This window comes from Clostridium sp. SHJSY1 (assembly GCF_031626875.1).
Lineage (GTDB): Bacteria > Bacillota > Clostridia > Clostridiales > Clostridiaceae > Clostridium.
Genome location: NZ_JANDMF010000003.1, coordinates 115,343 through 230,685, shown reverse-complemented (window position 1 = coordinate 230,685; position 115,343 = coordinate 115,343). Strand labels below are relative to the sequence as shown.

Genomic DNA, 115,343 nt, shown 5'->3' with positions numbered 1-115,343 from the left:
GCTTTTATCTTATCTTGATCTATGTGATCTTTAGTATCAGTATTTTTTAAGAAATAAATATTGAATAGTATAAGTACAGGAAAGATAATAGCAATAAATAATCCAGCTTTAAGGGCAACCTGAGTAATATTTTCACCTGTAAAAAATCTTTGAATATGCAACTTATTAGAACTAATAAGTGCATTAGAGACAAATCCAACAATACTTGGACCAGCAGCACATCCAATATCTCCACCTAAAGCTAATAGTCCAAACATTGTATTGCCCCCTGATGGATAAGTTTTAGCTGATAAGCTTAATGTTACAGGCCATAAGACACCAATAGATAAGCCAGTAAGAGCACAACCAAACAGAGATATTATAGGAATTGGAGAAAGTGATACTAATAAATAACTAAAGATGCATAAAATACTAGAATAAAAAATTAATTTTTTTAAGTCTATGTTATGACCTTTTTTGCTATAAAATAAACGTGTTAATCCCATGAAAAATGCAAATGCACATGGTCCAAGTAAATCTCCTAGTGTTTTGGAAACCCCAAGTCCAAGCTCAGAAAATAAAGATGACCATTTAGACATAGCTTGTTCAGCTGCTCCTGAGCAAATCATTAATACAAATAAAAGCCAAAAAACTTTTAATGAAAGCAGCTTTTTTATTGGAATTTGTTCACTTTTTTCTACAAGTGCTTTAATAGGAACATTTATAAAGAAGAATGTATTAAAAATAGGTACAATTGCCCAAAGTATAAGTAGGTATTTCCAATAAGTTATCCCAATTATAGTAAAAAATAATGTAGATAACAGAACGACTCCCATATAACCCCAACAATAAAAAGAATGTAATATGCTCATAGCGCTTGTTTTTTCATCACCGGGTAGAGCTTCTACAATAGGACTAACCATTACTTCAATAAAGCCTCCACCAATAGAATTTAAGACAATTCCAATTGATAGACCTATAAATGGATCAATATAAAAAGGAAGAAAACCAATACTAAGTAGTCCACCTATACAACATAAATTTGCTAGTGTAAGAGAAATACGATATCCAAAGATATCAACAAATTTTGATGCTAAAATATCTACAACAATTTGAATACAAAATCCCATTGTTAGTAGAAGAGTTATTCTTTCAAGTGAAATGTTAAACTGATTTTGAAAAATAGTAAATAAAAGAGTAGGAAGATTTCCTACAATAGCCTGAGTAATATAGCCTATGAAGCATGCATAAAGTGTATGTTTATAGTTTAATCTCATTTTTTCTCTCCTAAGAAATAAATATTTTCAAATATGTAATCTAAATACCTTCTTGATGAAGTTAAAAACATACTATAATTATATCATCAAGTTATAAAAAATGGTAAATATGTATTGTTTTTTTGATTAATAATAGCTATTGTTATATTTTTCATTTGGACTATTATTAAAACTCCTGCAGAAATAGGTTCAAAAAAATTAATTATTGAATTATTATTAAAAATAATTGACACTAAATATAATGGGGTATATAATGATAAAAATAAAAGCTATGAAAAGAAGAGTAGTTATGAATTAGTACACAGAGAGTTTCCATTTGGTGAAAGGAAATTATGAAGTCATAATGAAACAAGTCTTGGAGCTTCATACGGATCTTATGATAACTAAAATTATAAGTGATGCTATGACGTTTGTTCGCGTTACAGAACTAGAGTATGATTCAACCTAAAATTAAAAGGAAGATGGTGTACTTGAAGAGTCTAAAATGGTGACATTTTAGAAAATAAGGGTGGCAATCACGAAATAGAATTTTCGTCCCTGTAGAAATTAAATTTTCTACAGGGGCTTTTTTATTGCAAAAAATAGTTATAAAGGAGAGTGTGTTATGTTAAATAAGAGATTAGGAAAAGATGAAAGACCAGTGTTTCCAAAGAAAGCTGTAATAACAGCTGGTATGCCTTATGGAAATAAAAATCTTCATTTTGGGCATGTTGGAGGAATGTTTATTCATGCAGATATATTTGCAAGATTTTTAAGAGATAGAATTGGAAAAGAAAATGTTATTTTTGTATCAGGAACAGATTGCTATGGTTCACCTATCCTCGAAAGCTACAGAAAATTAAAGGAAGATGGATATAAAAATACAATGGAGGAGTATGTTAAAATAAATCATTTAAATCAAAAGAAAACCCTTGAGAATTATGATATTAGTTTAAATATTTTTGGAGCCTCAGCCCTTGGAAAAACAGGAGAATTTCATGATCAAACATCAGAGGACATATTTAATACTTTATTTAAAAATGGTTATATAAAAAAGATGTCAGCATTGCAATTTTATGATGAAGACAAGAAAACCTTTCTTAATGGAAGACAAGTAACTGGAAAGTGTCCAATAGCTGGTTGTAATTCTGATAAAGCATATGCAGAAGAATGTTCTTTAGGACATCAATATATGTCATCAGAATTAATTAATCCTATCAGTACTCTATCAGGAAAGAAACCTATATTAAAAAGTGTAGATAATTGGTATTTTATATTGGAAGATTCCATGGATATTATGAAGGAACTTAATGATTTCTTGAAGAATAACACAAATAGAAGAAAATATGAAATTAAAGCTATAGATGAATTCTTAAAGAAACCTTTAATCCATGTTCCAAGAAAATATATTAATGATATTAATGAATTAGAAGCTAAATTTCCAAAACATGAAACTATAGATGAAGAGAAAAAGTCTTCAGTTGCCTTCATTTTTGAAGAACTAGAAGATAGAGATAAAGCTAAAAAAATATTAGACAGTTTAAATATTAACTACACCAGTGGTAAAACCTTAGTTCCATTTAGACTATCAGGAAATATTACTTGGGGTGTAAAAGTACCAGATAAAGATGAGTTAAAAAATCTAACTTTTTGGGTGTGGCCTGAATCTTTATGGGCACCAATTTCTTTTATAAAAGCATACTTAGACTCAATAGGAGTGAATCCTGAAGAATGGCGTAATTGGTGGGAAGATGAGAATTCTATTGTATATCAATTTATAGGTGAAGATAATATTTATTTCTATTCCATAGCTGAAATGGCAATTTTAATTGGTTTAAAGATAACTAAAGGAGAAGAAGTTGATATTACTAAGGTTAAGTTGCCTCACATTGTACCAAACAAACACATTTTGTTCATGGATAAAAAAGCAAGTAGTAGCTCTGATGTTAAGCCTCCAATGGCAGATGAATTGTTAAATTATTATACAAAAGATCAATTAAGAATGCATTTTATGAGCTTAGGATTATCTTCAAAAAGTGTTGGATTTAAGCCACAAGTTTATATGAAAGAAGAAGAAAAGGTAGGAGCAGATTCAGTATTAAAAGAAGGTAATCTATTAACAAATGTATTTAATAGACTTATTCGTTCATGTTTTTACACTTTACAAAGTTTAAATGAAGAGATTCCAAAAGAAGAAACCAGTGAAAAAATTAAAGAATTAACTAAAAAAACAGTGTTAGAATATGAAAAGCACATGTATAATCAAGATTTTCATAGGATAGCATATGTACTTGATGATTATATAAGGGAGATAAATAAGCATTGGGCTAAGAATATTAAAATAGAAGAATTAAAAAGAAAAGTTCTAGCAGATTGTTTTTATGCTTGTAAAGTTATAGCAATATTAATTCATCCCATAGCACCAGATGGTTGTGAAATGTTTAGGGATTACCTAAATATTGATGATGAATTATGGAATTGGGATAAGATATTTGAGCCTATTGATTCTTATTTTGAAGATGTAGAATCACATAAATTTAAATTTTTAGAACCCAAGGTAGATTTCTTTAAGAAAATGGAATACCAATATTAGGGAAAATCAAAAAAGGGGAGATGGTTGAATGAAAAGAATAACTTTAATGTGTGCTGGGGGCATGTCATCAAGTTTATTAGAAACAAAGGTTAGGGCAGCTATTGAAAAGATGGGAGTAGAGTGTACAGTAAAAGCTGTTGGGTATTCTGTGATGGATAGGTATTTTGATAAAACAGATGTGTTTTTATTGGCACCACAAGTAAGATATCAATTGAAAAGACTAGAGGAAGTTTGTAATGAAAAAGGGATACCTATAGCAGCTATGAATCCTATAGATTATGGAAGAATGAATGGAGAGGCAATACTCAAGCAGGCTTTAAGTATTTTAAATATTAATGAAAATATTATATAAAATCAATTAGAGAGTTACCTAAAAAATGTAACTCTCTTTTTATATAAACAAGTATTATATTACAAAATTAAAATGACAAAAATGCAATAAGACATAAAATTGTAGTTACAATTGCAAATACTGTAACTATCTTAGTTTCATGCCAGCCATACAATTCAAATGAATGATGAACTGGAGCCATCTTAAAAACACGTTTTCTAAATAATTTATATGACACTATTTGAATCAATGCAGACAGAGTTTCTATAACATAGATGCCTCCAACAATTGCAACAATAATTGGATTTCTAAGTATGATTGCCACTGTTGCCACAGCCCCCCCAAGAGCTAATGAACCAGTATCACCCATAAAAATCTTCGCAGGATAAGAATTATATCTTATGAAGCCTAGTAAAGCTCCAGATAAGCATCCACAAAAGATAGATAAGGAAATATGTCCCATCATAAAACTTGTCATAGTAAAAAATGTCATTACAAGCAAAGTGACTGTTGTTGCAAGACCATCTAATCCATCAGTCAAATTTACTGCATTGGTTGTAGCAACATAATAAAATATAATAAATGGTATATAAAGAATCTTTAGGTTCAGGACTATTGAGGTAAATGGAATTACAATTAATGAGCCAATTGAAGGATCATTATATGAATAAAAGGCAAAAATACTTGAGACAAATATTAATAATATCATTTTCTGAAGGGGAGTTAACCCTTCATTATCTTTATGTAATTTCTTTAAAAAGTCATCTAAAAAACCTATAAATCCAAAAGCTATAAAAGCACATAATGCAAATAGAGTTTCCTTATTAATTTGCTTTGAATAAATTAAAACTACAATTGTAGTTGATAAAATAAATATAATGCCTCCAAATGTAGGTGTGCCAGCCTTTTTAAGATGAGTTTGTGGGCCATCCTTTCTAATATTTTGGCCTAATTTTAATTTTTTTAAAAGTGGAATAGCAATCCAACCAATCAATAAAGATGTTAAAAAACTTAGTAATACTGTATAAATGATAATATCCATAAAAACCTCTTTCACCAGTTTTAGATTAAATTTAATTAAATGAAATATTTACATTTCATAACTAATTGTTATACTAAAATATTTATTTAGATAAATCTATAGTTATGTATTAATATAAAATTTTATTGAAAATTATATAATTTGAATTGAATATAATTCAACTCTTCTTACTATTTGTGTCTTTTTAACAATATATGGTATAATAATTAAACTTAAACTTTAGCCTGATTAAATTTGGACAATTCATTTTTAAAGGAGGATTTATGAATAAAAAAATATTATTAACTACTCTAGCTATTATGAGTAGTTTTATAGTGGGTTGTAGTAATAAAGAAAACAAACAGCCACTTTCAAATGATACAACTTCACAAGAAAGTGATGAACAATTAAGCTCTAATATTGATAATACATCAGAAAACAATAATGCTGTTATAAAATCCAATGAGAGTAGCCGTACCCAGAATGCTACTTCAACATTAAAAAATGAAGAATCATTTTATGGAAATTGGGTTATAGAAAAAGCTATAGGATATTCTAAAGGAGGAACTTATAGCCAAAAAGATATAAAAAAATTAGTAGGAAAAAAACTAAGCTTTTCGAAAGAGAAATCAAGTTCTTTTGGAGATGATGTAAGTTATCTAAATAATATTGTGAAAAATCCAAATTACAAAAAGTCAAATGTTACTCCAAATGAATTTGAAACGAATTTTCGTGCATCTGTAAGAGCTTTAGCTATAAATAGCAAAAATATAACAGAGATTGAAGTAGTGGATGATAAAGGATCTTCATCATGTACATTTTTTATAAAGGATAATAACACATTGATACTCTATGGTGGTGGAACTTTTTTTCAACTTAATAGAGCAAAATAGATAAATTAGAAATAATAAAATCCACTAATTAGAGCTATAAAAAAAGTAGAGAAATAAATCTCTACTTTTTTATTTTATTAAATCATCTAATCCATTAACTGTAGTTTGTTCATCTTCATTAATAGGAATAACTATGCACTTTTGTCCATCAATTATTTGAGATTTTATTTGAGGTATTTTTTCAGGTTTAACTTGAAGTATAACATCATATAAAGAAGTAATATCTTCCTCATCTGAATCTACAGCAACTTGTTGTGTAACTTCTTCTAATTTATTTTGAAGTTTTTCAACTTGCTTTTTAAGTGTCACTTCTTTTTGGCGTTGCTCATTATTTTTAAGTGCTCTAGTATCCAATAGATTTTCAGCCAAAGGAATATCATCACCAAAACTTTCTTCATAGGACTGTTCAATCTTAGTAGTGATTTCTTCAGGAATACCACTTTCTATTAATAGATTTTGAACAACTTCCTTTGTTAATGTTATAGGTTCAGCATCTGTATCATCATATATAGAATTATGTTCATCTATCATAGTATTAAGATTTTCTTGGATGTCCATAAAAATCTCTTCTGCCTTTTCTTCATTCTCCATAAAATGATCCTTAACAATTAACTGGAATGATTCTTTTTGTATTGCAGCAGTTTGTTTTTCATTACAACCTAATACATATTCCATCATTTCAGGATGTGTATCCTTAGGATTTTTTGTGTAATACATAACAGAGTTAACATCTGTGCTACGATCAACAAAAGCAGGGAATATAAATCCATTTGCTGGAGCTCCCACCCCCCAATCACGAACTCTAGCCTTTATTCTATTCTCTTCATCAAAGTAACTAAGTCCTGGACTTGCAAGTGTAACAGGGCATATTGCACATAATATATATTCATATACCTCTTCAGATTCGTCTAGTTTTCCATTATCAGTAGTTTTAGTAATTATATCATAAGCATCATGGAATATAATTATTAGAAAATTACCAGTATAATCATAGCTTTCTATAACAGAATTATAAAATTCATCAAGTAATTCATCATCCTTTAATCCACTTTTTTTAAGTTTCATAAGAAAAGATTGCTTTTCATTAAGAAAATCTTCATTTAGTGGGAAGTTAAGTTTTAAAATATTATTTCCAATAGTTCCTGACATAACTTTCTTAGCTATTTCTAAATATTTAAAATATTCATCTTCCTCTAGATTTAGAAAAGTTTCTCTAAATTTTAAGAGAACATTTTTTTCTCCATTAACATAACATCCACACATTTTTGTGAAGGTACAATGGTCTTTTTTTAATCGTTTTTTTAATTCTAGAATATCTTTTTTTCTCATATATATAAACTCCTCATCATGTTTTTATAAGCATTAATTTATATATTAACATTATTAAGTATAGTATTTTTTTCTAAATTATTAAAGTGTTTAATTATTATAAAATTTTTTCAATAGTATTAGAGGAATAAAGTAATAACAAAAATTAGATTACAATATGTCTTTATGGTAATATGTATAATAGGAGAGTGATAGAAGGAATATGAGTGATTTATTGTATAAGTTGTTAGTATTTATAATACCATTAGGATTAGGAGAATTTATTTATTTAAAAATGGATAGGAAATATGATGTAACAAATAGGATAAGTAAAAAGCTTCCAATTCAAGACAAATGGAAAGCTCTATTTTGTTTTTCTTGTGTATTTATAATAATGCTAGTTATTTGGATAATTGATATATCGTACACTATATCAAGCATAGTAAATGGATTTTTAGCAGGTATAGGAATTATAATGTCAAATAAAATGTCAATAAAAACAAATAGATTTTAATTATTTTTTATTAAAGAAAATGTATATTTGTTTTTGTATTTTTATAACAAGTTATAAAGGAGTTGGTTTTATGAAAAGTATTATAAACGAAAGTAAGGTGGCTTATTACTTAAATTAAATTTGAAAGTATTAATCTGCCTATATTTTCAAGAGCTGATTTTTTTGAATTGAAAGGTGGAAAATAAATGAATTTTAAAAATTTGCACACAAATAGATTAACATTAATACCTATTACATTAGAAATAACAAAATCATTAATAGCGGGAAGTAGTAAAGAGATTGAGGAGCTTGGAATTAAATGTGATAAAAAATGGCCTACAGAAGATACAATGGATATTTTGCCTATTATAAGAAACTCATTAGAAGAAAGTAAAACTCCAACTGGATTTGAAACTTGGATGATTGTAGATACAGTTAATAAAAAAGTAATTGGAGATATAGGTTTTCATGGAAGGCCTGATAAAAATGGACAAGTAGAAGTTGGATTTGGATTAGTTGAACATGAAAGAGGAAAAGGATTTGGAGTGGAAGCTTTAAATTCTATTATGAATTGGTTGAATGATCAAGAGAGTGTTAATATTATTAAGGCTGAATGTTTGATTGATAATAAACCGTCTGCTACAATATTAAAAAAAGCAGGATTTAAAGAGGTTAATAGAGATGATGAACTAATTTACTGGGAACTTATTAAATCAGTATCTTAGTTAGGGACAATCAAAAGATAGGTAATTCAAAAATGGATTACCTATTTTTTAAATAAAATCGTACTTTTAAATTTTTATAATTCATCTTCAATAGACTGCAAAGCAGCTTGTTCTCCATGGATTAATGTAGTATCAAACAATGGTGTTTTTGTGTCTTTTTGCTTTATTAGTAATCCAATTTCTGTGCAACCTAATATAACTCCTTCAGCACCTTGCTTGTCTAATTTATCTATAATATTTAGATAAATTTGTTTGGAGTGTTCAGATATAATCCCTAAACATAATTCATCATAAATAATTGAATTTATAAGGTTTATGTCTTCTATATTAGGTATTAGTACTTCAATTCCATTTTCAATTAATTTAGATTTATAAAAATCTTGCTCCATTGTATATTTTGTTCCCATTAGTCCAATCTTTTTAATACCTTTTTTCTTTAATTCTTGTGCAGTTGCTTTTGCAATATGCAGTATTGGAATATTAATGTTTTCTTTAATTGTGTCTACTACTTTATGCATAGTATTAGTGCATATAACTATAAATTCTGCACCTGCTTTTTCTAAGCTTTGTGCTGCTTCTGATAAAATTTGTGCACTTTTTTCCCAATTCCCACTTGATTGACATATTTCAATTTCATGAAAATCAACACTATATAATAAACATTTTGCTGAATGTAATCCTCCAAGTTGCTCTTTTATAACCTTGTTCAAAACTTGATAATAGGTGACAGTGCTTTCCCAGCTCATTCCACCAATTAGTCCAATTGTTTTCATTTCTCTTTTCCCCCAATTATTTTAATATATGATATTATATATGCATAATAAAATTTTAACATATGTTGAATTAATAAACATAAAAACAGTATAATAACTAAAATATTATTTGAAAGGGAGAGAATAAATGGAATATGGAATAGCATTAATATTCATGATTATTGGTTTTATATTTGGTAAATTAGTTATGGATAAATCAGCTAAAAATTATGATAGGGATATAGTATTACTTGCAATATTTTTCTTTGTTTTTGGAGCAGAAACAGCAATATTTTCAACTGTTGGTTTTAAAATAACTCTTCAAAATTCAGTAACACCTTTTCTTATGGGTGTTGTGGTAAGAAGATATTTATATAATCTTATATACAAAAGAAGTAAAAATTAAGAGCATTTTAGAATATTCATTTAAGATTAAATTTATAGTATAATATTTTTTGAGATATAAAATGATGTTAAGCTATAAATGCAAATATGATAATAGATAAGGAACATAAAGATATGACTATAGAATTAGAAAAGTATTACAACAAATTTTGTGAAGATAAAAGATTAACAAGAAGGCATGGACAAGTTGAATACATAACTTCTATGAAGTATATTCACGATTTTCTAGAAGATAAACCAAATGCAAAGATCCTTGATGTTGGAGCTGGTACAGGTAGATATTCAGTACAGTTAGCAAATGAAGGATATGATGTAACTGCAATTGAACTTGTAAAACACAATCTTGGTGTTTTAAAGTCAAAAAAGAGTTCAGTAAAAGCAATGCAAGGAACAGCTTTAGATTTATCAAGATTTTCAGAAAATACTTTTGATATGACTTTGGTTTTTGGACCAATGTATCATTTGTATAAATTTGAAGATAAGGTAAAAGCTCTTCAAGAAGCGAAAAGGGTAACAAAAGTAGGTGGGATTATATTAGTAGCTTATTGTATGAATGAGTACAGTGTATTAACATATGGATTTAAAGAAAATAATATTCGTGCAAGTATTGATAATGGAAAACTTACTGAAGATTTTCATGTTATATCAGAGCCAGAAGATTTATATGACTATGTAAGGCTTGAAGATATAGATAAAATAGATGAAGCAACAGGCATAAAAAGAATTAAAATAATTGCAGCAGATGGTCCAGCTAATTATATGAGACCTATTTTAAATGCTATGGATGAAGATTCATTTAAATTATTTATAAAATATCATTTAACTACATGTGAAAGACCAGATTTGCTTGGTGCTAGTGCACATACATTAGATATTTTAAGAAAAGAATAATAGGCTTTTAAATTAATTGTTCCATTGGTTATTGATAATTATGAAGCAGAAGAATGGTTCAAAATAGAAGTAGCTTTAGATGAAAACGAAACAATTATATATATAATAAACAATATATAGGTGGAGTTGTCCACCTATATTAATTTATGTTTTGATATTACCAAGATTCATAATGGACTATATCTTCAAGTTTTTTTCTTGGACGAGATTTAGGAGTTTCAGCAGGGTACCCCAATGTTATAACTCCAACTACATATTTATCAGATGGTATATTCAATACTGGTCTAATTTCTTCTTGAGTAAATTCAGCAACCCAGCAAACACCTAAGCCTAAATTATTTGCTTGCAGAAGCATATAGCCTGTTGAAATTGATGTATCTCGAATTATTCGTTTTACATCATCTTGTGGACTATTATCATCAATTGATATGTCTTCTTTTATTCTGCATTTTATATCTGCTATACTTACAATAAAAACAGGAGCTGTCATCATCCATTTTTGATTATGAGAAGATTCCATTATTTTTTGTTTCATATTTTCAGATTTCACAACAATATAATTCCATGGTTGAGTGTTATTTCCTGATGGAGATAACCTTCCACTTTCTAATATTTCAGTTATTTTTTCATCTTCAACTAGTTTGTTAGTATACTTTCTTATACTTCTACGCATTTCAATTTCTTTAATCATCTATCTATTCTCCTATTTTAAAATATCATAATACATATTATGTGTTTATTACTTATGTCAATATAAGCATATATTGGTCATTATAACATACTCATAGTAAATTAATTCTGTAATTCAACACATTTCTATGCTAGAATATAATCAAAATTCGACATTTGGGAGGGACAAATTTGGACTTAAAGGAAAAAATAAAAAAACTTCCTTCTTCACCAGGAGTATACTTTATGAAGGATTCTTTAGGTACTATTATTTATGTAGGAAAATCTAAAAATCTAAAAAGTAGAGTTGGATCGTATTTTGCAAACTCAAAGTCACACTCCACAAAGGTACAAAAATTAGTTAGAAACCTTAAAGATTTTGATCACACATTAACAGATACAGAATTTGAAGCATTGCTACTTGAATGTAAGTGTATAAAAGAAATTAAACCAATATATAATAGGTTAATGAAAAGTCCCAAAAGTTATTGTTATATAAAAATAAAGATTAATGAAAGATATCCAAACATTGAAATTTGTAATCAGCTAGATAGCTCTGATAAGAATCTTTATTTTGGTCCATATACTAATAAAAATACTGTAGAAAAAGGTCTTAATGCAATAAAGGATCATCTTAAAATTTTGTGTGCAAATAGTGCTAAAAATGCTTCTGGGTGCCTAATGTATCAAAAAAAATTATGTATTGGTATGTGTACAACTAATCCAACTAAAGAGTATTACTTTTATTTAATTGAAAAAATCATAAATCTTCTTAGTGGTAAGGATGTTGATATAATAAAAGAAATAGAAGATGAAATGAATAAAGCTGCTATAAATTTTGATTTTGAACTAGCAGCTAAATATAGAGATTATATAAAATTAGTCAGGCACTTTATAAATTATGCAGAAATTACTAATTTTATAGAATCAAATAAAAATATAGTTTTAATGGAACACCTAAATGATGAAGAAATAAAAGTTTTCTTGATAAGATATAATAAAGTAATCTTCAGTAAGATTTATAAACTTAGCAATTTTACTAAGAGTGAAATAAAATATATATTAAAAAGTGAAATAGTGACTAACTTTACTGAGGTATCAAAAAGAGAAACAAATATTGGTAAAGATGAAATAGATGAAGTCAACATAATATACAATTATTTAAAAAGTAAAAATACAGCTTGTAAATATATAGCTATAAAGGATTCATGGTTAGAGAATGTAGAAGATTTAAATGTAATTGATAAGTTTGTAAATACTAATATTAATTAATATAATAAGTCAATGTTTCAAATTAAGAGGCATTGATTTTTTTATATCTCACTAAAAGTAACTATTAGGAAAATATGAAAATTAATATATAATTTGGTATAATGAAGTTGTATTATAAATAAGTAAAGTGAGGGGTTACAATGACAGAAAGAGAAAAAATGTTAGCTGGAGAATTATATGATTGTGGAGATGAAGAACTATTAAAACAATGGTATAAAGCAAAAAAATTAATAAGAACTTATAACCAATTAGATTATGAAGAAAAAGAAAAACAAGATGAAATATTAAATGATCTTTTAGGTTCAAGAGGAGAAAAATTATGGATTACAGCTCCGTTCTATGTTGATTATGGTAATAATATTTATATAGGAAATAATTGTGAAATTAATATGAATTGTACTTTTTTAGATTGCAATAAAATTACAATTGGAAATAATGCTCTTATTGCACCAAATGTACAAATTTATACTGTTTTTCACCCAACAAATGCAACAGAAAGATTTAACTTTAATGAAAATGGTTCATTTTCATTTTGTAAATCATTAACAGCACCAGTTACTATAGGTGATAATGTTTGGATTGGAGGAGGCAGCATCATTTTGCCAGGTGTAATTATTGGAAATAATGTTACAATTGGTGCAGGTAGCGTTGTGACAAAATCAATTCCTGACAATAAGGTTGCTTATGGAAATCCATGCAAAGTTATAAGGGAAAATAATTAAATTAGAAATAGATTACAAGAGTGAGGAAATAAAGTGATTTAAGTTATATTAAAAATAAACTAATTTGCAACAATAAATCCAATATAGTCCCTTTTATAAAAATAAAATATGAAATTATAAATAAATTCAACAAAAAAAGAATATATAAATAGGGGAAAAAGATAAAAAATAAATGGAATATTTTACTTTAATTTGTATATATGGTGTGCTAGTATAAGGATACCTTATAACAAAGGTGATACAAAACATTAAAAAATGAAAAACGGGGGGAAATAAAATGAAAACAAAAAAACTGATAGTTACACTATCATTAATGGTATTGGTAAGTAGTTTACCATCAAAATCAGTTTTTGCTGCAAGTCCAAATTTAATTGACACATTGCAACCAAAGACAGAAATTACCACAAATTCTTTAGATTTTGATTTTAGAACAGTTGACAATCAAGAAGTAAAGATACCAGATGAAAGTAAAGTTCAAAACTTCACAAAGGAAAATAATGTTCAAGTAAAAAGTGATGTAGCTTCAGGATATGAACAAACAAAGGAAATAGCAGAACAAAAAGCTTCAGTTTTAGCTACTAACACCTATGGCGGGACAAGCGTGCAATATGCATTAATAGACAATGGAAAAATTGTTCTATCTGGTAATGCAGGGGTATATTCAAAAGATAGCAATAAAGCAATAACTGCTGAGAATATGTATGGTATAGGTTCTGTTAGTAAAATGTTTGTAACAACAGCAGTAATGAAATTAGTAGATCAAGGTAAAATTGATCTAGATGCTCCAGTAATCAAATATATTAAAGAGTTTAAAATGGCAGATGATAGATATAAAAACATTACAGTTAGAATGCTTTTAAATCACTCATCAGGTTTAATGGGATCAAGCCTTTCTAATGCAATGCTCTTTAATGATAATGATACCTATGCACATGATACATTTTTAACTGAATTAAAAACACAAAGATTAAAAGCTGATCCTGGTGCTTATTCTGTATATTGTAATGATGGGTTTACTCTTGCTGAAATTTTAGTAGAACATGTAACAGGTGATAGTTATACAAACTATATAACAAAGAATATTACTAATCCTTTAAAGATGAATGATACAAAAACACCTAATAGTAAATTTGATAAGGACAAGCTTTGCAAAACATATTATACAGGAATACAAAATGCATTACCTGTAGATACACTAAATGTACTAGGTGCAGGTGGAATTTATTCAAGTGCAGAAGATTTATGTAAATTTGCGACAACATTTACTAATAATTCAAATAAAATTCTTTCAGATAATTCTTTAAAAGCAATGAAAAATAAGGAATATTTAAAAGGTATTTGGCCTGTTGGTGAAGATGGCGAATTAAGTTATGGATTAGGTTGGGATAATGTAAATCTTTATCCTTTTAATCAATACAATATTAAAGCATTATCAAAAGGTGGAGATACTGAACTTTATCATAGTAGCCTAATTGTTTTACCAGATAAAAATATGGCTATGGCCATAGTAAGTTCAGGTGGATCAAGTTCAACAGATGAAATAATGGCTCAAGAAGTTCTCCTTGCTGCATTGAAAGAAAAAGGAGATATAAATAATATAATACCAGATAAGACTTTCGTTGAACCTGAAAAAGTTGCTATACCATCAGAGATGAAACAATATGAGGGGGTATATATATCAGCATCATTAGGATTTTTAGATGTTAAGATTGATGAAACAGGGACATTAAGTTATTCAGATCCTCGAATACCAAATGATGTTGTAAAAACTCTTACTTATACAAAAGATGGTACTTTTAAAAGTAGTAATGGATCACAAAGTGTTAAATTTGTAAAAGAATCAAATGGAGAAATATATATTCAAAATTTAGGATATCAAACTGCACCAGGTTTAGGCCAAATAGCTAATAATGATTATATAGCTCAAAAAGAGGATATCAATAAAATACCAGAAAATATTTCTAAAACTTGGCAAAATAGAGCAGGAAAAATATACTTTTTAGCAAATGAAAAATATTCTTCAGAAGTGTACATGCTTGGATGTCCTATTACACAAGTTGGATTTTCAAAGGGATTTGAAGGATATTTAGGTATGAATAAAATAGTTGATGAAAATTCAGCAATTGGTATAATGAATGGACCAGGTATGATGTCCAGAGATCAATTTGATTATAAATTTTATAATAAGGATAATCATGAATATTTTGCAGCAGATGGACAAATATTTGTAGATGATTCTGATGTATCAACATTACCAACAAAAGATAAATTTAAATGCAAAATTGGTAAAGATGGATACACTCAATGGTATAAAATTGGTGAAGAATCAGCTAATAAAGAAATAACTGTAGATATACCTAAAGATGCTGGTTTTGTTGTTTATAATAGTGATTATACATTAGCAAATGATTCTGTAATTTCAGGAGATAATAAAGTTACATTACCTAAAGGCGGAATAATAGGATTTATAGGTAGTGCAAAAGCTAAATTTACTATACATTATAATTAATAAGCAGAATTTCAAACCTAGAAAGTCCTTGCATAGTTAATTTATGCAAGGCTTTTTCTAATACAAATAAGAAATTTGATTATATCGATCCATAAAAGAATCAGGAAGTTTCTTATCAGAAATAATATAATCTAGGTCAGAAACTGTACCTACCTTAAATGGAGCAATAGAGGAAAAACGATTATGAGGACATAAAAATATTTTTTCTTTTGAATGGGACAACATCATTTTGCGAATGGTTGTCTCATTTTCATTTGAATCAGTTATAATTCCATCCTCTGAAAAAGCAGCAGATGTAAAAAATATCATATCAGTATATATGTTTTTTAGCATATCTAAAGCAAATGATCCCATTGTAATAACATCATTGCAATCAGAAACTAAACCACCTAAGCAATAAGTTGTTATATGCTTAGAAGCAAGCAGATGAGCTAATTGAATATTATTTGTGAAAATAGTTAAATTCATATCAGCTGTTAAAAAATTTGAAAAATTTAGTGCAGTTGTTGAACTATCAATAAAAATAGATGATCCATGATTAATAAGCTTGGAAGCTATTTTGACAATAGCTATTTTCTCACGTTTATTCTCTTGAATTCTCATAGAAAATGGAGCCATTCCTGGTTGAGCATTTAGAAGAGAAACTCCACCATGAGTTCTTTTAACTAGTCCTTGATTTTCTAATTTGGTCAAATCTCTACGTATGCTTGAAGTACTTATAAAAAGTTTTTCAGATAAATAATCTACTGTAACAAAAGTTGTTTTATCTAATATTTTCATAATTTCTTTTTCTCTTTGAATATTGCTCATTAATCTTGCCTCTTTTTGCTTATTCAATGCTCATTTATGATTGTTTTTCAAGTTTGGCGCCATATATTGACCAAATGAGCATTATTTATTATTATACTCTCATAAACTGGAAATGGAAAGCAGGTATAATCTATGAAAAATGTAATATTAGATGTAGATGGAACACTGTGGGATACCACAGAAGTTGTAGCTAAAGCTTGGAACAGAGCAATTCTTGAAAATGGAACATCAGTGGTAGCTGTTAATTCAGCTATACTTAAAGAACAATTTGGTAAAACAATGAATGTAATAGCAAATAATTTATTCCATGATACTGATAATGAAAATAGGGAAAATTTAATGAAGAAATGCTGTCAATATGAGCATGATGATATAAGAGAAACTCAAAAAACTATGTTATATCCAAATGTAAAAGAAACTATAAAAAAGCTATCAGAAAAATGTGGCGTATTTATAGTTAGTAATTGTCAATCTGGATATATTGAATTATTTATGAAAAAGGCAGGGATAGAAGGATATATTACAGACTATGAATGTTTTGGAAATACAGGTTTAACTAAAGGAGAAAACATAAAATTAGTGGTAGAAAGAAATAACTTAACTGATGTTATGTATGTTGGTGATACCTTGGGTGACTATGAAGCAGCAAAAATTTCAGATGTTCCTTTTGTATTTGCAAAATATGGCTTTGGAACAGTAGAAAATTTTTATCATGAGATAAATGAGATAAAAGAATTATTAGATTTATGTGAGGATGTGTAAATATGAAAGTAGATTTAGAACGTTTTTTAGGAGAATGTAGTTGTGGACATGCACATAATATATCAGTTAAAAACATTTTTATAGAAGAAAATGCCAGCAAATATTTGAATGAAATTTTAAAGTCATATAAATGTCCTGTCTTTATTTGTGATTCAAATACTAAAAAAGCAACCGAAGAAATTTTAAATAATTACTTTGAAAAAAATAAGACAATTGAGTTGGTAGGTGAAAATATACATGCTGATAATTTTAATGTTGAATATATAAAAGAAAGATTAGTGTATGAAGCAGATATTTTGATTGCTGTTGGATCAGGTACAATTCATGATTTAAGTAGATATGTTGCATTCCAGAAAAAGATACCTTTTGTATCTATCCCTACAGCAGCTAGTGTAGATGGCTTTGTTTCTACAGTGGCTGCTATGACATGGAATGGGATGAAGAAAACTTTTCCGGCAAAAGCTCCTATATATGTACTGGCAGATACTAATATTTTTAGCAAGGCACCTTATAGATTAACAGCATCAGGAATATCTGATTTAATGGGTAAATATACAGCTTTAACAGATTGGAAAATTTCTAACATTGTTACTCAGGAATATTTTTGCCAAAGAATATATGACTTAGAAATGGAAGCAGTTAAGGAAGTAGAGCATATTCTTAAAGAAATAAAGTTTGGTGATAGGAAATGTATAGAAAAGTTAATGTATGCTCTTATTTTATCTGGATTAGCAATGCAGATGATTGGAAATTCTAGACCTGCATCTGGGGCAGAACATCATATTTCACATCTTTGGGAAATGAGTGTAATTAATAAACATATTGATGCATTACATGGAGAAAAAGTTTCAGTAGGTTTAATTTTAAGTTTAGAAAAATATGAAGGGATACTTAAAAGTATTGAGAGTGATGAGTGTAAAGTTGTTGATAATTCTGAATTTGAAATAGAACTTCTTGAGGATACCTTTAGTAAAAATGGTTTGTATGAAGAGATTATAAAAGAAAATGGTGATAATATTTTAAAATCTGTTAATTTAAATGTATTAGAGGATAAGCTTGAAGAAATTGCTGTAGAGCTTAGAAAATTACCATCAAGTGAAGGGATAAAAGAAAAGTTAAAAAGTGCAGGTTGTATAACTTTAATGGAAGAATTAAAATTGCCTGATATTAAAGAACTTACATTAATACTAAGTCCATATGTACGAAGAAGATTAACTTTAATGAGAATTTCAAAACTTTTTTGTGGGAGTAGGGAATATTAGTTGGACTAATAGTTTGATAAAAGAAGAACTTTGAATTCGATTTATAAAAGAATAATTTAAAATGTAGTTGTTAAGGGAGAATAAAACGCAAGAAATGGCGAATATCCTCCATTTTTAGATAATTTAGTGTGTCTATTTAATATTTTGGCTAAATATGCTTGAAAAACCAAGGTATACGTTTACAGAATAATTTGTTATAATTTAGGTAAACATACACAAACATTAATATTATTTTAAAATAACATTTTATATGACATCAAAATATTACTACTTTGTAATAAGTAAAAACTTGCTTTAAGTAGATTATTAAATAACAAGGAGGAGAGGAATATGAACAAGAAAATAAAAAAGATAGTTACTACTATATTGTCAGTTGGAATTCTGGGGGTTTTTGGTTTTGCTGGTAAAGCAAATGCTGCAGTTGCATGGAATTCAAATCAGCAGTATGGGTCTTGGAATAATGGTGGATACACTATATATAATGATGTATGGGGTGCAGGTGCAGGAGTACAAACTATCTGGGCCAATTCCTATAGCAATTGGGGAGTTTGGGCAAATCATCCTAATACAGATGGAATAAAATCATATCCTAATGTATCAAAAACTATAAATAAAAATATAAGTTCTATAAGTACATTATCAAGTTCGTTTAATGTTACTGTTCCTAAAAGTGGAACATCTATGGAAACAGCTTATGATATATGGGTAGGAAATAATGCTCATGAAATCATGTTATGGATGAATCAATATGGTTCAGTAAAGCCTATTTCATATAACTATAATGCACAAGGAAATCCTATTCCGGTTTATAGTAATGTAAAAGTTGGTGGCCATACATGGAATGTATATAGAGGGAATAATCGTGCAAACATGGTATATTCATTTGTAAGAACTAGCAATACAAATTCTGGCACTGTAGATGTGAAGGCTATACTTAATTGGATTAAAAATACCCCAAAATGGTTTGGTGATTTAACAGTTGGACAAGTTCAATTTGGTTATGAAATTACGTCAAGCTATAACAATGGTAGTGGATATAATTTCTATACTAATAGCTATTCATTAACTTCAAAATAATATTTAAATTAATGTTATGTAAGAAGATGTTATTTTTTGATTTTAAGATTTGTTTGTTATGTGTTAAATAATGACTTACAGAAAGTACAGACCTCACAAGTAATTTGGTTGATGTAGGTATAGTATTTTTTATACTTTAGAATTGGATTAGACATTTATATAATTAATAAAAATTTCAAATAATCATTTTAGAGACTGTATAATAATGATTTTTATCCTTATTATGCAGTCTCTTCTTATATAAAATGTTTAATAATCAATCTAAAATACTATACAAAATATAAAATGTTATATAAAATAGATATGAATTACTTAGGATGAGGAGTTTAGCATATGAAATATTATTTTGCACCACTACATGGTGTCACTGGATATATATATAGAAATGCACATAGAAGCTTTTTTGGACAAGTGGATAAATACTTTACACCGTTCATTACCCCAACCAAAAATAAGGTTTTTACAACTAAAGAATTAAATGATATCTTGCCAGAGCATAATGAAGGAATAACTGTGATTCCACAGTTACTTACAAATAATGCAGAACATTTTATTTATACAGCAAATGAACTTATTAAATTTGGTTATACTGAACTAAATTTAAATTTAGGATGTCCATCAGGTACAGTTGTTTCAAAGGGAAAGGGTTCAGGCTTTCTTGCACATCAATATGAGTTAGATAAGTTTTTGAATCAAGTTTTTTCAGAAGTCAAAGCTAAAATTTCTATAAAGACAAGAATAGGTAGGGATACTCCTGATGAATTTTATGATCTTATTGAAATATATAATAAATATCCATTAGAAGAGCTTATAATTCATCCAAGAACAAGACAAGATTTTTATAAAAATGAACCAAATTTAGATATATTTAAAGATGGTCTAACTTTAAGTAAAAATCCTGTTTGTTATAACGGAAATATATATAATGCTGATGATTATAATGAACTTATTAAAAAATTCCCTGATTTAAGTTCAGTTATGCTAGGTAGAGGACTTATTGCAAATCCTGCATTAATAGAAGAAATAAATGGTGAACCTATTATAAATAGAGATTTGATGAGAGAATTTCATGAAAAAGTTTTTGGAGATTATAGAAAGGTTCTACCAGAAGATTTATCTGTATTATTTAAGATGAAAGAATTATGGTTTTATATGAGTAGAATGTTCCAAGAAAGCGATAAATATTTTAAAAAGATAAGAAGATCAGAAAGATTAAGTGATTATGAAATTATTGTATCAAAAGTTTTTCATGAGCTTGACATGGAGGAAAAGCTTTTATATAGATTTTAGTATCAATTAGGAGGCAAGGATATGGGATTATTTGGACCAAGCCAAAAAGAGATTTGGCAACAACTAGCTAAAGAAATTCAAGCTGATTATGTGAAAAAAGGATTTTGGGAAGGATATAGAGTTGAAGCACATGTAGATAATTGGGTTATTGTATTAGATACTTATACAGTACAGGTAGGAACTGCTCCAATAACATATACAAGAATTAGAGTGCCTTTTATAAACCTTGATAATTTCTATTTTAAAATATCTAAAAGAGGATTCTTTAATGGACTAGGTAAAATCTTAGGTATGAAGGATATTGAAATTGGTGATGAAAATTTTGATGAAGCTTTTACATTAAAAAGTAACAATGAAGAAAAGGCAAAACAACTGTTTGCAAATGAAAATATAAGAAGATTAATACAAAATCAATCTAAAATTAATCTTGAAATAAAAGATGATGAAGGCTTTTTTAAATCACGTTTTCCAAAAGGTGTTGATGAGCTTTATTTCGAAATTCCTGATGTCATAAAAGAGATAGACAGACTTAAAGATTTGTATGAGCTTTTTTCAGAAGTTTTAAAAGAGTTGTGTAACATTGGATTGGCAAGTGATGAAGAACCAAAAGTAGTTTTATAAGGTATAATTATAATGACTCATTAATGGTTGAAATCAGATAAATACTAAACTATAAGATTTTTAATATAGCCCTTGATATGTGTAAATATCAAGGGTTTTAATGTTAGAACGTTTTTGAATATTGTAATATACTTGTAATGAATTCAAAATTAGCACCTTGTTCAAGTATTACTATAGGTATATATATATCTAATTTTATATCAATTAAAATTAGATTGTTTAAATCAGACTCACTGATATTTGTTACAACATACTTATATAAGACACTATCACCAATTAGTACTTGTGGAAATGGCTGAGTGTTAGAATTAAACCAAGTAACACCCCCATCAATAGATAAATACTTAACTATATTAATGTTTGGATTTGTTGAAAAGTTTGAATCAGTATTACCTAAATTAAGATTTATAACCATAGTCTCTTGAGATGTTTCTGTAGTGACAGCAAAAAGAGAAGCATCTTCCATATTTCTTTCATCCTTTGCTTTATAAATTATATAGAAAGTTATCTATATTACATATTATGAAATTATGGAAAATCTGTTCATTTTATTGCTATTTTATTTGTTGAACTCTACCAACAACTCCACTTTCAATCATTACTTTGATACCACGAGGGTGTACTGCTGAATTCGTAAGTATTTTTTGAACTACACCTTCAGTTAATTTTCCAGAACGTTGGTCCTGCTTTTGCACAATCAATACTTTTGTACCAACATTTATATCTTTTCGTACTTTTCCATTCATAATATTAACTCCATTTCGTATATTTATTTAGCTTTACATTTGTTCAATTAAAAAATAACATGAGTTAATAAATCCCCATGTTATTTTTATATTATAAATTATAAAATTATAACAAGTTACATATTTAATGTTTTTCTTAATATTTTAACCTTATATTTTCTATTCATAATTTTGAAGAGCAGCTTTGCCTTCTTCATCAGTACTAATTCTTACTACATTTTGTACATCATAAACAAAAATTTTACCATCACCCATTTTTCCAGTTTTAAGAACTCTTTTTGCTGTTTCTATAACTAAATCTACAGGAATTTCACATACTATGATTTCTATTTTTAACTTTGGTAATAAATTTATATCAACAGGTACACCTCTATAGTATTCTTTATGTCCTTTTTGTACTCCACAACCTAAAACATTAGATACTGTCATTCCTTGTATGCCTATTTTGTTTAATTCATCTTTTAATTCTTCAAACTTACTTGTATTAGTTATAATATCAATTTTAGTCATTTTATCCATATAGTATTCATCCCCTTAAATTATATATTATTAATTCCATTATAAGCTTCTTCACCATGTAATGAAAGGTCTAGTCCAGAACTTTCTTCTTCTTTATCTGTTCTTAATTTAGTAACTAAGCTAATAAGTTTTAATATTAAAAATGTTACAACTCCAGCATATAAAGCGCATGAAAAAGCTGATATGATATTTACTTTAAGTAGTTCAAAACTTCCATAAAATAATCCATTAGCACCTGCTGGATTTACAGAAGTAGTAGAGAATAAACCAGTTGCTACAGCTCCCCATAATCCTGCAATTCCATGACATCCAAAAGCATCTAAAGCATCATCATAACCAAGTTTTCTTTTTAGGTAAACTATAGCTAAAAAGCTAACTACTCCTCCAATAAATCCTATAACAATTGAAGATAAAGGTGTAACAAAACCAGCGCTTTGAGTTATTGCAACTAAACCTGCAATCGACCCAGTTATTGCACCTAAAACTGTTGGTTTTTTATTAATTATCCATTCTAATATAATCCAAGAGATTCCACCAGCAGCTGCAGCTGTATTGGTTGTTAAGAATGCATTAACTGCAACTCCGTTTATAGCAAGTGCACTTCCAGCATTGAATCCAAACCAACCAAACCATAATAAACCGCCTCCAAGGATAGCCATTGGAATATGATGAGGATTTGGAACAGCTTTTTTTCTCTTTCCTATTACAATAGCTGTTATTAATCCTGATATACCAGAGTTAATTTCAACAACATTTCCTCCAGCAAAATCTAGAACACCTAAATTCTTAAGCCAACCACCATTGCCCCATACCCAGTGAGCAATAGGATCGTATACAAAAATACTCCATAAGATTATAAATAATACGAAGGCTCCAAATCTCATACGTTCAGCAAAAGAACCAGAAATAACTGCTACAGTTATAGCTGCAAACATCATTTGAAAAATTACAAAAAGTAAGTGAGGGATTGTTGTTGCATAATCACTATTAGGTTCTATCCCTATATTAGATAAGAAAGCCCAATCAAAACCCCCTATAATTCCATGAAAATCTGGCCCAAATACTAAAGAATAGCCTACCAAAATCCAAAGTACTGAGATTATAATTAATGATGTATAGCTATGCATTGTAGTACTTAACACATTTTTACTTCTAACAAGCCCCCCATAAAAAAGTGCTAAACCTGGTATCATAAGCATTACTAATGCAGCTGAAAAAATTATAAATCCCATATCTGCCCCATTTAAATTGTTCATTTATTATATTCCTCCTAACACAAGTTGTTTAATACACAAAATAATAATGTAAACAAATACCACAATAAACATTAAAGCATTATTTGACTTTTTACAATATTAAATACTTATTTTATACAAATTAATAAATATAATGCATCTATTTTTGCATTTTATAAAAATAGATGTATTACATTTTGTAGTTTAATATTTCACTTTTTATCTAATATGTTAGTATCTCATATATATATTACTTGGAAAATATATATGTTTATGTAAAATAAGTGTATACATCTTTGGTTTTATAACGTCTTATTAATAGGAGTATTTCAAAATTAAAGCTTTTAACTAATTTACTTTATGGAAGGAGGTAATGATGAGTAATGAATTGATAATTGAGATGTTTAAGGAAAAAATGTATCTCATACATAAATATTTGATTAAGCTTGGATGTAGCGAAGAAAATGCTGAAGACATAGTACAAGATACCTTCTATAAAGCATTAAAGTATATTGATGGTATACAGGAAGATAAATTATCTTCTTGGCTATTTAAAGTAGCAATAAACAAATATTACGATTTATGTAGAAAAAATAATAGACATGCTCACATAAGTCTTGACGAAGAGATTTTTAAAGAAAGATTAAAGGAAAACAAATTAGTTGAAGATTTTATATTAGATATAGAAAAAAAGGAAGAGATTCTTAAAATTTTAAATTCTATAAGTGATATAAATAAGAATTTGTTGTTCTTTAAATATGAAATGGACTTATCTTATAAGGAAATAGCTGAACTTTTAGAAATAAGTGAAAATACGGTTAAAACCTATCTATTTAGAGCTAGAGAACAATTTAAAAAGTTATGGAGGGAAAATTATGAAGAGCGATGATGAAAAGTTAAGAGAATTATTTGAGACAAATAAAAAGCCTACTTTTAATAAAGCAATTAGAAGAGTTAAATTTTTTTCAACAGTAAGAACGGGAATGGTTAGTTTGATGATATTTGTTATCATTATCTTTACATTAATGATTTCAAACACTACCATATTAAATAGAATGGGAGATGAAAAAACAAAAAAGTTATATGAGTTATCTTGTATATCTATGCCAAATACATATGTAGGGGCTATACAGAACTATGATAGTATTATGGTTGGAGATATTGAATATGTTAAATATAAATTTTTAGGAAATAAAGTTATAACTGATGGTGATTATAAAGAAGGCTATACTTATATGCCTTTAATAAATGTGTCATATGGAAGTGGGGGAGATAATATTTTAGAACAAATAGATAGGACGCAGAAAAGAACTGATTATAATAAAGTAGGAAGACCAATCATGGAATTTTATTATCCAACAATTCAATATGAACATTATAAAAATGATTTAGAGAGACTTAATGAAATAGATAAAAATAAATTGGCAGAAGTATCTCTATCCTTTGATAAAGATTACTCAATAGATGAAGTAAAAAGTATAATTCCAAAAGAAGTTACTTTAAATTGGTATTGGGTTGATACAATTCCTAAAAATCAAATAATTGATTCGAAATTACCAATTGATGAATTTAGGGTGTATGGAATTAAAGGGTTAGATAGTCAAGGTAATCTACTTAGCAATCCAGAAACAGATTTTATAAATACAATAATGAGCAAAAAAGAAAGTGGAAAACTTAAGAATGAGTATTTCAATATATACAATACATTAAGCAATGGAAAAGATAAACTTATTAAAGAAGATTTAAAGATAATTGGAGTAGTTGTAAGTGGTGATGTCAATGCTTTAAAATCCTTAAGGACTAAGGAGTTTATTAAAGCATCCACAATGGGTGCAATTGCAGATAAATATTGATAAAGGGGAAATAGTAATGAAAACATATTTTAAACTAGAACTAAAGAGAGCTTTATTTTCTTGGAAGACTATTATATCATTTATAGCAATATTAATTAGTTTGCTAATACCATATATAGATGAAGTAAGATTTCATTTAACAGAATTAGATGGAATAGAATATTTTTTAAGAGTCACTGGTATGTCTTACTTTGTTTTCATAGGACCAATAATAGCTGGTGTAGTATACTCTACATCTGTAATTACAGATAAGAAAACAGGGTTTATGGAAAAATTATTAGAAATTATAGATGTAAAAACTTATTATAAAGTAAAATTAGTAGTAAATGCATTAGTAAATTCAATTATATTTCTATTTAGTCATTTAATTATAATAATATATTTTATTATTATCTATGGGGTGAATAATAGAGGATTTAAAGATGTATCAGCAGGAGCATTTGTAATATTTGATGATATATCAAAAATATCATATGTTTTATTGATATGTATAGTTATTCCTATTTCTTCAGTTACATTTTCAACATTTATTTTAGGTATAACAACAATAACTAATAAGAAGTTTGTAGGATATATACTCCCAGTATTTTATGTTATACTAACTCAGGTTTTATTTGAAATATGGCAATTTAATAATATTATTGACCTGAACTTAGGTAAGTTGTTTACCATAGAATTGTACTCTGGTGTAAATCTACTTAATACATTAATTTATAATTTAATATTAATGTTAATAGGAGTATGTCTATTATATAAGTTTTGTTATAAAAGAACATTATCTTTATATGGAAAAAAGGAGCTTAAATTAGATGTAATACAATAATTAAAAGTATATCGGCATCTTTACAAGGAGGAAAGTTATTATGCATTTAAGTAAAAAAAGAAATTAAAGCTTATATTTTTGTATGTTTTAACAATTTTATTTATTATTATTTCTTATATTGGATATTCAAAACAAGGAAGCATGAGTTATATTGCAATTATTATTTTGGCAATAATTAGTTGTGCAATTAACACCATGTATATAATAAAAGATATTAGTGCTTTCAAATAGTTTTCATATGATAATTTGAAGTATATTTGTATCTTTATACAAAGAAGAGTTATTATGCATTTAAGTAAAGAATGAAATTGAGGAGAGAGGAGTAAACTGCATTTTAATTATGCAGTTTATTAAATTTAATATATGAATAAAAGTGATTTAACCCGAAATCTTTATATGTTAAAAGGACTCTTAGGGAAAAAAAGGTTATGATTGGTGGTGGCATTCTTTCACAGGAATAAATAGAGAAACTGGTGAAGAAAAAGCATTTTTTGTAGAATATTTTATATGTAATCCTGCCCTTGGAGGAGATAAACCTATTTTAGGACAACTTAAAGAAAATCAAAGAAAAGGTATTAAACCATCATATTTTTTAATTAAGGCAGGAGCTTGGGGGAAAACCCGAAACAAATTCATAACTTTTATCCTATAAGCGATTTTAAATATGTAAAAGATAAGCTAGAAATTAATGTTCAAGAATGCACTTTAACAGAGAAATATATGAAAGGAAAATGTTTAGTTACTGAAGAGGAAGCTAAAAATCATCCTGAATATATGAGTGATGCAGGAAGTATGAGTTGGGATATAGAAATAAACAAGAAAATATCATATAATGTTTGATATGCAGATAAAAACTTGGGGTCAAATTTTACTAGTCCATGGATTGGGATAAGTAGTTGTAATTTGGAAAGTTTAATTACAGGAAAAAAACTAAAAAATTCCGCTATAGAAGTTGGTGGGGGTAAGCCAAAAGTATATGGAGTACCTTTAAATAAAAGGTTACTTATTGGAATGTATTATGAAGGAGAAATGTATGATTATAACTTCTCTAAATTTTGGAATGATGTAAAGGTAGAATAAAGGAAAGTTAAGAGGAAAAATAATGGCAAAAGTAACTAGTAAGAATAATGATTTTTTATTTTCATCAAAGGATACAACATCTACTAAGATATATTCATTATTGATAGATTTAGTAAATGAGGATAGAGAAGATTTAGCTAAACTTGTGAAAAAAATAGACTATTTATTAGAATATACAAGTATTTGTATAAAGCAAAAGGATTATAGAGCAGCAAGAGAAACTATTAGTAATGTTCATGAAAGATTAAATTTCCTTGAAAGTGAGAGTGTTGATACAGAATATCTAAGGTATCTATATGATGGAATTAAGAAGAAAATAAAATAGAATACAGAAACATGTGGAAGTAACGAAATTTTTTATTAGTCATAAATTAATATAAATAAGATTTTTGGAGAATTTTATGTATAGAAATGAATCTGGTGATTATGATATCACTGTAGATAAACTAAAATTAATTAATACATTTCGAAAACTATGGGAACAGCATGGAGTATGGACTAGATCTTTTATTATAAGTGAGGCAGAAGGACTTGGAGATTTAGAATTGGTGACAAATAGGTTGCTTCGTAATCCAGCAGATTTTGGAGAAGTGCTTAAAGAATTTTATGGAGTAGATAAAGCAAATAATTTTAAGAGTCTTCTTGAACAACATTTACTTATTGCTGCTGATTTAGTTAAAGCTGCAAAAGCAGGAAGCACTGAAGCTGCAGGTGAAGCAAAGAAAAAATGGTATCATAATGCAGATGAAATTGCAGCTCTTCTAGGAGAAATTAACCCCTATTGGAAAAGAGAAGACTGGCAAGGAATGTTATATAATCATTTAAAATTAGTTGAAAGTGAGGCTGTTAATAGGCTTGGAAAGCAATATGCCAAGGATATTGAGGTGTTTGATCAGATTGAAGATCAAGCCTTAGATATGGCTGATGAAATGGCAAAGGGAATTATAACACAATTTAATATTTAGATAAACTAAAAAAGTGAATTCATATGAGTTCACTTTTTTAAGTAATTATACTAATGTTTCCTTCTAGAATGTTTGTGATGCCTACCTCTGTTAGAATTTCCATTATTCATCATAGGGTTATTCATACCACCCATAAGCATGCTTAGTAATGGATTCATACCATTCATATTGTTTTGTCCATTTCCATTTTGCATGAACATATTCATTAAAGGGTTGCTATTCATATTATTTAAGGGATTGCTATTCATACTGCTGTTATTTCCATCAGGAGCATCTGTATTGTCATTAGGGATATTCATATTTTGAAGCATGTTCATTAAGGATTCCATTTGATTATTATTCATATTTGGTGCAGAATTGTTATTATTCATGCCCCCCATAAGCATATTTAGTAGTGGATTATTCATCATCATAGGATTTCCACCACCATTATTCATGCCTCCCATGAGCATACTCATTAGTGGATTTCCTCCCATTCTATTATTGTTACCACCCATCATACTTGCTAGTAACATATTTATTAAAGGATTCATTTTTTCACCTCAATACGTATTGCTTATACTCTGCTATATAGTATTTATTTTTACGACAATTGGTGACTGAACTAGAAATAATATAGCAAAAATCCTTGCGATTTATAACTTGACAATGAATGGTATTGTTTCTATACTTTGAATAAAAGGGAGTATAAGAGGAGTTAAAAAGCTATGTTAAAGATTAGACCTCATCATATTAACTGTATCTACTTTTATAGAGGACTTGGATATAGTAAAGAGTTTGTAAAAGGCATGGACAATATAGTAAATTTATTAAAAGAAGATGATAATATAGAGATTAAATTAATAAATCACTGTGATGATATATGTGAAAATTGTCCAAACAAGCTTAAAGAGCAAATATGCAAAACTAATAACAAGATTAAAGATTTAGATGAATTGACCTTAAAGGAATATGGACTTAAAATAGATAATAGTTACAAATTTTCTTATATTAAAAGATATATATACAAGAATTTTTCAAAAGAAAAGTTTGAAAAAATATGCAAAGATTGTGATTGGCATAAAAATAAAGTTTGTGCATTATAAGGAAGGAGAAAATAAAATGTCAGTAAAGATGTTACATACCTGCATTAGGGTAAAAGATTTAGAAAAATCATTAAAGTTTTACAAGGAAGCATTAGAACTTATAGAAACAAGGAGAAAAGATTTTCCAGATAATAAATTTACATTAGTATATCTATCAAATGAAAAGGGTGGATATGAAGTTGAACTTACTTATAATTATGATGTTGAAAAACCATATGAATTAGGAAATGGTTTTAGCCACACAGCAATTGGGGTAGAAAACTTGGAGGAATTTAGAGAAAAGCACATATCTTTAGGATATGAAGTTACAGATTTAAAAGGACTACCAGGAGAAGCTCCTCATTACTATTTTGTAACAGATCCAGATGGATATAAAGTTGAAGTTATTAGGTGTTAATATATCAAATAAGAAAGCATTCAGAAATGAGTGCTTTTTTGTTTGATATAATCATTTATGGTATAATTAACCATGTATATATATTTTTTTATCAAGAATAGGGGGAAACTATGAAAAAAATTGTAGCTTTGTTTTGTGTTTTAACTTTTGCCTTTACAGGAATTTGTACTGGAATAAAAGCTGAAGCAAAAACTGAAACTAAAACAGAATCTAAGGATGAAAAAAAAGAAGAAATTAGGGATTCTAATAAGGAAAAAACGGACAAGCTACCAAATGATAAAATTAATGAAAATAAAATAACTAAAAACTTAGAAACAAAGGAATTAAATATTCCCAAGAAGGAAACGAAAGAAAATAAAGTTGCTCAATTACAAGAGGGAACAGCAGTTGGATATACTAATTTTACTTTAAGTAAAGGAAAAACAGTTGAGTTAATAAATACAACACAAAAAACTATCACTATAAAGTTTGGGGTAAATACTACGGTAGGTGGAGTTAAACCTGGAGTGGATTATATTGATTATTCATATAATGGTGAAATTTATTCATTAAATCATAATTATCATTATGATATTAATGTATCAACTAATCACACTATAAAATTTTCTGCTGGAAGTGATACTGATGTTAATTTGCAGATTGCAGATGACTATTACAATTTACTAAATCAAAAAGATTCATTTACACCAGTATTTTATGAATATACAATGGAAAAAGATAAAGGATATGAATTAACAAATAATACAAATAGAAGGATTACTATAGCAAAGGACCCTAATAGTAATGTTAAGTATGATTATGTTTATTATGATAAAGGTAGCAATGTAGATTCTTTATATACAAATAGTTCTGAATCAAAAATAGATATAAATAGTGGATATTTAAAAAAAATTACAGTAAAGCCTTCAGATACAAGTAATTTTTTAAGAATTTACATACCATATGAAAATAAAGATATGATAAAGGAAGTTGATACTCCTGCTATAACTGTAAGAACTATTTCTTTAAACAAAGGATATGAACTGACTAATCCTACAAATGGGAAGACAAAAATATTAACAAATGCAAGTAGTTCTAGTGGGAATAAATATGATTTTGTTGATTATGATGTGCAAGGGAATGTTTCAAAATCTGAAATAGATGAGATGTCTTCTCTATATTTAGAAAAAGGACATAAAACTAGGGTTACTTTAAGTTCAGGGTATAATTGTGCTATTGCTATGCCATCTGAAATTGAATTTAGAGAAGTTGCAGATCCAGCAGTCTATAGATTTACTATTTCAAATAATTTAAACTATGAAATAAATAATATAAGCAGTTTAAATCCAACAGGGAAGGATTTTACCATATATACTGATAATTCGTATTCAAATAAATATGAATATGTAGATTATAATTCGGCAGGAGAAATAAGTAATCAATCCATAGAAAAATATGGTGATTTTTCTATGGCATTTGGGTATAAAAGAAGAATAAGCTTAGAAAAAGGAAGTCCAATAACTTTTTATCTTCCATATGAATATAGAAATACAATACAAAAAACAGACAAACCAGCTTTTTCAGCTTATACTTTGACAAAAGATAAAAGTATTGAAATAAACAATAATACAAATATCCCAGTTAAAATACTAAATGATAGTAATTACAATAATAATTTTGCTTACATTGATTATGATTTATCAGGAAAAATATCAGCACAAGCTATTAATTTTGATAGTCTTCTAACAGTTGAAAATCAACATGATACAATAGTAGATTTATATAAAGGTGCAGTCACATTATATATAGCGTATGAATATAAAGATTTAGTTAAAGAAGCTGATCAAAAAGCATTTAATAAAATGACTATAACCCAAAATGCTAGTTTGGAAATTAAAAATGGATTAGAAGAACAGTTAAAAATTTTAAATACAAGTGATTATAACACTTTATATAATCATATAGATTATGATTCCAATGGTAATATTTCAAAAATTACAAGAGATCAAGATGGGACATTCTCTATTGATTCAAAAAATATAAAAAGATTAAGTTCATGTGACAATCAAACCATATTTGTTTATTTACCTAATAAAAAAGAAATAGAAACAAAAATTATAGGTAATCCTGTTTTTTATGAACAAAATTTAGGTGAATCAAAAAACTATGAAATTGATAATATAAATAATTCAAAAACATTTTTATCATTAATTAAGGATACAACTTACAATTCAACATATAGTAAATCAACTTATGATTGCTTATCATTTGATAATACTAATAAAATAACAGATGTTCAAAGAGATATTTCAGAAAATAATAATGTTAGTTCATATACTAAGAAAAGAATTAGCACAAACAAAGGAAAAGGACTTAAGATTTATATACCATATGAGTATGCAAGCAGATTTAAAGAAGTCTCTATCCCAGTGTTTTATCAATTTAATTTAGAAAAAGATAAGTCTTATGAAATAACAAATAATAACTTATCAGCTATAGATGTGCCCATATATAATACAAGTGCATCAAATGCTAGTAAATATAATTATTTAAGGACATATGGTACAGGTGAAGTAGATAAATATACAGCTAATACCTATGGATTAATGCATGCATTTTTAGGAAAAACTGAAAAGATAAATATTGCTCAGGGAGATAGTTTAACTTTATATATTCCATATGAATTAAAAGATATAATTAAGGAAACAAACAATCTTTACTATAGTAAAAAAATTTATAAAGGGGATAAGTTTGTTGTGAAAAATAACTACAATCACACAATTTATCTAACAACATGTGGAAGTGATGATAATTCCTATAATGCTAGTATATTTGATAGTAATATGAATAAAGAAACATATATTAGTTTAAGTAATACTAGAAATGTAAAGTTAGATCCAAATGAAACTATAATAATATATAATACTGATACAGCAGAAATTAATGTAGATGTTCAGTATGAAGCTATGGGATTTGATAGCAAATTTACAAATGAAGATTTAAATAAAGATGGAAAAGTTGACTTAGTGGATTTAGCAATAATATCAAGTAGTTATAATGTTACCTATAAGGATAAAGATTGGAAAAGTACTAGTGATTTAAACTATGATGGAGTAGTAGATATATATGATATAGTTATGATAAGTAAAAAAATTAATTAAGTATTTAAAAAGGTACTGTGTCAAAAGATTTTTGACACAGTACCTTTTTTACCATTTTGAATTTATATTGGGACAATAATTATCCTTTTTACAAGCTCTGATTTCAACAAAACAACCACATTGATTACAAATACCATTAATGAGAAAATCACATTCTTTGCACAAAGAAAGCCTTAATTTATAAGTAGTATCATCAGTTTTTATGGATGCATCTAAAGAATTAATATACTCTAAAACAGTTTTATAATATTTATTATTTATGCTGTCTTGAATTAGACAACGTTTACAAGAACTATCCATATTACTCAAGAGTTAAAGATATAATACTACATTTAGGGATGATAAATTTAATACCTTTATCTGTAATGTTATATTCTTTAAATTTAGTAGGACAAACAGTGTTTGGTTTTTCAAAGGTATTGTGAGCTGTCATTTTTTGAGAAAGTAACTTTCCATTAACTTTGCTGAAATGAAAATCAATTAAATCAATATTAATTGTAAAATCCTCAGATAATGAACAGTTAGATAAAGTTAAATGAAGTTTATTATCCTTATCGATGGATACAGATTTAGATATACTTGGCAAGTTATAATTTTCGCCTGCAATTTCTACATTTTCAATAAAACTATCAATTAAGGTGCTATCTTGGTGATGTTTATACATATCAAAAACATGATAAGTAGGAGTTTTAATCATTTTATCACCTTCAGTAAGAATAACAGACTGTAATACATTAACAACTTGAGCTATATTAGCCATAACAACTCTATCAGAATGTTCATTGAAAATATTTAAATTAATTGAAGCTACTAAAGCATCTCGCATAGTATTTTGTTGATATAAAAATGCAGGGGTTGTACCTTTTTCCACGTCATACCAAGTTCCCCATTCATCCACAACAAGTCCAACTTTTTTATCTGGATCATATTTGTTCATAATTGAAGTATGGTTTTCTATTAATTCTTTCATGGTATAAGTCTTTTTAAGAGTTGAATAATATTCATCTTCATCAAATTCAGTTGCACTACCTTTTTTGCTCCAATTTCCTGGAACAGTATAGTAATGTAAACTAATAGCATTACAATATTTATTAGCTAGTGACATAAACTTATCAGTCCAGTTATAGTCAGGACCATTAGGGCCACATGCTATTTTAAATAGTTTATTGTCTCCATAATTTTTACAATAGCTTTGATAGCGTCTATATTCATCAGCATAATATTCAGGGCGCATATTTCCACCACAGCCCCAGTTTTCATTGCCAACTCCAAAATATTTTAGTTTCCAAGGAGATTCATGACCATTTTTCTTTCTTTCCTCAGACATAGGAGAAATTCCGTCAAAGGTCATATATTCTATCCATTCAGACATTTCTTGAATTGTACCACTTCCTAAATTACCACATATATATGGGTCTGAGCCAAGTTGGGAGCATAATTCAAAAAATTCGTGGGTACCAAAACTATTATCTTCAACTACTCCGCCCCAATTTGTATTAACCATTTTTTTTCTGTTTTCTTTAGGGCCAATACCATCTTTCCAGTGATATTCATCAGCAAAACATCCACCAGGCCAACGGAGTACAGGAATTTTAATTCCTTTTAAGGCATTTACAACGTCATTTCTCATACCATTTGTATTAGGGATAGGGGAATCTTTACCTACATATATGCCATTGTAAATACATCTTCCAAGATGCTCTGAAAAGTGACCATAAATTTCTTTATGTATCATACTTTTTTTTGCTTTTGTATTAATAATCATATCAAGCTTTTTCATTTAGAGACCTCCTTAAATATAATTGATTTTAATTGGATAAATTTTCTTTCACAAATATATTATAACATTATATTACAATAATGCTAAATAATATTAATTCATATTTTTCTTAATTATATTTGAAATGATGAAATTCATTTTAAACAATTTTAACTAAATTTATGTTAAAATATTTTGTGGATAAATAATAAAGTATTATGGGAGCTAAACAGATGATTAATTTATTAAAAGAAACAGAAATAGAATATATACGATGTTTTTCAAAAGAGAAAAAAGATAAAAGTATCATAAGATTTTGGGATGAGAAATTTCAAGATTCATATGCAAATAACTTAACCCTTTTAAATGAAAACGTTGATGAAAATATTGTAGTTGAAATTATTAATAAAGAAATAGATAGAAAAATAAAAGAAGAGAAGGAATTTTTACTTTTTGAATTTCATGGTAATATCTCAAAAGAAGCGATTAAAAGATTAAGTGTATGGCCTTCTAGAATAGATAAATTAGACTATATGAGTATAGAAACAAAGAACTACGGAAAAATAAAATATAGAGAAGATTGTTTAGTAAAAAAAGTTATAACAAAAGAAGATTTTGATGATCTTATTACTATTAATATTTTAGATTATGCACCATTAGTTGGTAAAAATTATGCAAAGAGAAGGATAGGAAGAAAAGTTAACATATACAAAGATAATAGTAATAAATTATCAGCTTTTATTTCTCATATTGGAGAGAACCCGGTTGGATCATGTGAATTATTAATAAATAAAAAAACAGCTAAAATAGAAGATTTTGGTGTTCTTAGCATGTATCAAAAACAAGGTGTTGGAAAAAGTATACTATTTAAAATTTTAAAAAGTTCATATGATGATAGGATAGATGTTGTATATGTAATTACTGAAAGTAAGGGAAAGGCAAAGGAAATTTATAAGAAATGTGGATTTAAGAAAGTAGGAGAAAAAACACAACTTATATTTTCTTTATAGTATAAATAATTAAAAGCTCAAAAGTTATATCTTGAGCTTTTAATTATTTACATTAATATTAAATTTGTTATTTTACATATTTAATTACATTTTCATTTCTAGAATGTGCCTTAGTTTCAGCAGCTGCATAGCCTAAAGCAGCTATTCCCCAAACTATATGATTTTCAGGGATTTCAAAACTTGAAAGTAATGAACGAACTTCTGCTACATCACATATAGTTTTTAATTGGTTAATCCAGCAAGAACCGATACCTAAAGCATTAGACATCAAGAATATATTTTCAAGTGCACAAGAACAATCAGCTAATCCATTATTGTTATCCTTATCATTAGATAATAAAATTATTGTTGGCGGATTATACATGTTGTAATTTTCATCTTTCCCCAAAGCTTCTCTAATAACTTTAGATAAAGCTTGAATTTTTTCTTTGTTTTGCACTACTGTAAACTGCCAACTCTGTTTATTCATACCACTAGGTGCATGAATTCCAGCTTTTAATATTATGTTTAAATCTTTAGTTGATATTTGTTCTTCTTTAAAAGTACGTGTACTTTTTCTAGTTAGAATATTATTTAATATTTGATTCATACTCACACTCTCCTTATAATATTTATTTATAATTATGTTAATTTTACCATAACAAATTTAAGAAATAAATAATACTATATTAACTTTTAACTAGTATACTAGTTAAAGAGAAAATGAATTTCCTGAATATTTGAAACAGTTTTAAATAATCTAATCTTATAAAAATATTATTTTATATGAAATGTATGATAAAATAAAATAATCGGAAATAGAGTTTGTTTATAAAAATCTTTTAATTAAAAGTAATATAATAGAGGTGTAAAAGTATGGAGACATATGACGATTTAAGTGATGAAAATATATTAGAAAAAGCTATATCTAAAGAAGAATATTTAAAGTTATTATCTAGACAATATCCAACCATTGCATCAGCATCTACAGAAATCATAAATTTAGAAGCAATCTTAAATTTACCAAAGGGAACAGAGCATTTTTTAACTGATATCCATGGGGAATATGAACCATTTATTCATGTATTAAAAAATGGTTCTGGAGTAGTCAAGAGAAAAATTGATATGATTTTTGGAAATACTTTAATGGATAGTGAAAAAAAGAAATTAGCTACTTTAGTATATTATCCAGAACAAAAGTTAGAGTTAATTTCAAAAGAAGAAAAGAATATAAAAGATTGGTATAAGATAACTTTATACAGGTTAATAGAACTTTGTAGAAATGTTTCTTCAAAGTACACAAGATCTAAAGTTAGAAAAGCTTTACCAGATGATTTTAGATATGTTATAGAAGAACTATTACATGAAGAAGCGGATAAAGTAGATAAGCAAGGTTATTATGATAGAATTATTACAACTATTATTGATATAGGTAGAGCAAGTGAATTCATTATAGCACTTTCAAAGCTTATACAAAGATTAGTTATAGATAGACTACACATATTAGGAGATATTTATGACAGAGGACCAAGACCAGATATAATTCTAGATACACTTATAAATTATCATTCTGTAGATATACAATGGGGAAATCATGATATGTTATGGATGGGGGCAGCTGCTGGGGTTAGACCATCTATAGCAAATGTTTTAAGGATATCAGCAAGATATTCAAATTTAGATGTAATTGAAGATATTTATGGGATTAATCTATTACCACTTGCAACTTTTGCACTAAGATATTATGAAAATGATCCATGTACAGAATTTATTCCTAAAACAAATGGGGATGATATTTATAGTAACCATGAAGTTCAGTTAATAGCAAAAATGCATAAAGCTATAACAATACTTCAATTTAAGCTTGAACATGAAATAATAAATAGAAGACCAGAATTTAATATGGGAAATAGATTATTATTAGATAAAATTAATTTTGAAGATGGTACAATTAGGCTGAAAAATGAAGTGTATGAACTTAAAGATAAGCACTTTCCAACATTAGATAAAATTAATCCATATAAACTTACAGAGGAAGAAGAGACATTAATGGAAAAACTTCAATCTTCTTTTATTAATAGTGAAAAGTTACAAAGGCATATTACTTTTTTATTTGCAAAAGGAAGTATGTATCTAAAATATAATTCTAATTTACTATTTCACGGTTGTATACCAATAAATAAGGATAAAACTTTTAAATGCATGAAAATTAATGGCAAAGAATATAGAGGAAGAGTACTTCTTGAAAGATTTGAATCTCTTGCTAGAGAAGGTTATTTTAATAAAAGTGATGAAACAAAGAAACAATATGGAATGGACATGATGTGGTATTTATGGACAGGTCCTGTTTCATCCTTATTTGGGAAAGAAGAAATGGCTACTTTTGAAAGATATTTCATAAAAGATGAGAAAACTCACAAAGAAGTTAAAAATTCATACTATAGGTTTAGAGACGATGAAGAAATGTGTGACATGATATTTAGAGAGTTTGGACTTAATGGAAATGATTCTATGATAATTAATGGTCATATGCCAGTAAAAAACATGAAAGGTGAAAGTCCAGTAAAAGCAAATGGCAAATTACTGGTTATAGATGGTGGATTTGCTAAAGATTATAGAAGAGATACAGGTATTGCAGGATATACTCTAATATATAATTCCTACGGTATTCAATTAGTGTCACATGAACCTTTTGCTTCAACAGAAGATTCTATAGTAAAAGAAACGGATATATTATCATCAACTATGGTTGTGGAAAAGAAATTAGAAAGAAAAAGAGTTGGAGATACTGATGTGGGATTTGAATTAAAAAAACAAATTAATGATCTAAAGCTACTTTTAACGGCATATAGACGTGGGTTAATTAACGAGGTTTTATGATAAAGTTTAATATTAATAAATAATAAATGGCATATTTCATCATAATGTTGGAATATGCCATTTATTTTTTTGCAATTTGTGGGTAAAACTTGTATTTCAATTTTCAAAAAGACATTTTATAAAAAAATAAATTTAACTATTTTAGTTAATAGAAATTTATATACTACAAATCGTGAATTAGTCATAATTAATCGTAAATGTCAATTGAAATAGAAATATGCGCATTTTATCAAAAAAAGTATTATTTGACGAAAAATTAGTATACAAATGCAAAGGCGTATGTTAATATATGAAATATAAACGTTATCATTTACATTATCAGTAATTAATGGATAATGAGATGAAATAATTATAAATGGGGGAGTACAAAATGAAAAAAGTAAAATTATTTTGTCTAGGAGTAGCGATGGCACTTACAGTTGCTACTGTATCAAGCTTAGGAACTGTTGATGCTAAGGCAGCAACAACTTACACAGTAAAGAGTGGAGGAACAACTTTATCAAATGCATTAAAATCAGCAAAATCTGGTGACACTATAATTGTTAGTGGTTCAGTAAAATCAGGGGCTGTAACAGTTCCTGCTGGAGTAACAATAAAGGGGCAATCTAATGGTAAAATTGACTTTACTGGAAATGGAACTAGTAGAGGATTAACTGTTAACACTAGTGGTTCAACTGTTCAAGATTTAGAGATTTGTAACTCTGGAGATAATGGAATTTATGTTGAAGGATCAAATAATAATTTCATAAATCTAAATGTACATAATAATAAAGATGCAGGGGTTCAAATTTCAAACGGTGGAGCAAGCAACTATTTAAAAAATGTTCATTCTCATCATAATGCAGATGCTAAAGGTGAAAATGCAGATGGTTTTGCAATAAAATTACATTCAGGAACAGGAAATGTTTTAGAAGGCTGTATTTCTGAATATAATTCAGATGATGGATATGATTTATATGCTGCTCATGGTGCTGTTAAATTTATAAATTGTCAAGCAAATTATAATGGTGAATGTGATGGCATCAAAGGTGATGGAAATGGATTTAAACTTGGGGGAGTAGATAACAAAACATCTGGAGTTGCTGCTCACTTAGATCCTTTACAACATTATTTAGAAGGATGTACTGCAAAGGGGAACTTGGCAAGTGGTTTTGATAGAAATAATCAAAATGGAGTTGTAACAATGAAGAGTTGTACTTCTGATTCGAATGGTAAAAAGAACTACAATTGGCCAGCAACAGGAACTCCTTCAGCTTTAGGCTACAAAGTTACTTTTGGAAAAGCTATAATCCAAGACAGTAAATCAATTAATGGTACTAATGATATTTCAGGTGCTACATTAAAAGGAACTTGTACAGGATTTTAAATAATAAATAAAATTAGAATATCATGTGAATGCCCTATTTTATAAAAAGGAAATGGGCATTTACATGAAAAAATACTTATAAACTGGGGGAAATATAAAATGAAAAAGATAAAATTATTCTGTCTAGGAGTAGCAATGGTAGCTTCAGTTGCTACTGTATCAAGCTTAGGAACTATTGATGCTAAAGCAGCGACAACAATAACTGTAAATGCAGGAGGTAATTTAAGCAGTGCATTATCAAAAGCAAAAAATGGTGATACAATACTAGTTAATGGAACTGTAAAATCAGGATCTCTAAATATTCCAGCAGGTATTACATTAAAAGGTAATGGGAAAATGGCTAAAATTGATTTTGCTGGAACTAAAACAGGAGCTAGAGGATTAACAGTTAATACCAATGGTTCAACTATTCAAGATTTAGAAATTTGTAATGCTGGAGATAATGGAATTTATGTACAAGGATCAAGTAATAAATTCATCAACTTAAACGTGCATGACAATGGAGATGCTGGGGTACAAATATCAAATGGGGGAGCTAATAATTACTTGAAGAAAGTTTACTCTCATAATAATGCAGATGTTCCAACTAAGGGAGAAAATGCAGATGGTTTTGCAATTAAATTACACTCAGGAGTAGGAAATGTATTAGAAGATTGTGTTGCAGAGAATAATACAGATGATGGATATGATTTATATGCTGCTCATGGAGCTGTAACATTTATAAACTGTCAAGCAAATAATAATGGAGCTACAATAAAAGGTGTTTCAGGAGATGGAAATGGATTTAAGCTTGGAGGAGCAGATAATAAAACTCCAGGACAAGCAGCTCACCTAGATCCTTGGGCTCATAAATTAACTAATTGCTCAGCTAAAGGAAATAAGAAAAATGGATTTGATAGAAATAACCAAAATGGAGTAGTAACTATGGATGGTTGTACTGGAGATTCTAATAGAGGATTAAACTATAATTGGCCAAAAACAATAAAACCATCAGCATTAGGTGGTAAAACAATAGTATGTCCTAATGTTATAATTAAAAATTCTAAATCAATAAATGGTAAAAATAATATTTCAGGTGCTACAGTAACTAACAGTCCAACTATAAAATAATTCTATAAGATGGTTCAATAAGTAAATAGTAATGTATAAATGATGATCTATTACATATGTATTATGCAATAGATCATTTTTTATATATTAAAATTTTATTAATATTCTAGTTGAAACACAATGAAAATAAGTTTTTTAAAATGTTGCAATTAGTCAGAAAATAAAGAGAATTAAAAAGATTGTATACAAATGGAGAAAAAAGTGGTATTATTGTAAATGTAGTTTTTCAACTAAAGAGTTATTAGGTTGATTTTATAATTAAATTAACTTAATGAAAAAACAACTGGGGGGATGAAAAATGAAAAAAGTAAAAGTATTTTGTTTAGGGATTGCATTAGCATTATCAGTTGCTACTGTATCAAACTATACTGTGGCAAGTGCAGCTACAAGTACAAAAGGTGGAAGCACAGCATTATCAAGTAGTACATTATCTACTGTTAATGCATCAAGTTACACAGTAGTTAAAGCAGCAAGTACAACTGGTAAAACTGTTACTGTAAAAAATGGAGGAACAACTTTAGAAAATGCACTAAAATCCGCAAAGTCTGGTGACACTATAGTAGTTACTGGAACAGTAAAGTCTAAAGGTGTAACAGTTCCTGCTGGAGTTACAATCAAGGGACAATCAAATGGTAAAATTGATTTTAGTGGTAATGGAACTAGTAGAGGTTTAACAGTTAATACTAATGGTTCAACTATTCAAGATTTAGAAATTTGTAATGCTGGAGATAATGGAATTTATGTACAAGGATCAAGTAATAAATTTATTAACTTAAATGTACATAACAATAAAGATGCAGGTGTTCAAATTTCAAATGGAGGAGCAAATAATTACTTAAGCAAAGTTCATTCTCATCATAATGCAGATGCTAAAGGTGAAAATGCAGATGGATTTGCAATAAAATTACATTCAGGGGTAGGAAATGTATTAGAAGATTGTATTGCTGAATACAACTCAGATGATGGATATGATTTATATGCTGCTCATGGTGCTGTTAAATTTATAAGATGTCAAGCTAATTATAATGGTGAGTGTGATGGAATTAAAGGTGATGGAAATGGATTCAAACTTGGAGGAGTAGACAACAAAACTGATGGTGTTGCAGCTCACTTAGATCCATTAAAACATTATTTAGAAAATTGTTCTGCTAAAGGAAATAAGGCTAGTGGATTTGATAGAAATAATCAAAATGGTGTAGTTACTATGAAATCTTGTACTTCTGATTCAAATGGGAAGAAGAACTACAATTGGCCATTAACAGGTTCTCCATCGGCTTTAGGTAAAAAAGTTACTTTTGGAAAAGCTTTAATTCAAGATTGTACATCTAAAAGTGGTAGCAATGATATATCAGGGGCTACATTAAGCGGAAAATGTACAGGATTTTAATATAATAAAATAACTAATATAAAAATAAGTTATCTTTTTAAGGATAGCTTATTTTTTTATTTTAGAAAAGATAATTTTCAAAGATTATGACAATAGAGCATAATGAGCTTGTATTATGTATATATTTCTAAAAAAGTTATTGACAAAATATAGAACAGAATGTATTATTGTATTAAGATATTAATACAATAATACAAAGGAGTGATACAATGGCATGGGAGTTTAATGATTCAGCCCCTATATATCAACAACTTATGGAACAGATAAAGCTCAGAATAATTTCAGGAATGTATACACTAGGAGAAAAACTTCCATCAGTTAGAGATCTTGCAAGTGATGCATCAGTTAATCCAAATACTATGCAAAAAGCTCTTACTGAACTTGAAAGGATAGGGTTATTATACAGTCAAAGAACAGCTGGTAGATTTATTACGGAGGACAGGGAAATGATTAAAGAAATGCAAATTAATTTAGCAAAAGAGCAAGTAGAAAAGTTTCTATTAAACATGAAGAATATCGGATTTAGCAAGCAAGAGACTATTTCAATGATAGAAAAAGTTGCAAAGGAGATAAATTAATGAGTAATCCAATTTTACAATGTAACAATCTATTTAAAAGCTATAATGGCAAGAAAGCTTTAAATGGCATCAATTTAACTGTGGAAAGAGGAAGGATAGTTGGACTTCTTGGACCAAATGGGAGTGGGAAAAGTACATTGATTAAACTAGCAAATGGACTTTTAACACCTAGTAGTGGAGAAATTCTAATAGGAGGTAATAAACCTGGAATAGAGAGTAAAAAAATAGTATCATATCTTCCTGAAAGAACTTACTTAAATGATTGGATGAAAGTTTCAGATATTATAAATTTTTTCTCTGATTTCTATTTAGATTTCAACAAAGAAAAAGCTTATGACATGCTAAGTAAATTAAAAATTGATGCTGGAGATAAGCTTAAAACAATGTCAAAGGGAACAAAAGAGAAAGTTCAACTAATTTTAGTTATGAGTAGAGAGGCTGAACTTTATTTCCTAGATGAACCAATAGCAGGTGTTGATCCTGCAGCTAGAGACTATATATTAAATACTATTATAAATAACTATAATGAAAATGCTACAGTTATAATATCTACTCACATAATATCTGATATTGAAAAGATATTAGATGATGTAATATTTTTATCTTATGGAGATATATCATTAACTATGAGTGTGGATGATATAAGAGAAGAAAAAGGTATGAGTGTAGATGCGCTATTTAGGGAGGTATTTAAATGTTAGGAAAGTTATTGAAATATGAATTCAAGTCTACTGCTAGAATTCTTTTACCATTATATATAGCTCTAATAGGATTTTCTATAATAAATAAGGTGCTAATAGGATTTAGGTATGACTTTCAGAATTTTAGCGGCTTAGGAGGAATTCCTGCAATAATTAGTATACTTGGATATGTTGCTACAATGGTAGCCATAGTTGTTGTTACTTTGTTTATAATTATTCAAAGGTTCTATAAAAACTTACTTGGAGATGAAGGGTATTTAATGAATACACTCCCTGTATCTATAAATAAAAATATATCAAGTAAACTTATAGTAGCAGTTTCTTGGAATCTTATAAGTGGTATTGTTGCTTTTCTGTCAATTTTTATTATGGCATATAGACCAGGGATTTTTAATGAAATGTTTGCACAAGTTGGTGGATTTACTGGCTTCTTATCTATTGCCTATGATAAGATAGGTTCAAATATGTACACAATACCATTAGAATTAATAATTTTAGGATTAGTAGCACTTATACGTGGAATTCTAATCATATATGCATCTATAGCATTAGGACAATTGGCTAATAAGAGAAAGATATTGGCAGCTTTTGGAGCATTTGTTGTATTAAATATAGTAATGAGTGTAATCCAAGAAATGATACCATCAATATTTGTTAATTTAGATAACCTTAATATAACACTAAACAGTCTAACTCCAGTAGTACATGGAGGAATTATATCATTGATAATATTTGAATTAATATTTTCTGGTATATTTTTTGCAACTTGCAATTATATATTAAAGAATAAATTAAATTTAGAATAGCAGAAGTATATTGGAAAGCTGATTGAAAATAAGTCAATCGGCTTTTTTTTAGTGCAAAAATTAAATCATAATTTCTAGCTGGAAACAAATACTTGTAATATTTTAACTAAGAAGATATAATATAAAAATAACAAATGCGAATTATTTGCATTTGCTCTTGTAAATGATAGTAATAAATAAACATTGAAAGAGTATATATAAAGTATAAATTATTATCATATATTAACTAATAAATTGAACTATGAACTATTAAAAATATAATTTTGTATTTTAAAGAGAAACGGTAATTAAGGAGGAATTCATTTGAATATAAAAATAGATATAATATCAGGATTTTTAGGTGCAGGAAAAACAACATTAATAAAAAAAATACTAGAGAGTAATTTGAAAAAAGAAAAATTAGCTATTATAGAAAATGAATTTGGAGAAGTATCAATAGATGGAGACCTTTTAAAGGATACAAATATAGATATGAAAGAAATTAATTCAGGATGTATTTGCTGTTCGTTAGTTGGAGATTTTAAAGAGGCCATTAAAGAAATTATAAAAAAATACTCTCCAGAGAGAATTATAATTGAGCCATCAGGAGTTGCTAAACTTTCAGATATAATTAAATCCTGTAAAAGTATAGCTATAAATAATAACATTTCAATAAACAATGTGTTTACTGTGATAGATTCTATAAATTATGAATCTTATATAAATAATTTTGGAGAGTTTTATAAAGATCAAATAAAAAATGCAAAAACAATAATACTTAGCAAAAGAGAAAATGATAGTGAAGCACAAATTGAACAAATTAGTAAATCTATTAGAAATATAAATAAAGATAGCAGTATAATTACAGCTCCTCTAGATGAAATGGATGGCAATGATATCTTAGTAATTGCAGAGGAAGACTCAAAGAGAGAAAATGAGAAGAATATTTCTATAAAAAAATCTTTTGGTGTAGGTAAAGTTAATAAAGTATCACATTCACATAGCGCTAATAATATTTTTAATAATTGGGGAATTGAAACTGAAAAAGCTTTTTCAAAATCAACATTAGAAGAAATATTTGAAACTATAGTAAGAGATAAGAGTTATGGAAAAATTTTAAGAGGTAAAGGAATAGTTCAATTAGAAGGAGGAAATTGGGGTGAATTTCACTATACTCCAGGAAGATTCAATTTAAGTAGTACAACCTCACAAAAAGTTGGGAAAATAGTTATTATAGGAGAAGATGTAAATAAGAATAAATTAAATAAGTTATTTAAAGTAAATAGATAATTATAATAAAGGGGACAGGTATGAAGATTAAAGTTGATATACTATTTGGGTTTCTTGGATCAGGAAAAACTACATTAATAAAATCTTTCATAGAAAATGGTGAACTAAAAGATGAAACAGTTGTTATTCTCCAATATGAATTAGGAAAAATAATAATTAAGGATGAGAAAAGTAGAGATAAAATCATATTAATAGAAAGAAAAATTGATGAACCATTTAATAAATCCTGTTTAAAAGAGATAATTTCAAAGTATACTCCAGATAGAATAATTATAGAGTATAATGGCATGGGAAATACAGAGAAATTTCTTCAAGGATTTAATGATCCTTATCTAGAAAGAATGTGTAAAATTCATAAAATTATAACAACAATAGATATGAGAACAGCTAATATGTATCTTCTAAATATGGCAAATAAGATTAGAGAACATATAGTAAATAGTGACATAATAATACTTAATAATGATAATAATATAAACAAGGATACTATTCAAAATATAAAAAGGAATATTAGGCAAATAAATGAAGTTGCTAAAATTCATGAATTTCCAACTATTGATTCAGAAGAAAAATCTATAAGAAAGAGAAAACTATGTTTGAATTCAGGAGAAGAAAAAGTAGGTAATAAGGAGATATTGTTAGTTATTTTAGGATTTACAGCATTTTTTTGTGTAGGTTTATTTTTTCCTCTTATAAGTGACTTTGGCAATAATTATCTAGATAAAAATTGGTTTGACTCATTTAATAAAATATTTATGGGGATTTTAATTGAAACTTTACCTTTTATACTTATTGGAGCCTTTTTATCATCTATAATTCAAATATTTATTTCTGAAAATACTTTAGCAAAGATATTTCCACGTAATAAAATAATGGCAAATATAGTAGCAGCTTTTTCAGGAATTTTATTTCCAGTGTGTGATTGTGGAACTATTCCTGTGGCAAGAGGTTTTTTAAAAAAGGGATTGCCTTTATCTGTTGCTATTACGTTTATGTTATCAGCTCCTATAGTAAATCCAATTGCAATCATCTCTACCTTGTATGCCTTTCCTGATATGAAATATATAGTAGTATATAGATTAGTTTTAGGTATTATAATTTCAATTATTGTTGGATTGATTATGAACAGATACTCATCAAAGGAAGTTGTTAATGATTATATAATAAATTGTCAATGTGACCTTTGCAGTGGAGAATATGCATCAAGTACTAATATTTTTATAAAGATTAAAGGAGTTTTCTTGCTTACAGGAGATGAATTTATAAATGTAGGTAAATATATGATTGTTGGAGCTTTAGCATCTGCAAGTGTTCAAACTTTAATTGGACAAAAAGTAATAACATTTATTCCAGAAGGAAAGATACCTTCATTGATTCTTATGATGGCATTTGCATTTGTATTTTCTGTATGTTCAACTTCAGATGCTTTTATTGCAAAAGGATTTTTAAATCAATTTTCAAAGGGATCAGTATTAGGTTTTTTAGTACTTGGACCAATGATAGATATAAAAAATACTATGATGTTGCTTGGTAGTTTTAAAAAATCATTTGTAATTAAATTATTATCCTTAATTGTTTTTGTTTCCTTTATATTATTAATGATAGTGCCTTTATAAAATATATGGAGTTGATTTAAGTATGAAAAAAGTTAATTTTGAAGTAATGTTTAAGCTATTGATTTTATTAGGTTTTTCTCTTTTTTATTTTATCCTTGTGAAAAATGATACTATTACATTATATGTTCATCCAAGAATAGTACCATTTGCTAAAGTAAGTATTGTAGCTATGATGTTTATAGTTTTATTTTTAGCATTTGATATTTTAAAAGCTAAAACTGTAAAAAGGAAGATGAGAAATTACATTGTTTTTATAATCCCATTTCTTATGATGTTAGGTATGAAACCCAATAGTAACAATGGAGCAGCTTCCAATAATTCAAGTTTTTTAGAAGATAAGTCTGATAATACAAAATCTACACAAGATAATAAGATAAATGATGCCATTAATATAAATAATAATAGTGATGATGAGAGAAAGGTATATTTAGATGAAAATGGGAAAATAAAAATTACAGATAAAAACTATGTTAATTTCCTAACTGAAGTTGAAAATAATATTGATAATTATGTCAATAAAGATATTGAAATTGTAGGATTTGTATATAAAGAACAGGGCATGAATGAAAAACAATTTGCATTGGTTCGTAATATGATGGTATGTTGCACAGCTGATATGCAAATGGTTGGCTTGCTATGTGAAAGTGAAGAAACTATTAAGTATGAACTTGATACATGGCTAAAAGTTAATGGAACAATAGAAAAATCTCCAGATAATAATGATGTAATGGTGAAGATTAAAAAAATGGAAAAGGTTGATGCGCCTAAAACACCATATGTATATCCATATTAAATATACTTATAAAATAAAGGGTTCATACCTTAATTGGTATGAACCCTTAGTGAGTAAATAGAGTTTTAGTTTTACCTATATCGTTTATTACAACGATTCTGATGCCCTAAAATCTACTAGAAGCGAAAATACGTATCGCTTTATCTCACAACTTTATTATAACCATAAAAAAACTAATTATGTATAAAATTTAAAAATATATATTAAATTCTATAAAACATATATGTATATATTTATGTTTTTATTATTATCTATGGACTATAGTAATATCAAGTGGTAATATAAACTAAGTACTTTAAATGATAGATTTTTTACAAGAGATAGGGAGGGAAGATTATGAAAAAAATAATTTTGGGTGGAGGTTGCTTTTGGGGAGTAGAGAAGTTTTTTGCTATGATACCTGGAGTTATAAAAACTGAGGTTGGTTATGCAAATGGAAATACTGAAAATCCAACATATGAAGAGGTGTGTAAAAATGATACTTATTTTGTGGAAGTATGTTATATAACTTATGATGAAAATGTAGTATCATTAAATTTATTGTTAGATAAATTTTGGAGTGTAATAGATCCAACAACTGTTGATAAACAAGGTGGCGATGTAGGAAATCAATATAGAAGTGGAATTTATTATCTAGATAAATCTGATTTAGAAATAATAACTAAGAGCAAAAATAAATTGCAAGAAAAATATGATAAACCAATAGTTACAGAAATAAAACCACTTGAAAAATATTATCCTGCAGAAGAACATCATCAAGATTATTTAAAAAAGAATCCTAATGGATATTGTCATATAAAATTTAGTTGATGAAAAATAAGAAGTTATGAGAAATCATAGCTTTTTTTGTTATTCTATTTTCGTTAGCTTTTATTTTATTATCCAGATTGTAACCAATAATAAGAAAGTAATAATATTTCTTATATTAATATTCTAAAAATAATTTGTATTTAAAACTAATAAAAAAAGTTATTCACATTAACTTGAAAAATATTGTTAACAAGTATTGTTACAATGCTAAATTTATGTAAAAATAGTTTAAGAATACTATAAATTCAATTATATATATAGTATTATAAATTCGTATATTTATAATACTTACAGGGGGGTAAAATATTGTTTAAAAGAAAAAAAATAATTTCAATTATTACCACATTAACTTTAGGGATAAGTTTTCTAACCCAAGGTTATGGAGTAAATGCATCAGAAAAGGTTGATAAGGAAATAAATCAAACTGTTTCTGATATTACCAAAATTCAAGTGTTAGCTACTACAGATTTACATGGAAAATTTAAAAATTATGATTATGCTCTTAATTCAATTGCAGCAGGTGGACTTAATCAGGTTGCAACTGTAATAAAGGAAGAAAGAGAAAAAAATCCTAATACCTTAGTTGTAGATAATGGAGACACTATACAAGGTAATTACAATCAATTATTTCTAAAAGAAGATTATTTGAAAAATAACATAGATCCTATGATTTTAGGACTTAATACCATAAAGTATGATAGTTTTTCTTTAGGAAATCATGAATTTAATTATGGCATGAATATTTTGCAAACAGTAGCAAGTCAGTCTGAAAAAGGAGGAACTCCAGTACTTTGTGCAAATCTTTACAAAGATGGGCAAAGAGTATTTAAACCATATACAATAAAAGAATTTAATGGAGTAAAAGTAGCTGTTATTGGAGTTGTTACAAATAATATAACCAAATGGGATGGACCAAGACTTCAAGGGTATGAGCCTAGAAATCCAGCAGAAGAAGTTAAAAAAGTTATAGGAGAATTAAAGAACAATAAAGCAGCAGATGTATTTGTGGTTACAGCTCACATGGGAATAAATAATGAATATGGTAATGGAGATAGTGCTACTGATATAGCTAATTTGAATCCTGATGTATCTATGATAGTTGCAGGCCATACTCATGTTAGTGTAAAAGAACAAATAGTAAATGGAGTATTAATAACACAACCTAAGTATCTTGGTGCAGAAGTTTCTAAAGTTGAATTAGATGTTGAGAAAACAAGTGATGGATATAAAGTTGTAAATAAGAATGCAAGTCTTATTAAACTTGAAAAAACATCACCACAAGATGAATCACTAAATCAGGCATTAAAAAAATATGATGAAGAAGCTTTAGCTGATGGAAAAACTAAGATTGGAGAATTAGTTGGAGACGATTTAGCTGCCAAAAATGAAGTTGAAGGAATTCCACAATCTGTTGTAAGTGATCAAGGGGTAACTGATTTGATAAATGAAGTTCAACTATATTATAGTAATAAGCAGTTACAATCTAAGGGAATAGATACTAGTAAGGGTCATTATGTGGCCGGAGCAGCACTTTTATCAGATGTTGCTAACCTTAAAAGTGGAGAAATATCAAAATCAAATTTAGCTAATGTATATAAATATGATAATAAATTATGCACAGTAAAAACTGATGGTAAACAATTAAAGAAATATTTGGAGTGGACAGCAAATTTCTTTAACACATTTAAAGATGGAGATTTAAATATATCATTTAATTCAAAATTTCCAATCTATTTGTATGATACTTTAAGTGGTGTTAAGTATGACGTAAATATTTCAAAGCCAGTAGGAAAAAGAATAGAAAATTTAACATTTTCAGACGGTAAATCTGTTTCTGATAGTGATGAACTATATTTAACAGTATGTGATTATAGATATAATACTAATTTAACTTCAATTTTTGATAAAGGTGAGTATGAAAAAGTATATGATTCTAGTAATGATTCACTTTCTGATTTAAGAGACATGATAGCAACTTATATAAAGGATTTTAAAGGTGGTACTATATCAAGAAATATTGACAACAACTGGAAAATTACAGGCGTTAAATATAATGACCAATTAAGATTAGAAATTGTTAAGTTAATTAATGATGGAATCATAACTGCAAATGTTAATAATGGAATTATAGTAGAACCTTTAACTTATAATTCTGTTATTGAACAGTTAAATTCAAAGGGATTGACAGATGAAGTAAATAAGTTGAAATCTTTAAATCCAAAAGTTATTGATGTTTTAACTTTTAATGATTTTCATGGAAACGTACTTGAATCGGGCAAAAATGTTGGAGCTGCAAAGCTTGCTGGAGTTATAAATGAATATAGGGCTAAATCAAATGATAGATATGGTGTTATACCAGTTTCAGCAGGAGATTTATATCAAGGAACTGCAATTTCAAATTTAAAAGAAGGTGAGCCTGTAAATGAAATGCTAAAAGCAATTGGACTTGAAGCCTCAGCAGTTGGAAATCATGAATTTGATTGGGGAAGAGAAAATTTAAAGAAATGGTCAGATGAAGGTGGTTTTCCATTCTTAGCAGCTAATATGGTTTATAAAAATGGTGGAAGTGTGGTTGAATCTGTTAAGCCTTATAAGATTGTTGAAAGAAATGGTGTTAAAATTGCATTTATAGGCATTGCTACACCAGAAACATTAACATCAACAAAAGCAAGTAATGTTGAAGGAATAGAGTTTTTAGATCCAGCGGAAACTTTAAATAAATATATACCAATGGTTAAAGCTGAGGGAGCAAATGCTGTAATTGCCTTAACACATTGTGGGTCTATTCAAGATAGTAGTACTGGAGAAGTTACAGGTGAAGCTGCTGATATAGCAAGAAAAGTAACAGGTTTAGATGGAATAATTTCAGCTCATAGTCATAACTTTGTTAATGGTAAAGTAAATGGAATTCCAATAGTTCAAGCTGGATACAATGGAAGAGGATTGTCTAAATTATCATTCAAATTTGATGATACTAACAAACTATTAAGTCTTGAAACAGAAACAAAGCAATTTAAAGGTATAGAGGCAACATTACCAGTTGATGAAAATGTTGCAAAAATAATATCAGAACAAGAAGAAGAATTGAAACCTATATTTAACCAAAAAGTCACAACATTACAAGAAAGATTAAGCCATGATGATAAAAATTCTGATCTAACACCACTTGGAGTAACGGTGTCTGAATCAATAAGAAAGATAGCAAACACTCAAGTTGCAATAATTAATGGTGGAGGAATAAGGAGAAGTCTTGAAAAAGGTGATGTTACTGTTGGAGATATGTATGAAATATTACCTTTTGATAATACTATAGTTACTTTAAACCTTAAAGGATCAGATTTGTTTAAAGTTATCGAACATGGGATCTCACCTAAAGACATAGCATGGGGACAATATTCAGGAATTAAAGTTTGGTATGAAAAAGATACAAATAAAGTTACATCTATTAGATTAGCTGATGGAACTAAGATTGATATGGATAAGTATTATTCAGTAGCAATAAATGATTTCATGTTAACAGGTGGAGATGGATATGATTTTTCTGGAGCTAAGGATATTGTAAATACAAATATAGTTATGAGAGATTCTATACAAGATTCATGGAAGACTAACGGTATTCCAACTTATGATTATAATTTATTAATAGCTGGTGATGATACTACTATTGATCCTAAGCCACAACCTGCAAATCCTGGAGCTACACCTTTAGGGGATCAGGACCAGAAAGATTCAACTAATATTTTATCAAAACTAGTTAAAACTGGAGATTCAAAAGAAATAGAAATATTTGCACTTCTTGGACTGATGGCAATTGCTGCAAGCACTATAATTATTAACAAGAAGAAGAAAACAGTTTAAAAAAGGCCTAAGGGCCTTTTTTTATTAAGATTAACTTTTTAATACAACTTTCTATATTAATTTTAATAATTTACTATAATTATAAGGCTAAATGGTATATAGTATATATTGTGTTAATTCATAACAGAAGGAAGGCAAGAATAGTGACAAGAGATATGACAAATGGTAGTATACCAAAGCATTTGATAACATTTGCAGTACCAATGGTTTTAGGAAATATGTTTCAACTTACATATAATGCAGTAGATGCTATTATAGTTGGGCATTATGTTGGGACAAACTCTCTAGCAGCTGTAGGGGCTGCAAATCCAGTTATGAATATTATTATATTTTTTATAGTAGGTATTTGTATGGGGACATCTGTTTTGATGAGTGAATATTTTGGTGCTAATGATATAGAAAAATTAAAGAGAGAAGTGTCAACTTCTATGATTGTAGGAATAATTTTTACATTAATTATGAGTGTATTATGTTTTTTCTTAGCAAAACCTATATTAATAATAACACAAACCCCTAGTGAAATAATTCCTGAAGCTAATTTGTATTTAAAAGTAATTTTTTGTGGACTTATTTTCACATTTCTTTACAATATATATTCATCAACGCTCAGAAGTATGGGAGACTCTAAAACTCCAATTTTATTTTTGATGATATCATCTATACTTAATATTTTTTTGGCCATGCTATTTGTAATGGTCTTTAAAATGGGTGTTATGGGGGCAGGTATCGCTACTGTGATTTCGCAGTTTGTATCTTGTACTCTATGTATTACATATGTATATATAAGAATTCCAATATTAAGGTTTAAAAGATCAGAAATAGTTGTAGATAAGTCGCTTTTAAAGGATACAATTAATTATAGTTGGGTTACAGCACTTCAGCAAACTTGCCTTTATGTTGGAAAACTCTTAATTCAAGGCTCTGTTAATAGATTAGGAGTAAATAGTATAGCAACATTCAATGCTGTAACAAGAATAGATGATTTTGTGATAACTCCAGAACAGAGCATAGCACATGCTACAACTACTTTTATAGCACAAAATAGAGGAGCTAAAAAGAGAGAACGTATAAAAAAAGGATTCTATGCAGGGATGATATTAGAATCTATCTATTGGATGATAGTAGTTGCACCTATTTATTTAGGGTCAAGTAGCTTGATGAAGTTATTTGTACCAGATAGTGGTACAGAAATTATTAATCTTGGAATAATATATTTAGAAAGCATGTCTATATTTTATATTCTACCTGCTATGACAAATGGACTTCAAGGATATTTTAGAGGTATGGGAGATTTAAAAATAACACTTGCATCAACATTTATACAGATTTCTGTTAGAACGATTTTTTCATATATACTTGCAAAAAGCTATGGAATTGCAGGAATTGCATTTAGTTGTTTTATTGGATGGATAGCTATGCTACTATATGAAATACCAGCATATTTTAAACATCGCAAACAATTAAAATTATATAAATTAAATTCTTGATATAGATTCACTAGCGTGATATTGTGAATTTGAATTATAAATGTAGTATTTGCTGTTGAATTCAATTTAGGAGAAAACATTAATGAAAAAACTGTTTCAATAAAAATGAGGCAGTTTTTTGTTATAAGTTTTATTTATAGTACTATAACAAATTTATATTTCTATTAAATAAAATTTGGAATTATAATTAAAATATAAAGATAAAGAAAGGAAGTTATCTAAAACTTTAGATGATTAAGGTTATTATAAAATGAATAGATTAAAAGGACAAGAATTACTAAGGAATCCATTTTTGAATAAGGGCACAGCCTTTACAAAAGAAGAAAGAAAGGAATATGAATTAGAAGGACTTTTACCAGAAGCTGTAAATAGTATAGAAGAACAAGAAAAAGTAGTATATGAAAGACTTAATTTATTTAGTACTGATTTAGATAAACATCTCTACTTAATGAATATATATGATACAAATCGTACACTGTTCTATTATGTCATAAGCAAACATGTAACAGAACTTCTTCCAATAATATATACTCCAACTATAGGAGATGCAGTAATAAATTATTCTAAAAAATATGATACTCCAAAGGATGCTGTATTTTTATCTATAAATAATATAAAGGGAATTAAGAATGCCTTAGTTTCAGGAATTTCAGATTTAGACGAAATAAAGCTTATAGTTGTTACTGATGGTGAAGGAGTACTTGGTATAGGAGATTGGGGTGTTCATGGGGTTGATATATCCATTGGGAAACTAGCTGTATATACTGTAGCTGCAGGGATAAATCCCAAAAATGTTTTGCCAGTTGTAATAGATGCAGGAACAAATAATAAGGAATTATTAAATGATCCATTATATTTAGGAAACAAGCATGAAAGAATTACAGGAGAAAAATATGATGATTTTATAAAAGAATTTGTAAAAATTTCTTTAGAGTTATTCCCAGAGGTACTTATGCATTGGGAGGACTTTGGTAGAGGAAATGCACGCAGAATTCTTGAGGAATATAGAAGAAAAATTTGCACCTTTAATGATGATATACAAGGAACCGGTGTAATGATGGTATCTGCATTAAATGCAGTTGCAAAGGTTACTAATATCCCAATTAAAGACCATAAAATTTTAGTGTTTGGTGGAGGAACTGCAGGTATAGGGGTTTCAGACCAAATATTATTAGAAAAGGTTAGAAGTGGTTTATCAGAAGAAGAAGCTAGAAAGCATTTCTATATAGTAGATAGATATGGATTAGTTACAAATAATATGGATGACCTTACAGATGGCCAAAAGAAATATGCATGTGAAAAAAATGAATTTGAAGGACCTTTAAAAGATCTTATAGATATTGTTAAAGCAGTAAAACCAACAGTAATTATTGGTACATCAGGGGTTCCGGGTGCTTTCACTGAAGAGGTGGTTAAATATATGGCAGAAATAAATGAAAGACCTGCAATTATGCCTATTTCAAATCCTACAAAACTTTGTGAAGCTAAGGCAGAAGATATAATTAAATGGAGTGATGGAAGAGCTTTGGTTGTAACAGGAAGTCCTTCTAAGCCTGTTGAATATAATGGAATAACTTACAAAATAGGTCAAGCTAATAATGCATTGCTATACCCAGGATTAGGATTTGGAATAATTATTGCTAAAGCTAAGGTGGTAACTGATAATATGTTATCTGCAGCAGCTCATGGAATTGCATCTCTTCAAGATTTATCAAGACCAGGAGCTTCAATTTTACCTCCAGTTGATAGATTGCGAGAGGCTTCTAAACTTGTAGCTACTGCAGTAGTTAATCAAGCTATTAAAGATGGGGTCAATAGAATAAAGATAGAAAATGTAATTGAAGCAGTTGAGAAAGAAATTTGGGAACCAATATATAAGTAGAATTGATAACTTTTAATAAATAGTGTATGCTAACTTTAAAGGAGTTATATTTATCATGAATTTAAAGGATTTAGAGTATTTTCATTATTTATGTAAGTTTAAGAATTTTACTAGAACGGCAGAAAAATTATATGTATCTCAACCATCAGTAACAATGGCTTTAAAGAGATTGGAAAAAGAATTAAATACAGAGCTTGTGATAAGGAATAATTCGGATAAAAAAATTTCATTAACTGAATCAGGACAAATACTTGAAAAGCATACAAGTAATGTTCTGGGTGAAATAAAAGAATTGAAAGTAGAAATAGCAAGAATAAATGGAAGCAATATAAGATTTGGAGTTCCGCCAATGATAGGTGCATATTTTTTTCCATCCATAATGGAAGAAATAGTCAAAGAGGGATTTGCTAATAATATAGAACTAATTGAAACAGGATCTCTTGCTATGATAGAAAAACTTTTATCAAATGATGCTGATATGGCATTAGTAGGTTCACTATCGCCAATGGATGATAGTGAAATTGATGCAATAACCTTAAAGGTTGATAACTTTTTTGTATGTGTTAATAGAAATCATAAGTTTGCTAATAGAGAAGAATTAGATTTTAAGGAATTACTTAATGAACAATTTATTGTTCTTGGTAATGAGTATATACATAATGAGGTTCTAAAAAAACTATGCTATCAGCATAATGTAGATATGAAAAAATTTTATTATACTGAAGAAATTCAAACAGCTAAATCTCTCATTTCTTCTGGACTTGGAATAGGTATCATGATAGATATGGCTGTTAAGGATATGCAAACAATTAAGAAGATAAAACTTACAAAGCCTATAAAGTTTTATATATCTCTTGCCATAAAAAAAGGTCATTATACCACTGAGATAGAAGAAAAGATAAAAAGCTTAATTGTAAGATTAAAAGATTGTTCTTGTTAGAAAGTAATAACAGGAGCAATTTTTTTATATTTTGATAAGAATGTATTTACATATAATGTAAAATATGTTATATTCGATTTAATGAAAGCGCTTGCATTAAAATGAGCAATGTGTGATAACGATTGCATAGAGGATATCCTTTGAAAATTTCTTGATATAATTATGAATGGGGGAATATTTAAGATGAAAAAAGGAAGAAAGACTATCTCTATAGTAATACTAATATTATCATTTATAATGACAACAATATTTACAGGCAATTTTCAAGTAAATAATATTGCATTTGCAGCAACAAATCAAATCAATATATATGTAGAGAAGCCAACAAATTGGTCAAGTATTTGGATTTGGTATGATTCAGATTTATCAACTAATGCTTGGGACACAACAACACTTGCAAAATCACCTGGTGATTTACAAGAATACAGAACAGGTTGGTATAAAAAAACTTTGAATTCTAATGAAGTTCAGTTTTTGTTTAATGATGGAACTTGGAGTAATAAGTTATCAAATTCCGGAACCGATTTCAAAACTACAAAAGATATTTGGATAAAAAAAGATGGAAGTTTAAGTTATACTGATCCATTAACTAGAGAAACTACTAGCAATTCAATAAAAGTTCATTTTAAGAGCACTTGGGGAAATACTAATTTATATTATTGGAATACTGATCCAGGATTATTAAAGAACACATGGCCTGGTGATAAAATGACTTCAGAAGGGGATGACTGGTATAGTTATGAGCTTAAAGGAGTAAATAGTGCTAGCTTAATATTTAATGATGGGTCAAGCCAAACGGCTGATTTAATTAGAAGTTATGGTGAATGGTGGTATAAGGACAATCAATGGTATACTAGTAATCCTGAAAGTAGTACTCCAGATCCAAAACCGAATCCAGATCCTACGCCAGATCCACCAAATCCGGGAAATAGAACAGATTTTAGAGATGAAAGTATATATTTTGTAATGACATCACGATTTTATGATGGAGATACAAGTAACAATGTTCATTGCTGGGATGATGCTAAAGCTGGAAATCCTGATTCTGATCCTGCCTGGAGAGGAGATTTTAAAGGATTAATAGAAAAACTAGATTATATAAAAGCTTTAGGTTTTTCTGCAATATGGATTACACCTGTAGTGGAAAATGCTAGTGGATATGATTATCATGGATATCATGCGATAAATTTTAGTAAGGTTGATAGTAGATATGAATCAGAGGGTGCAAGTTATCAAGATTTAATAAATGCAGCACATGCAAAAGGATTAAAAATTGTTCAAGATATAGTATTAAATCATACAGGAAATTTTGGCGAAGAAAATTTATTCCCGTTATTTAGAAAAAATAGGACATTAAAAGATATAGCAGAAAATCTTATAAAAGTAGATGTTGATGGAAAGCTTCCAAGTAATTATAATAGCTTAACCCCAGCAGAACAATATCAAGCAAGAATAGCTGCTATGAAAGAAGATATGAAAGATACAAAATATATTTATCATCATGAAAAAAGTTTAAGTTGGGAAGGTTATACAGTTCAAACTGGACAAATTGCTGGTGATTGTGTTGATTTAAATACTGAAAATCCAGAAGTGAGTAAATATTTAATTGATTCTTATAATAAGTATATAGACATGGGGGTAGATGCATTTAGGATAGATACAGTAAAGCATATTTCAAGACTTACTTTAAATAAAGAATTTATACCAGCATTTAAGTCAAGAGGTGGAAGTAATTTCTTTATGTTTGGTGAGGTTGCAAGTAGATATAGACAAGTATGGAATAATAATATTCCAGCTATATCAACACCATTTTATACTTGGAAAGAGACAAAAGATTATCCATGGGCAACACTTGCAGATAGGAGTAATAGCACATTACAACATTGGAATGATAACCAACAAGCAAGCTCACAACCAACAAGTAATAATCACTTATTGAATGGTAATACCTATCATACTCCAGATAATAGTATTAGATCTGGATTGGATGTTATCGATTTTCCTATGCATTGGAATTTTAATAATGCAAGAGATGCATACAATGTAGCTGTTGATGGAGATAAGTGGTATAGTGATGCAACATGGAATGTAACTTATGTAGATTCTCATGATTATGCACCAGATGGAGCACCAGAGAATCAAAGATTTGCTGGTGCTCAAGATACATGGGCAGAAAATTTGAACTTAATGTTTACATTTAGAGGTATACCAACAATATATTATGGAAGTGAAATTGAGTTTATGAAGGGTGCACCAATTGATGTTGGACCAAATGCACCACTTAGCACAACAGGTAGAGCTTATTTTGGTGATAAAATTCAAGGTGATGTAACAGTAAATGATTTTGCTCAGTATTCTGGTGCTACTGGAACTATGAAAGATACCTTAAATTATCCATTATCTAAACACATTCAAAGATTAAACTTGTTAAGAAGAAAAATACCAGCTTTAAGGAAAGGAGAATATTCTATAGAAGGTGTTAGTGGAAACATGGCATTTAAGAAACGTTATACCAATGCTTCAGAAGGAGTTGATAGTTTTGTATTAATATCTATTACTGATGGGGCAACATTTAGTAATATACCTAATGGTAAATATGTAGATGCTATTACAGGCGAAACTAAAAATATAACTAATGGAACACTAACAACTTCAAGTGTTGGAAAGGGAAACATGAGGGTATATGTATTAGACCTTCCAAGTAATGGAGCTCCTGGTAAGGTTGGAGAAAATGGAGCTTATCTAAAATAATAATTAAAACCACATACTTTGAATTAAAGTGTGTGGTTTTGCTATTTATTATTAAGAATATGTGTATAATATAATTATAGAATTCAAGCTAATACACTTCTATTATAGCTAAAATTCTACATTACATAGAAATAAATAGATGAATTATAACATATAATATTGAATTGTGAGGTGTTTATGAGCAAGATATTAAATAAACAATTAAAGAAATTAGATAAAGAAGAAGAGAAAATATTAAATAAGAAGGAAACAAATATAATAAAAGAAAAACTAAATCCCATTACAGAAAAAGTAGAATCTGTAATACCAGAAAAACTAAAATTAACATTAGATGGAGCTTTTTATAATGGATTTAAATTAGTTCTTAATAAGGGAACTAAGTTTATTGAGAAAATGTATGATAAGGAAAAAATACAATTAGAATATGATATAAATAATTATTCACTGCAAAGAAAGGTAAATAGAAAAGCTTTAAAGATATTAGATAAGCAATCAAGGAAAAGCAATTTTTTAAACATGACTATATCCACTATAGAAGGTGGGGGGTTAGGTATATTGGGAGTAGGTCTTCCTGATATTCCTCTATTTATAGCTATGATTTTAAAAACAATATATGAAATTACTTTAAGTTATGGCTTTAATTATGAAAATGAAGAAGAAAGAGTTTATATATTAAACTTGATTAGAGCAGCAATTGCAAAAGGTGAGTTACAAGCTGAAATTAGTAAACAATTAGATGAAATGAGTGATAAATTAGATTCTGGCAATCACATAAATTATGACTTAGATAAAGAAATAAAAAAGGCTTCAAACAGTTTATCTCAAGGAATGTTAACTGCTAAGTTTATTCAAGGAATTCCTTTAGTTGGAGTTATAGGAGGAATAACAAATTATAATGTAATCAATAAAGTTAGTAAATTTGCATCTATAAAATATAAGAAAAGGTATTTGAAAAAGAATTTATAAAAATCCAAAGGTTTTGGTGAGAAAAGATGTGCAAATTGGGAGTTTGCACATCTTTTTAAGTAATAAAATTCTAACTATTGCTTCTTTACCACCATCTATTATGCAGGCGTTAATATATATTATTATCAAAAATATAAATACATGTTTGGAAAAATTGATTGCCAAATATTAAATATATATTAACAGTATGTGTACAATTTTCAAAGTCGAAATAAAGAAAAAATGGTATCAATCAGGATGAAATGTAGGCCTTTGACAACTGGTAAAAAATGAAGATCTAGTATTCATGCCATTTATAGAAGAAAGAATAGAACAGGAAAATTCAAAGGATATTTATAACTTATTTATTTAATTAAGTTCAATTAAAACAATATAATAAATCACAAATTAATTACTATATTTTACTATACCAATATTACTTATGGACATTGCAGTTTGGGTCGATAATATGGTATAAAATATATGATGGGTTAATAGTAAAATTAGGTAATATGAGAATTTAAAAGGTTGATCTATAGGGTGTAGGTGAACTTGTAATTAGTTCAAAGGGGGATAAGCATGGTTGAACAAGCTGTAAATACAAATAAAATCATGTTAAAAGAAAAAGGATTAAGTGGATTATTTAGTGAAGCAAAAATTTTAAAAATTGATGAAAGATGTTTATTTAAAACAAAGCTAGAAGATTTAAATGAAGTAAATAATTCTATATTTAAAGATGTATATTTAAGAGCTATAGAAGGTTTTGACAGAATAATTGATTATGTTGAACAAAATGCTGAGGAGTATTATGATAACTATGATTATAATAACGTAATTTCTTTTATTGGAAATAGAGGCTCAGGAAAAACTTCAACTATGAAGAGTTTTAGAAATAGCTTAGATTATGAAGTCTTAAAAAATATAGAAGTTAAAGAATATAAAGAAATAAAAGAAAATAGATTTGAACTTCTAAATATTATAGATTCAAGATCATTATCTGATGAAAAATCTATTTTAGAAATAATAGTTTATAATATGTACAAAAACTTTAAAGATAAAGAAGTATTTGATAATATTACAGATATGATTGATTTAGATAATGAATTTAATAAAGTATATAATGATATTTCACTATTAAAAGGTGATAGAAATGAAGATTCTAATAGTCTAGCTGAGATTACATCTTTAATGGCAATTAAAGAACATATAAAAAATTTAGTTGATAAATATATAGATTATATGAGTTACAATAAAATAATTAATAATATAGCAAAAAATAAGTTCTTAGTAATTTCTATAGATAATTTTGATATTAGCTCATTTTCATTAAAAAAAAGTTTAAATGAACTTAGAAAGTATCTGTCCGTGCAAAATATCATAATATTAATGACTGTAAATTTTAAGGAAGAAACTAATGATGAAATAAACATATTATTAGAGAATGTAATTCCTTATAATAGAAGGATATATATCAAAAGTTTAAATTTACAGAATTTAAAATTAGAAATAGATAGAAAGTATTTTAGAAATATTCCTAACGTTGTAGAAGAAACTGCACAACAAACTATAATAAGTATATTATTTTTAAAGTTAAATTATATTATAGCTACACAAAAACACTTTAATTCTATAATACCAAGTAATTTAAGTAAATTTATAGAGTTAATAATTTTTCTGGATACAATAAAAAATGAATATCCATATGAGAAAAAGATAGAAATTACATATATGTATTTAGAAAAAGAAGTAATTAAAGAAGTAAAAGATGAGGAAAATAGATTATTTCTAAAAAAATTTTTGAATTCTAATTCTTCATATATAAATAAACAAGCTTTAACATATATTAACTCATTAATTTATGAGAATAAAAATGATTTAAGTGATGATGGTGAGTTGTGGGATGATATATCATATGTGAAAGAAAAAAAATTATTATTAGAAGAAGGAAGAATAAATTTAGGAGATATAGTAACTTGGATTAAAAGATTTGAAAATTTAATTGATAATGATGATGAGAGAAAATTTATAGAAATATTTAAAGTTATTTATACAATAAAACTTCTAGAAATATTTTATACAAACCCAGAAATTTTATTAAATAAAACAGGTTTCGATTTTTCAGGTAAATACTTTAATGTTGCACTAAATAAACATAGAGAAAAATTATCAAGAATTATTTCTGTAGATGAGGAATATGCATTAGGAGAATTAAAATATTGCTTTAAATCAATGAATAACTACTTATTATCTGTTTTATTACATCCAGTATATGATTCAAATTTACCATATGCAAGATTGACTAGAAGTGAAAATAAAAGTTATGTAAAACTTGAAGACATCAGTAATTTTAATAAATTTGAAGTTAATTATTTGAATATAGTTGGTTATATACTATATGAAAAATTAGTGCGAACAAAATTTGATGAAGTTATGACTATTGAAGAGGAATTTGAGAAAAAAGAGAATTTCTTTTCAAAGGAAAATATAAATTATAGATTACTATTTGTAATAAATATAGATTTATGGATTAAAACTTTAGAGATATTAGATATAAGATATAAGAATTCTACAAAAGTAAAAAAAGATTTTTTAATAGAAGCAATTGATATGATAAATAGAGTCTTTGAGACTTATTCTTATAGATATAGATTCAATAAGTACGGAACTCTAATTGGAACATCAGAAATAAATGAGATTTGTAATCTTTATGAAGTATTTGAGAAAATCTATTATTTACATAAAAATAAATACTAATTTTAAATTAAAATCCTATATTGTAGAATTCAAAATAAAACATATATATTTATTAAAATTAATAAAAACTGTGGTGTATTTGTAGAAAAGATTGCCACAGTTTTTTATCATTAATTTTATTAGATTTGAAATTTATAGTGGCCACTTGTTATAATGATAAGTATTAAAGGAAGAGGTGATGTGGTGATTTTTTCCACCTTGGTTTTAAATAAAGATGAAGCGATATATGTACAACTTGAAAGGCATATACTTGAAGGAATAAAAAAAGGAGAACTTAAAAAAGGAAGCAAACTACCTTCCACAAGAGAAGCAAGTAAGTTTTTAAATGTAAGTAGAAATTCTGTTATAGCCGCTTATGAAGAACTTGAAGGAAGGGATGTAATTGTTACTAAAAGAGGTAAAGGTACATTTGTTTCTGTTGATGGACAAAAACGAAGCTATGATTACTATGTAGATTGGGAAAATAGAACCAACTATTATTCTAGTACTTTAAGGGATTTAGATATTATCAAAAGTGAATTGCCTTATGAAAAAGGAATGATATCTTTTAAATCCATAGCTCCTGAAGAAGATTTATTTAATATAGAAGATTTTAAAAGGGCACTTTTAGATGCATGGACATTTGAACAAGAAAATTTATTGAATTATGGTTATGCCAAGGGATATAAACCTTTAATAGAGTATTTTCTTGATTATATGGAAGGTAAAGGTGTAAGTACTAATAAGAAAGATATACTTATAACAAATGGTTTTACAGAAGCTTTTGATATAATATTAGCTTCACTCACAAAACCTGGAGATGTAATTCTTTGTGAAGAACCAACACATAATACAGCTCTTAAAATTATGAAATCTTATGGGTTGAAAGTAGTTCAAATTCCTATGGATAAGGATGGAATAGATTTAAAAGAATTAGAAGAAGCTTTTAAAAAATATTCTCCTAGTTTTGGCTATTTAATTCCTTCATATAATAATCCTACTGGGATAGTTACAAAAGGTGAAAGAAGAAAAGAATTAATGAAATTATTCAGAGAATATAAAGTTCCCATTATAGAAGATGGCTTTAATGAAGAGCTCCTATATTCTAGTTCACCTCAAGAACCATTAGCTGCACTAGGGGGAGAAGGTAATGGAGTAATATATATAGGAAGTCTTTCAAAAATTCTTTTTCCTGGGCTTAGAATTGGTTGGGTGCTTAGTGATTCAAATCTTATAGATACTTTAGAGAGTGTTAAAAGAGGTAGGACAATACATTCATCATTTTTAGATCAAAGTGCATTTTATTACTATTTAAAAAGTGGAGCCTTTGGCAGATATCTGAAAAATGTCAGAAAATTTTATAAGGATAAATATAATCTTGTTATGGAAAACATAGAAAAGTATATAGATTCTGAATATGTCACTGGAGAAGGTGGTCTTCATATATTTATAAAATTAAAGAATTCCTTAAATGCTCGTAAGCTCTTGGAAAAATGTTATAAAAGAGGAGTTATATTTATGCCTGGAGATATCTTTTTTGAGAATACAAAAGGTGAAGATTCATTAAGAATTGGTTTTGGAAGAGTAAGTGATGAGAATATAGTAAAAGGTATTAAAATAATTGGAGAAGAAATTAGAAAGTTAAGTTAGCATAGGGAAAATAATGTTATAATATTAGGTAAATGATAAAGAAAAGAGGAACCAGATTGAGTACAGAAAAGTTATTTTATGCAGATCAATACATAAAAGAATTTAAGGCAAATATTATAGAGATAAAAGAAAAAGATGATAAATACTTAGTTCTTCTAGATAAAACAGCATTTTTTCCTGGCGGTGGAGGTCAAGGAGCTGATATTGGAGTTATTGACAATATAAATGTATTAGATGTTGTTGAGGAAGGGGAAAATATTTATCACCTATTAGATAAAAAGCCAACAAATACAAGTGTTAATTGTTGTATTGACTGGGATAATAGATTAGATGGTATGCAGCAGCATTTAGGTCAACATGTATTGTCTGGATGTTTTTTTAGTCATATAAATTCTAATACTGCAGGAATACATTTAGGAAAAGATATAAGTTATGTGGATATAGTTGGATATATTCAAGAAGAAGAAATTATAAATGTTGAGAGACTAGCTAATGATGTAATAGGTAAAAAGCTTAATGTTTCATTTATTACAACTAATAGAAGGGAAGCAAAAGCAATGGGGCTTAGAAGAGATCTTGCAACTGATGATAATTCCATTAGAGTTGTAAAGATAGAGGATTTAGATATTAATGCTTGTTGTGGAGTGCATCCAAATAATACATCTGAACTTCAAATGATTAAAATAAAAGGTATTGAAAAGCATAAAGGAAATACTAGGATATACTTTTTAGCAGGAAAAAGGGCTGTAAATGATATTTTATATAGGGATTCAGTTTTAGATGAACTTTGCAAGATATTAACTACTGGGCCTGATGAAGCTGTAAAAAGTTTAAATGCACTAAAGAGTAATCTAAATGAAGTGAGAGAAGAAAATAGAAAGATAAAAGTTGCTTTATCAGAATTTGAAATTAAAGAACTTATTAATAGTGGAGAAAAATGTAAAGATGCATCAATTATTAATAAGACCTATATTAATGAAGATATGAAATATTTAAATAAACTAGCAGAAAAGCTTGTGGCAAATAATAATGTGGTAGTTTTATTTGCTACTAATAATGGAGATAATGCAAATCTATTATTTAGTTCATCTAAGAATTTAGAACAAATAAATTCAGGTGCATTATTAAAAGATGCTATTTCTCTAATTGATGGAAGAGGTGGGGGAAGTAAATTCTTAGCCCAAGGTGGGGGAAAGAATACAGCAAACCTTGAAAATGCTATGGACTATGCTTTAAGAAGAGTTAAAGAAATGTTATAAAATTTAGAGAGGACTTTCTAAAATAATGGATATTGTTAAATTATTACAAAATAATACTTCTGGCTTAAATGAGGAAGAAAGAAGACAGGCTGAAAAATTTACAGATTCTCTAAAGGAAAAAATTATAGAAGAGTTAGTTGAATTTGAATCAGATGAACTCATTAAGAAGCTATGGAAAAATAGGGAAGAGTTTGTAGATAGCTTGGGGAGCATTTTAATTAATGGAATAAAAGGTTATAGTAAAATGCCAATTGAGCTACTAATAAATATTTATCTAGAAAAGAAAAGCAATGAAGATTTTATAGAATTAATTGAAAATATTCAGGAATAAATTATATACAGAGGTTAATAAAATGATATTAGCACTATAAGTTAGAGTTTTTTATAAACTATGGTTCATGAAGCAATTTTTACATGCGAATTTAACAAATTTTTAAATTATTGTTTCATGTATATACCACTTATGGTATAATATCAACGGAATATAGGAAGGTGGTTAGAGCAATGAGACACATTAAAACTGTTAATAAAACTAACATAAAGAACAGCTTATGTAAGCCAGGTTGTAAGGAATGCGCTAATTCATGTCAATCAGCTTGCAAAACTTCTTGTACAGTAGCAAACTTAGAGTGCGAAAACTAAGAATTTGAACAAATCTCGTGGCATATGTCACGAGATTTAAATCTATGTGTGAAATTTTACCATTTGGAGGTAGTTAAAATATGGCAAGAATACATAAGTTCAAACAAGGAGGCAACTATTATGTTCTAGACGTAAATTCTGGGGCTGTTCATATAGTTGATGAACTTGTTTATGATATATTAGAAGATCAAGGAATAAAAACAAAATTAGAGGTTTTAAATAATCTTAAAGAAAAATATAAAGAAGAAGATATTTCAGAAGCCTATGATGAAATTCAAGAGTTAGCTGAAGAAGGAGTTATTTACTCGAAAGATCAATATGAAGAAATAGCTCATAGTTCAATGGATGACAGAGATTACATAAAGGCTATTTGCTTAAATGTAATACATGGATGCAACCTAAGATGTAAATATTGTTTTGCAGATGAAGGTGAATATCATGGACATAAAGGTGTAATGACTTTAGAAACAGCTAAAAAGGCTATTGATTATGTTATTAAAAGAAGTGGGCCAAGAAAGAATATAGAAATAGATCTATTTGGTGGAGAACCAACTATGATTATGGATACTCTTAAAGAAGTAATCCAATATGCTAGAGATAATGAAAAGAAGTGGGGCAAAAATATTAGATTTACTATGACTACAAATGCTACTCTTCTTACAGATGAAATGATGGATTTTATGGACAAGGAAATGGGAAATATCATACTATCCCTAGATGGAAGAAAAGAAGTTAATGATAAGGTAAGAATTAAAGCTAATGGGACAGGTTCCTATGATGATATTCTTCCAAATATTAAAAAGATGATTTCAAAGAGAACAAAAGGAAAGACTTACTATGTAAGAGGTACATTCACAAGAGAAAATACAGATTTTTATGAAGATGTAGTTTCAATGCTTAATGAAGGTTTTAGAGAAATTTCAATAGAGCCAGTTGTTCTTGAAGACAATCATTCACTTTCTTTAAGAGAAGAAGATCTTCCTACTATATTTGAAAACTATGATAAGCTTTATGAAGATATGAGAAAGAGAAGAAAAGAAGGCAATGATGAATTTAATTTCTACCACTTTAACATAGATCTTCAAGGTGGGCCTTGTGTTTATAAGAGAATATCAGGTTGTGGCGCTGGATTTGAATATGTAGCTATAACACCTCAAGGTGAAGTATATCCTTGTCATCAATTTGTTGGTAAAGAGGAATATAAATTAGGTGATATTTATGAAGATACATTTAATCCTGAACTTTCAAAAAGTTTTAAAAAGGCTCATATATATAACAAGCCAAAGTGTAAAAAGTGTTGGGCAAGATTCTACTGTAGTGGTGGATGTCAAGCTAATAATGTAGCTTTCAATGGTAATATGAATGAACCATATGAAGTAGGATGTAAAATGCAAAAGAAGAGAATTGAATGTGCAATAGCTCTTAAAGCAGAGGCTCTAGGAGAAGAATAATATGAAAGAATATATATTAGAAAACGGAATTAAGCTAATATATATTAAAGGTACTTCGGAACTTACATCAATTTCTATAGGACTTGAAGCAGGGGCAGCCCAAGATGGTAATTTACTTGGTCTAGCTCATGCTACTGAGCATATGATTTATAAAGGAACTAAAAATAGAAGTGAAGCTATGATAAATGAGGAATTTAGTAAGTTGTTTGGATTTTCCAATGCTATGACTAATTTTCCTTATGTAATTTATTATGGATCCTTACTGGGGGAGGAGTTTTATAAAGGAATTCAGTTATTTTCTGATCTTTTAATAAATCCAACTTTCCCTAATGATGGTTTTAAAGAAGAAATGGATGTAATAGTTGAAGAGTTAAATGAATGGGATGAGGAGCTTGACCAGTATTGTGAGGACAAGCTCCTTTATAATACCTTTGAAAAAAATAGATTGAAGTACCCTATAATAGGAAATATAGAAAGCTTAAATAAAATTACACTTGAAGATATAAGAAGATTTTATAATGAATTTTATTCTCCTAAAAACACATCTATTGCTATAGTAACTTCATTAGAATTTACAAAAGTAAAGGATATTATAGAAGAGTGTTTTGGAAATTGGAGTGGAGAAATGGTAAATGCAGCGCCAGAATCTGAAGAACAGGGGAAAGTGGGAATATTTGGAGATAAAAGAAATAGTAATAGTTGCAGAGTTCAAATGAATTTCTCTATAGATAATTTGAATGAAGTGGAAATGAAAGCCTTAAGAATATTTAATGAATATTTTGCGGAAGGTATTAATTCATTGCTATTTGATAGATTAAGAACAAAAAATGGATTAGTTTATGATGTCTTAAGCAGAATTAGCTGTGAAAAATATATAAATTTATATAAGATAACATATACTACTTCAAAGGATAAAATAGATAAAACTTTTGAGGTTATCAATGAGGCTATTAATGATATAAAGCTTTTAGATGATAATACTATTATGGGGCTAGTTAAAAGAATTAAAATAAAGAAGTTATTTAAAGAAGAGCAAAGCATACAACTTGCTAAAGAACTATCAACTTATAGTGTTATGTTTAAAGATTATAAGGTATATTATAATATGGCAAAAGATATGGAAAATATAAAGGGTGATTTTATTTTAGAAGTAGCTAAAAAAGTGCTTAAAAAATCATCTATAGAAATAATTAGTTGAGGTATATTATGAAAAAGAAATTACCACTATTACAGGCTTTATTAGATTATCATAAAGAAGAAAATATAATATACTCAATGCCTGGAAACAAAGCTGGTGAAGCATTTAGAAGAGATGAAATAGGAAAAATTTTTGCAAATAAGTTAGGATATTTAGATATAACTGAAGTTGATCCTTTAGATAACCTTCATCATCCAGAAGGGGTTATAAAGGATGCCCAAGAAGCTTTAGCTAAGACTTATGGTGTAAAGAAAGCATACTTTTTAGTAAATGGTACAACAGGTGGAAATCTAGCATCTATTTTTGCTTTATTCAATGAAGGTGATGAAGTACTAGTTGAAAGAAACTGTCATAGGTCTATTTATAATGGATTAATACTTAGAAAGTTAAAGGTAACTTATATTAAGCCTAAAGAAATGAATGAGTATGGTTTATTTCTTCCACCAGATAAAGAGGATATATATAAAGCATTAAATAAAGCTAATAATCCTAAAGGAATAATATTAACTTATCCTAATTATTATGGAATAACCTATGATTTAAGAGATGTTTTAATAGAGTTAAAGGAAAGAGGATTAAAGATAATAATAGATGAAGCTCATGGTGCTCATTTTGGAATTTCAGAAAAGTTACCTATTAATATAGCAAATTTAGCTGATTTTACAATAGTAAGTGCTCATAAAACACTACCAGCCTTAACAGGAGGTTCATTTTTACTCTCTAATAATTTAGACAGTGATATAGAATTTTATATTAGTTCATTTATGACTACATCTCCATCATATTTAATAATGGCTTCTTTAGACTATGCTAGATACTATTTAGATAACTATGGTAAAGAAGATTATAACAAATTGATTTTTAAAGCAGAACATATGAAAGAGAAAATTACTTATTTAAATAAAGTTAAAATTCTTTCTAAAGGAGATTTGCCTAAAGGATATGATATTGATTTAAGTAGGTATGTTGTGATAGCACCTAAAGGATATAGTGGATATAGGTTACTAGGTTATTTAAGAGAAAATCATATTCAAGCAGAGATGAATTTTAGTCAGGGTGTTGTATTGATACTATCCCCTACAAAAGTAGAAGAGAATTTGAATAAACTTTATGAAGTTCTTTCTAAACTTGATTTAGAAGATTTAAAGGATGATAGAAAAATTGCAAATTATAAACCAATACAAAATGAAAAAGCATTTGAGCCTTTTGAAGTGTTTAGATATGAATATGAAAAGGTTAAGGTTAAGGATTCTGTAGGAAGAGTTTTAAAAGAATCTATAGTACCATATCCACCAGGAATACCAATTGCTTGTCCAGGAGAAATAGTTAGTAATGAAATTATAGAAAATATTATTAATTATTTAAAATTAGGTCAAACAATTTTAGGGATAGAAGATGGCGCTGTGAAAGTTTGTAAATAATATTATCCTATTAGAAAATAGTGGTAAAAATAATTATATTTAAAATTCTGTGATATAGGGGGAAGAGTAATGAGGAATTTAGGAGTAATTTTTGATTTTAATGGAACATTATTTTGGGATTCAGATAAACATGAAAAAGCTTGGAAAACTCTTTCTAAGAATTTGCGTGGTAATGAGTTTTCTGATGAAGAATTACAGAAATATGTTCATGGACGAACTAATAAATCTATACTTCAATATATGTTAAGAAAAGATTTAGATGATGAGAATTTGGCTAAACTCTCAAATAAGAAAGAGCAAATATATAGGGATATGTGTAAAGAAGATATAGAGAATTTTAAACTGGCTCCAGGTGCTATTAAGTTTCTAAATTACATAAAAGAAAAGAAAATATCATGCACCATTGCCACTGCATCTCAAAAAGAAAATCTTATGTTTTTTTGGAAATCATTTAAACTGGATAAGTGGTTTGATTTAAATAAGATAGTTTATGATGATGGTTCATTTTTAGGAAAACCAGAACCAGATATTTATTTAAAAGCAGCGAAGATACTTGGAATTAACACAAGTGATTGTATTGTTATAGAGGATGCTTTTTCTGGTATAGAATCAGCTTACAGAGCAAAAATAGGTAAAATAATAGCAATTGCACCAAAGGAAAAGCATGAATATTTTAATAGCTTAGAAACTGTGAATTTGGTAATTACTGATTTTAATGATTTAGACAAGAATATTTTAAATAAAGAATAAGAAATATTATATTTATCAAGTAAGATATATAAAGAACATAATTAAATTTATGTTTTCTATATATCTTTTTTTTATATTGCAGATATTTTACAGATACATGAAAAATAGTTTTTGGATTAATATTACTTTCCATGATTCTAATAACATCTTCCACTAAAAGTTCCTTGTTGATTTTTTAAAATAGCAATGATAGAATTGTTTTTGTGATTAACTATAATTTAATTATAAAAAAGCAAATAATAAAAGCTAATAATGACATTTGAAGAAAAAAATTGATTAGAAATAATAAAAAGAAAGGTTAAGGAATGGAACAAACAGAAAATGCAAAGTCTTGATATAAATACAAGGGGGGGTGAGGTCTATGCAGGGTCAATATTCAAATGAACATATGCTTGATTTCTTTATTTATGAAGTTACTCAAAACATTGAACAGTTAGAAAATTGTATACTTTCTAGTGAAAAATTAGGTTACTATAGTGAAGATACAATAAATGAGATATTTCGTATAATGCATACTATTAAAGGTTCAGCTGCTATGATGTCATTAAATGACATATCAACACTAGCCCATTCATTGGAAGATATATTTTTCTATCTTAGAGAACAAAAAGTTGAAATTGATGATTATTCAACACTTTCAGATCTTGTGTTAGATGGAGGAGATTATGTAAAAGTAGAACTTGAAAAAATTAAAGGTGGAGACAAGATAGATGGAGATGCTTCAAGTCTCATAGAAAATAATAAAAATTTTCTTAATACACTTAAAGAACAAAGTTCATCAATTATTCAAGAAGAACAAAGTACAACTATAGAAAAACAGCAAAATTCAATAGTTGAAGATGTTGGTGATAATAAAGATGCTTATAATACTTTTAAAGTAACAATCTTTTTTACAGATGATTGTCTAATGGAGAATGTTAGAGCTTTTACAGTAATAAATAATTTAGAGGATTTTACTAAAGACTTTCAGTATTATCCTGAAGATATTATTGAAAATGAAGGAAGTTCTCAGGTAATAAAAGAGCAAGGTTTTTCAATTGTCTTAAAGACAGATAAATGTGATGAAGAAGTTCATGAGTTTTTTATGAAAACATCATATTTAAAAGATTTAGAATTTATTAAACTTGATGACTATAAGGAAAATATCGACAATAACGCTAAGAGTGTTAACGATAACACAGATAAAGATAATAATGTAAAAGAAAAAACAGTTATTCATAAGGAAGAACGTAAAGTTAAAAATGAGAAAGAAGTACAAGCGTCAACTGTTCAAAGTATTATTAGTGTTAATGTTAATAAATTAGATATACTTATGGATTTAGTAGGAGAATTGGTTATTACTGAAGCTATGGTAGTTCAGAATCCAGATCTTAAGGGATTACAATTAGATAACTTTAGTAAGGTTGCAAGGCAACTTCATAAAATTACTAGTGAATTACAGGATATGGTTATGTCAATAAGAATGGTTCCACTTTCTACTACATTTAGAAAAATGAATCGTATTGTACGTGATATGAGTAAGAACCTGGGTAAAGAAATAGAATTACGATTGATTGGAGAAGAGACAGAAGTTGACAAAAATATTATTGAACATATTTCTGATCCATTAATGCATTTAGTTAGAAATTCTCTTGATCATGGAATAGAGACTACAGAAGATAGAATAGCCTTAGGAAAACCAAAAACAGGGGTAGTAACATTAGAGGCAAAAAATATGGGAAGCGATGTTATTATAACTGTTAAAGATGATGGCAAGGGGTTAAATAAAGATAAGATATTAGAGAAAGCTGTTAAAAATGGGATTTTAAATAAAGCGATAGAAGAAATGACAGATAAAGATATTTATAATCTTATATTCTTGCCAGGGTTTTCCACAAAAGAGAATGTATCAGAGTATAGTGGTCGTGGTGTAGGAATGGATGTAGTGATAAAGAACATTGAGACTGTGGGTGGAGTTGTTTCTGTAGAAAGTGTATTAGGAGTTGGGTCTGAATTTATTATTAAAATTCCGCTTACATTAGCAATTATAGATGGAATGAATATTGGAGTGGGAAATTCAAGATATACTATACCAACAACAGCAATAAAGGAATCTTTTAGACCAAAAGATGAAGATATTATTGAAGACCCAGATGGAAATGAAATGATCATGGTTAGGGGTCAGTGCTATCCAATATTACGTATTCATTCACATTTCAAGGTTAACACTCAAGTTACTAAATTTATTGAGGGTATCATAATTATGGTTGAACAAGACAATAAAACATTATGTTTATTTGCTGATGAATTGTTAGGACAACAGCAAGTAGTTGTTAAGGCTCTTCCAAGTTATATAAAGAACACTAAAAACATAAGTGGATTAACTGGATGTACACTTTTAGGAGATGGAAGTATTAGTCTTATTCTTGATGTAGTTGGACTTATTAATACAAATAGCACTGCTCAAATGTAAAGTTTCTCAAAAAATAAAATGGAATGAGGATATGAATATGGCTAAAGAAATAGTAGAAGAATTTTTAGAAGAAGAGGACACTCAAAAAGGCAAATATCTTACATTTGTATTAGGAAATGAATCTTATGGAATTGAAATAAAAAATGTAACAGAAATAATAGGGATACATCCTATTACTGAGGTGCCAGAGCTTCCAGAATATATTAGAGGTATTATAAATTTAAGAGGTAAAATAATTCCAGTAATGGATGTAAGAATTAGGTTTAGAAAATTATTTAGAGAATATAATGATAGAACTTGTATCATTGTTGTTGATATAAAGGATGTAGCAATTGGATTGATAGTAGATAGTGTAGCAGAAGTTATTTCAATTGTAGATAGTGATATTGTACCACCTCCAGATGTAAATAAAAATGGTAATAAATACATCAAGGGGATTGGAAAAGTTGGTAATGAGGTAAAACTGATTTTAGATTGTGATAAGTTAATCAATGAAGAAGATGTAGAAAACTTATCTGAAATTTTATAATTGAGGGGGATAACAAATGAGTTGGTTTAATAATTTAAAAATGGGTGCAAAGCTTAATGTAGGATTCGCATTAGTTTATGTAGTTGCGTTAGTTCTAGGTATAGGTGGTGCACTTGCCTTTAAAAATGGTGAAAATGGATCAAGTAGCATGATATATCTTGTTGTAATTGGTATCGGTGGTTTTATTGCCATGTCAGCTTTTAGTAAGTTTGTAAATAAAGATGTGAATAATTCAATGAAGAGCTTAGCAGATATTGCAGAAAAAATTACACTTGGAGATACAAATAATAATGTTCAAGGAACTTCACAAGATCAAATGGATAGATTAAAGACATCTCTATTAAACGTGGTTGATGTTATGGAGAATCTTTCCAAAGATGTTTCTATGCTTAATACTGCAGTTATGGAAGATAATGTTGATGTTAGAGTAGATGAAGTTAAATATTTTGGTCAATTTAAAAATATAATTAATGGGATTAACAAGACAGTTAATAAAATAGCAGAAAAGAATGTATGGTATGAAGCAATTATAGATGCTGTTCCATTCCCGATTCATGTTACAGATACTGATATGAATTGGACATATATGAACAAGCAATTTGAAAACTTAATGATTGAGCAAGGGACAGTTAGAAAGCGTGAAGATGGATATGGAAGAGCTTGTAGTAATGCAGGAGCAAATATATGTAATACACCAAACTGTGGTATAAAACAATTGTTGAAAGGGACTCCTGAAAGTTACTTTGATTGGTGTGGAATGAGTTGTAAACAAGATACATCATATTTAAGAAATAAAAAAGGTGAACATTTAGGATTTGTTGAAGTAGTTACAGATTTAACAGCAATATTAAGTGTTAATGAATATTCAAAGAAGGAAGTGGAACGTTTAGCTTCAAATCTTGATTTACTTGCTAAAGGTGATTTGAATTTAGATTTAGAAGTAAGTCCAGCAGATAAATTTACTGAAGAAACAAAGAACAACTTTGTAAAGATAAATAATAATCTAGAAAAAACAAAAGTTGCTATTAGCAGATTAATAAGTGATGCTGTACTACTTTCTGATTCAGCAATTGCAGGAAAACTTGAAGTAAGAGCTGATGCAAAAGCACATGAAGGAGAATACAGAAAAATAGTTGAAGGAGTAAATGGCACTTTAGATACTGTAGTTAACAAAAATGAATGGTATGAAGCAATAATTGATGCTGTTCCATTCCCGATCCATGTTACAGATACTGATATGAATTGGACATATATGAATAAGCAATTTGAAGATTTAATGATTGATCAAGGAACAGTTAGAAAACGTGAAGATGGATACGGAAGAGCTTGTAGTAATGCAGGAGCAAATATATGTAATACACCAAACTGTGGTATAAAACAATTATTAAAGGGAAATCCTGAAAGCTACTTTGATTGGTGTGGAATGAGCTGTAAACAAGATACATCATATTTGAAAAATAAAAAAGGTGAGCATTTAGGATTTGTTGAAGTAGTTACTGACTTAACATCTATTTTAAGAGTTGGTTCTTATACCAATGCTGAAGTAGACCGTTTAGCTACAAACCTAGAATTACTTGCTAAAGGTGATTTGAATTTAGATTTACAAGTTAGTGAAGCTGATAAGTTTACAGAAGAAACAAAGAACAACTTTGTAAAGATAAATAATAATTTAGAAAAGACTAAAATTGCTATTGGTAGATTAATAAGTGATGCTATACTGCTTTCTGATTCAGCAATTGCAGGAAAACTTGAAGTAAGAGCTGATGCAAAAGCACATGAAGGAGAATACAGAAAAATAGTTGAAGGGGTAAATGGTACTTTAGATGCTGTTATAGAACCAGTACAAGAAACTTCAGCTGTTCTTCATGAAATGTCTAAAGGAAATTTAAAGGTTAGTGTTAATGGAAATTACAAAGGAGATCATGCAACGCTTAAGAATTCACTTAATGATACAATAGAAACATTATCAGGGTATATAAATGATATATCAAATGCGTTAACTGAAATAGCAAATGGAAATTTAGTTATTTCAATTGATAGGGAATACTTAGGAGATTTTGCACAAATTAAAAATTCTTTAACTTACATTATTAGTTCATTAAATAATGTTATGAATGATATTAATACTGCAGCTGGACAAGTAGCATCTGGAGCAAGACAAGTAGCTGATTCGTCACAAACTCTTTCTCAAGGTTCTACAGAACAAGCAAGTTCAGTTGAACAATTAACTGCATCAATGGAACAAGTATCTGTACAAACAAAGCAAAATGCTACTAATGCAGATGAAGCTAATGAATTAGCATTGACAGCTAAAGATGAAGCTGGTAAAGGAAATGAATATATGAAGGGATTACTAGATTCTATTAATGATATCAATGAATCAGCAAGTAGTATATCTAAGATAATAAAAGTTATAGATGAAATTGCATTCCAAACAAACATACTTGCACTTAATGCAGCAGTTGAAGCCGCAAGAGCAGGACAACATGGTAAAGGATTTGCTGTAGTAGCAGAGGAAGTAAGAAATCTGGCAGCACGTTCTGCTAATGCAGCTAAGGAAACAACTGTATTAATAGAAGGTTCAATTAAAAAAGCAGAAGATGGCACAAAGATAGCAAGTGAAACAGCTACTGCTTTAAATGGAATTGTTGATGTTGTTTCTAATGCAGCTAAACTTGTAGGGGAAATAGCAACAGCTTCAAATGAACAAGCTAATGGTATTGCACAAATTAATCAAGGTATTATTCAAGTTTCACAAGTTATACAGAATAATACTTCAACTTCTGAAGAAAGTGCAGCTGCAAGTGAAGAATTATCTAGTCAAGCTGAACTTCTAAATGGATTGGTAGGTAAATTTAAATTGAAAAAGAGTGGTTCAAGTTATGATAGCAATCAAGAAATAAACCCTGAAGTAATTAGAATGTTAGAAAACATGAATGAACCAAAAAAGACATATGAAAAGAAATCAAAAAAGCCAAAAATTTCATTAAATGATAATGAATTTGGCAAATATTAAAAAATAGATAGAGAGAGTATTAACTCTCTCTATCTTTATAAGAAAAGGGTGATTAAAATGATTAATATAACACAAAAGGAATATAGTCAATTAGCAAGTTTTATTAAAGATAATTATGGCATTGATTTAGGTACAAAGAAGCAAGCTCTTGTATTGGGAAGACTTACTAATGTACTTGTTGAACAGAATATTGATTGTTTTTCTGATTATTTTAAATATATAACTTCTGACAAAACAGGAAATGCTGTAGAAACTTTAGTTAATAAAATTACTACTAATCATACATTCTTCATGAGAGAAAGTGATCATTTTACATATTTTAAGGATATAATATTACCTTATCTTAAAAATAATCAAAAGCAAAAGGATCTTCGTATCTGGAGTGCTGGATGCTCTTCAGGAGAAGAACCATATACTATAGCTATGATTATAGATGAATTTTTTGGAAAAGATAAAGTATTATGGGATACAAAAATATTAGCTACAGATATCTCTACAAAGGTTCTTGATATAGCAATAAAAGGAGAATATCAAAATGAAGCAGTAGATTCACTTAGTTCAAGTTGGCAAATGAATTATTTTAATAAAATTGACATAGAAAAATCAGTTGTTAATAATAAGATAAAAAATGAAGTGATATTTAGAAGGTTTAATTTAATGAATGAGGTATTCCCATTTAAACAAAAATTTAATGTTATTTTCTGTAGGAATGTAATGATTTATTTTGATAATGAGACAAAAGATAATTTGATAAATAAGTTTTATGATTTGTTAGATTATGGCGGATATCTTTTCATTGGACATTCTGAATATTTAAACAGAGATAAATCAAAATTTGAATATGTAAAGCCTGCAATTTATAGAAAGGAATAATACATATGAAAAAAATAAGGGTTTTGGTAGTAGATGACTCAATTCTATTTAGGGAGGTGTTAACAAGGGGGATATCTTCTGACCCTTGTATTGAAGTAGTTGCTAAGGCAAGTGACCCTTATGATGCAAGGGATAAGATTATTTATTATGAACCAGATGTTATGACTTGTGATGTGGAGATGCCTAAAATGAATGGTATTGAGTTTGTTAAGAAACTTTTGCCACAGTATCCTATTCCAGTTGTTATGGTTAGTGCAATAAGTGAAGCGGTTTTTGAGGCTATGAAAGTAGGTGCTGTAGATTTTGTTACAAAACCTGATGTGCAAAGTCCGAAAAGTGTGGAGAATTTTATAAAAGAATTGATTATTAAAATAAAAATTGCTGCAACAGCAAAAGTTTTGAAACATGAAAGTTATGAAGGAATTTCAAGTGCTTTAAAGAATACCAGTAATGAATATAGTAAAAAAATTATAGCTATTGGAGCTTCAACAGGAGGAACAGAAGCAGTATACAATCTTATTAATAGATTACCTTCAACTATACCAGGAATTGTACTTGTACAACATATTCCACCTGTATTTTCAAGAATGTTTGCTGAAAGACTTAATAACACAACTTCATTAAGAGTTAAGGAAGCAGAAACTGGAGATGTTGTTGAAGAAGGTTTGGTTTTAGTAGCTCCTGGAGATAAACATATGAGAATAAAAAAAGTTGGTAGTAAATATAAAGTGGAATGTTTTAGTGGAGAAAAAGTAAATGGTCATTGCCCATCAGTGGATGTTTTATTTGAATCTGTAGCTAAAGAAGCTAATAAGAATGCTCTTGGAATTATTTTAACGGGGATGGGTTATGATGGAGCTAAAGGATTAATGTCCATGAGAAGAAAAGGAGCAAGGACTATAGGGCAAGATGAATCTACTTCAGTAGTTTATGGTATGCCTAAGGTTGCCTTTGAAGTAGGTGCTGTTGAAAAACAGGCACCATTACAGAATATTCATAATTTGATTTTTAAAATGTTAAAATAATTATTAAATCCCACAAAAATAGAAATTTGTTTCTATTTTTGTGGGATTTTTTTCAATATTATTTTTTTAAAATTAGGACCTGTTAGGACCTAGAAATTAAACATTAGAAAAAGTATACTACTTTGTATAGATGCTAATTAAACTTATTTATTCCAATTTGCTGTACTAATAAAATAAACAATTAAAAATTTCTAAAAATGCAATAGGGGTGCTTTAATGAAATTCTTTATCACTAGTTATGATTTAGTTAATATAAAAATTAAATTTATTTTGCTGTATATCTTAAATATGACTGATATAATTTTTACTCTATTTTTATGCAGAACAGGGTATTATTTAGAAGCTAATTTTTTTATGAAACCTATCATAAACAATGAAGTTATGTCTTTATTAGTTAAACTAATATTGCCTGCTTTCCTTCTTTTATTCCTTTATTTTAGAATGAAATCTGCTACAAATTCTCAACTTAAAAAATCTAATTTTTATGTTTTATCTATATTATTAGTTTATACATTTATAAACTTTTCACATTTATTCTGGATTTTTTATTATATATATTTTATTTAAGCATATGGTGGAAAATAGACTAGCATGCTGACTTATTATTTTCTGGAATATGCCTTAAAGTAGATTAAGTTTAAATGCTTTAGTACATACTAATATTAATTACTTAAGAAAAGGAGATATTTAGTATGAAAAGAGACCATTATTTAGTTGAAGGATTATCAAGCGAATATATAAAAACTCAAGTGAAAAATGCATTGGAAGATATTGATGGAGTAAACCAAGTATGTGTTGACCTTGGGCGTGGAACAGTTGAAGTTATTTATAATGAACCAGCTACCACAGAGGAAATTAGAGATTGTATAGAACATACTGGGCATCCAATTCAATGATAAAGGATTAAAGAGTTCATTTTGCCATTTTAAATGAACTCTTTAATATATATTCTAAGATTCTGTTAATTACTGTTTTTAGCGAAGAAAGTATATGCTTCACCTACAAACTTAGCTGTTCCAGCTCCAAAATTCTTTTCAAATGCATTTATAAATGTGGGATTGGTTAAATACATCTCGCCTGTATAACCTAAATGATTTTCTCCTACTTCATAGTTATATGATTTATAAGTTGAAGATAATTCATCAGATATCTCTTTAACTATATCTTGAATTTCTTTTGAAGTAGGATCTTTACTTAAATCGGACACTAATTTTCTAGCTAGTTTATTTGATTTAGGCTCATTATCTTTTAAATAAAACTCTAAGGCTTTTCCAATGTATTCAGCTGAACCTTTCATATATTTAGAATCTACTGCTTTAATCCAATTTGGCAAAAATAAATATAACCTTACCATGAAGTACCAATTATCATCTCCATCATTTGATTTAAACAGTTCATAATCTTCTTTCACTGTTGTAGTAATTTCTTTAGCTATTAACTGAATATCTTTAGAAAATGGATCTTTCCTCATGTCAGCTACAATTTCTTTATAAAGCTTTGCTAATTTAGGATTCGTATCTTCTAATAATTCGCTTCTAAAACTTTCATATTGTTCAGCTCTATTAATAAGGGTACTACTAGTTAAATTGTGAAGCATAGATTTTGTAAACTTTTCTATGCTTCCATACTGTTTTATAGCAGCTTTAGCTATTTTATCTTGACTTGATTTAAATTTTTCAATATACTCATTATATTTTTCTATACTGCCATAATATTTAATTACCATATCTTCATGTTCTTTTTTAAAATTCTCTAATGCATCAAAATATATAGTCATATCAAATTCTTCAAAACTCATTGTGTTCTCTCCTTTAATTGTTTTATTAATAAGTTCTATTAAACTAGTTAATCTATCACGTTTTATAACAAGTAATTTTTCTTGATTTTTAAGAGCTTCTATTTTATTAAAAGATGGATTTAGCATTATCTCTTTTACCATTTTTAATGGAATGTCAAGTTCTTTAAAAAACAAAATCTGCTGTAAGGTTTTAAGTATTTCATCATCATAAAGTCTATAACCAGATTCTGTTTTTTTACTTGGTTTTAACAATCCAATTTCATCATAGTAATGTAGTGTACGCACACTTATTCCTGTTAAATCTGACACTTGTTTTACTGTTCTCATTGTTCCACCTCAAAGTTTTTTTAGTTTGTAAAATTAATACTTGCCGGCACTGTTTTGTTAATTTATTCAAGCTATGTTTTAATATTACACTATAACGTTAGGTTAGAGTCAATAAAAAATATATTATTTAGCAATTGAATCAAATAATATAAGATGATATCATTTAGATAATATTACAAAAAATGGAGAAGATAAATGAAAACACTTATATTTAATGGTTCACCAAGAAAAAATGGTGATACAGTAGTATTTATAAATGAATTTATTAAATATTTAGATGGAGAGTACAAAATAATAGATGCCTATTATTGCAATATACATCCTTGTATTGATTGTAGATATTGCAAAAAAAATCATGGTTGTTCTCAAGAGGATGAAATGAATGAAGTATATAGATGCATTCAGGAGTGTGATAATATTTTAATAGCATCACCCATTTATTTTTCAGAGCTGACGGGGCAGTTATTATCTATAATGAGTAGATTACAAACCTATTGGTGTGCCAAATTTTTTAGAAATATAAATCCAATAGGTAAAAAGAAAAAAGCTGGAATATTATTAGTTGGAGGTGGAGATGGTTCTATGAAAAAGGCAATAGATACAGCAGAGTGTATATTACATAAAATGAATGCTCAATCAGTTGGAATAGCATGTTCACATAATACAGAAAATATTTCACCTATAAATGATAAAGTAGCTGTGGAAAATATAAAAAAAATAGCAATTCAATTTAATAGCATTACATAAATATAGTAGTATTTTTTATAGAGAATTAATATATACAAGGAGAAGTTTATGAGTGATAAAAGCTTGGGGGTAGGACAAGATACTGTATGGTAATGATAAAGTTAAGTTTATTAATGACCTGATAGAAAAAGGACTAAGTGAACAAGAAGCAGAAATGTATGTGAATGGTGAAAATAAAATTAGTGAATGGGTAACAAAAGAAAAGGAAAATGCTTATATAATTCAAGTACCATCGACAATAATATCATATGGAACAAAATAAATTCTCTATCCTATCTTTTAAATTACATTATTGTCATTAAGTAAATGTACAAACTATATACATATAATAGGAAAAAAATTAAATAGTATTGGAGTTGAATGTATGGTAGTTTGTGATGATATTGTTGCTTTAAAGAACTCAGATGAATTTCTTAATATTTCTGATGGTAGTAAGCATTATTATGGTGGTGACCAAGGGTGGTTTAAGGAAGAAGTATTTAAAAGAGTTGGATGTAGCACTGTAGCAGCAGCTAACATAGCAGCATATTTATCTTTAAGAGATACTAATATACTATATAGTTATACTGATATGAATAAAGACAATTTTTTAAAACATATGGAGAGTTTAGGCAAGTATGTTTACCCTGATGAGACTTTAGGAATTATATCATCTTTATATTTTATGGACAAATTTGTTGATTTTGCAAGAAATAGAGGAATAGAGTTAAAATCAAATTGGATAACCACAGAAGAGGATTTTGATAAAATAAAAGACTTTTTAAAGTGTGCATTAAGAAATGATAATCCTGTAGCTTTATTAATGTTAAAAAACAGAATTTTGAAAGAATTTGATTGGCATTGGATGACTATAACAAGACTTTTTGAGAATGAAAACAAAACATATTTAACTGTTTCTACTTGGGGAGAAAGAAGAGTTATTACCCTTGAAGATTTTTATATTTACAGCCATTATGGAACTTTGACATATTTTGATGTTATGGATTCTTAATGAGAAAAGCAAAGGTAGGTGCCTTTGCTTTTATATATTACTTTATAATCTCTTTTGACATAAGTTTTTTTGAAAGAACTAAAAATTCTTTAAGAGCAGGAGAAATCCATTTATCTTTATGATAAATGACCTGTGATATAACACCAAAGCTTGGCCCAACCCAATTTAAAGGTATTAATTTCCCAGAATTTATTTCATCTTCAACAGCAACCTTAGGAAGAAGAGTAATACCAAGGCCACTCATTGTGAATTGTTTAATAGCTTGAACACTTCCAGTTTCTAAAACTAAATTTGCTTTAACATTATATTCATTTAAAATATTTTCAAAAGATGCTCTATAACTGCAGCCTGTCTCAGTTAATATAAGAGGTTCATTTTCTATATCCTTTGGAAATATTTCTTCTTTATTGATAAGTGGATGTCCAGGATAAGCTAAAAGAAGCATAGTTTCATCAAATTCAATTTCAGATATAAAATCTTCTGAATCAATTTTTCTTCCAAGTGAAAAAGCTACATCTATTATATTGTCTTTTAGAAAATGTCTGAAATCTGCACAGCTACCAAACTTTAATGATACCTCTACATCAGGAAAGAGTCTTCTATATTCCTTTAATATTTCAGGCAGTCTTAATACACATAAGGATTCAGCTGCACCTATAGTCAAAGTCCCACTTGGAGACTCTTCATTGAAAACAACATTTTTTATATCTTGAGAAAGTTTAAGCATTTGTTTTGCATAAGGCAAAAGCTTTTTCCCTTCATGAGTTAGTGTAATATTTTTTCCGATTCTATCAAAAAGTTTAACTCCAAGTTCTTCTTCAAGTTGTTTAATTTGAGTTGTTATTGTTGACTGAGCATAGCCGAGGGTAGAAGCAGCTCCAGTAAAACTTTGAAGCTTACTAATAACTAAAAAAGTGTTAAGTTGGCGAAAATCCATTTTCATCATCCTCATCAAAATTATTGAACATATCAATTTAAATTATCAATTTTACTAATATATGATTTCATGATATCATATATGTATAAGAGAACACAAATTAAATTTGAGGTGGTATAGTAATGAGCAATAAATTAAGAGTTGGGATTATAGGAGCTACAGGCATGGTTGGGCAAAGATTTGCATGTCTATTAGAAAACCATCCTTGGTTTGAGGTAGTAGTAGTTGCTGCAAGTAAAAGTTCAGCGGGGCAGACTTATGAAGAATCAGTAAAAGATAGATGGAAGATGACAACACCTATTCCTGAAGGGGTTAAAAAATTAGTAGTTAAGGATGCATATGAAGTTGAAGAAATTTCAAATATGGTAGATTTCGTATTTTGCGCAATTTCCTTAGATAAGGAAAAGACAAAACTTCTAGAAGAGGAATATGCAAAGCATGAAACACCAGTTGTATCTAATAACTCTGCAAATAGAATGGTAGATGATGTACCAGTTATAATACCTGAAATAAATGGACAACATGCAGAAATCATTGAAGTGCAAAAGAAACGTTTAGGAACAAAGAGAGGATTTATAGCAGTAAAACCAAACTGTTCAATTCAAAGTTATGTTCCTCCAATAAGTGCTTTAATGAAATTTGAACCAATAGAAATTTTAGCTTGTACGTATCAAGCTATATCAGGATCAGGAAAAACATTTAAAGAGTTTCCTGAAATAATAGACAATGTAATACCTTATATAGGTGGAGAAGAAGAGAAGAGTGAAAATGAACCTCTAAAGGTATGGGGAAAAGTTGAAAATGGTAAAATAGTTAGTTCAACAAATATTGTTATAACTACTCAATGTATAAGGGTACCTGTTTCAGATGGTCACTTAGCAGCAGTTTTTGTTAAATTTAAACAAAAGCCTTCAAAAGAAGAGATTTTAGAAGCTTGGAAAAACTTTAAGGCACCAGATGTTGCTTATAATTTACCAAGTGCTCCAAAACAGTTATTACACTATTTTGAAGAAAGTGATAGACCACAACCAAAACTTGATAGAGACTATGAAAATGGAATGGGGATCACTATAGGAAGATTAAGAGAAGATAAGGTTTATGATTTTAAATTTGTTGGATTATCTCATAACACATTAAGAGGGGCAGCTGGTGGTGGAGTTTTATCTGCTGAATATTTAAAGGCTGCTGGATATTTAACAGCAAAATAATTTTTTTATAATAGACGTTGACTTAGAGTCAATGTCTATTTGACATTTTAAGGCAAAGTTATTAAAATAATTACTTAGGGAGGGATTAAATTATGAGTAATAAAAAAGGAAACATTTCAATTCATACTGAAAATATTTTTCCAATCATCAAAAAGTGGTTATATTCTGATAAGGACATATTTATAAGAGAGCTTATCAGTAATGGATGCGATGCTGTTAGTAAGTATAAAAGACTTGTTAATATGGGAGAAACTGATGGCATAGAAGGAGAAAGCTTCAAAATACTAGTATCTGTTAATAAGGATAATAAGACTCTTAAATTTACTGATAATGGTATAGGAATGACTGAGGAAGAAGTTGAAAAATATATAACTCAAATTGCTTTCTCTGGTGCAGAGGATTTCTTAGAAAAATATAAGGAAAAGATGGGAGAAGAAAATGATATTATAGGTCATTTTGGTCTTGGATTCTATTCTGCATTTATGGCAGCTGATAAAGTGCAAATAGATACTTTATCTTATAAAAATGATGCAAAGCCAGTTAGATGGATTTGTGAAGGCGGTACAGAATATGAACTAGATGCTTCAGATAGAAATTCAAGGGGTACCACTATTACTTTATTTATAAATGATGATAGTAAAGATTTCTTAGAGGAATATAAAGTTCGAGAAATAATTTCTAAATATTGTGCATTTATGCCAGTTGAGATTTTCTTAGAAAATGAATGTGCAGAAAAGAAAGAAGGAGAAGAAGAAAAGGCTCCAGTAGCTATTAATGATATAACTCCTTTATGGCTTAAAAAGCCTAGTGAATGTACTGATGAAGAATATAAAGCTTTTTATAAGAAAGTATTCCATGATTTTGAAGATCCATTATTTTGGATTCATTTAAATGTTGATTATCCTTTTAATTTAAAAGGTATTCTTTATTTTCCTAAACTTAAAAATGAATTTGAGTTAGTACAAGGAGAAGTAAAGTTATTTAATAACCAAGTATTTGTAGCTGATAACATAAAGGAAGTTATTCCTGAATTCTTATTACTATTAAAAGGTGCTATAGATTGTCCGGATCTTCCTTTAAATGTATCAAGAAGTTTCCTTCAAAATGATAGAGAAGTAGGAAGAATATCAAAACATATAATTAAGAAAGTTGCGGATAAACTTAACTCTATATTTACAAATGAAAGAGAAAAATACAATGAATTCTGGGATGACATACAAGTATTTATTAAGTATGGTTGCATAAGAGAAGAAAGTTTTTATGATAAGATAAAGGAGTCTATTGTCTTTAAGACTATCAATGATAAATATGTAACTTTAAAGGATTATTTAGAAGCAGCTAAAGAAAAACATGAAAATAAGGTGTTTTATGTTAGTGATTTAGAAAAGCAGGCACAATACATTAAACTTTTTAAAGAATATGGACTTGATGCTGTGATTCTTTCTACTCCTATAGATAATAACTTTATTTCTTTCTTAGAATACAAAGATACTGTAGTTAAATTTAATAGAGTTGATTCTGATCTTTCTGATGTGCTAAAAGAAAAGGAAGAAGTAGAGACTTCGAAGGAAGATAAAGATAAGGTTATTAAGGTATTTAAAGATGTAATCGGAGAAAAAATGAAAGATTACAAAGTTGAAAACCTTAAGAATGGTTCAACACCAGTTATGGTATTAGTATCTGAATATTCTAGAAGAATGGCTGAAATGCAAGCTCAGTTTGGTGGAATGTCTATGGGCATGAACTTCCCAGAAGAGAGAACACTTGTAATTAATGAGAAAAATCCAATTGTGCAAAAGGTTATTACTTTAAGTGAAGATGAAAGTAATAAAGAAAAGGTAGAAACTATTTGTAGGCAAGTAGTTGATTTGGCTTTAATAGGAAATAAGGCATTAAATGCAGAAGAACTTGATGAATTTATTAAGAGAAGTAATGAACTTATGTTAGAACTTCTTTAGGATAAAAATAAGGCATGCTCATTAGAGTGTGCCTTATTTTTATAATAAGTATATTTTGATATTTATTACGCAAAATATTTTTGAAAGGGTGGTGTGTAATGAAAAAATTATTTATATTAGTTTTAATTATATTATGTTTATCATTCAACATTACCAAAGTAGCATTTTCAGAAAATGTTTTTAAACAAGGTGTTTATACTTTGTCTGATTTAAATCGTGTATCAGATAATCTTTATCAAGTTAAAAATGTTTCTTCTAAAGAAAATGCTTATGTAGCCCTTTTTGATGAAGAAAATATTATATTACAAACTATAAGACTACCATCCAATTCAGCAAGTTATAATCTATTACCATTAAAGTCTGATTACAAAATCGTATTACTAGGTAAAGGAGAAGTATATATTAGCCCTGTAAAATCTAAATAAGATAGGTTATAGGAGAATAATGTACCCCTATCTCATTTTATTCATAGTAGTATTAATGGAAAATATATAATTAAATTTATTTGTATGATTTGTTTCATCAATTATTATATTTAGTAAAATTTCATTGTAAGATGACATTGGTGGAAAAGCATTTCTAATCACCTTGTAATTATCAACAGCTTTTATTTCTAACAAAATTGCTTTTTTTATACTATCCAAATATGACTCTGGACTTATAGAAGATCCTAGTTTTGATGGAATGTTTAAGCCAGTTAAATCCTTATACATTTGTTTGAAAATTTTATAATGCATACGAGTTTCATCACGTATTGTCCTAATGATTTCTGCTTCTTCATTTGTTGGAGCTGCAGTTATAAGATAGTTATAAAAATATTCATATTCTTCTTCTTTTTTAGTAGCTTGTTTTATACTTTCAATTAGAAAATTATATTGAGGCTGATCATTTCTAAAATATATGTTAAACAATATGAATCCTCCTAAAAACATTTCTATATCATACTATGGATAAAATATGAACTTGTGATAATTTAGATTAACTTTGGATATTAATCATTTTTAAAAGAAAAATTAATATTTTCAAAATATTTATCTGTAATTAAATTTAAATTTTCATTAGGATATGCATTTTTAAGTTTCTTTTGTATTCCTGTTAATAGTTCAGGAGGAAAGTTTCTTACCATTCCATCTAAGTACTTAATTCTAGACTTAACAATAGAAGATTCAATTAAAGAATCAGAAGCAATAACAGTAACTGTATTAATATCTAATTTAAAAAAATAGAATCTTTTTATATTATATTTTGATTCATCATTACTATAATTACTTGAATTAAATTCAGATTCACTTAAGTAAATTATTTTACCTGAAGTATCTTTAACCATATATAAAGGAAGATTGATAAAATTTGATATTTTCAATTTAATGTTACTATCTATTGGTGCACTTTTGTAATTATCTGAAAGTAGTTTAAATTCTTCATCTTTATTTTTTACATTATCCACTATATTATCATCTTGCTCATCTTTTTTATTGAAATTGATAGTATGAATAACTTCTGGAGCTTCATTCTGATGGTTTACCTTCATATAAATCTTTGCAAATTTAGCACTAAAACCTATAACCATTATTACAGTTATCCAACTAAATCTGATATTTTTCCCAGTTGCTTCAGCATGTGAAGTATTTATAAATTTTAAAGGATTTAAGTAATATTCAAAATTATCTTTTATTTTTCGCTTTGTATGAAATATATTATTAAACCTTGAACTATTAATGTAGCTTTTTACATAACTATGATTATGAGAAAATTCCATAAACTCTTTGTAATGCTTAATAGCTTGTTTAAATTCATTGGTATAATAGTAACAATTACCTAGCATAAGAGCTATATAAGCAGATTCTTTTGACAGAGGAAGCATTTTTAAATAAGGTATTGCATTTGAATATTGTTCTAAATAGCAATATAATCTAGCAATTTTATTTATTAAAAAATAATTATCTGGAAACAATTCATAAGCTTTTTTATATTCTTCAAGGGCATTTTTATAATTTTTAAATTCAAAATAGAAATCACCTTTAAATTTATATAGTTCAGGGTCTTCGCTATATAATTCATAAGCTAGATCAATATATTCCTTAATTTTTCCATAAGAGTTACTGCTTAAATTATAGGCTATACTGAGTTTATAAAATAAAAACTTATCTAGAGAATTTGGATTTATATTATCTAGATAATCGATACTAATAATTGACATTTTATCTATAATATCAATTATTTTAGATATATTAGTATATTGAGTAGTATTACTATCACTTTCAATGTAATTAAATGCTTTATTTATGATTTGCCAAATAGTATCTGTTATATAAAAATGTGTTGATAAATAATTTAGTACTCCAGAATATAAAATTTCATTATATTTTAAATCCCATACAATTGGTCTGTTGAATAGTTCTGTCCAATTTTCTTCTTTAAATCTAAGTTTAGGAGTTTTGTAAATTTCATTTAATTTAAAGAAAAATTCATCAACTTCATTGTTTTTATCATAGTCTAAAGTAAAATTATTGCTAAATATCTTGTAATTATTATTAAAAATATATTCTTCGGAATTTATAGAATCAGATGATTCAAATTCAGTTTTTAAATTATCATTATCTGATAAAAGATTAATAACATTTTTATCAGAATTAGATTTGCTCAATTTTATTGCTAAATCATATGCTGCTCTAAGTCTTTGATATCCTTCAGGATTTTCTTCAGGATGATTTTCTTTTAGCAAAATAGCATAGGCTTTTTTTATTTCTTTCAAGTTACTATTAGGTTGTAGTTGTAAAATTTCCCAGGGATTCATTCTTGTTAGTACCTTTCTAATTCATCAAATATTTTTGAAATTTCTTCTGCCACTTTTTCAATTTTTTTAGGATTTTGAGTTTCTAATATAGATTCAAATTTAGCTAATAATAATGAAATTTGCTCACGATACTCCCCAAGAGATTCTTGGTATAAACGTTCACCTCTAGCTAAAATTAATTTATATTTGGTATTTTCTCTTGGATGAACTTTGATTTTTTCAAGTTCTTTTAAGCGCTCTTTTATTTCTTCAGAAGTCATAGAACCAGGAGAATTTTCAATAAGTAATGATTTCTTCAAACCATTATTTAAAACTGTAGCTTCAACCTCTAATAGACCATTTATATCATATGTAAATCTTACAAGAACAACTTCTTTGCCAGCTGGTGATAATGGTACTGGAATTTCAAATTCTCCAAGTTTTATATTATTATCTACAAATCTATTTTCACCTTGATAAATTTTAATTTTTATTGAATCCTGATTATCAAATATAGTAACAAAAGGTTCTTCTATACTTATAGGAATAGGTGTATTTCTCTCTATAATAGGAGAGAAAAGCAATGAAGAATTCGTAATATTACTATTTCTATTATATGTAGCAATTCCTAAGGTGTAGGGGCAAACATCTGTTAATATAATTTCATTTAAATCTGAATTTCTTTCTTTTAATGCTGCTTGAATAGCTGCACCTAAGGCAACAGTTTCATCAGGGTTTATATTTGCAAATGGTAGTTTGTTAAAAAGCTTTGTAACAGTTTGCTTTACTAAAGTCATTCTTGTTGAGCCACCAATTAAAATAACAGTATCAAGTTCATCGTGAGAAATATTAGCATCCTTTAATGCTTGTATAATTGGAGTTCTAAGTCTTAAAATCAGCTCTGCACATAACTTTTCAAATTGATAGCGATTGATTGAAGTTTCAAAATCTTTACCATCTATTAGCAAAGACATTTTACCAATTTGAGAATTTGTAAGTTCTTTTTTGCAAAGTTCTGCCTGTTTCCACAAACTTGATACAGTTTGCTTGTCTAAGTTTTTTAATTCAAGTTTATTAGTATTTAAAAAATATGAAGCTAACACATTATTAAAGTCTTCACCACCTAAAAAATTATCTCCAGCAATGGATTTCACCTCCATAATACCTTCAAACATTTCTAAAATAGAAACATCAAAAGTTCCTCCTCCTAAATCAAAAACAAGAAATTGTGTGTCATTTGCAGATTCATGAAGACCATAAGCAATAGCAGCTGCAGTTGGTTCACTTATAAGTCTTTCAACTTTAAGGCCAGCAAGTTCACCAGCAAGCTTGGTTGCTTTACGTTGAGCATCGCTAAAATAAGCTGGCACACTAATTACTGCCTCACTAATTTCTTCACCTAAAAAATGTTCGGCATCAGCTTTTAATGTTTTTAATATAAAAGATGACAATTCTTCAGGAGAAAATGTGAAATTTCCAAGAGAAAATTTTTTAGAAGTTCCCATAAATCTTTTGAAATTAGCACATGTAAGTTCAGGGTGTGTTATAAGCCTTTCTTTTGCAACACTACCAACAAGAATTTCACCATTAGTATCAATACTAACTACAGAAGGAGTTAAGTTTTCATTTAGAATATTAGGAATAATTTTAGCTTCTCCTTCAGCCCAACAGGCAACTAAACTATTTGTTGTCCCTAAGTCTATTCCTATTAATGCCATATTTTTACCTGCTTTCTAATAAAATTAATACAATTACATAATGTAACAATGAGTATTGCTATAAGCTATTGTACAAATTATAGATTATTGTGTCAAATGATAACGAAAAATAAATTTAATATTTAAATGCTTTGTAATTTTTTAGTTGTATCAGTTATCGATTAGTTAGCAATTATTTCAGTAACTTCATATAATATTCTAATACTAATAAAATAAAGCTTAATAATTTAGAAAATAGAAATGATCTGTTTATTATAGTAAATATTATTAATTTTTTTGAAGGTGAATAAAAATGGCAACAAAACCAGAAATTCTACGTCCAGGAGATACAATTGGAATAGTTACTTTGGGAAGCCCATTGCTTCCAGAAGCTATTAATATTGGAATTCAGACTCTTGAAAACATGGGGTTTAGTGTAATTGTAGGAAACTATGTATATTCCTATAGTGGATATATTTCAACATCAGAACAACAACGAGCTGCAGATCTTATGAACATGTTCACTAATCCTAATGTAAAAGCTATTATATCTGCCAGAGGGGGAGTTGGTGTTGAAGGCGTTCTACAATATCTTGATTACTCTGTTATAGCACAAAATCCTAAAGTTTTTTCAGGATATAGTGATATAACAATTTTATTAAATGTTTTATACAAATGGTCTAATTTAATAACTTTTCATAGTCTTCTTTTAATAGATTTTAAACCTGGTACACCTGCATACAATTATGATCAATTTTTTGCAGCTACCTCAACAACTATATCTCCAAGAAAATTAGAAAATCCTCCAGGAATGCCTTTAATAAGTAGGGTCCCTGGAAATGTAACTGGAACTATAGTAGGAGGTAACCTTGCATCCTTTGTAGGTAGTATTGGGACTCCGTTTGAAATTGATACTAAAGGAAAGATAATACTAATTGAAGAAGTACATGAGCCTGTTAACACAGTTTATAGATATATTCATCATATGATATCAGCAGGCAAGTTTAAAGAATGTGCAGGAATTGTTATGGGGGAATGTTCACATTGTACAATGGCTTATGATAAAACATATGAAGATTTAATTAATGAGGTTATGGTTCCATTAAATAAACCTCTTATGACAAATTTAGCAACAGGGCATGGCATATATAAGATGGCTATACCTATTGGGGCAAATGCAAATCTTAATACCTATAATAATACATTTACAATACTTGAACCAACAGTTCATGTATAAATTTAAGAGCTCCTTTAAAATGGAGCTCTTATTAAATGTATATTAATTTGTATAACTATTTAAATTATCTTCAGTTATAGTAAATTTAGGTTTTAAAAGTTTAAATGCAAAAATTAGAATAAAAATAACTTCAACAATAATTATTCCATACATAATATAAATGTTAATTATCCCTTTTTGTGTAAGAACAGCAGGGAAATCAACTAATGTATGCAGTAATATAGCTAAAAAATAGTATATATTTTTTCTATTTCTCACTGCATATAATACTAATATAGAAAGTCCAATATGAATTCCTATAGCTAATATTCTTTCAAAGCCAGTTAACAAGAAACTAAATGAGGACGCATTTATATAAGCATTTATTGTTTGATTTATCACATCAGTAGATACCCCAGCTTGCCCTAATATTGAAGTTAGTTTTCCAGAATTAATAAGCAGTGCATAAGATAAAGCATTTATACTAGCTAACCCTCCAATTAAAATAGCTTCAATTCCTCCATGACCTATTCCATAGGAAATTCCATCTAGAAAATTTCTGTTGTTTTTAAGAAAGTACTTGTAACAAATGAATCTTCCAGTTTCTTCAAATACCCCTGCTGCAAGAGCACCATAAATAGCATATGCTATTGTTGAATTAGCAAGAAAAGTTGAAGTTGTAGTATTTACTTTAAGTACATATAAATGAAATAAATTTTCCAATATTTGAGATGAAATAAAAAATCCTAAAATACCTATTACAAAAGGTTTTAGTGAAGATTTATATTTTTTCTTTACAAATATTATTAGAGCTGATGGCAAACCTATACTAATTATTAAGCTTACTGCCATGAAAAATATTGATAATGAATTAACCATAAAGATTCTCCTCCCTTTTGGTAAATTATATTATATAATAAATATACTGGCAAATTATTTTTTGATAGAAAAAGCAAAGGCAAATCACTTGCAATAATTATTAATTACAAGTGATTTGTCTTTTAACTTTATTTGTTTCTAATTCCAATCTTTAGTAATTCGTTTACTATAAGAGGAATAGCAGAAATTGATATAACTAATATCCAATCATTTAGAGTCAATGAATATACTTTAAATACATTTGCCAAAAAAGGTATTGTTATAATTGTAAATTGAATGGCTAATCCAAATAAAAATGAAGCTATCAAATACTTGTTGCTAAAGATTCCAAGTTTAAATATAGATTTTTTAGTACTTCTCATATTAAGTGAGAAGAATAATTGTGAGGCGCTTAAAACAACAAATGCAAGAGTTTGTGCATGTCTTAGTGAACCTGGATATAATCTTTCACCAAATTTAAATGCAAATAAGGTAAGAGCTCCAATCAAAACTCCATTAATAGCAAGATATAAACCCATATGTCCAGCAAATAGTGTTTCTTTAGGATTTCTTGGGGATTCTTCCATTACACTTTCATCCATAGGATCTACACCTAAGGATAAAGCTGGAAAACTATCAGTGATTAAGTTTACCCATAATATATGAATAGGTAAAAGAGGAGATTCCCAATTTAATAATATAGCTACAAATAAGGCAACTATTTCTCCAAAGTTACAGGATAATAGAAATATTATAGATTTTTTAATATTATTATAGATATTTCTTCCTTCTTCAACTGCATTTACTATAGTTGAAAAATTATCATCAGTTAAAATCATATCTGCAGCACCTTTTGCAACATCAGTTCCTGTAATCCCCATAGCAACACCTATATCAGCAGCTTTTAAGGAAGGTGCATCATTAACACCATCTCCAGTCATAGAAACTATGTTTCCATGGGATTTAAATGCTTTAACTATTTTAACCTTATGCTCAGGTGAAACTCTAGCAAACACCTTAAATTTAGGGACTATTTTATAAAATTCATCTTGCTCGTATTTATCAATTTCACTTCCTGCCATACACTCTGAAATGTCATCTGCCATATGAAGTTCATTTGCAATGGCAAAGGCTGTATTTTTGTGGTCTCCTGTAATCATAATTGGTGTGATTCCAGCTTTTTTACAAAGATTAATTGAATCTTTAACTTCTTCTCTTGGAGGATCAATCATGCCCATTAATCCAATAAAAATTAAATCATCTTCAAATTTATCTATTGGAATATTATGATTATCTAAATCCTTATATGCAAGACCAAGCACTCTTAAAGCATCATCACTCATTAAGTTTGATTGTTTTAAAAGATCTTCTTTAATATCATCTGTTAAAGGAGTAATAGTTCCATTTATTGATATTTTTGAACAGATAGTAAATAAAGAATCAATGGCTCCTTTAGTAAATACCTTATATTTGTTTCCATAAACATTTAGGGTAGTCATAAGTTTTCTATCAGAATCAAAAGGTATTTCATTAATTCTTTTATGTTCTTCATTTAAATCATCTTTAAAAATGTTGAATTTATTACCAACATCTAAAAGAGCAATTTCAGTAGGGTCACCTGTTTTGGAAGTTTCTGTGGAAGTTGCATCATTACAAAGAACCATCCCTTCAACTAAAAGTCGACTTTCTGGGTTAGTTAAGTCTACATTATCTAAGAGATCTAATTTATTATTAACAAAAGTCTTTTTAACAGTCATTCTATTAATGGTTAATGTACCTGTTTTATCTGAGCATATAATAGATACAGATCCTAATGTTTCAACTGCAGGTAACTTTTTTACTATAGCATTTTCCTTAATCATCCTTTGCACACCTAAAGCTAGCACTATTGCAACAATAGCAGGAAGTCCTTCTGGAATAGCAGCAACAGCAAGACTTATAGCAGTTAATAACATTTCAAACCAGTCTCTACCTTGGAACATGGAAAGTATAAAGATTATAATACAAATTCCAACAGCAGCGAAACCTAAAGTTTTACCAAGGTCAGCTAGTTTCTTTTGAAGAGGTGTAGAAGATTCTTCTTCCTCATCAAGCATCTTAGCTATCTTTCCTATTTCAGTATTCATGCCAGTAGCAACAACAATACCAGATCCACGTCCATAAGTAGCTAAAGTAGACATAAAAGCCATGTTTCTTATATCACCTATTTGGGGTTTTTCTTCATTAATTATTATGTTTGCATCTTTTTCAGCAGGAAGGGATTCACCTGTAAAAGCTGATTCTTCTATTTTTAAGTTAGCACTTTCAATTAATCTAAGATCAGCAGGAATATATCTTCCTGCATCTATTATTACAATATCTCCAACAACAACATCTTCTGATGGTATTTCAGATAGCACACCATCTCTTTTAACTAATGCTTTGGGAGTACTAAGTTGTTTTAAAGCTTCAAGAGCCTTTTCTGCTTTTGATTCTTGAACAATTCCAATAATAGCATTTATTAAAATAACTATTAAAATAATTATAGAATCGCTTATTTCACCCATAATTCCAGCAATAATTGCAGCACCAATAAGTATATAAATCATTGCATCATTTATTTGAGATAAAAATAAAGCAAATAATGTTTTTTTCTTTTTACCAGCTAATTTATTTTTACCATCTCGCTCTAATCTTTTTTCAGCTTCTGATGAAGATAATCCCTCAATTGGATGGCTAGATAATTCTGTAATTACATCTTTAGGATTTTTATTAAACCACATAGAAATATCACCTCAATTCAATTATTTTTATGCTACAATAAATAATTTAAAATTACAGCATATATAGTTAGAATATTTCTTTTAATCATGTTTAATACATGGAAAAAAGTTCAGCATACAAAAAGGTAAGAAAAAAGAATGATTTTTAACATAAAAATAAAAAGTTTTTAATGTTATTATTAAATGGGGGGGATTTTTAAATGAAAATAGATAGATTAATTAGTATTATTACAATTTTAAATAATAAGGGTAGGACTACAGCCAAGGAATTTTCAGAGCGATTTGAGGTTTCAGTAAAAACTATTCAAAGAGATATTATATCAATAGATCAAGCTGGAATCCCTATAGTTTCTTATCAAGGAAAAGATGGCGGATATGAAATTTTAGATAGCTATAGAATTAATGGAAGCGTTATAAATGGTGATGATGTATATATTATTTCACAGCTCTTAAATGGACTTTTTAAGTCTTATAACTCTGAACATTTAGAAATTTTAAGAGAGAAGTTTAAATCAATAGATAATAAAGAATCTTCTAGTAGAATGATTATAGATTTTTCTTCTTGGAGTAATGGAGAGAAGATAAAGAAAAAGCTAGAATTAATAGATAAAGCTTTCACAAAAAAGAGAAAAGTATCATTTCAATATAATAATGTAAAAGGGGAATTTTCTAATAGAACAGTAGAGCCTGTAAAAATAATTTTTAAAAGTATGAATTGGTATCTAGTAGGATTTTGCTTATTAAAAAATGACATGAGAATGTTTAAAGTTAGAAGGATGAATAATTTATCTTTAGGTGAAATTTATACTGAAGAAAGAGAATTTAAAGAACAAAAATTCTTCAATAATAGAGAAAAGGATATTATTAAGTTAAAACTGAAAAGTAATGAGGGATTTCTAAGAAAAGTTGATGACTATTTTGATGAATATAAAATAGATGGTAATATTATTGAAATTGAATTACCAGAAGATGAATGGGTTTATAGTATGCTTTTAAGTTTAGGAAGCAAAGTAGAAGTAATAGCCCCTGAACATGTTAGAAAAATTATTACAAATATGATAGAAGAAATGAAAAACTTATACAAATAGAAAGTTCAAAAGTGAACCTCCTATTTTTGGTTAATCTTTCTATACTTTAAAGGTGACATAGAAGTTATAGATTTAAATACTCTTTCAAAGTGGGTTATACTTTCATAGCCAACCTTATATGCAATTTCAGTAATAGTATCATCTGAGTTAGAGAGTATTCTTTGAGCTTCTTTTATTCTAATAATGTTTAGGTAAGTTATAATGTTAAAACCAGTAACTTTCTTAAAAGTTCTGCTAAGATGAGACTCACTCATAAAAAATAATTCACTTAAACTACTTAAAGAGATTTTATTAGAAAAATTGTCATTTAAGTATTTAACTATCTTAAAGATATTATGATTTTTTTCATTCTCATTTAGCTTAATGTATTTAGCTTTGTATCTATTTATTGTAATAAGCAATTGTATCAAAAGAGTTTTTATATATAATTCAGAATTAACTGATTTATTCTTTTCCTCATTTAACATTTTGAAAAAGAATTCTTCAATTATATTACTTTCTTCAAAATCCAAATTTATTACCCCAGAATCTATTTTAAGCAATGAGAATATATTTCCTTCAACTTCTGAAGCTAACATATCACTTAAAAAGTCCTTTTTAAAATTTATTAAGATTCTTTCATAAAAAATCTTACTCTTTTCAGAATCTAAAGTTTTGTGTAAGTCATTCATATTTATAAATACCAAATTTCCTTTAGAAACATTATAAACCTTATCTTTAATGAAATAATTTCTTTCACCTTGAAGGAGATAATATATTTCATAGCCATCATGATAATGTCTATAACTCATATTATATAAACCTTTTACTTTTTGTCTTTCAATAAAGAAAAGTGAATCTATTTCATCATATATATTTAAATCCATAACATCACCTTACATTATATAAATTATTTTCTTATATAGATAATATCATAAGACAAGCCAAATATGTTGAATTATCTTAAAATAAGCAAAAGATGTAATGAAAATACAACAAATATTGTTTATTATAAAGATGAAAGTTAACGTTTACAGTTGATTAGGATTGTTTAACTTCAATAATATAAAGGATGGTGTTTGTTAATATGAGATATGTTGATGGTAATGTAAAAGACTTAAATATAGCCTATATAGGTGGTGGTTCTAGAGGCTGGGCATGGGGATTGATGAGTGACTTAGCCTCAGAAGAACAACTATCTGGAACAGTTAAATTATATGATATAGATTTTGAAGCAGCCAAAAATAATGAAACAATAGGAAATTCTATTTCAAATATAGAAGGAGTAAAAGGCTTTTGGAAGTATCAAGCCGTTAATTCCTTAAAAGAAGCACTAACAGGAGCTGACTTTGTTATAATTTCCATACTTCCAGGTACTTTCAATGAGATGAGATCAGATGTACATGCTCCAGAAAAGTATGGAATTTATCAATCAGTTGGAGATACCACAGGTCCAGGAGGAGTGATTAGAGCCCTTCGAACTATACCAATGTATATTGAAATAGCTGAAAATATAAAAGAATATTCTTCAAATGCATGGGTTATAAATTATACTAATCCAATGGGATTGTGTACAAGAACTTTATATAAGGTATTTCCAGATGTAAAAGCTTTTGGTTGTTGTCATGAAGTTTTTGGAACACAGAAATTACTTGCAAATATGCTACATGACATGAAAGGAATAGATATACCAGAAAGAGATGAAATAAAGATAAACGTTTTAGGTATAAATCATTTTACTTGGATAAATAAGGCTTCATATAAAGGTGAAAATTTAATACCTTTGTATAGAAAGTTTGTAGATAAATATTATGAAGAAGGTTTTGAAGAAGAAAAAGAAGGACATTGGATGAATGATTCATTCTCTAGTGCAAATAGGGTGAAATTTGATTTATTCAATAGGTATGGGTTAATTGCTGCTGCTGGAGATAGGCACCTTGCTGAATTTACGCCAAATACTTGGTATCTTAAAGATCCAGAAGTGGTTAAGTCATGGAAATTTGGACTTACTACAGTAGATTGGAGAATGAAGGATTTAGAAGAAAGGTTAAAGAAAAGCAAATCATATATTAATGGAGAAGAAAAATTTAAGTTAAAACAAACCGGAGAAGAAGGCGTTCATCAAATGAAAGCACTTTTGGGCTTAGGTGATTTAGTTACAAATATAAATATACCAAATAGAGGACAAGTTGCTGGAATTCCTTTAGGGGTAATAGTTGAAACAAATGCATTATTAAGAGAAGATAGCATATCACAAATAAACGCAGGAAGTTTACCATCAGATATTAATGGACTTGTTCTAAGAAATGTAATGAATTTAGAAACCATAATAGAAGCAGCATTTACTAAAGATTTAAACTTGGCATATAACGCTTTTGTAAATGATCCTTTAATGACAATAGGATTAAAAGAATCAAGGATATTATTTGATGAAATGATTTATAATACTAAAGAATATTTGAAGATGTATGAAGTTTAAAAAGTAAAGTTATTGAATATATACCATGTTTAAAAATATAATAATATAAATTGCTAAAAATATTTAAAATGTAAAGAGGATATATTATATGAAAAATTCCATAGGAAAGTTAATTGGTAGCGGTGCTACTGCAGATGTTTATGAATGGTCAAACGCTGAAGTTATTAAAGTATTTAAACCCAATATATCATCTGAAGTTATACAATATGAGGAGTATATTGGGAAAATATTGAATAATACAACATTAAGTATTCCTAAATATATTAAAACAATAAGATTAAAGAGCACTTTTGCAATAATATATGAACGAGTATATGGAAAGTCTCTAGCTGAAGTTTTAATGGAATCTAATGATACATCAAAAATAGCACTAGACTTTGCAAATTTGCATTATAAAATTAATCAGTGCTTTGTAAAAGAAATTCCCAAACAAAGTAATACACTTAATTGGAGAATTTCAAGAGCAAGGAGAATATTAGGAGATAATATAAAAAAAGTAGAAGAATTATTAAGTAGTTTACCAATTAGAAATAAACTTTGTCATGGTGATTTTCATCCTTTTAATATACTTGTAAACTCTGACAAATATTTTGTCCTTGACTGGAATGACTGTTTTATAGGTAATCCAATAATAGATGTTGGATTAAGTTACTTAGCTCTTAATTCTCCATCAATAAAAGAAAAATCTGGAGAGATTGTAGCTAATGAGAGTAAAAAATTCTCTGAGGAATATTTAGAGTATTATTGTAAATATGCTAGTCTTAGTAAAGATGAAATACTTAAGTATTTACCACTTGCTGCTTCTCTTAAGTTAGATGATAATTTATCCAGTGATAATAAATGGTTGAAAGATATGATTAGGTGAAAAGGTAATGGAAAACAAATTAGATTAAAATAGAAAATAAACCATTAGCATAAGGGAAATGCTAATGGTTTATTTTTACGTCAATTAACTTCTAATTCTTTTTTATCAACAAGCAAATTAAATCCTAGTCCAATAACAACTATTAATCCTCCAACTACCTTACCTAGGGACAATTCATTTAAAGTAAAATAATCTATTAGAATTCCAATAAACAATTGTCCAACAAATATTAGAAGTGCCATATAAAACGCAGAGATTTTTGGTGCGACATAATTGGAGAATGATATAGAAATCACTCCTATTAAGCCACCTAGAAAAGCCATTATAGGAACAGAAGTAAAAGAAATATTTAAGGATTCTCTATTAAATAATAATATGATGCTTGAAAATAACAATCCTGTTAAGAAATTATAAAAGGTACTTTGAAAAAGACCAATTTTTGAAGCTAGATTTGAGTTTATTATTCTAGCCACAACTATAGTTACTCCTGCTAAAACAGAAATTAGTATATAAATCATATTTTCCTCCTAATATACAGTCATAATTATTAGACCAATACATATAATTCCAAGTCCAATTAACTTTTTTTTATTAAATTTAACAACATTAACTCCAAGTAAACCAAAATTATCTATTATTATAGAAGAAACAGCTTGACCAAATAAACCCAGTGCCATAGTTAAACTAGCTCCAATTGGAACAAAAGTGTAGTTGTTAAATAAAACTGTAAATACACCTATTACTCCTGCACTATAGAGTGTAAGGGGTAAGGTTTTATCAAAGATAAGTTTTGTTTTTGTAAATATCAATATAGCTACAACACCTAATAGTCCAACAAGATGTATTAAAACACTGGATATATAATTACCTGTGTAGGTTGCTAAAATTCCATTAAGACTAGTCATAAGACCAATTAATGCTCCAATTATTACTGAATAAATATTAAACATAAGTTATCCCCCTTCATTTCTATAAATAATCTATCATAAAAATATTGATAATTAGTATGACATATGTCATATTAATAAAAGAATTTAATATGCAGAGGGTAGATATGAAAAAAATAGAAAACAATAAAATAAAAGAAATGTATATAAAAAAATATAAATTGAATGAAGTGTTTACAAATGATATGAGAGGATTCATGGAGCTTTTGTGCTTTGATAGAAACGAGTTTCTTTCAAAGCAAAATGAAAAAGTTGATTATCTCTATTTTATAGTAAAAGGAAAACTAAAAGTCTTTAAAACACTTAAAAATGGAAAAAATATATTATTATCATTTAATTATCCTTTGATGATGCTTGGTGATTTAGAACTTATGAATTCAGAAGGAGCTGATGCAAATATTCAAGTAATAGAAGATGCATATTGTATAGCTCTGCATGTAGATAAAGTTCAAGAAATTCTATTAAATGATATAAAATATTTAAGATATGCTTGTAATTCTATAAGTAAAAAATTGAAAGATACATCTAAAAACAGTGCCATCAATCTTCTTTATCCTTTGGAAAATAGATTAGCTAGTTATATGTTAGCTATGAAAAGTCATGTTAATGGAAAGCTTGTTTTTGAAGAAAATTTAACAGAAATAGCAGAATTATTAGGAACAAGTTATAGACATTTATTAAGGACATTAGAAGCCTTTATAAAGAAAGGTGCTTTAGAAAAAACAAATAGATCTTATGAAATAATAGATGAAAATCTTTTAATAATATTAGCAGATGATTTATATAAATAGAATATGAATTAGAGTTATTGACTAATTATATAGACTAATAGATAATGTTACCTATAAAGTAATTGTAATAATATGTTAAATGTAAGGAGAGAAGTACTATGATTGGAGCAAAAATTAGAGAGAGAAGGCAGCAACTTGGTTTAAGTTTAAAAGAACTAGCAGAAAAAACTGATTTAACATCTGGATTTTTAAGTCAAATAGAAAGGGATTTATCAGAGCCTTCAATTTCATCATTAAGAAAAATTTCAGAAGTGTTAGGAGTTGCTGTATTTTATTTTTTAATTGATGATAAAGTGAAAAATCCTGTAGTAAGACATAATGAAAGGAAAAAAATAAGTTTTTCAGAATCTCATATGACTTATGAATTACTATGTCCAGATACAGATAGACAACTTGAAATGTTTATGGCTAAACTAGAACCAGGGGCTATGACATGTACAGAGCCACTTACTCATCCAGGAGAAGAAGTAACTTATGTACTTAAAGGAAAAATGTGGATAAAGGTGGGAGAAGAAGAATACACCCTTGAAGAAGGAGATACAATATATTATTTTGGTACAACTCCACATCAAATTATAAATGTGGGTGAAGAAGAAATGATATTTATTTCAACAATAACTCCTCCACAATTTTAGAAATAATTTATGAATTATAAAATTATTGACAATCTCTCTAACAAATGGTATTATACATACATTAAATAAATTTAATTATACTAAACTTGTACGTGACAATGAAGTCATCACTATTTTATTAGTGGTGGCTTTTTTTATTAGATTTTTTAAATTAATAAGTACATTTAAAATGTATTTAGAAAAATTAAATACTTAAATGGGAATTGAAATGACTATATATGAATAAATTTATTTAGTGTGATTAAATTTAATTTATCAATAGTAGAGGGGAAAATCATAATGGGAGAAGAGTTTAAGCATGTTAGTTATAAGAGAACAAAAGACAATAAAAAATCATTAGATTTTTTAAATATAGATGTTGCAAGAAAGGCACAAAGGTTTCACAGTAGTTTTCCAGATTATAATATTACACCACTTAGAGAATTAAAAAGTTTAGCTAGTACTTTAGGTGTAAATAATATTTATGTAAAAGATGAATCTTATAGATTTGGATTGAATGCATTTAAAGTGCTAGGAGGAAGTTTTGCAATAGGAAATTATATAGCTGAGAAGATAGAAGAAGATATAGATAATTTGCCATATAGTAAAATGATTTCTAGTGAAGTTAAAAATAAGATTGGTGATTTAACATTCATTACTACAACAGATGGAAATCATGGACGTGGAGTTGCATGGACAGCTAATCAAATAAAACAAAAATCTGTAGTGTTTATGCCAAAAGGAAGTTCATTAGAAAGGTTAAATAATATACAGGCAGAGGGAGCTGAAGCTTCCATAACTGATATGAATTATGATGAAGCAGTGAGATATTCAAATGATTTAGCTAAAAGAAACGAATGGGTAATGGTTCAAGATACTGCATGGGAAGGATACACAAAAATTCCGACATGGATTATGCAAGGATATACTACAATGGCTTACGAAGTGTATATGCAGCTAGAAGAAATAAAAGCAGAAATGCCAACTCATATTTTTTTGCAGGCAGGAGTTGGAGCTTTTGCAAGTGCTATGCAAGGATTTTTTGCTAGTATTTATGGCGAAAATAGACCAATAACAACAATTGTAGAACCAAATAAGGCAGATTGTATTTTTAGAACAGCAGAAAAAAATGATGGAAAACTCCATTTTATAACAGGTGATATGGATACTATAATGGCAGGACTTGCTTGTGGAGAACCTTGTAGTATAGGTTATGAAGTAATCAAAGATTATAGTGATAATTTTATATCATGTCCAGATTATGTATCAGCAAAAGGTATGAGAGTACTGGGAAATCCTATAGGTGATGATGAAAAAATTATTTCAGGAGAAAGTGGCGCAGTTACACTTGGAATAGTTGCAGAAATTATGGAGAAAAAAGATTTACAATGGCTAAAAGAAAAGTTAAAGCTTGATGAAAACTCAAGAATACTTTGTTTTAGCACTGAAGGGAATACAGATAAAGAAAGTTATCGAGATATAGTTTGGAATGGAAAATACCCAAGCTAAGTGAACTTACTTATGGAGTGAATGAGAATCCAGTTTTCTTTTTATCTAAGTAAACTAAGGAGGGTTAATGTATATGAAAAATTATAAAAACAATATAAAAATTTTAAAAGGTAATATTGTATATTCAAAAGATAGTAATTCATTTAATATCATTGAAAATGGATATATAGTAATAGATGAAAAAATCATTCAAGGAACATACAAAAAACTGCCAGAAGAATTTTTGAATATTAAGATAGATGATTATGGAAATAGACTTATAATTCCAGGATTTATAGATTTACATACCCATGCTTCACAGTTTGCTATAAGAGGAATTGGATATGATAAGGAGTTATTGCCTTGGCTAGAAACATATACTTTTCCAGAAGAATCAAAGTTTAAAGATACCTCATATGCAAAAAAAGTATATAAGGAATTTGTTCAAGAGTTATATGAAGAAGGAACTACAAGAGCTGTTATTTTTGCAACCATTCATAGTGAATCTACAGAAATTTTAATGGACCTTCTTGAAGAAAAGGGAATTATATCATATGTGGGAAAAGTAAATATGGATAGAAATTGTCCTAATAACTTAAAAGAAAATAGTGATAAATCTATTAATGCTACTAAAGAGTGGATATATAAATGTAGTAAAAAATATAAATTTGTAAAACCAATAATTACCCCAAGATTTGTTCCAAGCTGTACAAGTTATTTGATGAAAGAATTAGGAAGCTTAGCAGTAAAGAATTCTATACCAGTTCAATCACACTTATCAGAAAATTTATCAGAAATTCAATGGGTAAAAGAATTACATCCCAAATCTAGAAATTATGGAGATGTATATGATAACTTTAAGCTTTTTGGACAGACAAAGACAATAATGGCTCATTGTGTACATTTAACAAATGAAGAGATAAATACAATAGAGAAAAATAATGTGATTATAGCCCATTGTCCAACATCTAATGAAAATTTATCAAGTGGAATATCTCCTATTAATAAATTACTAAGAAAAAATATAAAAATTGGTCTTGGTTCAGATATAGCAGGTGGTGATACTTTAAGCATGTTTTCAGTAATATCAGCAGCTATTAAAATGTCAAAACTTAGAAATGCATGTTTTAAAGAAGGAGAAAAAGCTTTAACTCTTCAAGAAGCTTTCTATTTAGCAACAAAATGTGGAGGTGAGTTTTTTGGAAAGGTTGGAAGTTTTGAAAAAGGTTATGAGTTTGATGCCTTAGTTATAGATGATGAAAATTTATGGAAAACAGGAAATGGAACTATAGAAGAAAGGTTAGAGAGATTAGTTTATTTAGGTAATAAGAATAACATAGTAAAAACATATATATGTGGAAAAGGGGTTGATTAATAGTGGAGAAGGTCAGAAAAGAGAAGTTAATAAAACTTTGTGAAGATATTATTAGGATTGAGAGTTATTCAGGAAATGAAGGAAAGGTTGTTAGATGTCTTGAAGAAAACATGAAATCCTTAGGTTTTGATGAAGTTATTATAGATAAGTATGGAAGTATAATAGGAAAAATAAAAGGGAACAAGCCAGGGAATAAAGTGCTTTTTGATGCACATATTGATACAGTTCCAATAGGCAATAGAGATGAATGGACCCATGATCCATTTGGGGCTGAGAATTTTCATAACAAGATTTATGGACGAGGCACTTCTGATATGAAAGGTTCCTTAGCAGCTATGATAATAGCCGCTGAATGTTTTGCTAAGGGCAATAATAGAGATTTCCCTGGAGAAATATATATATCAGGAGTTGTTCATGAAGAATGTTTTGAAGGTGTTGCATCAAGAAATATAAGTGAAATTGTAAAACCTGACTATGTGGTAATTGGTGAAGCTTCAGAACTAAATTTAAAAATAGGCCAACGTGGAAGAGCTGAAATTATAGTTGAAACTTTTGGGGTGCCAGCACACTCAGCTAATCCAGAAAAAGGAGTTAACGCTGTTTATACCATGTCTAAAATAATAAATAAGCTTCAAGAAATTCAATATGAAGAGGATAAATTTTTAGGAAAAGGAATTTTAGAACTTACAGACATTAAATCATCACCTTATCCAGGAGCATCAGTTGTACCAAGTTATTGCAAAGTCACCTATGACAGAAGATTATTAGTTCACGAAACTAAGGAAGGAGTATTAGAACCTATAATTAAATTAATTGAAGAATTGAAAAGTGAAGATTCTAGTATAAATTATAAGGTTTCTTATGCTAAAGGAACTGAAAAGTGTCATACAGGAGAAACTATTGAAGGTGAAAGATTCTTCCCAGCTTGGTGTTATGAAGAAAGTGAAAAGTTTGTACAAGATGTATTTAAAGGATTAAAGAAAATAGGATTAACTCCAAAGATAACTAATTATTCTTTCTGTACAAATGGAAGTCATTATGCTGGAGAAGCTAATATTAAAACTATAGGATTTGGTCCATCAAAGGAAAATATAGCTCATACCATAGATGAATATATAGAAATAGAAGATCTAGTGAGTGCATGTAATGGATATCATAAAATAATGGAAGTCTTATTAGGATTAGAGGAATAAGATATGAGATGGATGATAAGTGGTGGAACTATAATAGATGGAACTAAAAAAAATGGATATGTACAAGATATTATAATAGATGAAGATATTATTCAAGAAATAGGTGATTTAAAAGAACGAAAAGTAGACTATGTGTTAAATGCAGATGGACTAATAGTCGCTCCAGGATTTATTGATACACATAGTCATTCTGATTTAAAGATATTAAGTGATGGAGACATTAAGCCTAAAATATTTCAAGGAATTACTACAGAGGTTTTAGGACAAGATGGAATATCCATGGCTCCACTTCCAACTGAATTTATTAAAGATTGGAGAAAAAATCTAAGTGGTCTCGAAGGAGATAGTGATGATATTTCTTGGAATTATAATAAGGTTCAAGATTATTTTAATGAAATAGAAGAAAAAGGGGTAGTATCTAATGTGTGCTATCTCGCGCCTCATGGAAATATTAGAATGGAGTCAATGGGGCTTTCATCTAATAAAGCTAGTAAAGAAGATATAGAGAAGATGAAGTCAATCTTAAGAAGAGAACTTGAAGCAGGTGCAATTGGGTTATCTTCAGGTCTTATATATATCCCATGTACCTATGGTGAAACAGAAGAACTTATTGAACTTTGTAAAGTAGTTGCTGAATATAATAAGATTTTTGTTGTCCATCAAAGAAGTGAGGCTAATGATATCATTGACTCTATGAAAGAGATAATAAGAATAGGTAAAGAAAGCAAAGTAAAAATACATTTTTCTCATTTTAAAATCTGTGGCAAAAATAATTGGCATAAAGCAGATGAAATGATAGCTTTAATTGAAGAAGCAGAAAGAGAAGGAGTAAAAATTTCCTTTGATCAATACCCTTATGAAGCAGGAAGTACAATGCTTAGTGTTATAATTCCACCATGGGTGCATAATGGTGGAGCCAACAAAATGTTGGAAAGAATAAAGTCCAAAGATTTAAGAAGTCAAATAATAAAAGAAATCTATGAGACAGATTGTAATTGGGACAACTTTGTTGAATTTGCAGGAATAGAAGGTATATATATAACTTCAGTAAAAAAAGATAAAAACAAGGATGTAATAGGTAAAAATTTAAAAGAACTTGGAGATATGAGAATGAAAGATCCAGTTGAAGCTGCTTTAGATTTACTTATTGAAGAAGAAAATGCTGTGGGGATGATTGATTATTATGGATCAGAAGATATTTTAATCAAATTTATGAAAAGACCAGAGCAAAATTTTTGTACAGATGGACTTTTGGGAGGCAAACCACATCCAAGAGTATATGGAGCTTTTCCAAGAGGACTTGGAAGATATGTTAGAGAACTTAAAGTTTTATCATTAGAAGAAGCTATTTACAAGATGACATATAAATCTGCAGCTACAATTGGAATAAAAAATAGAGGTTGTATAGCACCAGGATATAAAGCTGATATAGTGATATTTGATAAAAATAAAATTATAGATAAGGGTACATTTATAGAACCTAAGCAATATCCTAAAGGAATCTCATATGTAATAGTAAATGGAAATATAGTATTGAAAAATGGTGAATATTTTAATGGAAATTTTGGAACTTTAATAAAATTGTAAATTAAAAAGGATAGAATTTATGAATGTAGATGGAGTTATTTTAGCAGCAGGTTATTCAAGTAGAGCCAATGCTTTCAAAATGGAACTGAAAATTAATAATAAGCCAATATTAAAAAGATGTATAGAATCTTTATATGATGAATGTAATAAAATAATAGTAGTTAGTGGATATCAACAAGAAAAAATTCACAAATTAGTTGAAGGTTACTCAAAAGTAAAAGTTGTGTTTAATGAAGATTTTCATAAAGGTATGTTTTCATCTGTAAAGAAAGGAATACAATATGTTGAAGAAAAAAGGTTTTTAATCACTCCAGGAGATTATCCATTAATAAAAAAAGATGTAGTGAAAAGAATAGTAGTAGAAGATGGTGAGGTTATCATTCCAAGTTTTAATAACAGAGGTGGACATCCAATTCTGATAAAGAGTAAATTTATAGATGAAATATTAAAGGAAAATGATGATTCTAATTTAAAAAAATACTTGAGCACAAAGAAGTGTAAATATTTAAATATAAAAGATAAGTGGATTTTAATGGATGTAGATACTCAAGAAGATTATATTGCTATAAGAAAAGAAGCAAAAAAGTCTTGCCTGTTTTTGGATACAAAGGTATAATCTAATACAAATAAAAAATTTAATATGATATAACTTAGACAAAGAGGTCTTATTTTATGAATGTAAAATAAGACCTCTTTTTTTATAGAAAATTATATTGTTATTAAGTGATAAAGAGAGAAAATCAAAAATATCTATATTCATAGAGAGGAGGAGTTACTATTTTTGATTTAGGAATATTAAATGGAAGATTATATTTAGAAGGAAGTTTTATTAAAAGCAATTTATATGTAAAAAATGGAATTATAGACACCATAACTAACTCAAGCTTAGAGTGTAAAGAAATATATGATGCAGAGGGAAAAATGGTCTTACCAGGTTTTATAGATTCACATGTTCACTTTAATCTAGGTGTTGGAAGAAATATTTCAAAAGATGACTTCTATAATGGTTCAAAGAAAGCTGCCTTGGGAGGTATAACAACTTTTATAGACTTTTTAGCTCCTATAAATAATTTAAGTGAGTTAGATAATGCTTTTGAAACAAGGCTAGATTTAGCCCAAAAAAGTGTTATAGATTATGGACTTCATGTAACAATTGGAAATTTAGAAGGTAATGTTAAAAAGCTTTTAAACAAGAGTGCCTTACTTGGAATGCCTACTATAAAACTATTTACAACTTATGCTTCTACTAATAGGCAAACTAAAGACTACTATATAGACAAGTTATTGAAATATTCAAAAGAAACTAAGACAAGAATATTAGTTCATGCAGAAAATAATGAAATGATAAAAGAAGAAAATATTTTAGTAAAAGACCATGAAAAGTCTAGACCAGCCATTTCGGAGATAACAGAAATTCTAAAGCTTGCAGAAATAGCCAGTTTTAGAGATGGACTTTTATATATAGTTCATACTAACTGTGGCACTACATTAGAAAAATTAAAAACCTGTTATCCAAATGATTTACATTCAAACATAATATTAGAAAGTGCACCTCATTATTTTAGATTTAACTCTTCATTATATGAAAAAGAAGAAGGTTTTCTTTACACTATGACACCACCATTAAGGAGTGAAGAAGAGAGAATTAAGATGATCAAAAATATAGATGCCATTGATGTAATAGCTACAGATCATTGTCCATATGCAAAAGAGTTAAAAAACAAGAAATATACAAGTGAAATTCCAATGGGAGTAGATGGAGTAAAATACTCATTCCTAAATATGTTTACACTCTTTGGAGAAAGTATAATTTCTAAATTTACAATAGGACCTTCAAAAATACATGGATTGTATCCAAAGAAAGGAACTTTAATTCCTGGTGCCTGTGGAGATATAGTGATTTTTGATCCAAATCAAACAACAAAAGTGATAGATGATAACTCTATATATAATAGTAAAACTTTAAGAGGTAAAATAATTGCAACTATTTCTAAAGGAAATTTCATAGTTAAAGAAAGTCAATTTTTAGGTGGTCAAGGACAATTCTTGCAGAGGAGATTAGAAATATGATTAAGGCATTACTAAATGTAAATATATTTAATTATGATTCGTTTAAGGAAAATTCCTATATATTATTTGATAATCAAATAATAGAAACAGGTAAAATGGAAAACTTTAAAGGTGCAGATGAGGTTTTAGATTGTAATGGACAAATTTTGATGCCCAGTCTTGTAAATTGCCATAGTCATATATATTCAACCTTTGCTAGAGGATGGGTGACAAAATTTAATCCTAACAGCTTTGTGGAACTATTAGAGCAAATATGGTGGAAATTAGATAGGGTGCTTGAAGAAAATGATATTTATTATAGTGGTCTTGTAAGTGGAATGGAGTTCATAAAAAATGGAGTCACTACTGTTGTTGATCATCATGCTAGTGGAAGAAAAATAAAGGGTAGTTTAAATTTATTAAAAAAAGCTTTATGTGATGAATTAGGGATAAGGGGAATATTCTGTTTTGAGACAAGTGATAGATTTTCAATTGATGAATGTATTGAGGAAAACATAGAATTTAGTAAAAATGATTCAAATATGGTGAGAGGATTATTGGGAATGCATGCTAGTTTCACCTTAAGTGATGAATCTTTAAAGAAAATAGCTAGTAAAAGCAAAGGAATCCCAATACACATTCATATAGGAGAAAGTGGTGAAGATAATATCATAAGTCTTAAGAAATATAATAAAACTCCAATTGAAAGATTAGAGAAATATGACTTGCTTAGAGAAAATTCTATCTTATCTCATTGTATTTATTTATGTGAAAGTGATATGGATATTTTAAAGAGTCATAATATTTATATTGCATTAAATCCTACATCGAATCTTAATAATGCAGTTGGACTTCCTGATGTATTAGATTTTGAAAAAAGAAATATAAAATGTTTATTAGGAAACGATGGACTAGGATTTAATTTAACTAGAGATATCAGTAATTTAATGTATGGAATGCACTCAGAATATAGAAATCCTACTGCATATTCATTAGATAATATTAAAAAAGTTATAGAAAATAATTTTGAATATGCAGGAAAAATTCTAAACTGTAATCTTGGAAAAATAGAAGAAGGTTATGAGGCAGATTTTTTAACTTTAGAATATAATGCACCTACACCTATAACAAAAGAAAATTTATTTGGTCATTTTTTCTATGGAATGTTAGATAACTTTAAACCTAAAAATGTATGGTGTAGAGGAAATTTATTATTAAAAGATTACAAGCTACTTCAAGATGAAGATGAGATTTATAAAGAGTCAAGAAAAATATCAAAAAAAGTTTGGGAAAAATGTAAGGAGAAATAATATGAATTTAAATACAAAAATAAGTGGAATCTATTTAGAAAATCCATTAATGCCAGCTTCAGGGCCATTAGTTGGTGATAATAAAAAAATGAAAATAATTTCAGAGTTTGGTGTAGGAGGCATGGTTACAAAGACTATATCAAGTAAGGCCGCTGAGGTAGTTAAGCCTTGTATATATGGTGGACAAGATTTTGTAATGAATGCAGAGCTTTGGTCTGAGTTTGGGCCAGAGATGTGGATAGATAACTTTCTGCCAAAGATTAAAAAAGATATAAATACCCCCTTAATTGTAAGTGTTGGTTACTCAAAAGAAGATATGGATTACTTAATTCCCAAATTAGACAAGTATGCAGATGCTTTTGAAATATCTACTCATTATGTAGGTAAAGACTTAGATGTAATAAAAGAAAACTTGAAAACTATAAGAAAACATACAAAGAAACCTATTTTTATGAAGATTAGTCCACATATACCTGATCTAATTGGATTTGCAAAAATGGTTATGGAAAATGGAGGAAATGGTGTAGTTGCTATTAATTCTTTAGGGCCTACTATGAAAATAGATATAACTTCAAGAAAGGTCTTATTAGGAAATAAAGAAGGAGAAGCATGGACATCAGGTCCTCGTGTAAAGCCAATGGCCTTAGCAATTATACATAAGATAAAAAAAGCCATACCAAGCTGTGAAATTATAGGTGTCGGTGGAATCTCAACAGCAGATGATGTAATAGAATTTTTACTTGCAGGAGCTAGTGCTGTTCAAATGTTATCTGCTGCAATGCTTAAAGGTAAAGACTTATATAAAAAGATAATAGATGATCTACCAGAAGCATTAGAGAAGTATGGATTTAATTCAATAAAAGAAGTGATAAATACAGAATTGCAAACTGGAGATGTAAAGTATGATCCTATTTATCCATTAATTAATTATGATAAATGTGTAAATTGTAAGTTATGTGAAAAAATATGTCCTTATTTTGCTATAAGTAGTGAAGATGGGAAAGTAGCAGTTAAAGAAAGTGAATGTTTTGGATGTGGATTATGTCAATCTAGATGTCCTAAAAAAGCCATAGAAAATATATTTTAAGCTGAATTCCTTACATATGCTTAAAGTTTTGGAGGAAGAGTTATGGAGAGTATAAGAAAGTCAGTTAAAAAATCTGATCATCAAATAAAGGTTCAAGGTGAGGCTAAATATATAGCTGATATTAAGTTTAAAGATAGTTTATTTGCCAAGACATTGCGCTCAGAAAAAGCAAAGGCTGCTATCAAAAATATAATTATCCCAAATTTAAAAGATGGATACTTTGTAGTTCAAGGAGAAGATGTACCAGGAATAAATAAGGTTAAGATAATTGAAAATGATATGCCAATCTTTTCAGATAAAGAAGTTAATTATATAGGAGAGCCTATACTTTTAATTGTAGGGCCTGACATTCAAGAAGTATTAAATATCTTAAATGAAATAAAAGTAGAATATGAAGAAAGAGAGCCTGTACTTGATTTAAAAAAATACGAAGAATGTTTGTCAGAATATAGGTATAAAAAAGGAAATATAAAACAAGCAATAAAAAATGGAGTAAAAATAATAGAAGAAGAGTTTTATACAGGTTATCAAGAACAAGCATACTTAGAAACTCAAGGAGTTGTTGGGGTATATGAAGATGGAAAAGCAACAGTTTATGGAACTATGCAGTGTCCTTACTATGTTAAAGGAGCAGTTGTGCAAGCTTTAGGATGTGAAGAAAATAAAGTAAGGATAGTTCAAACAACTACAGGAGGAGGCTTTGGAGGAAAAGAAGATTACCCCTCCCTTTTAGGAGCACAAGTGGCTGTTGCAGCATATAAAACAAAAAAGTCAGTAAAACTTTTATTAGATAGGATTGAAGATAT

Annotated in this window: 103 protein-coding genes and 1 other annotated feature (2 of these 104 running past the window's edge); of the genes, 79 read left to right on the top strand and 24 right to left on the bottom strand. The window is 28.0% G+C overall.

Annotated features, from left to right (window positions below; genetic code table 11):
* Positions 1-1,256, bottom strand: the 5' portion of a protein-coding gene (locus NNC19_RS03425) for an MFS transporter (RefSeq protein ID WP_310937205.1). 19 nt of this gene lie to the left of the window's left edge; 1,256 of the gene's 1,275 nt are visible here — the first part of the coding sequence; it begins with the start codon at positions 1,254-1,256; its stop codon lies beyond the left edge, outside the window.
* Between the two features lie 262 nt (positions 1,257-1,518).
* Positions 1,519-1,798, top strand: a binding site (T-box leader).
* A 62-nt stretch (positions 1,799-1,860) separates the two neighbouring features.
* On the opposite strand from NNC19_RS03425, the gene NNC19_RS03420 reads away from it, so the two are divergent.
* Positions 1,861-3,828 carry a class I tRNA ligase family protein gene (locus tag NNC19_RS03420; protein ID WP_310937204.1) on the top strand — a complete coding sequence of 656 codons (1,968 nt, stop codon included), beginning with the start codon at positions 1,861-1,863 and terminating at the stop codon, positions 3,826-3,828.
* 28 nt (positions 3,829-3,856) lie between these two features.
* The gene (locus NNC19_RS03415; protein WP_310937203.1) at positions 3,857-4,180 is read left to right on the top strand and encodes a PTS sugar transporter subunit IIB; all 324 of its coding nucleotides are present in this window, start codon (positions 3,857-3,859) and stop codon (positions 4,178-4,180) included.
* Between the two features lie 67 nt (positions 4,181-4,247).
* Here NNC19_RS03415 and mraY read toward each other — a convergent pair whose 3' ends face one another.
* Complete coding sequence (gene mraY / locus NNC19_RS03410; protein ID WP_310937202.1) at positions 4,248-5,201, bottom strand: phospho-N-acetylmuramoyl-pentapeptide-transferase; 954 nt, start codon at positions 5,199-5,201, stop codon at positions 4,248-4,250.
* A gap of 263 nt (positions 5,202-5,464) precedes the next feature.
* On the opposite strand from mraY, the gene NNC19_RS03405 reads away from it, so the two are divergent.
* Entirely contained in the window at positions 5,465-6,073 is a 609-nt protein-coding gene (locus tag NNC19_RS03405; RefSeq protein ID WP_310937201.1) for a hypothetical protein, read from the top strand.
* Positions 6,074-6,142: 69 nt separating this feature from the next.
* Here the strand turns inward: NNC19_RS03405 and NNC19_RS03400 are convergent, their stop codons facing one another.
* Positions 6,143-7,402, bottom strand: a complete 1,260-nt coding sequence (locus NNC19_RS03400) for a DUF4317 domain-containing protein (RefSeq protein WP_310937200.1) — start codon at positions 7,400-7,402, stop codon at positions 6,143-6,145.
* 202 nt (positions 7,403-7,604) lie between these two features.
* Here NNC19_RS03400 and NNC19_RS03395 point away from each other — a divergent pair, with 202 nt between their 5' ends.
* Positions 7,605-7,895, top strand: a complete 291-nt coding sequence (locus tag NNC19_RS03395) for a hypothetical protein (RefSeq protein WP_310937199.1) — start codon at positions 7,605-7,607, stop codon at positions 7,893-7,895.
* Between the two features lie 185 nt (positions 7,896-8,080).
* The gene (locus tag NNC19_RS03390) at positions 8,081-8,599 is read left to right on the top strand and encodes a GNAT family N-acetyltransferase (protein WP_310937198.1); all 519 of its coding nucleotides are present in this window, start codon (positions 8,081-8,083) and stop codon (positions 8,597-8,599) included.
* A gap of 74 nt (positions 8,600-8,673) precedes the next feature.
* Here NNC19_RS03390 and NNC19_RS03385 read toward each other — a convergent pair whose 3' ends face one another.
* Positions 8,674-9,372: an amino acid racemase gene (locus NNC19_RS03385; protein ID WP_310937197.1), complete on the bottom strand. Its 699-nt coding sequence runs from the start codon at positions 9,370-9,372 to the stop codon at positions 8,674-8,676.
* A 127-nt stretch (positions 9,373-9,499) separates the two neighbouring features.
* Here NNC19_RS03385 and NNC19_RS03380 point away from each other — a divergent pair, with 127 nt between their 5' ends.
* Both NNC19_RS03380 and NNC19_RS03375 read left to right on the top strand, forming a co-directional pair.
* Entirely contained in the window at positions 9,500-9,757 is a 258-nt protein-coding gene (locus NNC19_RS03380; RefSeq protein WP_310937196.1) for a hypothetical protein, read from the top strand.
* Positions 9,758-9,870: 113 nt separating this feature from the next.
* The gene (locus NNC19_RS03375) at positions 9,871-10,647 is read left to right on the top strand and encodes a methyltransferase domain-containing protein (protein ID WP_310937222.1); all 777 of its coding nucleotides are present in this window, start codon (positions 9,871-9,873) and stop codon (positions 10,645-10,647) included.
* A gap of 157 nt (positions 10,648-10,804) precedes the next feature.
* On the opposite strand, the gene NNC19_RS03370 is transcribed toward NNC19_RS03375, so the two are convergent.
* Positions 10,805-11,338: a nitroreductase family protein gene (locus tag NNC19_RS03370; protein ID WP_310937195.1), complete on the bottom strand. Its 534-nt coding sequence runs from the start codon at positions 11,336-11,338 to the stop codon at positions 10,805-10,807.
* Between the two features lie 170 nt (positions 11,339-11,508).
* On the opposite strand from NNC19_RS03370, the gene NNC19_RS03365 reads away from it, so the two are divergent.
* The 3 genes from NNC19_RS03365 (at position 11,509) to NNC19_RS03355 (ending at position 15,819) form a co-directional block, all read left to right on the top strand.
* Entirely contained in the window at positions 11,509-12,588 is a 1,080-nt protein-coding gene (locus tag NNC19_RS03365) for a UvrB/UvrC motif-containing protein (RefSeq protein WP_310937194.1), read from the top strand.
* A 140-nt stretch (positions 12,589-12,728) separates the two neighbouring features.
* Positions 12,729-13,310 carry a sugar O-acetyltransferase gene (locus tag NNC19_RS03360; protein WP_310937193.1) on the top strand — a complete coding sequence of 194 codons (582 nt, stop codon included), beginning with the start codon at positions 12,729-12,731 and terminating at the stop codon, positions 13,308-13,310.
* A 277-nt stretch (positions 13,311-13,587) separates the two neighbouring features.
* The gene (locus tag NNC19_RS03355; RefSeq protein ID WP_310937192.1) at positions 13,588-15,819 is read left to right on the top strand and encodes a serine hydrolase domain-containing protein; all 2,232 of its coding nucleotides are present in this window, start codon (positions 13,588-13,590) and stop codon (positions 15,817-15,819) included.
* Between the two features lie 57 nt (positions 15,820-15,876).
* Here NNC19_RS03355 and NNC19_RS03350 read toward each other — a convergent pair whose 3' ends face one another.
* Entirely contained in the window at positions 15,877-16,629 is a 753-nt protein-coding gene (locus NNC19_RS03350) for a DeoR/GlpR family DNA-binding transcription regulator (RefSeq protein WP_310937191.1), read from the bottom strand.
* Between the two features lie 132 nt (positions 16,630-16,761).
* On the opposite strand from NNC19_RS03350, the gene NNC19_RS03345 reads away from it, so the two are divergent.
* The 5 genes from NNC19_RS03345 (at position 16,762) to NNC19_RS03325 (ending at position 21,641) form a co-directional block, all read left to right on the top strand.
* Positions 16,762-17,391: an HAD family hydrolase gene (locus NNC19_RS03345; RefSeq protein ID WP_310937190.1), complete on the top strand. Its 630-nt coding sequence runs from the start codon at positions 16,762-16,764 to the stop codon at positions 17,389-17,391.
* 2 nt (positions 17,392-17,393) lie between these two features.
* Positions 17,394-18,653, top strand: a complete 1,260-nt coding sequence (locus NNC19_RS03340) for a sn-glycerol-1-phosphate dehydrogenase (RefSeq protein WP_310937189.1) — start codon at positions 17,394-17,396, stop codon at positions 18,651-18,653.
* Between the two features lie 330 nt (positions 18,654-18,983).
* Positions 18,984-19,730, top strand: coding sequence for a GH12 family glycosyl hydrolase domain-containing protein (locus tag NNC19_RS03335; RefSeq protein ID WP_310937188.1), 747 nt, complete (start codon positions 18,984-18,986; stop codon positions 19,728-19,730).
* A gap of 333 nt (positions 19,731-20,063) precedes the next feature.
* Positions 20,064-21,020, top strand: coding sequence for a tRNA-dihydrouridine synthase family protein (locus NNC19_RS03330; protein ID WP_310937187.1), 957 nt, complete (start codon positions 20,064-20,066; stop codon positions 21,018-21,020).
* 21 nt (positions 21,021-21,041) lie between these two features.
* Entirely contained in the window at positions 21,042-21,641 is a 600-nt protein-coding gene (locus tag NNC19_RS03325; protein WP_310937186.1) for a DUF3137 domain-containing protein, read from the top strand.
* 103 nt (positions 21,642-21,744) lie between these two features.
* On the opposite strand, the gene NNC19_RS03320 is transcribed toward NNC19_RS03325, so the two are convergent.
* The 4 genes from NNC19_RS03320 to NNC19_RS03305 all read right to left on the bottom strand — a co-directional run bounded on the left by NNC19_RS03320 (position 21,745) and on the right by NNC19_RS03305 (position 24,162).
* Positions 21,745-22,107 carry a hypothetical protein gene (locus NNC19_RS03320; RefSeq protein ID WP_310937185.1) on the bottom strand — a complete coding sequence of 121 codons (363 nt, stop codon included), beginning with the start codon at positions 22,105-22,107 and terminating at the stop codon, positions 21,745-21,747.
* A gap of 88 nt (positions 22,108-22,195) precedes the next feature.
* A complete protein-coding gene (locus NNC19_RS03315) occupies positions 22,196-22,387 on the bottom strand; it encodes a YwbE family protein (protein ID WP_310937184.1) in 192 nt (63 codons plus the stop codon).
* A gap of 159 nt (positions 22,388-22,546) precedes the next feature.
* Complete coding sequence (locus NNC19_RS03310) at positions 22,547-22,906, bottom strand: P-II family nitrogen regulator (RefSeq protein WP_310937183.1); 360 nt, start codon at positions 22,904-22,906, stop codon at positions 22,547-22,549.
* A 20-nt stretch (positions 22,907-22,926) separates the two neighbouring features.
* On the bottom strand, positions 22,927-24,162 hold the full coding sequence (locus NNC19_RS03305) for an ammonium transporter (RefSeq protein WP_310937182.1): 1,236 nt from the start codon (positions 24,160-24,162) through the stop codon (positions 22,927-22,929).
* A 355-nt stretch (positions 24,163-24,517) separates the two neighbouring features.
* Here NNC19_RS03305 and NNC19_RS03300 point away from each other — a divergent pair, with 355 nt between their 5' ends.
* The 7 genes from NNC19_RS03300 (at position 24,518) to NNC19_RS03270 (ending at position 28,862) form a co-directional block, all read left to right on the top strand.
* Positions 24,518-25,030 carry an RNA polymerase sigma factor gene (locus NNC19_RS03300; protein WP_310937181.1) on the top strand — a complete coding sequence of 171 codons (513 nt, stop codon included), beginning with the start codon at positions 24,518-24,520 and terminating at the stop codon, positions 25,028-25,030.
* On the top strand, positions 25,017-25,994 hold the full coding sequence (locus tag NNC19_RS03295; protein ID WP_310937180.1) for an anti sigma factor C-terminal domain-containing protein: 978 nt from the start codon (positions 25,017-25,019) through the stop codon (positions 25,992-25,994). Before NNC19_RS03300 ends, NNC19_RS03295 begins: the two co-directional genes overlap by 14 nt.
* Before the next feature lie 16 nt (positions 25,995-26,010).
* Positions 26,011-26,817 carry a hypothetical protein gene (locus tag NNC19_RS03290; protein ID WP_310937179.1) on the top strand — a complete coding sequence of 269 codons (807 nt, stop codon included), beginning with the start codon at positions 26,011-26,013 and terminating at the stop codon, positions 26,815-26,817.
* 609 nt (positions 26,818-27,426) lie between these two features.
* Positions 27,427-27,657: a hypothetical protein gene (locus NNC19_RS03285; RefSeq protein WP_310937178.1), complete on the top strand. Its 231-nt coding sequence runs from the start codon at positions 27,427-27,429 to the stop codon at positions 27,655-27,657.
* A gap of 15 nt (positions 27,658-27,672) precedes the next feature.
* Positions 27,673-27,897 carry a hypothetical protein gene (locus NNC19_RS03280; protein ID WP_310937177.1) on the top strand — a complete coding sequence of 75 codons (225 nt, stop codon included), beginning with the start codon at positions 27,673-27,675 and terminating at the stop codon, positions 27,895-27,897.
* 22 nt (positions 27,898-27,919) lie between these two features.
* A complete protein-coding gene (locus NNC19_RS03275; protein ID WP_310937176.1) occupies positions 27,920-28,222 on the top strand; it encodes a hypothetical protein in 303 nt (100 codons plus the stop codon).
* 76 nt (positions 28,223-28,298) lie between these two features.
* Positions 28,299-28,862 carry an acetylglutamate kinase gene (locus tag NNC19_RS03270; RefSeq protein ID WP_310937175.1) on the top strand — a complete coding sequence of 188 codons (564 nt, stop codon included), beginning with the start codon at positions 28,299-28,301 and terminating at the stop codon, positions 28,860-28,862.
* Positions 28,863-28,912: 50 nt separating this feature from the next.
* On the opposite strand, the gene NNC19_RS03265 is transcribed toward NNC19_RS03270, so the two are convergent.
* A complete protein-coding gene (locus NNC19_RS03265; RefSeq protein ID WP_310937174.1) occupies positions 28,913-29,395 on the bottom strand; it encodes an RNA-binding protein in 483 nt (160 codons plus the stop codon).
* Between the two features lie 174 nt (positions 29,396-29,569).
* On the opposite strand from NNC19_RS03265, the gene NNC19_RS03260 reads away from it, so the two are divergent.
* The 3 genes from NNC19_RS03260 (at position 29,570) to NNC19_RS03250 (ending at position 33,484) form a co-directional block, all read left to right on the top strand.
* Complete coding sequence (locus NNC19_RS03260; RefSeq protein WP_310937173.1) at positions 29,570-29,947, top strand: DUF1284 domain-containing protein; 378 nt, start codon at positions 29,570-29,572, stop codon at positions 29,945-29,947.
* 16 nt (positions 29,948-29,963) lie between these two features.
* Positions 29,964-30,344, top strand: coding sequence for a VOC family protein (locus tag NNC19_RS03255; protein WP_310937172.1), 381 nt, complete (start codon positions 29,964-29,966; stop codon positions 30,342-30,344).
* A gap of 110 nt (positions 30,345-30,454) precedes the next feature.
* Positions 30,455-33,484 (top strand): dockerin type I domain-containing protein, encoded by a 3,030-nt coding sequence (locus tag NNC19_RS03250; RefSeq protein WP_310937171.1) that lies wholly within the window; start codon positions 30,455-30,457, stop codon positions 33,482-33,484.
* Positions 33,485-33,532: 48 nt separating this feature from the next.
* On the opposite strand, the gene NNC19_RS03245 is transcribed toward NNC19_RS03250, so the two are convergent.
* Positions 33,533-33,784, bottom strand: coding sequence for a DUF6171 family protein (locus tag NNC19_RS03245; protein WP_310937170.1), 252 nt, complete (start codon positions 33,782-33,784; stop codon positions 33,533-33,535).
* Between the two features lies 1 nt (position 33,785).
* Positions 33,786-35,264, bottom strand: a complete 1,479-nt coding sequence (locus tag NNC19_RS03240) for an alpha-N-arabinofuranosidase (RefSeq protein ID WP_310937169.1) — start codon at positions 35,262-35,264, stop codon at positions 33,786-33,788.
* Between the two features lie 212 nt (positions 35,265-35,476).
* Between NNC19_RS03240 and NNC19_RS03235 the strand changes: the two genes are divergently transcribed.
* A complete protein-coding gene (locus NNC19_RS03235) occupies positions 35,477-36,253 on the top strand; it encodes a GNAT family N-acetyltransferase (RefSeq protein ID WP_310937168.1) in 777 nt (258 codons plus the stop codon).
* Between the two features lie 67 nt (positions 36,254-36,320).
* Here the strand turns inward: NNC19_RS03235 and NNC19_RS03230 are convergent, their stop codons facing one another.
* On the bottom strand, positions 36,321-36,842 hold the full coding sequence (locus NNC19_RS03230) for a nitroreductase family protein (RefSeq protein WP_310937167.1): 522 nt from the start codon (positions 36,840-36,842) through the stop codon (positions 36,321-36,323).
* 266 nt (positions 36,843-37,108) lie between these two features.
* On the opposite strand from NNC19_RS03230, the gene NNC19_RS03225 reads away from it, so the two are divergent.
* The 33 genes from NNC19_RS03225 to NNC19_RS03065 all read left to right on the top strand — a co-directional run bounded on the left by NNC19_RS03225 (position 37,109) and on the right by NNC19_RS03065 (position 81,306).
* On the top strand, positions 37,109-39,112 hold the full coding sequence (locus tag NNC19_RS03225; protein ID WP_310937166.1) for a fructose-1,6-bisphosphatase: 2,004 nt from the start codon (positions 37,109-37,111) through the stop codon (positions 39,110-39,112).
* A gap of 370 nt (positions 39,113-39,482) precedes the next feature.
* Complete coding sequence (locus tag NNC19_RS03220) at positions 39,483-40,478, top strand: right-handed parallel beta-helix repeat-containing protein (RefSeq protein WP_310937165.1); 996 nt, start codon at positions 39,483-39,485, stop codon at positions 40,476-40,478.
* Positions 40,479-40,577: 99 nt separating this feature from the next.
* A complete protein-coding gene (locus tag NNC19_RS03215; RefSeq protein ID WP_310937164.1) occupies positions 40,578-41,588 on the top strand; it encodes a right-handed parallel beta-helix repeat-containing protein in 1,011 nt (336 codons plus the stop codon).
* 298 nt (positions 41,589-41,886) lie between these two features.
* A complete protein-coding gene (locus tag NNC19_RS03210) occupies positions 41,887-42,975 on the top strand; it encodes a right-handed parallel beta-helix repeat-containing protein (RefSeq protein ID WP_310937163.1) in 1,089 nt (362 codons plus the stop codon).
* Positions 42,976-43,184: 209 nt separating this feature from the next.
* Positions 43,185-43,553: a GntR family transcriptional regulator gene (locus NNC19_RS03205; protein WP_310937162.1), complete on the top strand. Its 369-nt coding sequence runs from the start codon at positions 43,185-43,187 to the stop codon at positions 43,551-43,553.
* Positions 43,553-44,254, top strand: a complete 702-nt coding sequence (locus NNC19_RS03200) for an ABC transporter ATP-binding protein (protein WP_310937161.1) — start codon at positions 43,553-43,555, stop codon at positions 44,252-44,254. The genes NNC19_RS03205 and NNC19_RS03200 overlap by 1 nt, the downstream gene beginning before the upstream one ends.
* Entirely contained in the window at positions 44,248-45,060 is an 813-nt protein-coding gene (locus tag NNC19_RS03195) for an ABC transporter permease (RefSeq protein ID WP_310937160.1), read from the top strand. The genes NNC19_RS03200 and NNC19_RS03195 overlap by 7 nt, the downstream gene beginning before the upstream one ends.
* A 303-nt stretch (positions 45,061-45,363) precedes the next feature.
* Complete coding sequence (locus NNC19_RS03190; RefSeq protein ID WP_310937159.1) at positions 45,364-46,329, top strand: GTP-binding protein; 966 nt, start codon at positions 45,364-45,366, stop codon at positions 46,327-46,329.
* 20 nt (positions 46,330-46,349) lie between these two features.
* Positions 46,350-47,945 (top strand): permease, encoded by a 1,596-nt coding sequence (locus NNC19_RS03185; protein ID WP_310937158.1) that lies wholly within the window; start codon positions 46,350-46,352, stop codon positions 47,943-47,945.
* A gap of 22 nt (positions 47,946-47,967) precedes the next feature.
* Positions 47,968-48,738 carry a TIGR03943 family putative permease subunit gene (locus NNC19_RS03180; RefSeq protein ID WP_310937157.1) on the top strand — a complete coding sequence of 257 codons (771 nt, stop codon included), beginning with the start codon at positions 47,968-47,970 and terminating at the stop codon, positions 48,736-48,738.
* A gap of 336 nt (positions 48,739-49,074) precedes the next feature.
* On the top strand, positions 49,075-49,548 hold the full coding sequence (gene msrA / locus NNC19_RS03175) for a peptide-methionine (S)-S-oxide reductase MsrA (RefSeq protein WP_310937156.1): 474 nt from the start codon (positions 49,075-49,077) through the stop codon (positions 49,546-49,548).
* Between the two features lie 306 nt (positions 49,549-49,854).
* Positions 49,855-53,406: a 5'-nucleotidase C-terminal domain-containing protein gene (locus NNC19_RS03170; protein WP_310937155.1), complete on the top strand. Its 3,552-nt coding sequence runs from the start codon at positions 49,855-49,857 to the stop codon at positions 53,404-53,406.
* Between the two features lie 143 nt (positions 53,407-53,549).
* Positions 53,550-54,893, top strand: coding sequence for an MATE family efflux transporter (locus tag NNC19_RS03165; protein WP_310937154.1), 1,344 nt, complete (start codon positions 53,550-53,552; stop codon positions 54,891-54,893).
* Positions 54,894-55,143: 250 nt separating this feature from the next.
* On the top strand, positions 55,144-56,775 hold the full coding sequence (locus NNC19_RS03160) for an NAD-dependent malic enzyme (RefSeq protein WP_310937153.1): 1,632 nt from the start codon (positions 55,144-55,146) through the stop codon (positions 56,773-56,775).
* Between the two features lie 55 nt (positions 56,776-56,830).
* Positions 56,831-57,715, top strand: a complete 885-nt coding sequence (locus NNC19_RS03155) for a LysR family transcriptional regulator (RefSeq protein ID WP_310937152.1) — start codon at positions 56,831-56,833, stop codon at positions 57,713-57,715.
* 183 nt (positions 57,716-57,898) lie between these two features.
* On the top strand, positions 57,899-60,466 hold the full coding sequence (locus tag NNC19_RS03150) for an alpha-amylase family glycosyl hydrolase (protein ID WP_310937151.1): 2,568 nt from the start codon (positions 57,899-57,901) through the stop codon (positions 60,464-60,466).
* 177 nt (positions 60,467-60,643) lie between these two features.
* A complete protein-coding gene (locus NNC19_RS03145; protein ID WP_310937150.1) occupies positions 60,644-61,432 on the top strand; it encodes an EcsC family protein in 789 nt (262 codons plus the stop codon).
* A gap of 558 nt (positions 61,433-61,990) precedes the next feature.
* Positions 61,991-64,165, top strand: coding sequence for a DUF815 domain-containing protein (locus NNC19_RS03140; protein ID WP_310937149.1), 2,175 nt, complete (start codon positions 61,991-61,993; stop codon positions 64,163-64,165).
* 183 nt (positions 64,166-64,348) lie between these two features.
* A complete protein-coding gene (locus tag NNC19_RS03135; protein WP_310937221.1) occupies positions 64,349-65,794 on the top strand; it encodes a PLP-dependent aminotransferase family protein in 1,446 nt (481 codons plus the stop codon).
* Positions 65,795-65,850: 56 nt separating this feature from the next.
* Positions 65,851-67,053, top strand: coding sequence for a DHHA1 domain-containing protein (locus NNC19_RS03130; RefSeq protein ID WP_310937148.1), 1,203 nt, complete (start codon positions 65,851-65,853; stop codon positions 67,051-67,053).
* A gap of 25 nt (positions 67,054-67,078) precedes the next feature.
* Positions 67,079-67,384, top strand: a complete 306-nt coding sequence (locus tag NNC19_RS03125) for a hypothetical protein (RefSeq protein ID WP_310937147.1) — start codon at positions 67,079-67,081, stop codon at positions 67,382-67,384.
* A 173-nt stretch (positions 67,385-67,557) separates the two neighbouring features.
* Positions 67,558-67,695 carry a six-cysteine ranthipeptide SCIFF gene (scfA, locus tag NNC19_RS03120; protein ID WP_143317214.1) on the top strand — a complete coding sequence of 46 codons (138 nt, stop codon included), beginning with the start codon at positions 67,558-67,560 and terminating at the stop codon, positions 67,693-67,695.
* 80 nt (positions 67,696-67,775) lie between these two features.
* Positions 67,776-69,146 carry a thioether cross-link-forming SCIFF peptide maturase gene (gene scfB, locus NNC19_RS03115; RefSeq protein WP_310937146.1) on the top strand — a complete coding sequence of 457 codons (1,371 nt, stop codon included), beginning with the start codon at positions 67,776-67,778 and terminating at the stop codon, positions 69,144-69,146.
* A 1-nt stretch (position 69,147) separates the two neighbouring features.
* Positions 69,148-70,344 carry a pitrilysin family protein gene (locus NNC19_RS03110; protein ID WP_310937145.1) on the top strand — a complete coding sequence of 399 codons (1,197 nt, stop codon included), beginning with the start codon at positions 69,148-69,150 and terminating at the stop codon, positions 70,342-70,344.
* An 8-nt stretch (positions 70,345-70,352) separates the two neighbouring features.
* Positions 70,353-71,765 (top strand): aminotransferase class I/II-fold pyridoxal phosphate-dependent enzyme, encoded by a 1,413-nt coding sequence (locus NNC19_RS03105; RefSeq protein WP_310937144.1) that lies wholly within the window; start codon positions 70,353-70,355, stop codon positions 71,763-71,765.
* Between the two features lie 69 nt (positions 71,766-71,834).
* Entirely contained in the window at positions 71,835-72,515 is a 681-nt protein-coding gene (locus NNC19_RS03100; protein ID WP_310937143.1) for an HAD family phosphatase, read from the top strand.
* 361 nt (positions 72,516-72,876) lie between these two features.
* Positions 72,877-74,967, top strand: a complete 2,091-nt coding sequence (locus NNC19_RS03095) for a chemotaxis protein CheA (RefSeq protein ID WP_310937142.1) — start codon at positions 72,877-72,879, stop codon at positions 74,965-74,967.
* Positions 74,968-75,004: 37 nt separating this feature from the next.
* On the top strand, positions 75,005-75,496 hold the full coding sequence (locus NNC19_RS03090; protein WP_310937141.1) for a chemotaxis protein CheW: 492 nt from the start codon (positions 75,005-75,007) through the stop codon (positions 75,494-75,496).
* Between the two features lie 16 nt (positions 75,497-75,512).
* A complete protein-coding gene (locus NNC19_RS03085) occupies positions 75,513-78,512 on the top strand; it encodes a methyl-accepting chemotaxis protein (RefSeq protein ID WP_310937140.1) in 3,000 nt (999 codons plus the stop codon).
* Between the two features lie 57 nt (positions 78,513-78,569).
* Positions 78,570-79,385 (top strand): protein-glutamate O-methyltransferase CheR, encoded by an 816-nt coding sequence (locus NNC19_RS03080; protein WP_310937139.1) that lies wholly within the window; start codon positions 78,570-78,572, stop codon positions 79,383-79,385.
* 5 nt (positions 79,386-79,390) lie between these two features.
* On the top strand, positions 79,391-80,410 hold the full coding sequence (locus NNC19_RS03075; protein WP_310937138.1) for a chemotaxis response regulator protein-glutamate methylesterase: 1,020 nt from the start codon (positions 79,391-79,393) through the stop codon (positions 80,408-80,410).
* Positions 80,411-80,626: 216 nt separating this feature from the next.
* On the top strand, positions 80,627-80,977 hold the full coding sequence (locus tag NNC19_RS03070) for a DUF5658 family protein (RefSeq protein WP_310937137.1): 351 nt from the start codon (positions 80,627-80,629) through the stop codon (positions 80,975-80,977).
* A 125-nt stretch (positions 80,978-81,102) separates the two neighbouring features.
* Positions 81,103-81,306 (top strand): heavy-metal-associated domain-containing protein, encoded by a 204-nt coding sequence (locus NNC19_RS03065; protein WP_310937136.1) that lies wholly within the window; start codon positions 81,103-81,105, stop codon positions 81,304-81,306.
* 65 nt (positions 81,307-81,371) lie between these two features.
* On the opposite strand, the gene NNC19_RS03060 is transcribed toward NNC19_RS03065, so the two are convergent.
* Positions 81,372-82,535 carry a MerR family transcriptional regulator gene (locus NNC19_RS03060; protein ID WP_310937135.1) on the bottom strand — a complete coding sequence of 388 codons (1,164 nt, stop codon included), beginning with the start codon at positions 82,533-82,535 and terminating at the stop codon, positions 81,372-81,374.
* Positions 82,536-82,730: 195 nt separating this feature from the next.
* Here NNC19_RS03060 and NNC19_RS03055 point away from each other — a divergent pair, with 195 nt between their 5' ends.
* Complete coding sequence (locus NNC19_RS03055; protein ID WP_310937134.1) at positions 82,731-83,282, top strand: flavodoxin family protein; 552 nt, start codon at positions 82,731-82,733, stop codon at positions 83,280-83,282.
* Between the two features lie 364 nt (positions 83,283-83,646).
* Positions 83,647-84,273, top strand: a complete 627-nt coding sequence (locus tag NNC19_RS03050; RefSeq protein WP_310937133.1) for a hypothetical protein — start codon at positions 83,647-83,649, stop codon at positions 84,271-84,273.
* Positions 84,274-84,310: 37 nt separating this feature from the next.
* On the opposite strand, the gene NNC19_RS03045 is transcribed toward NNC19_RS03050, so the two are convergent.
* On the bottom strand, positions 84,311-85,210 hold the full coding sequence (locus NNC19_RS03045) for a LysR family transcriptional regulator (RefSeq protein WP_310937132.1): 900 nt from the start codon (positions 85,208-85,210) through the stop codon (positions 84,311-84,313).
* A 122-nt stretch (positions 85,211-85,332) separates the two neighbouring features.
* Here NNC19_RS03045 and asd point away from each other — a divergent pair, with 122 nt between their 5' ends.
* The 3 genes from asd to NNC19_RS03030 all read left to right on the top strand — a co-directional run bounded on the left by asd (position 85,333) and on the right by NNC19_RS03030 (position 88,801).
* Complete coding sequence (gene asd, locus NNC19_RS03040) at positions 85,333-86,418, top strand: aspartate-semialdehyde dehydrogenase (protein WP_310937131.1); 1,086 nt, start codon at positions 85,333-85,335, stop codon at positions 86,416-86,418.
* 92 nt (positions 86,419-86,510) lie between these two features.
* Complete coding sequence (htpG, locus tag NNC19_RS03035) at positions 86,511-88,376, top strand: molecular chaperone HtpG (RefSeq protein WP_310937130.1); 1,866 nt, start codon at positions 86,511-86,513, stop codon at positions 88,374-88,376.
* 98 nt (positions 88,377-88,474) lie between these two features.
* Positions 88,475-88,801: a hypothetical protein gene (locus NNC19_RS03030; RefSeq protein ID WP_310937129.1), complete on the top strand. Its 327-nt coding sequence runs from the start codon at positions 88,475-88,477 to the stop codon at positions 88,799-88,801.
* A 27-nt stretch (positions 88,802-88,828) separates the two neighbouring features.
* On the opposite strand, the gene NNC19_RS03025 is transcribed toward NNC19_RS03030, so the two are convergent.
* From NNC19_RS03025 to NNC19_RS03015, 3 genes are all read right to left on the bottom strand, one after another.
* Complete coding sequence (locus NNC19_RS03025) at positions 88,829-89,287, bottom strand: ferritin-like domain-containing protein (RefSeq protein WP_310937128.1); 459 nt, start codon at positions 89,285-89,287, stop codon at positions 88,829-88,831.
* A gap of 80 nt (positions 89,288-89,367) precedes the next feature.
* Positions 89,368-91,173: a hypothetical protein gene (locus NNC19_RS03020; RefSeq protein WP_310937127.1), complete on the bottom strand. Its 1,806-nt coding sequence runs from the start codon at positions 91,171-91,173 to the stop codon at positions 89,368-89,370.
* A gap of 5 nt (positions 91,174-91,178) precedes the next feature.
* Positions 91,179-92,870, bottom strand: a complete 1,692-nt coding sequence (locus NNC19_RS03015; RefSeq protein WP_310937126.1) for a molecular chaperone HscC — start codon at positions 92,868-92,870, stop codon at positions 91,179-91,181.
* Positions 92,871-93,162: 292 nt separating this feature from the next.
* Here NNC19_RS03015 and NNC19_RS03010 point away from each other — a divergent pair, with 292 nt between their 5' ends.
* The gene (locus NNC19_RS03010) at positions 93,163-94,086 is read left to right on the top strand and encodes an LD-carboxypeptidase (RefSeq protein WP_310937125.1); all 924 of its coding nucleotides are present in this window, start codon (positions 93,163-93,165) and stop codon (positions 94,084-94,086) included.
* 42 nt (positions 94,087-94,128) lie between these two features.
* Here the strand turns inward: NNC19_RS03010 and NNC19_RS03005 are convergent, their stop codons facing one another.
* Entirely contained in the window at positions 94,129-94,944 is an 816-nt protein-coding gene (locus tag NNC19_RS03005; protein WP_310937124.1) for a YhfC family intramembrane metalloprotease, read from the bottom strand.
* Between the two features lie 128 nt (positions 94,945-95,072).
* Entirely contained in the window at positions 95,073-97,685 is a 2,613-nt protein-coding gene (locus tag NNC19_RS03000) for a calcium-translocating P-type ATPase, SERCA-type (protein ID WP_310937123.1), read from the bottom strand.
* 200 nt (positions 97,686-97,885) lie between these two features.
* Here NNC19_RS03000 and NNC19_RS02995 point away from each other — a divergent pair, with 200 nt between their 5' ends.
* Positions 97,886-98,773, top strand: coding sequence for a YafY family protein (locus NNC19_RS02995; protein ID WP_310937122.1), 888 nt, complete (start codon positions 97,886-97,888; stop codon positions 98,771-98,773).
* A 20-nt stretch (positions 98,774-98,793) separates the two neighbouring features.
* Here NNC19_RS02995 and NNC19_RS02990 read toward each other — a convergent pair whose 3' ends face one another.
* Positions 98,794-99,639, bottom strand: coding sequence for an AraC family transcriptional regulator (locus NNC19_RS02990; RefSeq protein ID WP_310937121.1), 846 nt, complete (start codon positions 99,637-99,639; stop codon positions 98,794-98,796).
* Positions 99,640-99,839: 200 nt separating this feature from the next.
* Here NNC19_RS02990 and NNC19_RS02985 point away from each other — a divergent pair, with 200 nt between their 5' ends.
* Together NNC19_RS02985 and NNC19_RS02980 are read left to right on the top strand one after the other, a co-directional pair.
* Complete coding sequence (locus tag NNC19_RS02985) at positions 99,840-101,231, top strand: alpha-glucosidase/alpha-galactosidase (protein ID WP_310937120.1); 1,392 nt, start codon at positions 99,840-99,842, stop codon at positions 101,229-101,231.
* An 88-nt stretch (positions 101,232-101,319) separates the two neighbouring features.
* Positions 101,320-102,096, top strand: a complete 777-nt coding sequence (locus NNC19_RS02980) for a phosphotransferase (RefSeq protein WP_310937119.1) — start codon at positions 101,320-101,322, stop codon at positions 102,094-102,096.
* 80 nt (positions 102,097-102,176) lie between these two features.
* Here NNC19_RS02980 and NNC19_RS02975 read toward each other — a convergent pair whose 3' ends face one another.
* A complete protein-coding gene (locus NNC19_RS02975; RefSeq protein ID WP_310937118.1) occupies positions 102,177-102,614 on the bottom strand; it encodes a DMT family transporter in 438 nt (145 codons plus the stop codon).
* A 9-nt stretch (positions 102,615-102,623) separates the two neighbouring features.
* A complete protein-coding gene (locus NNC19_RS02970) occupies positions 102,624-103,046 on the bottom strand; it encodes a DMT family transporter (protein ID WP_310937117.1) in 423 nt (140 codons plus the stop codon).
* A gap of 104 nt (positions 103,047-103,150) precedes the next feature.
* Between NNC19_RS02970 and NNC19_RS02965 the strand changes: the two genes are divergently transcribed.
* The 11 genes from NNC19_RS02965 to NNC19_RS02915 all read left to right on the top strand — a co-directional run.
* A complete protein-coding gene (locus tag NNC19_RS02965; RefSeq protein ID WP_310937116.1) occupies positions 103,151-103,834 on the top strand; it encodes a cyclic nucleotide-binding domain-containing protein in 684 nt (227 codons plus the stop codon).
* 98 nt (positions 103,835-103,932) lie between these two features.
* Entirely contained in the window at positions 103,933-104,469 is a 537-nt protein-coding gene (locus NNC19_RS02960; RefSeq protein WP_310937115.1) for an XRE family transcriptional regulator, read from the top strand.
* A 279-nt stretch (positions 104,470-104,748) separates the two neighbouring features.
* Positions 104,749-105,957: a diaminopropionate ammonia-lyase gene (gene dpaL, locus NNC19_RS02955; protein WP_310937114.1), complete on the top strand. Its 1,209-nt coding sequence runs from the start codon at positions 104,749-104,751 to the stop codon at positions 105,955-105,957.
* Positions 105,958-106,030: 73 nt separating this feature from the next.
* The gene (gene guaD / locus NNC19_RS02950) at positions 106,031-107,311 is read left to right on the top strand and encodes a guanine deaminase (protein WP_310937113.1); all 1,281 of its coding nucleotides are present in this window, start codon (positions 106,031-106,033) and stop codon (positions 107,309-107,311) included.
* Positions 107,312-107,313: 2 nt separating this feature from the next.
* Complete coding sequence (locus NNC19_RS02945) at positions 107,314-108,504, top strand: YgeY family selenium metabolism-linked hydrolase (protein ID WP_310937112.1); 1,191 nt, start codon at positions 107,314-107,316, stop codon at positions 108,502-108,504.
* 3 nt (positions 108,505-108,507) lie between these two features.
* Entirely contained in the window at positions 108,508-110,091 is a 1,584-nt protein-coding gene (locus NNC19_RS02940) for a D-aminoacylase (protein ID WP_310937111.1), read from the top strand.
* 19 nt (positions 110,092-110,110) lie between these two features.
* Complete coding sequence (locus NNC19_RS02935) at positions 110,111-110,707, top strand: nucleotidyltransferase family protein (RefSeq protein WP_310937110.1); 597 nt, start codon at positions 110,111-110,113, stop codon at positions 110,705-110,707.
* Between the two features lie 305 nt (positions 110,708-111,012).
* Positions 111,013-112,161 carry an amidohydrolase family protein gene (locus NNC19_RS02930; RefSeq protein WP_310937109.1) on the top strand — a complete coding sequence of 383 codons (1,149 nt, stop codon included), beginning with the start codon at positions 111,013-111,015 and terminating at the stop codon, positions 112,159-112,161.
* Complete coding sequence (locus NNC19_RS02925) at positions 112,158-113,450, top strand: amidohydrolase family protein (protein WP_310937108.1); 1,293 nt, start codon at positions 112,158-112,160, stop codon at positions 113,448-113,450. The genes NNC19_RS02930 and NNC19_RS02925 overlap by 4 nt, the downstream gene beginning before the upstream one ends.
* 1 nt (position 113,451) lies before the next feature.
* The gene (locus NNC19_RS02920; protein WP_310937107.1) at positions 113,452-114,537 is read left to right on the top strand and encodes a 4Fe-4S binding protein; all 1,086 of its coding nucleotides are present in this window, start codon (positions 113,452-113,454) and stop codon (positions 114,535-114,537) included.
* Between the two features lie 42 nt (positions 114,538-114,579).
* Positions 114,580-115,343: the 5' end (the start) of a xanthine dehydrogenase family protein molybdopterin-binding subunit gene (locus tag NNC19_RS02915; RefSeq protein WP_310937106.1), read on the top strand. 1,345 nt of this gene lie beyond the right edge of the window; 764 of the gene's 2,109 nt are visible here — the first part of the coding sequence; it begins with the start codon at positions 114,580-114,582; its stop codon lies off the right edge, out of view.

Excerpts from the sequence above, each read along its gene's own strand:
- NNC19_RS03160 (WP_310937153.1), top strand. The coding sequence starts at position 55,144 with ATGAATAGATTAAAAGGACAAGAATTACTAAGGAATCCATTTTTGAAT.
- NNC19_RS03180 (WP_310937157.1), top strand. The coding sequence starts at position 47,968 with ATGAAAAAAGTTAATTTTGAAGTAATGTTTAAGCTATTGATTTTATTA.
- NNC19_RS03360 (WP_310937193.1), top strand. The coding sequence starts at position 12,729 with ATGACAGAAAGAGAAAAAATGTTAGCTGGAGAATTATATGATTGTGGA.
- NNC19_RS03305 (WP_310937182.1), bottom strand. The coding sequence starts at position 24,162 with ATGAACAATTTAAATGGGGCAGATATGGGATTTATAATTTTTTCAGCT.
- NNC19_RS03055 (WP_310937134.1), top strand. The coding sequence starts at position 82,731 with ATGAAAACACTTATATTTAATGGTTCACCAAGAAAAAATGGTGATACA.
- NNC19_RS03320 (WP_310937185.1), bottom strand. The coding sequence starts at position 22,107 with ATGGAAGATGCTTCTCTTTTTGCTGTCACTACAGAAACATCTCAAGAG.
- NNC19_RS02930 (WP_310937109.1), top strand. The coding sequence starts at position 111,013 with ATGGTCTTACCAGGTTTTATAGATTCACATGTTCACTTTAATCTAGGT.
- NNC19_RS03420 (WP_310937204.1), top strand. The coding sequence starts at position 1,861 with ATGTTAAATAAGAGATTAGGAAAAGATGAAAGACCAGTGTTTCCAAAG.
- NNC19_RS03075 (WP_310937138.1), top strand. The coding sequence starts at position 79,391 with ATGAAAAAAATAAGGGTTTTGGTAGTAGATGACTCAATTCTATTTAGG.
- NNC19_RS03210 (WP_310937163.1), top strand. The coding sequence starts at position 41,887 with ATGAAAAAAGTAAAAGTATTTTGTTTAGGGATTGCATTAGCATTATCA.
- NNC19_RS03080 (WP_310937139.1), top strand. The coding sequence starts at position 78,570 with ATGATTAATATAACACAAAAGGAATATAGTCAATTAGCAAGTTTTATT.
- NNC19_RS03070 (WP_310937137.1), top strand. The coding sequence starts at position 80,627 with ATGAAATTCTTTATCACTAGTTATGATTTAGTTAATATAAAAATTAAA.
- NNC19_RS03380 (WP_310937196.1), top strand. The coding sequence starts at position 9,500 with ATGGAATATGGAATAGCATTAATATTCATGATTATTGGTTTTATATTT.
- NNC19_RS03000 (WP_310937123.1), bottom strand. The coding sequence starts at position 97,685 with ATGTGGTTTAATAAAAATCCTAAAGATGTAATTACAGAATTATCTAGC.
- NNC19_RS03350 (WP_310937191.1), bottom strand. The coding sequence starts at position 16,629 with ATGAGCAATATTCAAAGAGAAAAAGAAATTATGAAAATATTAGATAAA.
- guaD (WP_310937113.1), top strand. The coding sequence starts at position 106,031 with ATGAAAAATTATAAAAACAATATAAAAATTTTAAAAGGTAATATTGTA.
- NNC19_RS03230 (WP_310937167.1), bottom strand. The coding sequence starts at position 36,842 with ATGAATCAAATATTAAATAATATTCTAACTAGAAAAAGTACACGTACT.
- NNC19_RS03195 (WP_310937160.1), top strand. The coding sequence starts at position 44,248 with ATGTTAGGAAAGTTATTGAAATATGAATTCAAGTCTACTGCTAGAATT.
- NNC19_RS03095 (WP_310937142.1), top strand. The coding sequence starts at position 72,877 with ATGCAGGGTCAATATTCAAATGAACATATGCTTGATTTCTTTATTTAT.
- NNC19_RS03150 (WP_310937151.1), top strand. The coding sequence starts at position 57,899 with ATGAAAAAAGGAAGAAAGACTATCTCTATAGTAATACTAATATTATCA.
- NNC19_RS03290 (WP_310937179.1), top strand. The coding sequence starts at position 26,011 with ATGAAAACATATTTTAAACTAGAACTAAAGAGAGCTTTATTTTCTTGG.
- NNC19_RS03215 (WP_310937164.1), top strand. The coding sequence starts at position 40,578 with ATGAAAAAGATAAAATTATTCTGTCTAGGAGTAGCAATGGTAGCTTCA.
- NNC19_RS03270 (WP_310937175.1), top strand. The coding sequence starts at position 28,299 with ATGTATAGAAATGAATCTGGTGATTATGATATCACTGTAGATAAACTA.
- NNC19_RS03245 (WP_310937170.1), bottom strand. The coding sequence starts at position 33,784 with ATGGATAGTTCTTGTAAACGTTGTCTAATTCAAGACAGCATAAATAAT.
- NNC19_RS03355 (WP_310937192.1), top strand. The coding sequence starts at position 13,588 with ATGAAAACAAAAAAACTGATAGTTACACTATCATTAATGGTATTGGTA.
- NNC19_RS03030 (WP_310937129.1), top strand. The coding sequence starts at position 88,475 with ATGAAAAAATTATTTATATTAGTTTTAATTATATTATGTTTATCATTC.
- NNC19_RS03375 (WP_310937222.1), top strand. The coding sequence starts at position 9,871 with ATGACTATAGAATTAGAAAAGTATTACAACAAATTTTGTGAAGATAAA.
- NNC19_RS03065 (WP_310937136.1), top strand. The coding sequence starts at position 81,103 with ATGAAAAGAGACCATTATTTAGTTGAAGGATTATCAAGCGAATATATA.
- NNC19_RS03400 (WP_310937200.1), bottom strand. The coding sequence starts at position 7,402 with ATGAGAAAAAAAGATATTCTAGAATTAAAAAAACGATTAAAAAAAGAC.
- scfA (WP_143317214.1), top strand. The coding sequence starts at position 67,558 with ATGAGACACATTAAAACTGTTAATAAAACTAACATAAAGAACAGCTTA.
- dpaL (WP_310937114.1), top strand. The coding sequence starts at position 104,749 with ATGGGAGAAGAGTTTAAGCATGTTAGTTATAAGAGAACAAAAGACAAT.
- NNC19_RS02960 (WP_310937115.1), top strand. The coding sequence starts at position 103,933 with ATGATTGGAGCAAAAATTAGAGAGAGAAGGCAGCAACTTGGTTTAAGT.
- NNC19_RS03105 (WP_310937144.1), top strand. The coding sequence starts at position 70,353 with ATGAAAAAGAAATTACCACTATTACAGGCTTTATTAGATTATCATAAA.
- NNC19_RS03275 (WP_310937176.1), top strand. The coding sequence starts at position 27,920 with ATGGCAAAAGTAACTAGTAAGAATAATGATTTTTTATTTTCATCAAAG.
- NNC19_RS03335 (WP_310937188.1), top strand. The coding sequence starts at position 18,984 with ATGAACAAGAAAATAAAAAAGATAGTTACTACTATATTGTCAGTTGGA.
- NNC19_RS03235 (WP_310937168.1), top strand. The coding sequence starts at position 35,477 with ATGATTAATTTATTAAAAGAAACAGAAATAGAATATATACGATGTTTT.
- NNC19_RS03330 (WP_310937187.1), top strand. The coding sequence starts at position 20,064 with ATGAAATATTATTTTGCACCACTACATGGTGTCACTGGATATATATAT.
- NNC19_RS03345 (WP_310937190.1), top strand. The coding sequence starts at position 16,762 with ATGAAAAATGTAATATTAGATGTAGATGGAACACTGTGGGATACCACA.
- NNC19_RS03325 (WP_310937186.1), top strand. The coding sequence starts at position 21,042 with ATGGGATTATTTGGACCAAGCCAAAAAGAGATTTGGCAACAACTAGCT.
- NNC19_RS03085 (WP_310937140.1), top strand. The coding sequence starts at position 75,513 with ATGAGTTGGTTTAATAATTTAAAAATGGGTGCAAAGCTTAATGTAGGA.
- NNC19_RS02995 (WP_310937122.1), top strand. The coding sequence starts at position 97,886 with ATGAAAATAGATAGATTAATTAGTATTATTACAATTTTAAATAATAAG.
- NNC19_RS03315 (WP_310937184.1), bottom strand. The coding sequence starts at position 22,387 with ATGAATGGAAAAGTACGAAAAGATATAAATGTTGGTACAAAAGTATTG.
- NNC19_RS02980 (WP_310937119.1), top strand. The coding sequence starts at position 101,320 with ATGAAAAATTCCATAGGAAAGTTAATTGGTAGCGGTGCTACTGCAGAT.
- NNC19_RS03140 (WP_310937149.1), top strand. The coding sequence starts at position 61,991 with ATGGTTGAACAAGCTGTAAATACAAATAAAATCATGTTAAAAGAAAAA.
- NNC19_RS03405 (WP_310937201.1), top strand. The coding sequence starts at position 5,465 with ATGAATAAAAAAATATTATTAACTACTCTAGCTATTATGAGTAGTTTT.
- NNC19_RS03265 (WP_310937174.1), bottom strand. The coding sequence starts at position 29,395 with ATGAATCCTTTAATAAATATGTTACTAGCAAGTATGATGGGTGGTAAC.
- NNC19_RS02940 (WP_310937111.1), top strand. The coding sequence starts at position 108,508 with ATGAGATGGATGATAAGTGGTGGAACTATAATAGATGGAACTAAAAAA.
- NNC19_RS03050 (WP_310937133.1), top strand. The coding sequence starts at position 83,647 with ATGGTAGTTTGTGATGATATTGTTGCTTTAAAGAACTCAGATGAATTT.
- asd (WP_310937131.1), top strand. The coding sequence starts at position 85,333 with ATGAGCAATAAATTAAGAGTTGGGATTATAGGAGCTACAGGCATGGTT.
- NNC19_RS03015 (WP_310937126.1), bottom strand. The coding sequence starts at position 92,870 with ATGGCATTAATAGGAATAGACTTAGGGACAACAAATAGTTTAGTTGCC.
- NNC19_RS02985 (WP_310937120.1), top strand. The coding sequence starts at position 99,840 with ATGAGATATGTTGATGGTAATGTAAAAGACTTAAATATAGCCTATATA.
- NNC19_RS03155 (WP_310937152.1), top strand. The coding sequence starts at position 56,831 with ATGAATTTAAAGGATTTAGAGTATTTTCATTATTTATGTAAGTTTAAG.
- NNC19_RS03110 (WP_310937145.1), top strand. The coding sequence starts at position 69,148 with ATGAAAGAATATATATTAGAAAACGGAATTAAGCTAATATATATTAAA.
- NNC19_RS03205 (WP_310937162.1), top strand. The coding sequence starts at position 43,185 with ATGGCATGGGAGTTTAATGATTCAGCCCCTATATATCAACAACTTATG.
- msrA (WP_310937156.1), top strand. The coding sequence starts at position 49,075 with ATGAAAAAAATAATTTTGGGTGGAGGTTGCTTTTGGGGAGTAGAGAAG.
- NNC19_RS02920 (WP_310937107.1), top strand. The coding sequence starts at position 113,452 with ATGAATTTAAATACAAAAATAAGTGGAATCTATTTAGAAAATCCATTA.
- NNC19_RS03340 (WP_310937189.1), top strand. The coding sequence starts at position 17,394 with ATGAAAGTAGATTTAGAACGTTTTTTAGGAGAATGTAGTTGTGGACAT.
- NNC19_RS03395 (WP_310937199.1), top strand. The coding sequence starts at position 7,605 with ATGAGTGATTTATTGTATAAGTTGTTAGTATTTATAATACCATTAGGA.
- NNC19_RS03020 (WP_310937127.1), bottom strand. The coding sequence starts at position 91,173 with ATGAATCCCTGGGAAATTTTACAACTACAACCTAATAGTAACTTGAAA.
- NNC19_RS03060 (WP_310937135.1), bottom strand. The coding sequence starts at position 82,535 with ATGAGAACAGTAAAACAAGTGTCAGATTTAACAGGAATAAGTGTGCGT.
- NNC19_RS03010 (WP_310937125.1), top strand. The coding sequence starts at position 93,163 with ATGGCAACAAAACCAGAAATTCTACGTCCAGGAGATACAATTGGAATA.
- NNC19_RS03185 (WP_310937158.1), top strand. The coding sequence starts at position 46,350 with ATGAAGATTAAAGTTGATATACTATTTGGGTTTCTTGGATCAGGAAAA.
- NNC19_RS03385 (WP_310937197.1), bottom strand. The coding sequence starts at position 9,372 with ATGAAAACAATTGGACTAATTGGTGGAATGAGCTGGGAAAGCACTGTC.
- NNC19_RS03250 (WP_310937171.1), top strand. The coding sequence starts at position 30,455 with ATGAAAAAAATTGTAGCTTTGTTTTGTGTTTTAACTTTTGCCTTTACA.
- NNC19_RS02925 (WP_310937108.1), top strand. The coding sequence starts at position 112,158 with ATGATTAAGGCATTACTAAATGTAAATATATTTAATTATGATTCGTTT.
- NNC19_RS03125 (WP_310937147.1), top strand. The coding sequence starts at position 67,079 with ATGGATATTGTTAAATTATTACAAAATAATACTTCTGGCTTAAATGAG.
- NNC19_RS03370 (WP_310937195.1), bottom strand. The coding sequence starts at position 11,338 with ATGATTAAAGAAATTGAAATGCGTAGAAGTATAAGAAAGTATACTAAC.
- NNC19_RS03100 (WP_310937143.1), top strand. The coding sequence starts at position 71,835 with ATGAGGAATTTAGGAGTAATTTTTGATTTTAATGGAACATTATTTTGG.
- NNC19_RS02990 (WP_310937121.1), bottom strand. The coding sequence starts at position 99,639 with ATGGATTTAAATATATATGATGAAATAGATTCACTTTTCTTTATTGAA.
- htpG (WP_310937130.1), top strand. The coding sequence starts at position 86,511 with ATGAGTAATAAAAAAGGAAACATTTCAATTCATACTGAAAATATTTTT.
- NNC19_RS03200 (WP_310937161.1), top strand. The coding sequence starts at position 43,553 with ATGAGTAATCCAATTTTACAATGTAACAATCTATTTAAAAGCTATAAT.
- NNC19_RS03240 (WP_310937169.1), bottom strand. The coding sequence starts at position 35,264 with ATGAAAAAGCTTGATATGATTATTAATACAAAAGCAAAAAAAAGTATG.
- scfB (WP_310937146.1), top strand. The coding sequence starts at position 67,776 with ATGGCAAGAATACATAAGTTCAAACAAGGAGGCAACTATTATGTTCTA.
- mraY (WP_310937202.1), bottom strand. The coding sequence starts at position 5,201 with ATGGATATTATCATTTATACAGTATTACTAAGTTTTTTAACATCTTTA.
- NNC19_RS03225 (WP_310937166.1), top strand. The coding sequence starts at position 37,109 with ATGGAGACATATGACGATTTAAGTGATGAAAATATATTAGAAAAAGCT.
- NNC19_RS03255 (WP_310937172.1), top strand. The coding sequence starts at position 29,964 with ATGTCAGTAAAGATGTTACATACCTGCATTAGGGTAAAAGATTTAGAA.
- NNC19_RS03220 (WP_310937165.1), top strand. The coding sequence starts at position 39,483 with ATGAAAAAAGTAAAATTATTTTGTCTAGGAGTAGCGATGGCACTTACA.
- NNC19_RS02935 (WP_310937110.1), top strand. The coding sequence starts at position 110,111 with ATGAATGTAGATGGAGTTATTTTAGCAGCAGGTTATTCAAGTAGAGCC.
- NNC19_RS03260 (WP_310937173.1), top strand. The coding sequence starts at position 29,570 with ATGTTAAAGATTAGACCTCATCATATTAACTGTATCTACTTTTATAGA.
- NNC19_RS03300 (WP_310937181.1), top strand. The coding sequence starts at position 24,518 with ATGAGTAATGAATTGATAATTGAGATGTTTAAGGAAAAAATGTATCTC.
- NNC19_RS03045 (WP_310937132.1), bottom strand. The coding sequence starts at position 85,210 with ATGGATTTTCGCCAACTTAACACTTTTTTAGTTATTAGTAAGCTTCAA.
- NNC19_RS03295 (WP_310937180.1), top strand. The coding sequence starts at position 25,017 with ATGAAGAGCGATGATGAAAAGTTAAGAGAATTATTTGAGACAAATAAA.
- NNC19_RS02975 (WP_310937118.1), bottom strand. The coding sequence starts at position 102,614 with ATGATTTATATACTAATTTCTGTTTTAGCAGGAGTAACTATAGTTGTG.
- NNC19_RS03390 (WP_310937198.1), top strand. The coding sequence starts at position 8,081 with ATGAATTTTAAAAATTTGCACACAAATAGATTAACATTAATACCTATT.
- NNC19_RS03415 (WP_310937203.1), top strand. The coding sequence starts at position 3,857 with ATGAAAAGAATAACTTTAATGTGTGCTGGGGGCATGTCATCAAGTTTA.
- NNC19_RS03005 (WP_310937124.1), bottom strand. The coding sequence starts at position 94,944 with ATGGTTAATTCATTATCAATATTTTTCATGGCAGTAAGCTTAATAATT.
- NNC19_RS02965 (WP_310937116.1), top strand. The coding sequence starts at position 103,151 with ATGAAAAAAATAGAAAACAATAAAATAAAAGAAATGTATATAAAAAAA.
- NNC19_RS02970 (WP_310937117.1), bottom strand. The coding sequence starts at position 103,046 with ATGTTTAATATTTATTCAGTAATAATTGGAGCATTAATTGGTCTTATG.
- NNC19_RS03090 (WP_310937141.1), top strand. The coding sequence starts at position 75,005 with ATGGCTAAAGAAATAGTAGAAGAATTTTTAGAAGAAGAGGACACTCAA.
- NNC19_RS03310 (WP_310937183.1), bottom strand. The coding sequence starts at position 22,906 with ATGGATAAAATGACTAAAATTGATATTATAACTAATACAAGTAAGTTT.
- NNC19_RS03145 (WP_310937150.1), top strand. The coding sequence starts at position 60,644 with ATGAGCAAGATATTAAATAAACAATTAAAGAAATTAGATAAAGAAGAA.